Annotated in this window: 115 protein-coding genes, 3 pseudogenes, 4 riboswitches and 2 other annotated features (2 of these 124 only partly in view); of the genes and pseudogenes, 29 read left to right on the top strand and 89 right to left on the bottom strand. The window is 26.9% G+C overall.

The window, feature by feature from the left end:
• The 3 genes in view from ACTG44_RS10345 to ACTG44_RS10355 are tightly spaced (at most 21 nt apart) and all read right to left on the bottom strand, a layout consistent with a single transcriptional unit that may run on beyond the window.
• On the bottom strand, positions 1 to 29 hold the 5' end (the start) of the coding sequence (locus ACTG44_RS10345; RefSeq protein WP_021384723.1) for an ABC transporter substrate-binding protein. It extends 985 nt beyond the left edge of the window; 29 of the gene's 1014 nt are visible here — the first part of the coding sequence; the start codon lies at positions 27 to 29; its stop codon lies beyond the left edge, outside the window.
• A gap of 21 nt (positions 30 to 50) precedes the next feature.
• A complete protein-coding gene (locus ACTG44_RS10350) occupies positions 51 to 821 on the bottom strand; it encodes an ABC transporter permease (RefSeq protein ID WP_021384747.1) in 771 nt (256 codons plus the stop codon).
• Positions 796 to 1086 carry an MTH1187 family thiamine-binding protein gene (locus tag ACTG44_RS10355; RefSeq protein WP_003424145.1) on the bottom strand — a complete coding sequence of 97 codons (291 nt, stop codon included), beginning with the start codon at positions 1084 to 1086 and terminating at the stop codon, positions 796 to 798. Before ACTG44_RS10355 ends, ACTG44_RS10350 begins: the two co-directional genes overlap by 26 nt.
• Positions 1087 to 1219: 133 nt before the next feature.
• Positions 1220 to 1319, bottom strand: a riboswitch (TPP riboswitch).
• 442 nt (positions 1320 to 1761) lie between these two features.
• Positions 1762 to 1851, top strand: a riboswitch (cyclic di-GMP riboswitch).
• A gap of 52 nt (positions 1852 to 1903) precedes the next feature.
• Here ACTG44_RS10355 and ACTG44_RS10360 point away from each other — a divergent pair.
• On the top strand, positions 1904 to 2080 hold the full coding sequence (locus ACTG44_RS10360) for a hypothetical protein (RefSeq protein ID WP_044213485.1): 177 nt from the start codon (positions 1904 to 1906) through the stop codon (positions 2078 to 2080).
• 114 nt (positions 2081 to 2194) lie between these two features.
• On the opposite strand, the gene ACTG44_RS10365 is transcribed toward ACTG44_RS10360, so the two are convergent.
• Positions 2195 to 2551, bottom strand: a complete 357-nt coding sequence (locus tag ACTG44_RS10365) for a winged helix-turn-helix transcriptional regulator (protein ID WP_479920421.1) — start codon at positions 2549 to 2551, stop codon at positions 2195 to 2197.
• A gap of 463 nt (positions 2552 to 3014) precedes the next feature.
• Here ACTG44_RS10365 and ACTG44_RS10370 point away from each other — a divergent pair, with 463 nt between their 5' ends.
• Positions 3015 to 3626, top strand: coding sequence for an NUDIX hydrolase (locus ACTG44_RS10370; protein WP_479920422.1), 612 nt, complete (start codon positions 3015 to 3017; stop codon positions 3624 to 3626).
• Between the two features lie 317 nt (positions 3627 to 3943).
• Entirely contained in the window at positions 3944 to 4282 is a 339-nt protein-coding gene (locus tag ACTG44_RS10375) for a DUF3784 domain-containing protein (protein ID WP_479920423.1), read from the top strand.
• Positions 4283 to 4562: 280 nt separating this feature from the next.
• Here the strand turns inward: ACTG44_RS10375 and miaB are convergent, their stop codons facing one another.
• The 6 genes from miaB to ACTG44_RS10405 form a co-directional block, all read right to left on the bottom strand.
• Positions 4563 to 5999 carry a tRNA (N6-isopentenyl adenosine(37)-C2)-methylthiotransferase MiaB gene (miaB, locus tag ACTG44_RS10380; RefSeq protein WP_479920424.1) on the bottom strand — a complete coding sequence of 479 codons (1437 nt, stop codon included), beginning with the start codon at positions 5997 to 5999 and terminating at the stop codon, positions 4563 to 4565.
• A gap of 251 nt (positions 6000 to 6250) precedes the next feature.
• Complete coding sequence (locus ACTG44_RS10385) at positions 6251 to 7690, bottom strand: cell wall-binding repeat-containing protein (protein ID WP_479920425.1); 1440 nt, start codon at positions 7688 to 7690, stop codon at positions 6251 to 6253.
• A gap of 847 nt (positions 7691 to 8537) precedes the next feature.
• Positions 8538 to 9089, bottom strand: coding sequence for a tryptophan transporter (locus ACTG44_RS10390; RefSeq protein WP_479916810.1), 552 nt, complete (start codon positions 9087 to 9089; stop codon positions 8538 to 8540).
• A gap of 149 nt (positions 9090 to 9238) precedes the next feature.
• Positions 9239 to 9502: a binding site (T-box leader), on the bottom strand.
• Positions 9503 to 9625: 123 nt separating this feature from the next.
• Positions 9626 to 10228 (bottom strand): TetR/AcrR family transcriptional regulator, encoded by a 603-nt coding sequence (locus ACTG44_RS10395; protein ID WP_021384783.1) that lies wholly within the window; start codon positions 10226 to 10228, stop codon positions 9626 to 9628.
• Between the two features lie 153 nt (positions 10229 to 10381).
• Entirely contained in the window at positions 10382 to 10780 is a 399-nt protein-coding gene (locus ACTG44_RS10400) for a hypothetical protein (protein WP_479920426.1), read from the bottom strand.
• 350 nt (positions 10781 to 11130) lie between these two features.
• Positions 11131 to 11619 (bottom strand): SH3 domain-containing protein, encoded by a 489-nt coding sequence (locus ACTG44_RS10405; protein WP_479920427.1) that lies wholly within the window; start codon positions 11617 to 11619, stop codon positions 11131 to 11133.
• Between the two features lie 84 nt (positions 11620 to 11703).
• Positions 11704 to 11797, bottom strand: a riboswitch (cyclic di-GMP riboswitch).
• A gap of 516 nt (positions 11798 to 12313) precedes the next feature.
• On the opposite strand from ACTG44_RS10405, the gene ACTG44_RS10410 reads away from it, so the two are divergent.
• The 3 genes from ACTG44_RS10410 to ACTG44_RS10420 all read left to right on the top strand — a co-directional run bounded on the left by ACTG44_RS10410 (position 12314) and on the right by ACTG44_RS10420 (position 16364).
• Positions 12314 to 14644, top strand: coding sequence for an FtsX-like permease family protein (locus tag ACTG44_RS10410; protein ID WP_479920428.1), 2331 nt, complete (start codon positions 12314 to 12316; stop codon positions 14642 to 14644).
• A gap of 10 nt (positions 14645 to 14654) precedes the next feature.
• Positions 14655 to 15416: an ABC transporter ATP-binding protein gene (locus ACTG44_RS10415; RefSeq protein WP_479920429.1), complete on the top strand. Its 762-nt coding sequence runs from the start codon at positions 14655 to 14657 to the stop codon at positions 15414 to 15416.
• Between the two features lie 102 nt (positions 15417 to 15518).
• Positions 15519 to 16364 carry an NTF2-like N-terminal transpeptidase domain-containing protein gene (locus tag ACTG44_RS10420; protein WP_479920430.1) on the top strand — a complete coding sequence of 282 codons (846 nt, stop codon included), beginning with the start codon at positions 15519 to 15521 and terminating at the stop codon, positions 16362 to 16364.
• Between the two features lie 419 nt (positions 16365 to 16783).
• Here ACTG44_RS10420 and ACTG44_RS10425 read toward each other — a convergent pair whose 3' ends face one another.
• The 10 genes and pseudogenes from ACTG44_RS10425 to ACTG44_RS10470 all read right to left on the bottom strand — a co-directional run.
• The gene (locus ACTG44_RS10425; RefSeq protein WP_003424195.1) at positions 16784 to 16948 is read right to left on the bottom strand and encodes a hypothetical protein; all 165 of its coding nucleotides are present in this window, start codon (positions 16946 to 16948) and stop codon (positions 16784 to 16786) included.
• A 322-nt stretch (positions 16949 to 17270) separates the two neighbouring features.
• Positions 17271 to 17603, bottom strand: coding sequence for a carboxymuconolactone decarboxylase family protein (locus ACTG44_RS10430; RefSeq protein ID WP_021384788.1), 333 nt, complete (start codon positions 17601 to 17603; stop codon positions 17271 to 17273).
• Positions 17604 to 17865: 262 nt separating this feature from the next.
• Positions 17866 to 18507 carry an SdpI family protein gene (locus tag ACTG44_RS10435; RefSeq protein WP_479916813.1) on the bottom strand — a complete coding sequence of 214 codons (642 nt, stop codon included), beginning with the start codon at positions 18505 to 18507 and terminating at the stop codon, positions 17866 to 17868.
• On the bottom strand, positions 18488 to 18787 hold the full coding sequence (locus ACTG44_RS10440) for an autorepressor SdpR family transcription factor (RefSeq protein ID WP_479916814.1): 300 nt from the start codon (positions 18785 to 18787) through the stop codon (positions 18488 to 18490). The genes ACTG44_RS10435 and ACTG44_RS10440 overlap by 20 nt, the downstream gene beginning before the upstream one ends.
• A gap of 255 nt (positions 18788 to 19042) precedes the next feature.
• Positions 19043 to 19177: a hypothetical protein gene (locus tag ACTG44_RS10445; RefSeq protein WP_021384793.1), complete on the bottom strand. Its 135-nt coding sequence runs from the start codon at positions 19175 to 19177 to the stop codon at positions 19043 to 19045.
• 204 nt (positions 19178 to 19381) lie between these two features.
• On the bottom strand, positions 19382 to 20134 hold the full coding sequence (locus ACTG44_RS10450) for a sulfite exporter TauE/SafE family protein (protein ID WP_021384789.1): 753 nt from the start codon (positions 20132 to 20134) through the stop codon (positions 19382 to 19384).
• 61 nt (positions 20135 to 20195) lie between these two features.
• Positions 20196 to 21851, bottom strand: a complete 1656-nt coding sequence (locus tag ACTG44_RS10455; protein WP_479920431.1) for a PocR ligand-binding domain-containing protein — start codon at positions 21849 to 21851, stop codon at positions 20196 to 20198.
• Positions 21852 to 21862: 11 nt separating this feature from the next.
• A complete protein-coding gene (locus ACTG44_RS10460; RefSeq protein ID WP_021384817.1) occupies positions 21863 to 22225 on the bottom strand; it encodes a metal-dependent transcriptional regulator in 363 nt (120 codons plus the stop codon).
• A gap of 384 nt (positions 22226 to 22609) precedes the next feature.
• Complete coding sequence (locus tag ACTG44_RS10465; RefSeq protein ID WP_479920432.1) at positions 22610 to 22765, bottom strand: MerR family transcriptional regulator; 156 nt, start codon at positions 22763 to 22765, stop codon at positions 22610 to 22612.
• Between the two features lie 3 nt (positions 22766 to 22768).
• A pseudogene (locus ACTG44_RS10470) lies at positions 22769 to 22819 on the bottom strand (hypothetical protein); the annotation flags it as partial.
• 492 nt (positions 22820 to 23311) lie between these two features.
• On the opposite strand from ACTG44_RS10470, the gene ACTG44_RS10475 reads away from it, so the two are divergent.
• A complete protein-coding gene (locus tag ACTG44_RS10475; RefSeq protein WP_479920433.1) occupies positions 23312 to 23509 on the top strand; it encodes a hypothetical protein in 198 nt (65 codons plus the stop codon).
• Between the two features lie 54 nt (positions 23510 to 23563).
• On the top strand, positions 23564 to 23788 hold the full coding sequence (locus ACTG44_RS10480) for a hypothetical protein (protein ID WP_479921698.1): 225 nt from the start codon (positions 23564 to 23566) through the stop codon (positions 23786 to 23788).
• A gap of 195 nt (positions 23789 to 23983) precedes the next feature.
• Here ACTG44_RS10480 and ACTG44_RS10485 read toward each other — a convergent pair whose 3' ends face one another.
• The 4 genes from ACTG44_RS10485 to ACTG44_RS10500 all read right to left on the bottom strand — a co-directional run bounded on the left by ACTG44_RS10485 (position 23984) and on the right by ACTG44_RS10500 (position 28525).
• On the bottom strand, positions 23984 to 24412 hold the full coding sequence (locus ACTG44_RS10485) for a flavodoxin (protein WP_021384808.1): 429 nt from the start codon (positions 24410 to 24412) through the stop codon (positions 23984 to 23986).
• A 535-nt stretch (positions 24413 to 24947) separates the two neighbouring features.
• The gene (locus tag ACTG44_RS10490) at positions 24948 to 25886 is read right to left on the bottom strand and encodes a S8 family peptidase (RefSeq protein WP_479916849.1); all 939 of its coding nucleotides are present in this window, start codon (positions 25884 to 25886) and stop codon (positions 24948 to 24950) included.
• Positions 25887 to 26219: 333 nt separating this feature from the next.
• Positions 26220 to 27875 (bottom strand): dihydroxy-acid dehydratase, encoded by a 1656-nt coding sequence (ilvD, locus tag ACTG44_RS10495; RefSeq protein ID WP_479920434.1) that lies wholly within the window; start codon positions 27873 to 27875, stop codon positions 26220 to 26222.
• 350 nt (positions 27876 to 28225) lie between these two features.
• Positions 28226 to 28525: a hypothetical protein gene (locus ACTG44_RS10500; RefSeq protein WP_479920435.1), complete on the bottom strand. Its 300-nt coding sequence runs from the start codon at positions 28523 to 28525 to the stop codon at positions 28226 to 28228.
• Positions 28526 to 28807: 282 nt separating this feature from the next.
• Between ACTG44_RS10500 and ACTG44_RS10505 the strand changes: the two genes are divergently transcribed.
• Positions 28808 to 29485 carry a VanZ family protein gene (locus tag ACTG44_RS10505; protein ID WP_479920436.1) on the top strand — a complete coding sequence of 226 codons (678 nt, stop codon included), beginning with the start codon at positions 28808 to 28810 and terminating at the stop codon, positions 29483 to 29485.
• Positions 29486 to 29600: 115 nt separating this feature from the next.
• Here the strand turns inward: ACTG44_RS10505 and ACTG44_RS10510 are convergent, their stop codons facing one another.
• On the bottom strand, positions 29601 to 29855 hold the full coding sequence (locus tag ACTG44_RS10510) for a hypothetical protein (protein WP_479916851.1): 255 nt from the start codon (positions 29853 to 29855) through the stop codon (positions 29601 to 29603).
• A gap of 394 nt (positions 29856 to 30249) precedes the next feature.
• On the opposite strand from ACTG44_RS10510, the gene ACTG44_RS10515 reads away from it, so the two are divergent.
• Positions 30250 to 30621, top strand: a complete 372-nt coding sequence (locus ACTG44_RS10515; RefSeq protein WP_021384829.1) for a helix-turn-helix domain-containing protein — start codon at positions 30250 to 30252, stop codon at positions 30619 to 30621.
• Here ACTG44_RS10515 and ACTG44_RS10520 read toward each other — a convergent pair.
• The 3 genes from ACTG44_RS10520 to ACTG44_RS10530 all read right to left on the bottom strand — a co-directional run bounded on the left by ACTG44_RS10520 (position 30618) and on the right by ACTG44_RS10530 (position 32631).
• On the bottom strand, positions 30618 to 30758 hold the full coding sequence (locus tag ACTG44_RS10520; protein WP_021384801.1) for a hypothetical protein: 141 nt from the start codon (positions 30756 to 30758) through the stop codon (positions 30618 to 30620). The genes ACTG44_RS10515 and ACTG44_RS10520 overlap by 4 nt on opposite strands.
• 374 nt (positions 30759 to 31132) lie before the next feature.
• On the bottom strand, positions 31133 to 31603 hold the full coding sequence (locus ACTG44_RS10525; protein ID WP_021384864.1) for a methylated-DNA--[protein]-cysteine S-methyltransferase: 471 nt from the start codon (positions 31601 to 31603) through the stop codon (positions 31133 to 31135).
• 131 nt (positions 31604 to 31734) lie between these two features.
• Positions 31735 to 32631, bottom strand: coding sequence for an AraC family transcriptional regulator (locus ACTG44_RS10530; protein WP_479920437.1), 897 nt, complete (start codon positions 32629 to 32631; stop codon positions 31735 to 31737).
• A 141-nt stretch (positions 32632 to 32772) separates the two neighbouring features.
• Between ACTG44_RS10530 and ACTG44_RS10535 the strand changes: the two genes are divergently transcribed.
• Positions 32773 to 34200: an MFS transporter gene (locus ACTG44_RS10535; protein WP_479920438.1), complete on the top strand. Its 1428-nt coding sequence runs from the start codon at positions 32773 to 32775 to the stop codon at positions 34198 to 34200.
• Positions 34201 to 34414: 214 nt separating this feature from the next.
• Here the strand turns inward: ACTG44_RS10535 and clpB are convergent, their stop codons facing one another.
• From clpB to ACTG44_RS10550, 3 genes are read right to left on the bottom strand one after another with little or no spacing between them, the layout of a single operon-like run.
• Positions 34415 to 37009 (bottom strand): ATP-dependent chaperone ClpB, encoded by a 2595-nt coding sequence (gene clpB / locus ACTG44_RS10540; protein WP_479920439.1) that lies wholly within the window; start codon positions 37007 to 37009, stop codon positions 34415 to 34417.
• A 36-nt stretch (positions 37010 to 37045) separates the two neighbouring features.
• Positions 37046 to 37642, bottom strand: a complete 597-nt coding sequence (locus tag ACTG44_RS10545) for a hypothetical protein (protein WP_021384862.1) — start codon at positions 37640 to 37642, stop codon at positions 37046 to 37048.
• Between the two features lie 16 nt (positions 37643 to 37658).
• The gene (locus ACTG44_RS10550; RefSeq protein WP_021384882.1) at positions 37659 to 38003 is read right to left on the bottom strand and encodes a replication/maintenance protein RepL; all 345 of its coding nucleotides are present in this window, start codon (positions 38001 to 38003) and stop codon (positions 37659 to 37661) included.
• Between the two features lie 423 nt (positions 38004 to 38426).
• Between ACTG44_RS10550 and ACTG44_RS10555 the strand changes: the two genes are divergently transcribed.
• From ACTG44_RS10555 to ACTG44_RS10585, 7 genes and pseudogenes are all read left to right on the top strand, one after another.
• Positions 38427 to 38801 carry a GntR family transcriptional regulator gene (locus tag ACTG44_RS10555; protein ID WP_021384840.1) on the top strand — a complete coding sequence of 125 codons (375 nt, stop codon included), beginning with the start codon at positions 38427 to 38429 and terminating at the stop codon, positions 38799 to 38801.
• Positions 38798 to 39661 (top strand): ABC transporter ATP-binding protein, encoded by an 864-nt coding sequence (locus tag ACTG44_RS10560; RefSeq protein WP_479916855.1) that lies wholly within the window; start codon positions 38798 to 38800, stop codon positions 39659 to 39661. Before ACTG44_RS10555 ends, ACTG44_RS10560 begins: the two co-directional genes overlap by 4 nt.
• Entirely contained in the window at positions 39661 to 40299 is a 639-nt protein-coding gene (locus ACTG44_RS10565; RefSeq protein ID WP_021384849.1) for an ABC-2 transporter permease, read from the top strand. Before ACTG44_RS10560 ends, ACTG44_RS10565 begins: the two co-directional genes overlap by 1 nt.
• Before the next feature lie 496 nt (positions 40300 to 40795).
• Complete coding sequence (locus tag ACTG44_RS10570) at positions 40796 to 40996, top strand: hypothetical protein (protein ID WP_021384870.1); 201 nt, start codon at positions 40796 to 40798, stop codon at positions 40994 to 40996.
• Positions 40997 to 41008: 12 nt separating this feature from the next.
• Positions 41009 to 41209: pseudogene (locus ACTG44_RS10575) on the top strand (GNAT family N-acetyltransferase); the annotation flags it as partial.
• A 185-nt stretch (positions 41210 to 41394) separates the two neighbouring features.
• The gene (locus ACTG44_RS10580; protein ID WP_479918970.1) at positions 41395 to 42612 is read left to right on the top strand and encodes a M20 family metallo-hydrolase; all 1218 of its coding nucleotides are present in this window, start codon (positions 41395 to 41397) and stop codon (positions 42610 to 42612) included.
• 165 nt (positions 42613 to 42777) lie between these two features.
• Entirely contained in the window at positions 42778 to 43476 is a 699-nt protein-coding gene (locus ACTG44_RS10585) for an aspartate/glutamate racemase family protein (protein ID WP_479918971.1), read from the top strand.
• A 190-nt stretch (positions 43477 to 43666) separates the two neighbouring features.
• Here ACTG44_RS10585 and ACTG44_RS10590 read toward each other — a convergent pair whose 3' ends face one another.
• From ACTG44_RS10590 to ACTG44_RS10625, 8 genes are all read right to left on the bottom strand, one after another.
• A complete protein-coding gene (locus tag ACTG44_RS10590) occupies positions 43667 to 44284 on the bottom strand; it encodes a nuclear transport factor 2 family protein (RefSeq protein ID WP_479918972.1) in 618 nt (205 codons plus the stop codon).
• Positions 44285 to 44410: 126 nt separating this feature from the next.
• Positions 44411 to 45433, bottom strand: coding sequence for an ornithine carbamoyltransferase (argF, locus tag ACTG44_RS10595; RefSeq protein ID WP_479918973.1), 1023 nt, complete (start codon positions 45431 to 45433; stop codon positions 44411 to 44413).
• A gap of 103 nt (positions 45434 to 45536) precedes the next feature.
• Positions 45537 to 46724 carry an aspartate aminotransferase family protein gene (locus ACTG44_RS10600; RefSeq protein ID WP_479918974.1) on the bottom strand — a complete coding sequence of 396 codons (1188 nt, stop codon included), beginning with the start codon at positions 46722 to 46724 and terminating at the stop codon, positions 45537 to 45539.
• Positions 46725 to 46775: 51 nt separating this feature from the next.
• Positions 46776 to 47636 (bottom strand): acetylglutamate kinase, encoded by an 861-nt coding sequence (gene argB / locus ACTG44_RS10605; RefSeq protein ID WP_021384875.1) that lies wholly within the window; start codon positions 47634 to 47636, stop codon positions 46776 to 46778.
• Positions 47637 to 47650: 14 nt separating this feature from the next.
• The gene (gene argJ / locus ACTG44_RS10610; protein WP_479916858.1) at positions 47651 to 48868 is read right to left on the bottom strand and encodes a bifunctional glutamate N-acetyltransferase/amino-acid acetyltransferase ArgJ; all 1218 of its coding nucleotides are present in this window, start codon (positions 48866 to 48868) and stop codon (positions 47651 to 47653) included.
• 41 nt (positions 48869 to 48909) lie between these two features.
• The gene (gene argC / locus ACTG44_RS10615) at positions 48910 to 49944 is read right to left on the bottom strand and encodes an N-acetyl-gamma-glutamyl-phosphate reductase (RefSeq protein ID WP_479916859.1); all 1035 of its coding nucleotides are present in this window, start codon (positions 49942 to 49944) and stop codon (positions 48910 to 48912) included.
• A 252-nt stretch (positions 49945 to 50196) separates the two neighbouring features.
• Positions 50197 to 50408 (bottom strand) — a binding site (T-box leader).
• 80 nt (positions 50409 to 50488) lie between these two features.
• Positions 50489 to 50989, bottom strand: a complete 501-nt coding sequence (locus ACTG44_RS10620) for a GNAT family N-acetyltransferase (protein WP_021384842.1) — start codon at positions 50987 to 50989, stop codon at positions 50489 to 50491.
• Between the two features lie 242 nt (positions 50990 to 51231).
• On the bottom strand, positions 51232 to 51996 hold the full coding sequence (locus tag ACTG44_RS10625) for a YoaP domain-containing protein (protein ID WP_479918975.1): 765 nt from the start codon (positions 51994 to 51996) through the stop codon (positions 51232 to 51234).
• Between the two features lie 295 nt (positions 51997 to 52291).
• On the opposite strand from ACTG44_RS10625, the gene ACTG44_RS10630 reads away from it, so the two are divergent.
• Positions 52292 to 52768, top strand: a complete 477-nt coding sequence (locus tag ACTG44_RS10630; protein ID WP_479918976.1) for a GNAT family N-acetyltransferase — start codon at positions 52292 to 52294, stop codon at positions 52766 to 52768.
• A 294-nt stretch (positions 52769 to 53062) separates the two neighbouring features.
• On the opposite strand, the gene ACTG44_RS10635 is transcribed toward ACTG44_RS10630, so the two are convergent.
• Positions 53063 to 53620 (bottom strand): TetR/AcrR family transcriptional regulator, encoded by a 558-nt coding sequence (locus tag ACTG44_RS10635; protein ID WP_479918977.1) that lies wholly within the window; start codon positions 53618 to 53620, stop codon positions 53063 to 53065.
• Positions 53621 to 53876: 256 nt separating this feature from the next.
• Between ACTG44_RS10635 and ACTG44_RS10640 the strand changes: the two genes are divergently transcribed.
• Positions 53877 to 54575, top strand: a complete 699-nt coding sequence (locus ACTG44_RS10640; RefSeq protein ID WP_479918978.1) for an alpha/beta hydrolase — start codon at positions 53877 to 53879, stop codon at positions 54573 to 54575.
• A 205-nt stretch (positions 54576 to 54780) separates the two neighbouring features.
• On the opposite strand, the gene ACTG44_RS10645 is transcribed toward ACTG44_RS10640, so the two are convergent.
• On the bottom strand, positions 54781 to 54936 hold the full coding sequence (locus ACTG44_RS10645) for a hypothetical protein (RefSeq protein WP_479918979.1): 156 nt from the start codon (positions 54934 to 54936) through the stop codon (positions 54781 to 54783).
• Between the two features lie 278 nt (positions 54937 to 55214).
• On the opposite strand from ACTG44_RS10645, the gene ACTG44_RS10650 reads away from it, so the two are divergent.
• Together ACTG44_RS10650 and ACTG44_RS10655 are read left to right on the top strand one after the other, a co-directional pair.
• Complete coding sequence (locus ACTG44_RS10650; protein ID WP_479918980.1) at positions 55215 to 55682, top strand: DUF2975 domain-containing protein; 468 nt, start codon at positions 55215 to 55217, stop codon at positions 55680 to 55682.
• Between the two features lie 10 nt (positions 55683 to 55692).
• Entirely contained in the window at positions 55693 to 55908 is a 216-nt protein-coding gene (locus ACTG44_RS10655; RefSeq protein WP_021384856.1) for a helix-turn-helix domain-containing protein, read from the top strand.
• Between the two features lie 49 nt (positions 55909 to 55957).
• On the opposite strand, the gene hcp is transcribed toward ACTG44_RS10655, so the two are convergent.
• The 4 genes from hcp to ACTG44_RS10675 form a co-directional block, all read right to left on the bottom strand.
• Complete coding sequence (hcp, locus tag ACTG44_RS10660) at positions 55958 to 57616, bottom strand: hydroxylamine reductase (RefSeq protein ID WP_479918981.1); 1659 nt, start codon at positions 57614 to 57616, stop codon at positions 55958 to 55960.
• Between the two features lie 650 nt (positions 57617 to 58266).
• Positions 58267 to 59058: a class I SAM-dependent methyltransferase gene (locus ACTG44_RS10665; RefSeq protein WP_479920440.1), complete on the bottom strand. Its 792-nt coding sequence runs from the start codon at positions 59056 to 59058 to the stop codon at positions 58267 to 58269.
• Between the two features lie 31 nt (positions 59059 to 59089).
• Positions 59090 to 59677, bottom strand: a complete 588-nt coding sequence (locus ACTG44_RS10670) for a TetR/AcrR family transcriptional regulator (RefSeq protein WP_479918982.1) — start codon at positions 59675 to 59677, stop codon at positions 59090 to 59092.
• A 509-nt stretch (positions 59678 to 60186) separates the two neighbouring features.
• Entirely contained in the window at positions 60187 to 60474 is a 288-nt protein-coding gene (locus tag ACTG44_RS10675) for a hypothetical protein (protein ID WP_479918983.1), read from the bottom strand.
• Positions 60475 to 60888: 414 nt separating this feature from the next.
• On the opposite strand from ACTG44_RS10675, the gene ACTG44_RS10680 reads away from it, so the two are divergent.
• Both ACTG44_RS10680 and ACTG44_RS10685 read left to right on the top strand, forming a co-directional pair.
• Entirely contained in the window at positions 60889 to 61857 is a 969-nt protein-coding gene (locus ACTG44_RS10680) for a CPBP family intramembrane glutamic endopeptidase (protein ID WP_479920441.1), read from the top strand.
• 31 nt (positions 61858 to 61888) lie between these two features.
• Positions 61889 to 62206, top strand: a complete 318-nt coding sequence (locus tag ACTG44_RS10685; RefSeq protein ID WP_479918985.1) for a hypothetical protein — start codon at positions 61889 to 61891, stop codon at positions 62204 to 62206.
• A gap of 60 nt (positions 62207 to 62266) precedes the next feature.
• Here ACTG44_RS10685 and ACTG44_RS10690 read toward each other — a convergent pair whose 3' ends face one another.
• The 11 genes from ACTG44_RS10690 to ACTG44_RS10740 form a co-directional block, all read right to left on the bottom strand.
• Positions 62267 to 64282 (bottom strand): cell wall-binding repeat-containing protein, encoded by a 2016-nt coding sequence (locus ACTG44_RS10690; RefSeq protein WP_479920442.1) that lies wholly within the window; start codon positions 64280 to 64282, stop codon positions 62267 to 62269.
• A 673-nt stretch (positions 64283 to 64955) separates the two neighbouring features.
• Entirely contained in the window at positions 64956 to 65177 is a 222-nt protein-coding gene (locus tag ACTG44_RS10695; protein ID WP_479920292.1) for an N-acetylmuramoyl-L-alanine amidase, read from the bottom strand.
• Entirely contained in the window at positions 65174 to 65362 is a 189-nt protein-coding gene (locus ACTG44_RS10700) for a hypothetical protein (RefSeq protein WP_479918987.1), read from the bottom strand. Before ACTG44_RS10700 ends, ACTG44_RS10695 begins: the two co-directional genes overlap by 4 nt.
• A gap of 11 nt (positions 65363 to 65373) precedes the next feature.
• Positions 65374 to 65511, bottom strand: coding sequence for a phage holin family protein (locus ACTG44_RS10705; protein ID WP_479920293.1), 138 nt, complete (start codon positions 65509 to 65511; stop codon positions 65374 to 65376).
• Positions 65512 to 66122: 611 nt separating this feature from the next.
• The gene (locus ACTG44_RS10710) at positions 66123 to 66524 is read right to left on the bottom strand and encodes a hypothetical protein (RefSeq protein ID WP_479918988.1); all 402 of its coding nucleotides are present in this window, start codon (positions 66522 to 66524) and stop codon (positions 66123 to 66125) included.
• Between the two features lie 279 nt (positions 66525 to 66803).
• A complete protein-coding gene (locus tag ACTG44_RS10715) occupies positions 66804 to 67370 on the bottom strand; it encodes a hypothetical protein (RefSeq protein ID WP_021384867.1) in 567 nt (188 codons plus the stop codon).
• A gap of 460 nt (positions 67371 to 67830) precedes the next feature.
• A complete protein-coding gene (locus tag ACTG44_RS10720) occupies positions 67831 to 68181 on the bottom strand; it encodes a hypothetical protein (RefSeq protein WP_479918989.1) in 351 nt (116 codons plus the stop codon).
• 107 nt (positions 68182 to 68288) lie between these two features.
• Positions 68289 to 68501: a hypothetical protein gene (locus tag ACTG44_RS10725; protein WP_479918990.1), complete on the bottom strand. Its 213-nt coding sequence runs from the start codon at positions 68499 to 68501 to the stop codon at positions 68289 to 68291.
• Positions 68502 to 68539: 38 nt separating this feature from the next.
• Entirely contained in the window at positions 68540 to 68725 is a 186-nt protein-coding gene (locus ACTG44_RS10730) for a DUF4177 domain-containing protein (RefSeq protein ID WP_169470346.1), read from the bottom strand.
• A gap of 83 nt (positions 68726 to 68808) precedes the next feature.
• Positions 68809 to 69048, bottom strand: coding sequence for a hypothetical protein (locus ACTG44_RS10735; RefSeq protein ID WP_479918991.1), 240 nt, complete (start codon positions 69046 to 69048; stop codon positions 68809 to 68811).
• 84 nt (positions 69049 to 69132) lie between these two features.
• The gene (locus ACTG44_RS10740; RefSeq protein ID WP_479918992.1) at positions 69133 to 69384 is read right to left on the bottom strand and encodes a DUF1413 domain-containing protein; all 252 of its coding nucleotides are present in this window, start codon (positions 69382 to 69384) and stop codon (positions 69133 to 69135) included.
• A gap of 821 nt (positions 69385 to 70205) precedes the next feature.
• Here ACTG44_RS10740 and ACTG44_RS10745 point away from each other — a divergent pair.
• Positions 70206 to 70475: pseudogene (locus ACTG44_RS10745) on the top strand (tyrosine-type recombinase/integrase); the annotation flags it as partial.
• 113 nt (positions 70476 to 70588) lie between these two features.
• On the opposite strand, the gene ACTG44_RS10750 reads toward ACTG44_RS10745, so the two are convergent.
• The 3 genes from ACTG44_RS10750 to ACTG44_RS10760 all read right to left on the bottom strand — a co-directional run bounded on the left by ACTG44_RS10750 (position 70589) and on the right by ACTG44_RS10760 (position 73196).
• Positions 70589 to 71461 (bottom strand): MurR/RpiR family transcriptional regulator, encoded by an 873-nt coding sequence (locus ACTG44_RS10750; protein ID WP_021384902.1) that lies wholly within the window; start codon positions 71459 to 71461, stop codon positions 70589 to 70591.
• 399 nt (positions 71462 to 71860) lie between these two features.
• Positions 71861 to 72442 (bottom strand): tRNA 5-(aminomethyl)-2-thiouridylate-methyltransferase MnmM, encoded by a 582-nt coding sequence (gene mnmM / locus ACTG44_RS10755; RefSeq protein WP_479918993.1) that lies wholly within the window; start codon positions 72440 to 72442, stop codon positions 71861 to 71863.
• Positions 72443 to 72479: 37 nt separating this feature from the next.
• On the bottom strand, positions 72480 to 73196 hold the full coding sequence (locus tag ACTG44_RS10760) for a pseudouridine synthase (RefSeq protein ID WP_479918994.1): 717 nt from the start codon (positions 73194 to 73196) through the stop codon (positions 72480 to 72482).
• A 191-nt stretch (positions 73197 to 73387) separates the two neighbouring features.
• Between ACTG44_RS10760 and ACTG44_RS10765 the strand changes: the two genes are divergently transcribed.
• Positions 73388 to 74473: an AI-2E family transporter gene (locus tag ACTG44_RS10765; protein ID WP_044213561.1), complete on the top strand. Its 1086-nt coding sequence runs from the start codon at positions 73388 to 73390 to the stop codon at positions 74471 to 74473.
• A gap of 145 nt (positions 74474 to 74618) precedes the next feature.
• On the opposite strand, the gene ACTG44_RS10770 is transcribed toward ACTG44_RS10765, so the two are convergent.
• From ACTG44_RS10770 to ACTG44_RS10800, 7 genes are all read right to left on the bottom strand, one after another.
• Positions 74619 to 75275, bottom strand: coding sequence for a hypothetical protein (locus ACTG44_RS10770; RefSeq protein ID WP_479920443.1), 657 nt, complete (start codon positions 75273 to 75275; stop codon positions 74619 to 74621).
• 204 nt (positions 75276 to 75479) lie between these two features.
• A complete protein-coding gene (gene lysA / locus ACTG44_RS10775; protein WP_021384905.1) occupies positions 75480 to 76772 on the bottom strand; it encodes a diaminopimelate decarboxylase in 1293 nt (430 codons plus the stop codon).
• 17 nt (positions 76773 to 76789) lie between these two features.
• Positions 76790 to 77983, bottom strand: a complete 1194-nt coding sequence (locus ACTG44_RS10780) for an aspartate kinase (RefSeq protein WP_479916877.1) — start codon at positions 77981 to 77983, stop codon at positions 76790 to 76792.
• An 81-nt stretch (positions 77984 to 78064) separates the two neighbouring features.
• Positions 78065 to 78233, bottom strand: a riboswitch (Lysine riboswitch).
• Between the two features lie 111 nt (positions 78234 to 78344).
• Entirely contained in the window at positions 78345 to 78962 is a 618-nt protein-coding gene (locus tag ACTG44_RS10785) for a hypothetical protein (protein WP_021384904.1), read from the bottom strand.
• A gap of 170 nt (positions 78963 to 79132) precedes the next feature.
• Entirely contained in the window at positions 79133 to 80833 is a 1701-nt protein-coding gene (locus tag ACTG44_RS10790) for a hypothetical protein (RefSeq protein WP_479916878.1), read from the bottom strand.
• 307 nt (positions 80834 to 81140) lie between these two features.
• Positions 81141 to 81704, bottom strand: coding sequence for a hypothetical protein (locus ACTG44_RS10795; protein WP_479918995.1), 564 nt, complete (start codon positions 81702 to 81704; stop codon positions 81141 to 81143).
• Positions 81705 to 81864: 160 nt separating this feature from the next.
• Entirely contained in the window at positions 81865 to 82578 is a 714-nt protein-coding gene (locus tag ACTG44_RS10800) for a hypothetical protein (RefSeq protein ID WP_021384893.1), read from the bottom strand.
• A 292-nt stretch (positions 82579 to 82870) separates the two neighbouring features.
• Here ACTG44_RS10800 and ACTG44_RS10805 point away from each other — a divergent pair, with 292 nt between their 5' ends.
• Positions 82871 to 84535 carry a glutamine--tRNA ligase/YqeY domain fusion protein gene (locus tag ACTG44_RS10805; protein WP_479918996.1) on the top strand — a complete coding sequence of 555 codons (1665 nt, stop codon included), beginning with the start codon at positions 82871 to 82873 and terminating at the stop codon, positions 84533 to 84535.
• Between the two features lie 105 nt (positions 84536 to 84640).
• Here the strand turns inward: ACTG44_RS10805 and ACTG44_RS10810 are convergent, their stop codons facing one another.
• The 4 genes from ACTG44_RS10810 to ACTG44_RS10825 all read right to left on the bottom strand — a co-directional run bounded on the left by ACTG44_RS10810 (position 84641) and on the right by ACTG44_RS10825 (position 88337).
• A complete protein-coding gene (locus ACTG44_RS10810) occupies positions 84641 to 85540 on the bottom strand; it encodes a YegS/Rv2252/BmrU family lipid kinase (RefSeq protein WP_021384909.1) in 900 nt (299 codons plus the stop codon).
• Between the two features lie 26 nt (positions 85541 to 85566).
• Positions 85567 to 86205 (bottom strand): lactate utilization protein, encoded by a 639-nt coding sequence (locus ACTG44_RS10815; protein ID WP_479916879.1) that lies wholly within the window; start codon positions 86203 to 86205, stop codon positions 85567 to 85569.
• A 458-nt stretch (positions 86206 to 86663) separates the two neighbouring features.
• Positions 86664 to 87662 (bottom strand): DUF4003 domain-containing protein, encoded by a 999-nt coding sequence (locus ACTG44_RS10820; protein ID WP_021384903.1) that lies wholly within the window; start codon positions 87660 to 87662, stop codon positions 86664 to 86666.
• Between the two features lie 99 nt (positions 87663 to 87761).
• A complete protein-coding gene (locus tag ACTG44_RS10825; RefSeq protein ID WP_021384908.1) occupies positions 87762 to 88337 on the bottom strand; it encodes an RlpA-like double-psi beta-barrel domain-containing protein in 576 nt (191 codons plus the stop codon).
• A gap of 317 nt (positions 88338 to 88654) precedes the next feature.
• Between ACTG44_RS10825 and ACTG44_RS10830 the strand changes: the two genes are divergently transcribed.
• Entirely contained in the window at positions 88655 to 88918 is a 264-nt protein-coding gene (locus ACTG44_RS10830; RefSeq protein ID WP_021384896.1) for a hypothetical protein, read from the top strand.
• A 587-nt stretch (positions 88919 to 89505) separates the two neighbouring features.
• Here ACTG44_RS10830 and ACTG44_RS10835 read toward each other — a convergent pair.
• Positions 89506 to 89883: a BlaI/MecI/CopY family transcriptional regulator gene (locus ACTG44_RS10835; RefSeq protein WP_021384899.1), complete on the bottom strand. Its 378-nt coding sequence runs from the start codon at positions 89881 to 89883 to the stop codon at positions 89506 to 89508.
• A gap of 344 nt (positions 89884 to 90227) precedes the next feature.
• Between ACTG44_RS10835 and ACTG44_RS10840 the strand changes: the two genes are divergently transcribed.
• The gene (locus ACTG44_RS10840; RefSeq protein ID WP_479916880.1) at positions 90228 to 91340 is read left to right on the top strand and encodes a tyrosine-type recombinase/integrase; all 1113 of its coding nucleotides are present in this window, start codon (positions 90228 to 90230) and stop codon (positions 91338 to 91340) included.
• A 409-nt stretch (positions 91341 to 91749) separates the two neighbouring features.
• On the opposite strand, the gene ACTG44_RS10845 is transcribed toward ACTG44_RS10840, so the two are convergent.
• From ACTG44_RS10845 to dpaL, 18 genes are all read right to left on the bottom strand, one after another.
• Positions 91750 to 93375 carry an ABC-F family ATP-binding cassette domain-containing protein gene (locus ACTG44_RS10845; RefSeq protein ID WP_021384911.1) on the bottom strand — a complete coding sequence of 542 codons (1626 nt, stop codon included), beginning with the start codon at positions 93373 to 93375 and terminating at the stop codon, positions 91750 to 91752.
• A 337-nt stretch (positions 93376 to 93712) separates the two neighbouring features.
• Positions 93713 to 94732 carry a molybdopterin-binding protein gene (locus ACTG44_RS10850; RefSeq protein WP_021384915.1) on the bottom strand — a complete coding sequence of 340 codons (1020 nt, stop codon included), beginning with the start codon at positions 94730 to 94732 and terminating at the stop codon, positions 93713 to 93715.
• Positions 94729 to 95298: a molybdenum cofactor cytidylyltransferase gene (gene mocA, locus ACTG44_RS10855; RefSeq protein ID WP_021384916.1), complete on the bottom strand. Its 570-nt coding sequence runs from the start codon at positions 95296 to 95298 to the stop codon at positions 94729 to 94731. Before mocA ends, ACTG44_RS10850 begins: the two co-directional genes overlap by 4 nt.
• A 109-nt stretch (positions 95299 to 95407) precedes the next feature.
• Complete coding sequence (gene yqeC, locus ACTG44_RS10860; RefSeq protein ID WP_021384914.1) at positions 95408 to 96130, bottom strand: selenium cofactor biosynthesis protein YqeC; 723 nt, start codon at positions 96128 to 96130, stop codon at positions 95408 to 95410.
• Between the two features lie 180 nt (positions 96131 to 96310).
• A complete protein-coding gene (locus ACTG44_RS10865) occupies positions 96311 to 97588 on the bottom strand; it encodes an RNA-guided endonuclease InsQ/TnpB family protein (protein ID WP_479918998.1) in 1278 nt (425 codons plus the stop codon).
• Positions 97589 to 97726: 138 nt separating this feature from the next.
• The gene (locus ACTG44_RS10870) at positions 97727 to 100033 is read right to left on the bottom strand and encodes a xanthine dehydrogenase family protein molybdopterin-binding subunit (RefSeq protein ID WP_479920444.1); all 2307 of its coding nucleotides are present in this window, start codon (positions 100031 to 100033) and stop codon (positions 97727 to 97729) included.
• The gene (locus ACTG44_RS10875) at positions 100033 to 100821 is read right to left on the bottom strand and encodes an FAD binding domain-containing protein (protein ID WP_479920445.1); all 789 of its coding nucleotides are present in this window, start codon (positions 100819 to 100821) and stop codon (positions 100033 to 100035) included. The genes ACTG44_RS10870 and ACTG44_RS10875 overlap by 1 nt, the downstream gene beginning before the upstream one ends.
• A gap of 108 nt (positions 100822 to 100929) precedes the next feature.
• Positions 100930 to 102288 (bottom strand): uracil-xanthine permease family protein, encoded by a 1359-nt coding sequence (locus ACTG44_RS10880; RefSeq protein WP_479920446.1) that lies wholly within the window; start codon positions 102286 to 102288, stop codon positions 100930 to 100932.
• 1350 nt (positions 102289 to 103638) lie between these two features.
• Positions 103639 to 104508: a coiled-coil domain-containing protein gene (locus ACTG44_RS10885; protein WP_479920447.1), complete on the bottom strand. Its 870-nt coding sequence runs from the start codon at positions 104506 to 104508 to the stop codon at positions 103639 to 103641.
• Positions 104509 to 104798: 290 nt separating this feature from the next.
• A complete protein-coding gene (locus ACTG44_RS10890; protein WP_021384921.1) occupies positions 104799 to 105884 on the bottom strand; it encodes a hypothetical protein in 1086 nt (361 codons plus the stop codon).
• A 35-nt stretch (positions 105885 to 105919) separates the two neighbouring features.
• Complete coding sequence (locus ACTG44_RS10895; RefSeq protein WP_479920448.1) at positions 105920 to 107233, bottom strand: amidohydrolase family protein; 1314 nt, start codon at positions 107231 to 107233, stop codon at positions 105920 to 105922.
• On the bottom strand, positions 107234 to 109525 hold the full coding sequence (locus ACTG44_RS10900; RefSeq protein WP_479916888.1) for a xanthine dehydrogenase family protein molybdopterin-binding subunit: 2292 nt from the start codon (positions 109523 to 109525) through the stop codon (positions 107234 to 107236). It abuts the gene before it with no gap.
• The gene (locus ACTG44_RS10905; protein WP_479916889.1) at positions 109515 to 110309 is read right to left on the bottom strand and encodes an FAD binding domain-containing protein; all 795 of its coding nucleotides are present in this window, start codon (positions 110307 to 110309) and stop codon (positions 109515 to 109517) included. The genes ACTG44_RS10900 and ACTG44_RS10905 overlap by 11 nt, the downstream gene beginning before the upstream one ends.
• A 38-nt stretch (positions 110310 to 110347) precedes the next feature.
• The gene (locus tag ACTG44_RS10910) at positions 110348 to 110794 is read right to left on the bottom strand and encodes a (2Fe-2S)-binding protein (RefSeq protein WP_021384923.1); all 447 of its coding nucleotides are present in this window, start codon (positions 110792 to 110794) and stop codon (positions 110348 to 110350) included.
• Between the two features lie 73 nt (positions 110795 to 110867).
• Positions 110868 to 112274, bottom strand: coding sequence for an amidohydrolase family protein (locus tag ACTG44_RS10915; protein ID WP_479916890.1), 1407 nt, complete (start codon positions 112272 to 112274; stop codon positions 110868 to 110870).
• Between the two features lie 17 nt (positions 112275 to 112291).
• Complete coding sequence (gene hydA / locus ACTG44_RS10920; protein ID WP_479920449.1) at positions 112292 to 113662, bottom strand: dihydropyrimidinase; 1371 nt, start codon at positions 113660 to 113662, stop codon at positions 112292 to 112294.
• A gap of 128 nt (positions 113663 to 113790) precedes the next feature.
• Complete coding sequence (locus ACTG44_RS10925; RefSeq protein ID WP_479920450.1) at positions 113791 to 114978, bottom strand: YgeY family selenium metabolism-linked hydrolase; 1188 nt, start codon at positions 114976 to 114978, stop codon at positions 113791 to 113793.
• A gap of 116 nt (positions 114979 to 115094) precedes the next feature.
• A protein-coding gene (dpaL, locus tag ACTG44_RS10930; RefSeq protein ID WP_479916892.1) for a diaminopropionate ammonia-lyase crosses the window boundary here: on the bottom strand, positions 115095 to 115343 show its 3' end. Its footprint extends 966 nt past the window's final position; only the last 249 of its 1215 coding nucleotides appear in the window; its start codon lies off the right edge, out of view; it ends in the stop codon at positions 115095 to 115097.

The following is a 115343-nucleotide window of genomic DNA, read 5'->3' on the forward strand; positions in this document are numbered from 1 at the left end:
CCTAATATTCCTAATTTTTTAAAATTCATAATATCCTCCCTCAAATACATTTAATCTGCTAATCTATGTCTTATAACAATTTTTTTTACTGCTTGTACAACTCCTACAAATATCAAACTAAATATAACTACCAATATAGTAGATGCAAATACTTTATCAAGAGCGTATGCACTTTTTGACCTTAGCATATAAACACCAAGACCTTTAGTTCCACCCAACCACTCTGCAACAGTTGCTGCCATTACAGCATATGTTGCAGATATCTTGAGTCCAGAAAAAAATTTATCCATTGCCATGGGAAATTTAAGATGAATAAATGTATTAATTTTATTTGAATTCATAGTCTTAAATAAATTTAAATAATCTTTATCAATATTCTCAATTCCATCTACAAAACTTATTAATATAGGAAAAAAACAAGTAAGCGTTACCATCAATATTTTTGGCATTGTACCAAAGCCAAACCATATCATAAAAAGTGGAGCTATAATTATTGTAGGTATCATTTGAGTGACCAACATAATAGGATAAAGACATTTTTTTATTATCAACACAAAATCCATCAATACACCAATTATCAATGATATTATAATTGCAACTATAAAACCAAGTATTGCCTCTCCTATAGTAACTACAGCATGCATGGATAAATTTTGATAGTCTTTAAAAAACACATTAAGTATATCTACTGGTGTGGGTAGTATATACTGTGGGACTTTTAAAACTTCTACCACAGATTGCCAAAGAATAAGTATAAACAAAAATGTTGCTATTGGATATATACTATCTTTAACTTTATCTATGATTTCTAAGTTTTTCATCTATAGTTAAGCCCCCAGCTTTTTCATCTACTCTAGCTACTGTTATAACTCTTTCACATCCAAGGTTAAAAGGGATTTTATGTACTTTCTTCAATAATTCAAAAACTTCATCAAAATCACCTTCAACAGTCGTACTCATTGCACCTATTTCACATTTAAGACCACTTTTTTCAATTTCAGCAATACAAGCATCTACTACTTTATACATTTCTTCTTCACCTTTGTAAGGTCTTAGTGGCATTACTGCTATGTCTGCGATTACCATTTAAATCACTCCTTTAAAAATAATTAATACCTACTAGGTATATTTTGTTTTTTATTAAAATTTTTTACTCCTAAAAAGATACTATAATATTTAAATAAAATAAAAGTCTTATCCACAATAGGATAAGACTTATTTTCATCTTTACTGGTCTCCCTACACTGGCATTATCCAAACAGGTTCAAAGGGTCGAGATAAAATCTCCTCTCAGCACATTAGCTCCCCGAAATATATTATATCTTTTCTACTTGATTATACTACACTTATCATATTTTAACAAATTTTTTATTCATATTATATATTTTATCTATTTTAAAATATATAATACCAAAATAATATTTTAATAATACTTTTTACAAAATTATATGCCTACTATACATACTTATCATAATTTATTGGAATTTGATTAAATTTTAAAGTTTATATGTAAAAAATATACTTTTATAATGATTTTTTTTATTTTATTAAACATTTAACTTTGTTCAGTTTTATTTCACTGTCTTAAATTAATTCAATCTAATTTAATAATAAAAATATATTACTCTAATTTGTCTATATAATATAATTATTTTACCTAATTTATTTTTGAAAAATAAATTATTTTTTTTAATTTTTAAATTTTTTAATATGTATATTGAAAAACAAAACGTTTTCCTATATGATTGTAATTGTAGAATAAAACTAAATAGGCAAAACTAGAGAAATTTAGTGACGCAAAGCTATAGGGACTAAGGCTTATAAAACAAGTTATGTCAGCCAGTTGCCAAAAAGATATTTTCTTTTTGTTTTTATGAAAGTTTTTTAGGGGGATAAATGATATATGTTTATAGATAAAAAAGATAGATGTACGCATATACTAACTGCATATATATGCAGTTCATACGATTACTGCAATTTTATAGATACACAATTAAATGACTTTATACTAGAATATGGAGAGAACGTGGTAGAATCTTGTTTGCATCAAGTGATGGTATTGGTAAGCAGATATAATTAAAGAAATTTTATTTTCTAGAAAACCCTTTTTAGTTTTATCTACGTTTTATAATACATTAAAGAACTAATTAAAATAAGCTTTATTATCTATTTTTCATGAAGTAAACAGTTGAGTTTATCTCATATACTGTTTACCCCAATTACATAATTCTAATAATATCGATTCCAATGATTTACCACGTTTAGTAGACAAATATTCAACTTTTGGAGGAATAGTCGGATAAGAAATCCTCTTAATAAGTCCATCTCTTTCAAGATACTTTAATTCTTGTGACAGTATCTTATGACTTATATGAACAACTTCTTTTTTTAATTGACCGTAACGTATTGGCTCTTGTTTTAAAATATGCCATAAAATAATTGCCCTCCATTTACTTCCTATCACAGTCATAATAAAACAAATTGAACAATTAAAATCTTTTTGTCTTTCTTCAATAGTTGGAAATTCTTCAAAATTATTATCTATATTCATTCTAACCCTCCTTTTAAAAGGGTAAATAAATAACTAAAAAATGTATTCCTGTTTAACATACTAATTCGTAATATAATCTTGATTGTAGTATAGAGATTTACATAATAACAATAAAACGCAAAGGCAAGATGTTAATAAAAGTAATTATTTCAGATAATAAACCAGTTGAAGTAAAAATAATTGGAAAAACTGTAATTACATTCTCAACAAACATAGAAGTTGAATCATAGGCTTCTTCTAAGTAACATTCCGAACTTTTTAATTCTAATTAATAATAATTTAATAACAAACTAATTTATATACAATCAAATTAATTTTTTTATTATTTGTTAATATATATTTATCATTATATTATATAATAATATAGATAGTTACTATATCTTAAATTAGATAAATCATAATTATATATTATTGTTAAAACTCAATTATATAATTTTTAATAATATTATTTTAGGAGGAAAAAATGATAAACGATATTAAAAACAAGTTCAAAGATTACAAGCCATATATAAACGGATATAAAAATATGAAAAGAGCATCTGTTTTAATTCCAATAGTAGAGATAAATAACATACACCATATATTATTTGAAGTTCGCTCAAAGAATTTAAAACATCAACCTAACGAGATTTCTTTTCCAGGTGGCAAAATAGAATCCAACGAAACTCCATATGATGCTGCTGTCAGAGAAACTTGTGAAGAACTTGGTACTTTTAATGACAACATAGAAATCATAGCAAGTCTTGACCTACTTATAACACCTGTAAAATTTATAATACATCCTTACTTAGGATATATAAAAAACATTAATAATTTAAATATAAATAAGGATGAAGTTGACCATACTTTTTTGGTGCCTATAAAATATCTTTTAGAAAATCCTCCAAATACTTATAATAATACCGTAAAAGTTTTTCCTGATGAAAATCTACCTTATGGATCAATTCCAAATCAAAAAGATTATAAATTTGAAAGCGGGAGTTATCCTATTCTATTCTATAAATATAAAGATTATGTAATCTGGGGTATGACAGCAAAAATACTAGAAAATTTTTTGAACTTCTTATCAGAATAATACTTGTAAACAAACATTCAACTTTTTAGATAATAAGTTTTAAAATTTTCTAAATTTAAAATGTTATAATTATAGGAAATATAGAAAGTTATATTTTATAATGTTTTTTCTACTTGATTATTGTTAAATTATTATTACATAATATTCAATACAATTTCAAGGTAAATACTAAGTGTTATTATCACACTATAGATAAACTATAGCATAATAATATATCTAATAAGGCTAAGATATGAAATAAATGACTTTAATGTATGTTTATGGTAAAATATAATAAATTAGTAAACTGTAAGTTAAAGTATATGGAGGTGCTTATAATGTTTGCAGTAGGATTCATAGTTATATTGGCAATTGCCACTTTCATCTTAAGTATATTATTATTTAATGGAAAAGCCAGTATGCTACTGGCAGGTTATAATACTATAAGCGATAAAGAAAAAGCTCGATATGATAAAAAAAAATTATGTAGGAGTTCTAGTATTGTTATTTTTATTGTATCTATAATGTTATTTATTATGGCGTTTTTTGGTTATAGAGTAGAAAGCGGACAAATGGATGAAAAAAACATGCTTCCATTTGCTGTGATATTTATAATAGTTATACTTGCTAGTGTGCTTTTCAATATCTATTATTCTAATAAGAAATGTAAAAAATAATGATTAGTAATTTGAGCAGTTAATCGTGAAAGATTAACTGCTTTTTACATCTATTATATAATACTTTAGTATATACTAAAGAAATACTAAATATAGTTATATAAAACTTATCAAAATAAAATAAAAATAGATGTACAATGAATTTACATCCTATATCAAATTTATTTATAATAAAAACTGAAATTAACATATATGATCTATGTTTTTAAAATTTGATATATTTTGTTTTATAGTACATCTATTTTAATTAGTTTACATAATTTTATTATTTTATACAGTATTAATTATTCACTAGTACACCATTTAATGAAAAGGTTCTAGGTTCAGTGATTTTAACCATAACTAATTTTCCAATTAAATCATCATTTCCACCTTCAAAATTTACAAGTTTATTTTGTCTAGTTCTACCAGCAAATTTATTTTCATTATTCTTACTTCTTCCTTCAACTAAAACTTCAACTATTCTATTTTTATATCCATTATTTATATCTGCTGAAATCCTATTTACAGCTTCTAATACTCTATTAAATCTTTCATGTTTTATTTCTTCTGGTATTTGATTTTCCATTTTAGCAGCAGGAGTTCCCTGTCTTTTGGAATAAATAAATGTAAAAGCTGAATCATATTTAACTTTTTCAATTACATCTAAAGTATCCAGTAAATCTTCTTCTGTTTCTCCTGGAAAACCTATCATTAAATCTGTTGAAAACGCAATGTCTGGTACTTCTTTTTTAGCCTTTTCTATTATTTCTAAATAATATTCCTTCGTATAATGTCTATTCATTTTTTTCAAAAGACTACTACTTCCACATTGTATTGGTAAGTGTAAAAATTCACATACCTTATCGCAATCCCTAATTGCATATATTACTTCATCAGATATATCTTTTGGATGAGATGTCATAAATCTAACTCTTTCAATTCCTTCTATCTCATTTACTTTTCTTAAAAGTTCTGAAAATGTAACTGGATTTTCAAGTGTCTTACCATAAGAATCGACATTTTGTCCAAGTAAAGTTATTTCTTTTGTTCCATTTGCTACAAGTTCTTTTATCTCATCAATTATATCTTCAGGTGTTCTACTTCTTTCTCTACCTCTTGTATATGGAACTATACAGTACGTACAGAAATTATTGCATCCATACATTATATTTACAAACGCTTTTAGTTCAAATTTTCTATTACTTCTAAGACCTTCTATTACCTCTCCATCCACATCCCAAACATCTACTAACATTTTGTCAGAATTCATTGATTCTGTAAGTAGTTGTGGAAATTTATATAGATTATGTGTTCCAAATATAAGGTCTACATGTTTGTATTTTTTTCTTAATTCTTCCACAACATGTGGTTGTTGCATCATGCATCCACATACGGCTATTTTCATATTTGGATTTTTTCCTTTTAGATGCTTTAGTTGACCTAAGTTTCCATATACTTTTAGCTCTGCATTTTCTCTAACTGCACATGTGTTATATATTATTAAATCACTTTCTTCAGCCATCATTGACATTTGGTATCCCATTTCTTCTAGCATCGAACATAATTTTTCTGAATCATGTTCATTCATTTGGCATCCAAAGGTTTGAGTAAACACGAGTTTTCTCTTTCCAGTTCTATTGAAGTATTCTTCGTTTTGTCTGTGTATTTGTTCTATATATTTATCTTGTTCTTGTATTTTCTCTATAGGTATTGTTACTTGTTTTCTTTTGCTCACTTCTATTCCTCCTAGTTAATTTCTTATATTACACATAACCTTAATTATATCAAATAAGAAAAATCTTTTAAAGATATTATTATTTTTCTATGCGTGTTTTAATGATAAATTTAATAATTTAAATATAGTGTATTTCTAAAAAATAAAAATAGATATTCTTTATCATAACAATAAAAAAGATGTTTTAAATTTTAATTTAAAACACCTTTCTTATATTAAAATACACAATTTATTATTGAAGATAATAAATTCTATTCATTCTCAATTAAATAACAATTATTTAGTATTAAATATTGACCTTCCTCAACTGTTATATATCTATTCCCAGAGAAAGCATCATTAGTAACTATTCCATCCAAATCACCTAAGCTATTATCTCTAACTTCATAATATGCATCAGAAGAATTTGAAACTACAGTATATTCTCCAGCAGGAATTTCTAGTCCAATTTTATACATGCCATTTCCAAACTTACCATTCTTAGCTTTTTGAACCTTAGCATATTTTGCTAATATCATTGTTGAATCTTCAATTTTAATATACTGTCCATTCTCTAAAGTTATGTATCTAGTTCCACTAAAAATATCATTTGAAAGTATACTATCAGCATTTCCTGTACTATCACTTGTAACTTCATAATAAGAAGCATAACTTCCTGAATTTGAAGTTATTAAATATTCACCTGCTGATATATCTTTCCCAACCTTATACATGCCAGCCTTTATGGCCTTTGTAGTTGGCTTAGCATCATCTTTTACGATGCCAGTATTAGTATCTCCAATTCCATTTGTTACATTTAGACACTGCTGAATTATAGTTGAATTTATATATCCTATAGAAGTTATCTTTTTAGCATTCTTTAAGACGCTTTTATTACTTCCATTATCAACTAATACCATTGGACTATTTTTTGATAAAGAAGAGCCTACAAGAGCATTTGTTAATTCATATGCTCCAGCTACATAAAATTCTTTAGCATCCTTGTAAAATTTATTTATTATTGCTTTATTAGTTTCAAATCGAGTACTTCCTCCCAATCTAGTAGATTTAGTATTATTTACTAAAGTAGTACTCATTGAAGATGTTCCACCTATTGCATAAGATTTCAAACCAGTAGTTGAAAAAGGTATGCTTCTTCCATTAGTAAGAATTATTGGTGCCTTATCTCTTGCTGCTACAGAGGCAATACTTATAGCATCAGCTTCTCCTTTATATGCATTTGTCAACATAACAGTATCAACTTTTTTTATTGAGTTTATTTCTTTTGCAACATTATAACTTGTTTTTATTCTGTCACTTCCCTGAATTCTTACAACTTTTAGATTTTTAGATTTTAATGAATTTTCGACAGTTGTACTAATAGAGTATGTTCCTCCAATTATATAAACTTTTGATACATTTTTTAATCTTGTAGATGTTTCAGTTGGTATAGTATTTTTTTCAGTTAATAGTATAGGTGCATTTAAAGCTCCTGCTAATCCACTTGCACTTAAACCATCTGCGATAGAATTATTAGTATTAATTAGTATAGCAGTCTTATATGCATTTTCATCTGCTACATTACCTGCAATTTCATACTTATTTTTTCCTTGTATCTTTTCTACAGATGATATTGCATTTACTAGTTGAATATTTGCAAATACAAAAGAAATACTTAAAGTCAATGTTAACATTCTTTTATAGAATTTCATAATAAAATTATCCCCCTCATAATAAATTTTTAATATGTGAATACATTCTCTTAATTAGGTTATGTACTTAACAAACTTATATAAAATCATAAACTATAGTAGATTGTATTACTAATAATTACAAATGCAATTATTCATTTAAATATAATTGTATTTACATTTATATTAAAAATCAACTAGATTTATATAAATACTTATAATTATATTTTTATTCTTAATATTTTTTTTATTATGTTATTTTAATAGATTTATTTTTCTTTTTTAAGTATATAGATACATTTCTCAAAATATTCTATTGCTATTATAGTTACACGTATTTAATTCAGCTAGAGTCTCATTTAAAATTAGAACCTTAAATTCTACATTAAAACTATATTTCATATATATTGTTTTAAAAACTTTAACTAAACTTTATTTTATACCATGAATTATGTATTTTTTCTTAATCAAATTTAAGCAAGTTTTTCACAAAAAATATGTTTTTTGCTATATTTTTTAGAACTATATAAATGTAAATATATACAAATTTAATTAAGTGGAGATTTTAGTATACTCTAAGAGCTGACAAATCAGAGAAGATTAATGCACAAATTTATCTTGAAAAAGTAAATTTAAATAAATTTTATATTTAATAGCTATAAATGAGATACATATAAGAATATTGACATAGGTATGATAATTTATCCATTAAGTTGAAGTTATATTACTATTATATAAATATTTTATTAAAAGCAAAAATATTTAATGCTAAATCTTTAAAAAAAATAAGAATAGAGTAGTTATAATCTACCCTGTTCTTATTTTTTTAATTATTATAATAGTTATAAAGTAAAGTATTATTTCATATTTAAGCTTGATAACTAACTCTTCTTATTGATAGACTAACAATCTTGAATAAAAATATTCCTGCAACTAAATTTATTAAAACAGCTGGTAATACTACTGCTAAAAATAAAGCTGTGAATGAAGCACCTGGAAGACCAACTATAGCTTGAGCTGCTAATAAAAAAATTGTTCCACTTACAAGTGTTCCTACTGGCATTATTATTGCAACTACTATAATATCTTGTGTCTTCTTAGCTAACTTTTTTATAAAAGGCATTTTATAACTAATGTTCATTAATAAAAATACTATATTTGCTGTAAGAGTTTTATCTATTACATTAGGAATTTGACCTCCTGGGAAACTTGATGTAAGTGCTGTAAATATTCCAGTTACTATACCTGCTATTAAACAAGTTTTATAATCATCTCTATTTAAAACCAATATTACAAATAACATTGCTAGTGGTATATCTGGTTTCATTGGTAATCCTATAGCTGGTGTAATTTGATGTATCAATAATCCCATCGCTAAAAGTATTGCATTTAAAGTTAGTTTTTTTGTATTTGTTTTCATTTTTGTAGTTCCTCCTGTTTTTTTTATTTTCAATTTATTTTTTTGCCAATTTACTATATCATCATCTTTAGCTTTGGAAATTCATAACATCTTTTTCACCACCTTCTATATTTTAAGTTTTCAGTAAAATAAAAAACTCCGTCCTAATCTAATAGGACGGAGATTATCCGCGTTGCCACCTAAATTATATAAAAATTAATATAAAATCAAATTTTTATATATCTCATTATCAGGTACTTACATACCTTATTCGCTGTAACGTGCGACTGACGATAAAGTCTACTCTCAAAACTATGATTTCAATTTACTCCTCTAAGGGCCATTCATCAAATTTTTTCTTGCTAAGATTCCACCATCCTCAGCTCTCTATACTGAACCTAAATTCAACTACTCTTCCTTGTCATAGGATTTAATTTACTTTATTAAATTTTGTCGTTGAAATAATAATATTATTTTTTCTAAAAAATGTCAATATATTTTTATAAATTTAAAAATATATTTTGTAATCTATTTTTTCTAAAACATAGTAAATTAAGTTATGTATTTCTTTTTAAATCCAAAATTCTATAAACAATTCCTTTAATAGTCTGTTTTTTTTGCTCGAATTCTTCCTCTGTTAATTCAGTTAATGAATCTTGATGTAATATTGAAAATGATGAATAGAGAACAGCATTTGCAAGTTCTAAGTCTGTTTCAATCGCAGAACTCCCAATCTCACCTTTATCACGCATAGAGTTTATATATTTTGCTATATGAGGAACTAAACTCTTTAAAGTTAATTGATTAAGTGCAATTTGCATACTCCAATGAAATTTACCTGATTTGAATATTTTATATTTTGAAATACTTTTTTGTAATAACTCGAATACTGCATCAATTTTTAGGTTATTTGCTACACAATCATCATATAAAATATCAGAAAAGCTTTGTTCATATTGTGCTAAAAACAACTTTATTACTTCATTAAATATTTCATCCTTTGATTTAAAATAGTGATAAAACATGCCAACTTCTCCACCAACACTATCTAAAATCATTCTTATAGAGGTGTTCTCATATCCATACTCTAAAAACAACTTAAGTGCATTATCAATAAGTTCATCTCGTTTACCACCATTTAATATTCGTTTTCGTGCCATTTTTGTATCTCCTTTTAAACAGCATATTATTCCGTTCAAATTATATCATGCTATTAAATAAACATCAATAATTAACAAAACGTTGTTCTTTAAATTACCATCTAATTAATAATAAAATCACATAAAACAACTATATAATTTTCATTGTTGTATTTAATAAAATTTCTTCTTCTTTCTTTTAATAAATATTAATATAACTAAAACTATAACAACAAACATAACTATTATTGACAGTATCAATTTTGATAAAATATTATATCTTCTTATACCTCGACTTTTGTGTCTATTTAGAATTCCATGTCCATAAGTTTTAGTTCTTGTAGTTCTTTTTTTTAATTTCACTCTACTTTTACTAGATTTGCTACGTTTGTGTCTACTTTTAGATTTAATAGTTTTAAACCTAGTATTATTAGATTGATAATTCTCTTGTGTTGAAAAAATGTATACACTAGAATCAGTAATAACGTCTGCCTCAACTTGTAATGGATTTATAATGCTGATTATAAGTAAAAAAGATATAATTACTCCAATCAACTTTTTCTTTTTTTTCATATTTTCCCCCTCATAAAAACTTATATCTAGTTTATTATAATATATATTAAAGTAAAAATTACAAAATTTTTCAAATTTCTTATATGTTTTCTTATCTTTAATATTATTTTTATTCTATAAAGTTTCTCTTTTGTTAAAATTCTTTAAATTAATAGTAAATTATGATACTTAGTACACAAAATACAAATTAAATCTACTTTCAACTAAATTTTCCATTTATAATTAAGATAGCTTAATTAATTTATTCTGTTTAGTATTATAATAATGATTTTTACAAAAGAAAAAGAATCCTATGATTAGGATTCTTTTTCTGAGATTTATTAGTGTATTTAAAGCTTACTAGTATCCAATTATGATAAACTTAAACATTCTTCTATATACTGGTTATATACATATCCACAATATCTTTTTCCACTTTTATCAATATTCACTCTTGCCCATTTCCCAACACTATAACATACTTCAACTTTAAAACCATCAGGAATTGTAGTTATAATTCTAGAGTCTAATGTTCTATCATTTCTAAGTTCTAAACTTAGACCATTTGTTCTTATATTTCCTACATAATTCTTTTTTCTATCTTTTACCATGTTGTTACTATTGTTTTTAACATTGCTTAATTTTTCTAAATATTTATAAAGTAACCATCCTTTGTCATAATTACTTTCAACTTCTGCCCATATTCCATCAACACATTTTAGCTTGACAATTTTACCTTCTGGTATACTTTTCAACTTCATACTATTTATGTCTGGTCTTTCTCTTAAATTTAATTTAATTTTAGTCTTAAAATTGATGCTAGATTCGCCAAAATTTTTTAACATTAATTCAGATATCATCTTAAGCCCTCCTCTTGCCAAATATTAAGTTATTAAAAATATATACTTTCAACAAATACTTTTAACAAAAAGAATCATTATCTTTTTGGCAACTGGCTGACATGACCTTTATTACATAAAGATTTTAGTCCCTATAGCTTTGCGTCATTAGATTTATCTAATATTGCCTATATCTGAATAATAACATAATTTGAACAATTTAAAAATAATATTACCTCAAATTTTATATTAATTAAATATAAATTAAATTTTTAATTAATAATAAGCAAAAAATACCTTTATATTTATTAATTTAATTATTGTTCTTCATAATTCATCTAAAAAATAGTAATTTATCTATGATACTATTACTTTTAACAAATCTTTTTTAATAAATATTAACACATAAAAATAATCAATAATTTTTTATATACTTAATTAATATTAAAAATTATTGATTAGTAAAAAACTAAAAATAAAATATATTAATTATATTCTTTTTTAAAATTCTTACTAATTTCTTTAGGATATATTTTGTATAAACACTTTATCATAAGAAGTTTATATTTTACTTTTTTAATAACTTGACAAAATAGTAATATTATTATATTATCATTATAGACCGACGGTCAGTTTAAATTTTTATATATCTATGACTAATATAAAATAAATCTAAAATATTCAATACAAAATTTTTAAGAAATGAGGATTATTTATGCTTAAGAGAATATTATTAAAAGATTTAACTCGAAACAAAGTGATAACAATTGCTCTATTTATTTTTATTTTGCTTGCATCAATGCTGGTATCTAGTGCAACGAGCATCATTATAGAACTAACTGATTCCATGACTTCTTTGTTTCAAAAATCCCATGCGCCTCATTATGTTCAAATGTATTCTGGGAAATTAAATCAAGAAGAAATTGACAAGTTTTCAGCTAAAACTCCATATGTAAAAAAGCAACAAACTACTGAACTTTTAAATATAAATGGAGCTAATATTTTTTTAGGAAATAAAGGAGAAAATCAGGCTAATAGTGTGCTAGAAAATAGCTTTACAAAACAAAATGATAAATTTGACTTTCTATTAGATATGGACAATCAAATAATGCAAATAAAAGATGGGGAAATAGGAGTTCCTGTATACTATATGAAACAATGCAATTTAAAAATTGGAGATACAATAAAAATTATTAATGGTAGTTTCTTTATGGAATTTACAATAAAAGATTTTATACGTGATGCACAGATGAACCCTTCTCTTGTTACTTCAAAGCGTTTTTTAATCAGTGATAATGATTGGGATACTTTAAAAGCTACTATGGGGGAAAGCGAATATCTAATTGAATTTCTCTTAAATGATATAAATAAAATTAGTGAGTTTGAAACACTATATCAATCAACTAAGCTCCCACAAACAGGTACATCAATAACTTATTCCACTTATAAACTACTAAATGCTTTGTCTGACGGAATTGTAATTGCTATTGTCATCTTAATTAGCATTCTTCTTATTACAATTTCTATTTTATGCTTACGATTTACTTTAATTACAACGATTGAAGAAGACTACAGAGAAATTGGTGTTATGAAAGCCATTGGTATTCAAAATAGTAACATCCAAAAACTATATTTGATAAAATACGTATTAATTTCATCTTTTGCAAGTTTTCTTGGCTATATATTGTCGTTATTCATAGGAGTTTTTTTTACAAAAAATATTTATATTTATATGGGAACAGTAGATAAAGATATCTTTAGTATTCTTATTCCATTTATAAGTTCAGTTCTTGTATTTGTAGCTATTGTATTCTTTTGTAAACTTATACTTAAAAGATTCAAAAAAATATCAGCAGTTAATGCATTAAGAAATAATCATTCTACAAACTCTGTAATACATGGATATAGCTTACAGCTATACAAAACCAAAATGACAAATGCCAATATATTTCTAGGGTTAAATGAAGTAGCAAGAAAATTTACTGTCTATGGATTGCTTTGTTTTGTCTACATGATTTGTATTTTCCTTATGATTGTACCACTTAATTTTCTAAATACTATTCAATCACCTGAATTTATCACTTATATGGGCGCAGGTAAGAGTGATATTCGTATTGATTTATCACAGACAAATCAAACCCAACATCTTTTTAATTCTATATTACAAAAAATTAACGATGACAATGATGTTGAAAAATATGAATCCTTTACAACAAGTTCATATAAAATAAAAAATAAAAATGGCAAAGTAGAAAATATGAAAATAGAAAATGGAAACTTTAAAACTTTCCCACTTACATATGTAAAAGGTTCTGCACCAACAAAAGAAAATGAAATTGCACTATCTGTTATAAATGCAAATGAACTAGAAAAAAGTATTGGAGATAATTTATCCATTTTCTCAAAAGGTAAAGAGTTAACTCTTACTGTTAGTGGCATATATCAAGACATTACATATGGTGGTAAGACTGCAAAAGCTATGCTACCATCTAAAAAAGATAATGTTCTATGGCATGTCCTAAATTTAAATTTAAAACCTGGAGTCAATGTAGCAGATAAATTAGAACAATACAGTATTAGTTATTACCCTGCTAAAGTTACAGATATAAATAATTATATAAGTCAGACATTAAGCTCTATTATCAACCAGTTAAGACTTGTTATAAAATTAGCTGTTGTCGTATCTATTGTAATTTCTTCACTAATTACAGCAATGTTTTTTAAGATGCTCATTACCAAAGATACACCACAAACAGCAACTATGCTTAGTTTAGGATTTTCTACTAGAGATATACGTATTCAATATATTACCAGAGCTTTATTAGTACTTATAATCGGAGTTATTTTAGGAATTATTATGGCAAATACACTTGGACAAAAAATATCTGGTTTACTACTTTCTGGTATCTCAAACCTTCAATTTATAGTAAATCCATTAATTGTATATATACTTTGTCCATCAGCTTTAATTCTCACAGTATTAATTACAATTATAGTAATTAATAGAGCAATCAATAAAATAAAAATTATGTCTATTATAGAGTAAGGGGTATGTTATGAATAATATTGTAGAAGCTAAAAAAATTATTAAAGAGTATACTATTGCTAAAGGAAATACACAGCAAGTTTTAAAAGGAATAGATTTATCAATTCAATATGGAGAATTTATATCTATTATGGGTGCTTCTGGGTCTGGTAAATCAACATTACTGCATAACATAAGCGGAATGGATAAATTAACATCTGGTATAGTCAATTTTTCAGGTGAAATGATTTCTAATATGTCCGAAGAAGCATTATCAAAACTTAGATTAAAAAATATGGGCTTTATATTTCAACAAAGTAATTTACTTAAAAACTTAAATATATTTGACAACATAATTCTCTCAGCTTACTTAAATAAAGAAGAAAGTCGTCAAATAATCAATGAACGAGCGACAAGACTTATGGAAAAAATGAATATTTCGGAAATAAAAAATAAGGATATTACTCAGGTTTCGGGAGGTCAACTTCAAAGGGCTTCCATATGTCGTGCTTTAATTAACAACCCGAAAATTTTATTTGGAGACGAACCTACAGGTGCACTTAACTCCAAGCTAACAAATGAAGTAATGGATATTCTTATAGCTATTAATAAATTAGGAACAACTATTATGCTTGTAACTCATGACGTCAAAGTAGCAGCAAAGACAGAACGAGTATTATTTATGTCTGATGGTATGATTGTTGGTGAAATTAAATTAGGAAAATTTAATAGTAATGATTTAAAAGAGAGAGAAAATAAACTAATAAGTTGGTTATCAGAGTTAGGTTTTTAATTTTATTAAACTATCTTCTTTATATACTTTAAAGCTGATGACTTATTCAATATTTGATGCTAAAATATAATTAATAAAATTTAATTATTAGGTGATTACATTATGAATATTACTAAAGGCATAACTTTACTCTTAACATTATCAATTGTAATATCTGTAGCAGGATGTTCTCTAAAAGAAAGCGCTAGTGAAGTAGCAAAAAAATATATTGATAGAATGAACTCTGGTGACTATGAAGCAGCATATAGTTTATTAAGCAAAGATAGCAAGAAAAAAATTAGTCAGGAGAATCTTGAAGAATTTCAAAATATTTTAGTTAAAACAAAAAGAATAATTAGTTATAAAATAGATAAAGAAAAAACCATAGAAACTTATAACTATGACGGAAAAAAGTATAAAAATGTAGTTAAATTAGAAGAAACTTTTGAAATAAAAAATCTCCTTTATAAAAAAGATGATTCTTTAAAGGTGAATAGATACTTTGTAGTTGAAAATAACAAATACAAACTCTTGTTGTATGAAGATTTCAAAAAAGAATTTGGTATTAATAGTATGGATTTTGCTCAACTTAAACTTGATGATTTTGGACTAAAAATCTTTGAAGAAGTTGAAGTCATACTAAAAAAAGCTATTAGTATTAATTCTACTGACTCAAATCTTTATTATGCACAGGCATGTAATTATATGCGTTTCGATGGATTTCCTGATTATCCAGATGCCACATACGATGCTTTAGACTCAATTAATAAGTCTTTAAAGTTCCTAGATAAAAAGGATTCTGACTATAAAAAAAATGCAAGCAATGTGTATAACTTAAAAGGAGTTATACTCATGTTTCATAAAAGATTTGATGAAGCTCAACAATACTTTAATAAAGCGTTATACTTTAATAAAGATAATGAAGATTCAAAACTTAATCTAGATACTCTAAAAAATAATCTACTGTAAGTATTTAATTTTTACCTATAGAAAGTATTTTTATATATGATTCTCTACAAAATCATAATTTCTATAAAACTGATTATAATTTTAAACTATAAAGACTTATTGCTATATAAATATTAATCTATAACAATAAGTTTTTTTATTTAAATAAAAAACGAAACTGTTAAAACTTAGAAAAACTTAGTTATAGAGATTTAAATTAAAAGTCTTAATAATTTTTCAATTATATTCTTAATAAGATATTACTAAATTTACACGTCTAGATTTAAACACATTTATTAAATACTCTACACAATGCATATGTAATCACTTAAATTACATTATCTCTATAATATATAATCTAAACATTAGAATATTATCCAAAAACAATAAAAAAGAAGGTATAAAGAGCTACCCTCAAGCTCAATATACCTTATAAATATCTAAACTTCATTTTTCACTAATTTTTCTATATCTTTGATAATATGTTCTTTAGATTTTTTTCCAGCTATAGCATCAAAAATTGCAACAGCTTTTTTTTCTCCAAACTTTTCTGCTACATCATTAAAGTCTAGAAATCTAACACTTTCTTTTGGTTTACCAAACATATAACACCTCTCATATATTTTTATATATTTATTATAACTTCTATATGTTTATTTTTCACCAATAAACGTTAGACAAATTAGTGCCTTTATTTTTTTAGTCTGATTTTACTTTCAAAATTCTTAACAAAAACAGTTTATTCTACTCTATAAATAAAAATAGACAATTTAATTTGTAGGAAACTTGATAATAAAATACAGTAAACAAAACTTTGTTTGTAAAAGTTTTTTATTAAAATTTATGAGAATTATAAAAAATTAATAAAAGAATAAAATTTAATTCAATTTCAAACAACCTATTATCAATAAATTATTGTTATCAAAATTATATATTAAACTCTTCTAAAACCTTTATTGCAAACCTTGCATTTGGATATGTAATAGACCCACCACCAATTACACCTATTTTTATTGCTTCTATAATTTCATCCTTACTTGCCCCAGAGTTGATACACCCCTCAATATGATAACAAATACATTCATCACATCGACTTAAAATAGAAATAGCTAATCCCATTAATTCCTTATTTTTTTTGCTTATAGCTCCTTCTGAATAAGTCTTATCATCAAGACTTCCAAATACTCTAAAAAATTCATCTGTTTCATTTAATTTTTTATTGTAAAACTCTCTATATTCCTTCATTTCTTTAGTGTTCATGTCCTGCCTCCTATATTTATAAATGATTTCTTATAAGAGTATCACACTATACTTAGCCTTTCAATATTAAATCAAACCTTTTAATTTACATTCAATAGACTAATTTATATAGATTATCAAAAACTTTTAATAACCTACTACTATTTTTATTAAAGAATATTTTTTCAGAGCTAAAATAAGTGTATTAATAAATTTTTAATTATATATTTTAGCTCTGAAATGTATTCTATTTATCCAAATATTATAATAGGAATTGATTGTATTAGTTATTTCTAATTGAAGTTCTATATAGCAAATAAGAATATATAAATGGCAGTATTATAATTACAAAAATTACAAAGATATTATAAAGAGGAATGCTAATAAAAGCATTAATAATTAATAATATCCCACCAATAATCCAAATCCATCCAGCTAAACGATGTGTCTTATTCCAATTTTCTTCATCATTAAGAGCCCATGGTGAAATTATTCCCATAGAATAATTTCTCTTACATTTAGGAAGATAATTTCCAAATAAAATAACTACTATCCCCAAAATCAATCCTGTATAAAAATTAAAATCCAAACTAATTCCTGTTGAATACAAAACCATCATTATTTGTAAGATGACTGAAAGTATAGCAACTCCCCATTTTGATAAATTTTGCATAACATTTGAAAAATTAGCCTTTTTAGGTTCATTTTCAAGTCTAAACCATGTATATAAATGAACACATAGCATTAATAATGGTACTCCAAAAGCTGCTATAAACTTTGGAGCATAATTATCTGGATTCCCATAACTATCAAAATGAATTGCAACTTCATTTGGTAGTCTCTTATAAAAATATATTGATACAATAAATGGTATAAAACATATTAATGTAGATAAAATAAATTGCTTATTTATCGCTTTTTTCATTATCTTTTTCTCCCTTCTCCATAAATTGTGAAAACCAAAGCATAACCTCTTCAAAAACCGAAATATTTATTTCATAGAAAATAAAATTTTTATACTTTGTCTCAAATATGAGTCCTGCCTTTTTTAATTGAGATAGATGATAAGAAATTGTGGCATTTGTCATATTAAATTTTTCACTAATTTCTCCTGCTGACATTTTATTCCCCCTTAACATAAGTAATATTTCTCTTCTTACAGGGTCTGAAAGAGCTTTAAACGTTTCTGGAAAACCCAACACCATCACCTCTCTATTTAGAATTTCATCTAATTAGAATATATCATAACTATTATTATATTTCAACAACTATTTAGATTTTTTTCTAAATAGTTGTTTTAAATTCTTAAATAAAGTTTTTATTCTTTGTAAATAAGTTGATTTTACTCACATTTTATTTCTATTCAAATATCTTAATTTCAAAAAATAAAAGAGCTTAGAGATTAACTCTAAGCCCTTTTACTTTATATCTTTCCTATATTTAAAATATAATGCATACGATTATGCAACGTATTCATATTTTGCTTTGTATTCTCTCATTGCATCATTCCAAGCTTCTTGTACTGTAACACCTTTTTTACTAGCAATTTTTTGTGCCAATTCAATTATCTTCATAGCTCTTCTTGATATATTCATAAATAACTCCTCCTACAAATTATTATATATTTTATACCCATAAAATCAAATTTATATTTTTTGATATACAACCTTTATATATACAATATTACAATTTATATGTGTATTACATATGAACTATATTAGAAGATAATTAGAACTTTCATAAAATTATTTGATATATTTTAATATAAAAACTCACAATTAATTATAAAAGTTAATCAATTAAAATAACGTTTGATATACCAATTTTGTAACCATAAACAATGCCATTGCTAAAAATATTGGTTTTATCATCTTTGAACCTTTTTTTATAGCAACTTTAGCACCTACATAAGCACCTATTATCATAACTAGTGCAAACACTATAGCAATCTTATAATATACTTGACCATTTATCATAAATAATAACAATGAAGTTATATTACTTGTTAAGTTTAATATTTTTGTATTTGCAGAAGCATGTAAAAAATCATATCCATATATTTTTATAAATCCAAAAGTTAAAAAAGTACCTGTCCCAGGTCCAAAAAAACCATCATAAAAACCCATTACCAAAGCCATAAGCATACCTAATCTTAGGTTTTTCTTATTAATACCTTCAAAATTATCTTCTTGACCTAAGTTTTTAGAAATAAAGGTGTACATAGCTACTACTAAAATCATTATTACAACTAAAACATTTAATATATCTTCACTTATTGATAGTACACATCTTACACCTAAAATGCTACCAATAATAGTAAATGGGACTAATTTTTTTAAAAGTTCATTATTGGTTTTACCAGATTTTGAATATCTATAAGCACTACTTATACATCCTGCTGATGCAGCAAATTTATTTGTACCAATGGCAAGATGCACAGGAACTCCAATAGCCATGAGAACGGGCATACTTATAAGTCCGCCCCCTCCTGCTATAGAATCTACAAAGGCAGCTAAAAAACCACCTATACATAAAAAAATAATTGCAAACATAAAATTCCTCCACATATTATATCTCAAATTTATTAACAACATATATCTTACATAATATTGTCTATTCTTTATTGTCTAACATATTTTTTCTATATTCATTTGGAGTTATATTATTAAACTTCTTAAATATTTGTGAAAAATAACTACTATTATTAAAACCTACTTTCTTACAAATATCGCTAATACTCATATTTATATTTGATAGATACTTTTTAGATTCGTCTATTCTAAGAAGATTTATGTACTCAGTTATTGAAACTTTATTTTTTTCATTAAAAATAGAACTCAAATAATTTGGACTTATAAAAAATACCTCTGCTATACTATTTAAATTTATATTTTCTTTATAATATTTTTGTATATATTCATTCACACTTTCAATCAAATTCCTCTTGTCTTGTCTCCAAAACTCTCTATTCTTATCAATACACTCTTTAGAAAATTGTAATAATATATTCCATAAATCTTCATCACTATTTGTAAGTGATATTTTTTTATTGTATTTATTTCTTAGAGAAGATATAAGCTTCAAATCTTCTAAGTCCCTAAGTACAGTTCTAGATAATACAAATATCATTTCTTGAATAATATCTCTAACATCATTATACATTAATTTATTAGTATCTATTAGATTATAAACACCGTCTAAATTCATGTCTTTGATTGCTTTCTCTATAGAAAGTTCTAATTCAAAAGGATATTCTCTTAGAGTATTATTGAACATATCTATTGGATTGATAATGTACTTTTCTTCTAATAATTTACTATTTGCTTTTTTAAGTGCTTCTTCAAGCTTTATATTTTCCTTTCTATTCTTCAATATCTCCTCATCTTTTATGCTAAGCTGATTTTCAAAGAAATTTCTCTTAGCTATTTCCTGAATAAATTCAGACATCATTAATAAATTTTCTTTTAACACATATAGTCTACTCTTTGGAATTAATGAAAGTTCATTGTAAATTTTACTTATGTATTTTATGTCAATATTTGAACTACGTGACAGTTTAGATAAATTCTTATCTATATCAATAGATTTGTATATTATGAAATCCCCACATTCTATATATCCAACTACATCTTCTTCTAATACTATAGGTATCTCCAAACTAGAAACACCATACTCACATTGATACATTTTTTCAAAATCATTATCATTCATACTCTTTGCAAGTTTTCTATTGCACACTTTTATACTTTTACAAATATCACAAAATCTAGTTTCTTTTTTAGTCTCAAATATTGCTTTGTGTTTTGAATCATATACAGATATTCTAAGCTTCAATATATTAGATATTTGATTTGCAAGATTTTCAATTATATTTATATTAACTAATTCTTGTATAGTATTTTCAGAAAATACTATAGGTAGCTGTCTCAAACTTGAAAATTTATGAGGGACATAAGTGATTAATATTACTAAATCAATTTTACCAGTATTTATAATTTCATGTTCTGAATATGGTGGGCAATAAACTATTGATTTTTCCTTTATATTGACCTTTTTACCATCAATAACTTGTATTCCTTCTCCCTGAATTACATATAAAAGCTGTTCTTCACTTAAATGAAAGTGCTTTTCTTGGCAGTTTTTTGGAAAAAACTTTACAATTCCAGCACTAAGCCTATTAAATTGTGTTTTTGATGGCTCATGTATCCATGTAACCTCTCCCCAATCAAACTTTTGCACTTCATTATTCGACTCACTAAAATACTCCATAAGCTCACCTCTTAGTTTTTGTCTAAATATTTTTTTATTCCTTCAAATGTCTCTGTGCTTATAATATGCTCTATTCTACATGCATCTTTTTCAGCTATATCAGATGAAACCTCCAATGTATTTACCAAAAATCTAGTGATTAAAATATGTTTTTCATAAATTTCTTCTGCTTTTTTTCTTCCTTCTTTAGTTAAAATAATGTCACCATCAACTTCCATTATAATAAGACCATATTCTTTTAAGATTCTCATAGCTCTACTTACACTTGCCTTACTATAATTTAGCTTTTTAGCTATATCAATAGATTTTACAATTCCCTTTGTCTTTTCTAAAATAAGTATTGTCTCCAAATAATTTTCTCTTGATTCATACATTCTAACATCCTCCAAATGTAACAACTCTATTATAATATTTTTAAAAATCTAACTATATATTTAAAAATTCATAGTATTCATAGTATTTATATTTATAGCATTTAAAAATACTCATATTTATAGATGGAAATATATTTACCACTTACATTAATATATATTATCATAATTTTCTTTTTTATTACATAGAGAAATAGCTATATAAAATATTATCTAATCTTTTGTAAAATACGTCTTAGAACAACGTACTTAAATAGTTCAAATTGATGCTATTCTTTATATTATAGAAATTAAAAATTTATTTAATTATTTCACAAAAACTATTTTTTACACATCTTTTTTCATTTAAATAACATATCTTCTCATCTATTTTATCCATACAATCTTCTAGTTCATGTATTTTATTTTAATGTCTTGCTTGTGTTGCTGAAACAATTTGATTCTTTTATCTATTGTATCATCTCCCATATCACAAAAATGAAAACATTCATGGACATCTTTAATAGATAAGCCAGAATTTTTTAATTCTTTTATGAATATCAAATGCTCTATGCCTTCTTCAGAGAAATAATGAACACTACTTGGCTTTCTATTAATAGGAAGAAGTAAATTTTTTCTTCATAAAACCAAACAGCCGATGAAGAAATATTTGTTATTTTTGATACATCAGTAAAGGAATATTTCATATTCTTTCACTCCCAAAAACTTTATATGAATAAGAACATTATAGAAATCCATTATACAATAGTCAACAAAAAAGTATTGACTTCAAGCTAGGTTGAAGTTGTATTCTTTGAAGTGTAAAAACAAATTGCTAAAAGAAAGGATGATATAAATGCAAAAATACATAATTACGATTAAAGAAAAATTTAATAAAGGAAAAATATTGTGTGGAGTGGCAGTTTCACTGTCTGATTCATCTGTAAGTGAATTAGTTGGTCTGTCTGGATAGGATTCTGGATTAAAGGTGGACATGGTGCTTTAGACCGTAAAGATATTCATCAATATATGATAGCTGTACATGATGGTGGTGCTGCTTTAGTTTGATTAGCAAACAGCGACCCTGCTCTTGTTAAACCTATAATGGATATGGGAACAGATATTATAGGTTTCCAATTTATTAATACAGCACTGTATGCAGAAAAAGCAGTATCAACTTGCACTTATCATCCAAATGGTATAAGAGAGTGCAATCCTCAAAGAGCTTCTTATTATGGTAATATGAATTATTTAGACTATATAAAAAACGCAAATAACGAAATATTAAAAATAATGTTACTTGAGTAGAAAGCAGGTTATAATAACATTGAAGAAATAGTAAAAGTCAAAGGTGTTGATATTATAGCATTAAGTCCTAGTGATTTATCTTTAGATATGGTATTTTATGGACATATGAATAAAGTTGAAATAAGAGATATGATTTCTCAAGCTGCTGAGATATGTAAAAAATATGATATGCCCTTCGTTACCCTTCCTTCAACAGAAAAGAAAAGCATTGAAACATGGGTTAATATTGGAGCAGATATGCTTTGCACAAGATACAACCTTTATCACTTATGTTATTAAACAATTATTGTCTTTCTATGATGAGATTGTACCATATAAAAAACGATATTAATTTATAAATTTGATTTATACTAAAAGAGACTAATATTTTATCTATTTTATTAAGTATATTTTCTTATGTATTGTAATATTAGTCTCTCTTAGTATTATATATATATAATGTTGTTATTATTAGTTGTTATATATACTCACAACTTATTCAGCTAACATTTTACCTAATTCTATACACTCATCTTTGGCTTCTTCATTTGGGTCTTCCATTGCTGTAATTCCTTCACCACCTATAATTGTAGCACCAGCATTTTGCATACGTTCTTCCCATTCTCTCATCCATTCGCAATTTCCCCAACCATATGAGCCAAATAATCCAATCTGTTTACCTGATACCATAGATTCTAATTCTGCTACAAATGGTTCCATATACCCCTCTTCTAGTTGTTCTGCTCCCATAGATGGGCAACCTAATGCAAATTTATTTTCTTCTTTTAAATCACTTGGTTTTAATAAGCTTACATCTAAAACTTCTGCTGTTTTACCTTTTAGCTTCACACCTTCAGCTACAAAATTTGCCATCTTCTCAGTATTTCCTGTTCCACTCCAATAAACAATATATATTTTACTCATTCTTACCTCCTGTAATATTTTTTAATCAACCAATAGTTAGCTACTGCTAACTAGGATTTAAAAAATAAAAGATTTCTTTATTTGAAATCTCTTTGTTTTTCTAAATATATAATATCATAATTGATTTTGAAATTCAATAATTATTGATAATATTTATCAATTAAATTCTATACTTCTTTCTTTGTATATAATATTTCATTGTATTTTTAAATCTTTCATAAGAATATTTTTTACTAATAGTATCCTTGTCCATATTACAAAGCATCTTACATCTTCATATACATATATTAACCTTAATTTACCTTATACTTCTTATATACAAATTTTTATCTATACAGATATATAGAAGAACACACCTTTTCTCAGATGTGCTATCTATAATACTGTATATTTTTTCTAATCCTAATTAACTAATGTATCTATAGCTTTATTATTTAATATTGTCATCTATCTCTATAAAATTCTACACTTAAATATTTTTTACTATTTTGTATTGACTGTGTACAATATCTATCTTTTATTATCAAATTACAGATTATCTTTTCCCAGTATTCTTGTATTTATAAAGATTTAAATATAGGTACCCATTTCCTTGTTCTGTTCTAGGTATTCCAAGTGCTCTTGTACATTTTATTAATTGTGCATACAACTCTGCTTCATCTAAATCTCTCTCAAATTCTTCTCTAGCCCATTCTTTGATTAATGCTAGTGATCCTGATACATATGGCGCACTCATGCTAGTTCCACTCATAATAGCAAGTTTATTATCCATATAGGTTGATATAATATTTCTCCCTGGAGCCACCAAATCTATTGTAGTATTTGAGTTACTAAACTTTTCAACTAAATAGCTTTCATTTATTGCACCTACTTCTATTACCTCAGGATAGCTAGCTGGATAACTATACTCACTTGTACTAGAATCTCCATCTCCATTATTTCCTGCTGCACACACTACAGAAATATTATTCTTTACTGCTTGTAAAACTGCATTTTTTAAATTTTTGTCATCTTTATTTCCTCCAAGAGACATGGATATAATATCAACTTTCTTATTTACAGCAAAATTAACGGCATTAATTATACTTTGATATGTCCCAACACCATCTTTATTTAATGCTTTTGCTATTAATAATTTACAATCTGGAGCTACTCCCATAACCTCATTATTATAATTAGATGCAGCTATAATTCCTGCTACGTGAGTTCCATGCCCATTAAAATCCTCATATATATTTTTATTTCCATTACTATCATCACTAAAGTTTGCACCACCAATTATTTTACCTTTTAAAAGAGGGTGAGAAATATCACAACCTGTATCTATTATACCAATTACAATATTTTTACCAGTATATCCTTCATCCCACATTCCTCTCGCATTCATTTGTTTTATTCCATATGGAAACTTATTCTTTGCTCCTCTTAGATTCTCATTTATTTCATAAGGAATTAGTTTCATTTTTTTATTCATTGCATATCCTCCTAAAAATTTTATTACTTATAAAAATTATAATTTTGCTTTCATAGTAAGTTTATAAATCAGCTTAATAACTTATATCCACTTATTTATATTTATGATGTATTTTTTATTTTTAGGAGTCATATTTTATTGTATATAAAATAAATAATATCTAGAGAATTATATTAAAAATAAAATTATACTTATATTCTAATATGTAAGAAATTCAATATCTGTATATAAGTTAATATAAAAAGGACACCTCATTAGCATTGGAGCATTTAAGATATCCTTTTTATATTTAATATTAACTTAGCTTTCCTTAACTCTCTTAAACATAATCTACTATTTCAATACTGCTCCTGTGTTTGCTGATGTTACCAGTTTAGCATATCTACTTAAGTATCCATGTTTTATTTTTGGCTCTAAAGGTCTAAATTTTAATTTTCTATTTTCTATCTCAATTTCATTTACTTTTAACTCTAATTTTTTTTCTGGTATATTGATAGAAATTATATCACCTTCTTCAACTATTCCAATTAAACCACCTTCCATAGCTTCTGGAGAAATGTGACCTATAGATGCTCCTCTAGTTGCTCCCGAAAAACGCCCATCAGTAAGAAGTGCAACATGTTTATCAAGTCCCATTCCCGCAACTGCTGATGTAGGAGATAACATTTCTTTCATTCCTGGACCTCCTTTTGGCCCTTCATATCTTATAACTATAACATCACCTTTATTTATTTTTTTATTAAATATAGCACTCACAGCTTCTTCTTCTGAATTAAAAACTCTTGCTGGCCCTTCATGAACTAACATTTCTTCTGCAACTGCTGATTTTTTTACAACAGCCCCATTTATAGCAAGATTTCCTCTCAATATTGCAAGTCCACCTTGGTCACTATATGGATTTTTTAATGTATGTATTACTTCCTCATTTTCTATTTTACAATCTCTTATATTTTCTCCTATAGTATTGCCTGTTACAGTTTTACAGTCTAAGTTTATTCCTTCTATCTTTGAAAGTTCATTCATTATAGCAGGAATCCCCCCTGCCATATGTAAATCTTCAATATGATGCTTCCCACTTGGACTTAATTTTGTTAAACAAGGAGTTTTTTCACTTATTTCATCAAAAAAATCTAAGTTAAGTTCTATTTCTGCTTCATAAGCTATTGCAGGTAAATGAAGTACTGTATTTGTAGAACCAGCCATTGCCATATCTACAGTTATCGCATTTTTAAATGCATTCACTGTTAAAATATCTCTAGGTTTTATGTCATTCTTAAGCAGTTCCATAACATACATACCTGCATATTTTGCTATTCTTTTTCTTTCTCCAGAATGTGATGCAGCAGTCCCATTATATGGAATACCCATACCTAATGCTTCTGTTAAACAGTTCATACTATTTGCCGTAAAAAGCCCAGAACATGAACCACATCCAGGACAAGAATTCATAGCTAATTCTTCTAATTCTCCTTGACTCATTGTTCCATCTTTACAAGCCCCAACACCTTCCATTGCAGAATTAAAATCATATACTTTTCCATTTTTTTTACCTGCAAGCATAGGTCCCCCACTCACAACAACACTTGGTATATTAAGTCTTGCAGCAGCCATCAACATGCCTGGTACTATCTTATCACAGTTAGGTATAAGTACTAAAGCATCAAAACCATGTGCCATAGCCATAGCTTCTATTGAATCTGCTATTAATTCTCTTGAAGCAAGTGAATAATTCATCCCAACATGTCCCATAGCTATACCATCACATACTCCTATAGCAGGAAATTCTAATGGTAAACCACCACTCATTCTAACACCATTTTTTGCTGCTTCCGCTATTTCATCGAGATGGAGGTGTCCAGGAATTACTTCATTCTGTGCATTTACTATACCTATTAAAGGTCTTTCAATTTCTTCTTTAGTAAGACCCATTCCATACATTAATGCTCTCTTTGGAGCTCCTTCTATTCCTTTTTTTATATCACTTCTCATAATATTACCTCTTTCTTACTTTTTTAAATTTTCATAATATTATTATAATACATTTTTCTATTAATTAATTACGAAAAATCTAAAAAATATTAGTATATACTAATGCAAAATTATTACGATTTACTATAAATATATTACACAAGCAGAGATAGGTATTTTTATGATAACGCAAACTAACAAACAAATCCTAATATTCTTAAAACAATTCTGGATTCGTTTTACTTACATCATTAATTAAGTAATAACTACGAGAATAAACTATTATTTTATAGTTTTAGCAATAATTCTAAGGTCGTTTTCTATACATTTGCCATAAATACTGTGTTTTTATCCTCAATAATTCCCTTGTATTAATCAAACCTAATATTTGAGACTTTATTCCAGTTAATCTCTCTTGAATAACCTTCTGGATGTGACAATTTAACTATATGAGTTAAATTATTGTAACTGTAATAAATTGTAGTCGTCCCATTAATTGGGTTCTTCTTATATCCTTGATATACAGCACTCTTTGGAACTTTCTTTTCAATAAAACTATATGCATATGAAGTATCAATCGACTTTGTTCTATTAGGAAATAGTAGCATACAAAAAGCTACAATTATAAAAATACATATACATGTAATACTATACCATTTAATCCATTTCATAGAATCCCTCCTATTTTACCAAAATATACTATTATTATTTCCATATATTTATAATATTTATGCATATGCTAAAATTTTTTAAACATCTGCATATAAATTTAGTAGCTTTGATTTTCTATATTTTGTTAAGATTAATAACCATGTTTTTATAAATTAATATGTTTTTATAAATTAATAAATTTTTAAGATTTTATTAAAAGATTTTTAAAATTTAAAGCTTAATATAAAGATAGTAATTATATAGCTAAAAGCATAAATTTTGAAAGGAGATAAAATACAATTATGTGGACACTTTATTCATTTCTTTGCGCTATACTTCCGTGTTTAATATATCAAATAATTGTTATAAAAAGAAAAAACTTGAAATGTGAAAAGAATGTAGTAATACATTTAGTATGGGTATATATTTTTTTATTATATATTTACTTGGCACTTAGTAAAGCTGGTATTGGAAGCATATGGGATATAGGAAAATATAAAGAAATTATTAGATTTAATGAAATAAATATAATACCATTTAGTTCAGTTGGCGCTTTAACATATATTTTAAATATAATTATGTTTATGCCTTTAGGATTCTTACTTCCTTTAATTTGGAAAGAATTTAGAAATATTATTAATGTATCAATAGCTGGATTAGGTTTCTCAGTAGCAATTGAATTTTGTCAATTATTTAATCTTAGAGCTACAGATATTGATGATTTAATGATGAATACATTAGGGGCTGTTTTAGGATATTTCATATGGATATATGTAAGTAAGTTATTTAATCTATTGAAGAAAAATACTGTTTTAGCACCTATATGTAAAAATATCATTCAAGATGAAATTGCTATTACAATCGATGATGATATAAATAAAAAAACTACCTCTCTTTATAAAAATGAAGCTATCATATATTTAATATTGGCTGTTTTAGGAGAATTCTTGTTATTTAATTGGTCTCTAATATACCATTAAATAATCTAAACTTAAAAACAAAAATACTTCAATATTCATAAATATATAAAGCCTTCTTTCCTACTTTTATAAAAGGAAAGAAGGCTTTAGTTCTTAAACATAAAACATACACTCATTACTTAATTGGCATCTGAAATATTTTATTAATATTATGTCTAACTTTGTTAGATGTTATGTAATCATATTTTGTTCCATTCTCAATAAAATTTTGTATATTATCTAATACTTGTATAGCTCTTGCATTACTTTCATAGGTTCCTATTTTTATAGTATTAAAGCTTTCAAATACTACATAAACTTCACTATCATTTATTTTAATTTGATTAGCCTGCATTAGATCAGTTTTATCCTGACTTCTAATTATTATCACATTAATTCCTCCATCTACTCAACTTATTTTAATTTATAAGAATCAATTTCACATAATTGATTTCTAGCTTATTTAAAAATTTAAATTTATTAAAACATCAAATTGTCGATACTATAGTATTGTCTTATACATTTGGTAATTTTATTGTTAAAATATTTATTTATATTTAAATTAAATGTATCTAAAATAATATATCTTTATTAATCATTTAAATTTTTCATTTTAAAAATATCACCTCTTTACCAATTACCATTTGTATAACTCATATTATACATATACAAACGGTAATTTTCAATATATTTTCTTATTTTAATCTTTTTTTTTTATATTTTTGGTAATTTTATTTTACTTTTTATAAAAATAACTTATAATTTCGGTAAGGAGTGATGTACATATGGAAAGTTTAGGAGATAGAATAGCAAATTTACGAAAAGAATTGGATATAAATCAAAAAGAACTTGCTACTAAAGTTGGTATAACTGAAGCTAGTTTATCACGTTATGAAAACAATTTACGAGAACCTAAAAGTGAAATTATAGTAAGATTAGCAAAAGTATTGAAAACATCCACTGATTATCTACTGGGTGTAAATGAAAGTACAAAAATAAGTAAAGAAGATAAATTAATCATAGAAAATCTATCAGTCAGTGAAAAAACAAAAAAACTCTTAGAAAAAATATATTCCCTTGAAAAAGAAGATAGAGAAGCTATAGAAAAAATGATTGATAATGCTTACCTAAAAAGATTCCTTAAAGAAGAGAATTAATTCTCTTCTTTTTCTTTATTCAAAACCTCAAGTAATAATTCATAAAAAGTAATATTTTCACTCAATAAATGTTCTAATTTCATTCCTATATCTTCAATTTTTTCTTTTCTTGTAACAGTAGTATTTGATTTTTCCACATACACCATCCCCCAGCAAATTTGCGTTCTTAATATTAGTCAGAAATTTCTAACAAATTTTTAATAAAGTTTATGTAATTATATTTTTATTTTATAAAATATGTTGCTATTATCCAAAATTTACCTAGATAATTATCTTAACTATATAATAATACTTTTATTCTACAGATGCAATAAAAAACTCGTAATAATAACAAAAAAATCTATTATTGTAGAATCTTGTATATTTTTTATATTTTTATATATTTTTCAAGGTAATTTTTATTATAAAATTTTTTATAAATATATAAATCTTTTATATTCATTTGATTTTTTTGTAATTCTTTTATATGAATTTTATTTTTCATATAATAATCATTATTTTTTGCAATATATTATTTATTTTCTTTTTCAAGTTTCAATAAATATTCTTTTACCTCTATTCCTCCTAAATAGCCTCTCAAACTACCATTGGATCCTACAAGTCTATGACAAGGTATAAAAATAGAAATAGGATTTTTGCTATTTGCCAGACCTACCGCCCTGTATGCTTTGGGATTATTAATTATGTTTGCTAGTTCTACATAAGTCTTTGTTTCTCCATATGGAATGTTACAAAGTTCATTCCATACTTTTTTCCTAAATTCACTTCCTGACAACTTTAGTGGCAAATCAAACTCTTTTCTATCTCCCTCTAAGTATTCTTTTAGTTGTTTATTTGCTTCTTTTATAATTTTGCTTTCTTTAACTAAATATTCTTCAGAATTTAAAATAGATGTGTCAAAAAACAAGTTTGTAATGAAATTATTTTTTTCTGCTATTCCTATTTTTCCAATTTTAGTTTCATAATAAAAAATATTTTTCATTAGGTATGATATCCTTTCATATTAATTTACATTTTTTATTTTATTAGTAATTTACTCTTTTGTATCTTAGGTATTATCAATATTTATAAAAAAATTCAAAACATACATTTTCTGTAAAGTATATTTATGAGCTATTTATTGTTATCTTTTAAAAGAATACTACAAGTATCACCATGTTCGTTTCTATATTTAGTTGGAGATACATCATAATTCTTTTTAAATAAACGACTAAAATAATTTATACTATCAAAACCACATCTCATAGCAATTTCTGTCATATTTAAATCTGTTTGTTTTAAATAATATATAGCTTTATCAAGTCTTACTCCATTTATATAATCAGTTGTAGTCTTACCTGTTATTTGTTTAAATGTTCTACAAAAATGGTGTGCACTCAAATTCACAGTACTAGCAAGTTCTTTTAATGTAATTTTATCCATATATTTTTCTTCTATCAAATCAAATATACATTCAAATTTTTCTAAAGAATATTTTCTTTCTATAAATTCTTCTTCTGAAAAGATTTTATCAACATGATTTCTTAATAAGAATACTATAAATTGATAAATACTAGCTTTTATAGATAACTCATATCCAATATCTTTATTGTGATATTCATCAAGTATAGATTTAATACATTGTAAAATAAAAGAATCCTTTTGAATTAAATTATTAAATACAATATGATTTAGAGTCATTGGTGCTAAGTACTTAGTTTGCAACAAATCAACTTGATTACTAAAAAGAAAGGTAGGTTCAATACGAATAGTATAGAATTTTAGATTGTCTGATAGGCTTTCTAAATAATGTAATTCATTACTATTTGCTATTGCAACATCTCCAGACACTGCTTTAAAATTACTAGCTCCACATTCCAGGTATGCTATACCATCAACAAAATAATATATTTGTAGATGCTCATGCCAATGTCTTTTAAAATTTTCTCCATTTTTTATGTCGTCTTTAAAAAATATATCTATGAAGCTTTCTTGACCTTTTCTATCGAAATATGCGCTTTTATCATTCATTATTTACCTCTTATCAAAATAGTGCTAATTATAAGCAATATCGTTGTTGTATTCATTATTTCATATCGTTATTATATAAAATGTAATTATTATTGTAAACATCAAAATAATGCCAGTCATTATAATAAGGAGGTAATAAAAATGACAAAATCTTTTAAAAAAAATGAAAATAAAAAAAGTATAACAGTCTTATTTGTAGTCATTGCAATGACTTTTATGGCAACATTAGATTCTAGTATTATAAATGTTGCGCTTCCAGTTCTAGCAAGTAAATTAAATGTGTCTATATCATCTATTGAATGGGTAATAGCAAGTTACTCAATTATTATTTGTTCAACACTATTATTTTTTGGAAGACTTGGAGATATTATTGGTAAATCTAGAATATTTCAGTTAGGAACTATTCTTTTTACGGTAGCTTCATTATTATGTGGATTAAGTAATTCTTTAACTTTACTTATAATTTGTCGCTTTATCCAAGGAGTAGGTGCTTCTGCTTACATGGCAAACAATCATGGAATTATCACAGAATTATTTCCAAAAGAAAGTAGAGGTAAGGCTCTAGGAATTTTAGTTACTGCGGTAGCTGTTGGTAATATGGTTGGACCATCTATAGGAGGATTTATTTTATCAATATTTAATTGGAATTTTATATTCTTTATAAATATCCCAATAGGTATTATTGTAATTTTTCTAAATACAAAATTTCTTCCAAATAGTAAAAGAACTTCAGAAAAGATGGATAAGATTGGTGCTATACTTCAATTTTTAGGAACAACATTATTTTTTAGTGCTTTAATTTATGCCCAACAAATAGGGCTGTTAAATCCATATATATTAATTACACTATTGCTATCAATTATTTTTATTATATTATTTTTGATATTAGAAAAAAAACATCCTCAACCACTTCTTGACCTTGAAATTTTTAGAAATTTTAAATTTTCACTGAATTTAATTTGTGCTCTTACATCATTTATTTGTATTGCATCATCTAGTATTTTAATTCCATTTTATTTACAAAATACTATGAAACTTTCCCCAATTCATGCAGGTTTATTTATGATATTATCACCTTTGCTTTTAGCCATTTTTTCACCTGTATTTGGGAATATATCAGATAAAATCAAGTCAGAAAAAATTATTTTAATTGGTCTTATTGTTATGAGTTTTGGATTTTTCTTAATGTCAAGATTGAAAGAGAGTTCTATCCTTATTTTATTCGTAATTTCTGTATCAATAATATCAATAGGACAAGCTCTATTTCAACCAGCCAATAATGCTTTAATAATGTCAAATTGTTCTAAAAGTAAGTTAGGAGTTGTTGGAAGTATAAATTCCCTTGTAAGAAATTTAGGTCAAGTTATAGGTATTACTATTTCTACAACACTTTTATATAATTTTATGAGTATTAAAGCTGGGTATAGGGTTAATGATTATGTAGTTGGTAATGATAAAATATTTGTATTTGGAATGAGAAATGTTTATATTATTATTACACTTCTTTGTTTAATAGGTGCAATATTAATTGGCTTTTATTTATTTAAACATGATAAGAATGAACAATAATTTTTTACAATTATCTTAAAGTTATGAGTATCTTAAAACTTTGAACATATTATAGAAAACTTATTATAAATACTGACTTTGAATCAGATTTAGTTTGAATATATTGATTTAAAAATATTCTTATTAGTTTGACAAAGCATATATCTTATTATAGTTTGTAAATAAAAAAGAAGCAGGTAAAATATTTGATATCTTATACCCTGCTTCTTTTTTATTATTTAACTAAAACCTCAATATTTTCATCTTTTCCATCTATAACTATAGTACATCCATTATACACTTCTCCAGCAATAAGTTTCTTTGCAATTACAGTTTCTAAAGTATTTCCTATATATCTCTTAAGAGGTCTTGCTCCATATACAGGGTCATACCCCTCTCTCGCCATAACATCTTTAGCTGAATCTGTAACCTCAATAGTAATATCTTTTTCTTTTAATCTATTTTTTAAGTCTGTCATAAATATATCTATAATTTTCTTGATATTTTCTTGGTCTAGAGGCTTAAACATTATAACATCATCTACTCTATTTAAAAACTCAGGTTTAAATCTGTGTTTCATTTCATTCATTACTAAGTTGTTAGTAGTCTCTGTTATATTTCCTCCTGCTTCTAATAGATAATTGCTGCCTATATTAGAAGTCATTATTATAAGAGTATTTTTGAAGTCTACAGTCTTACCTTTATTATCAGTAAGTCTACCATCATCCAATATCTGTAAGAACATGTTAAACACATCCTCATGTGCTTTTTCTATCTCATCAAATAATATTACAGAATAAGGAGCACGTCTAACTGCTTCTGTAAGTTGCCCACCTTCTTCATATCCTACATATCCTGGAGGAGGTCCAACCAATCTTGATACAGCATGTTTTTCCATGTATTCAGACATGTCAATTCTAATTATATTATCTTCACTATCAAATAAGTTTCTAGCAAGAGTTTTTGCAAGTTCAGTTTTACCAACACCTGTAGGTCCTAAGAAAATAAATGAACCAATTGGTTTTCTTTCATCTTTTAGACCAGCTCTTGCACGTATTACTGCATTTGAAACTGCTGTAACTGCTTCATCTTGTCCTATGACTCTCTTGTGAAGTTCTTCTTCTAGTTTAAGTAATTTTTCTCTTTCACCTTCAACTAGTTTAGTTACTGGTATACCTGTCCACTTTGATACAATACTAGAGATTTCTTCTTCAGTAACCTCTTCCTTTAAAAGTGAATTTTCAGAACCATCTTTCATACTTTCTTCGTATTTCTTTATCTGTTCTTCCAATTTAGGTATTTCACCATACTTAACCTCTGCTGCTTTATTAAAATCATATTCTCTTTCATATTTTTCAGCTTTGCCTTTAGCTTCATCCAATTGTGCTTTTAAGTTCTTAATATCTAATATTTGACTCTTTTCTTTCTCATATTTAGCAGTCATTTCATCATTTTTAGATTTTAATTCTGCTATTTCTTTTTGAATATCATCTAGTCTTGACTTACTCTTATCATCATTTTCTTTAAGTAATGCTTCTCTTTCAGTTTCTAGCATAAACAACTTTCTTCTAACAACATCTAATTCAGTTGGTAATGAATCTATTTCACTACGAATCATAGCTCCTGCTTCATCAATTAAGTCAATTGCTTTATCTGGTAAAAATCTGTCTTGTATATATCTATGAGAAAGTTTTGCTGCTGCTACAATAGCATTATCATGTATTCTTACTCCATGGTGTATTTCAAATCTTTCTTTCAAACCTCTAAGTATAGATATTGTGTCTTCAACTGTAGGTTCTTCTGCAATTACAGGCTGAAAACGTCTTTCAAGTGCCTTATCTTTTTCTATATATTTTCTATATTCATCAAAAGTAGTTGCACCAATACAATTTAACTCACCTCTTGCAAGCATAGGCTTAATAAGATTACCTGCATCCATTGAACCTTCTGTTTTACCAGCTCCAACTATAGTATGAATCTCATCTATAAATAATATAATCTTTCCATCAGAACTTTGAACTTCTTTTAAAACTGCCTTTAATCTTTCTTCAAATTCGCCTCTATATTTTGCACCAGCAATTAAAGCCCCCATGTCAAGCGAGAATACAATTTTGTCTTTTAATCCTTCTGGCACATCTCCTCTTACGATTCTTTCTGCTAGCCCTTCAACAATTGCAGTTTTACCTACACCTGGCTCACCAATTAACACAGGATTATTTTTAGTTCTTCTTGATAAAATTCTTATAATTCTTCTTATTTCTTCGTCTCTTCCAATTACAGGGTCTAATTTATTTTTCTTAGCTAAGTCTACTAAATTTGTTCCATATCTAGCAAGTGCATCGTATGTCCCTTCTGGGTCTTGTGTTTCGACTCTTTGGCTCCCTCTAACTTGTGATAAAACATTTAAAAAATCATTTTTATTTATATTATACTGTTTTAATATTTTACCAACAACTGATTTTGATTCTGTTTCCATCATTGCAAGCATGACATGCTCTACACTTATATATGAATCTTTAAATTCTTTAGAAATACTCTCTGCCTTTATTAGTACTTCATTTATTTTTCTAGTGGCTGATACTCCTTGTGAGTCAGCGCCTTCTCCATATACTTTTGGAAGCTTATCCAGTTCAAAGTTTACAGTATTTCTCAAAGAATCAATTGATATATTCATTTTTTCGATTATATTTGGTATTAATCCATCTTCTTGATTAATAAGTGCTGAAAAAAGATGAATTACATCTACTTGTTGGTTATGATTTTTTACTGCTTCATTATAAGCCTCATTTAAACTTTTTTGAACTCTTAAAGTCATTTTTTCTACGTCCATATAAATCCCTCCATTTTAATATTATATCCAAATAAATTAAATTCTCTCATTTATGATTATTGATTTCCTAAGCTCCAAAAGACTATCGAGTAGATTCTCATTTTTTTGTATGTCAAAACTTAATGTTAGATTGAAAGTTTCATCTGAATTAAAAAAATCAAATACTTCTTTTGATTTTGCTCTTAAGTATAAATCTTCATCTATAAGTCTTTTTTCACCAATTAATAAATATTGACATTTATCTATAAAGCTCTTTCTAAAATCAATAGTATATAGATTTTCTAAAATATTATATTGATAAATAGCAATATTGTTAAATACTTTTAATATGTTTGAATTTACAAAATTGTAAATTTGATTATCGTTATACAGTGATATTTGTTCATATATATACTCCCTAAATAAAGGATGAATGTTTTGTTTAAGTTTTAAAGTGACTTCGGCTGGTATTTCAAAATAAAGCTTCCAGTACCTAGAATTATTTTTTTCTAATATAAAAGCTACTCTATTTAAACTAGCACGACTAATCTCTTTTAGTGTGCAATCAAAATTGTAGTGTCTTAAACTAGTTTTTTCATTCTCAAATACATAATCAAACCACTGTAGAACATTTCTATCAAGTTTTAAACTCATATAAAAACCTTCTTCCTTATTTACTAACCTTATCAGGTCTTTTTATCTGATTATATTCTGCTAATAAACTTTCTTTATCAGCTCTACTACCTTTATAAGCTATATGCGGATTTATCATATACTCACCATTTTTCACTCTCTGTAAAAAATCCATTTTTTTCAGCTCTGTAAACAATGAAGATAAAGAAGTTTTTGGATATTCAAGTTCACAAGATAATTCATGTAGTGTTTTTCTAATCTTATTATTTTTATCCATAGAGTTTATTAATCTTAATGGAATTAAATCTCTTTTAGTATACATTCCCTCTACTACTTTAATATAATTCTTAAAGCAAATATTCATATATTTACTTTTATTCATAACTAAATCTTTACTCTCTGTATATTCCTGATTTAGGTCTTTTTTTAATGTCTTATCTAAATTAAATATCTCTTATCACTCTCCTTACCTCTAATTGATAATATAAATATATTACAAAAAAATATGTATGTCAAAAGCGAAAATGCAAAAAGTTTATCTATTAAGTAAACTTTTGTTTATCTATAAGCTAAACTTTACTATTTTTTTAAATTAGTATTTCCAATTTATTGGTAAGATTTTTTAATAATATTTATAAATTTTTTTAAAAAAATTTTAATATATTTGAAAAACTAGTCTCTTATAAACTCCTTTTATCAAACACATAATATTTAGAATTACTTTTTTTCTAAAAACAGTTGACATATTATATATATATTTATATAATGTGTATATACTATATATACAATTTAAGGAGGTGTCTTGTTGAATATAGTTATTAGTAATTCAAGTGGAAAGCCAATATATGAACAAATTACTACACAAATTAAAAGTATGATTATAAGTGGAGAATTGCCAGAAGGCTCAGCTCTTCCAAGTATGAGACTATTGGCAAAGGAACTTAGAATAAGCGTAATTACTACAAAACGAGCATATAGTGATTTAGAACGTGACGGATTTATTGAGACAGTTACTGGTAAAGGTAGCTTTGTATCTAGTAAAAACATGGATTTTGTGAAAGAAGAGCAATTTCGTTTAATTGAAGAGTACCTACAAAAAGCAGTTGATACAGCCAAAAGTAGTGGTATTACATATGACGAGTTAAAAGATATTTTACTTTTATTATATAAGGGAGAATGATAATTATGGATGCAATAACTATAAAAAACTTAAATAAAACTTATAAAGATTTTAGTCTACAAAATGTATCTTTTTCAGTACCAAAAGGAAGCATAATGGGATTTGTAGGTGAAAATGGTGCAGGAAAAACGACTACATTAAAAGCAATTTTAAATTTAATTTCTTATGATAGTGGAAATATAGAAATATTTGGTCTTGATAACAAAAAAAATGAAAAAGAAATTAAAGAACAAATTGGTGTAGTATTTGAGGGAAGTAATTTTCATGAAAATTTAAATCTAGATAATGTATCAAAAATTATGAGTAAAATCTATAAAAATTGGAATCATGCACTATTCAAAGACTATTTAAAAAAGTTGAGAGTTCCAGAGAATAAACTAATTAAGGAATTTTCAAAGGGTAATAAAATGAAACTTAGTATCGCTGTAGCTTTATCACATAATCCAAAATTATTAATACTGGATGAAGCAACTAGTTCACTTGACCCTATTGTTCGTGAAGAAATACTGGATATATTTTTAGATTTTATACAAGATGAAGAACACTCTATTATTTTATCTTCACATATTACAAGTGACTTAGATAAAATAGCAGACTATATTACATTTATACATAAAGGTAATATAGTATTTAGTGAAAACAAGGATGAATTAATTAATAATATGGGAATTTTAAAATGTAAACCTAGTGATTTTGATAATATTTCAAAAGAAGATTATTCATATTATCGTAAAAGCCAATTTGGATATGAAGTACTTCTTAATGATAAATATAGATTTATAGCAAAACATCCAAACTTTGTAGTCGATAATACGTCTATAGAAGAAATTATGTTATTTTATGTGAGAGGTGATAAATAATGAAAGGTCTAATTTTAAAAGATTTAATTAATTTAAAAGGTAATATAAAATTTCTACTTTTATTTGTAATTATGTTTGGGCTTATATCTTCTTTTGGAGGTGGAGATGCTAATAACCTTGTAGGTATTATTGTAGTCCTATGTACAACAATGATTGTTTCAACATTCTCATATGATGACCTGAATAAATGGGATAGTTATGTACTTACAATGCCGATTAAACGTAATGATATTGTACTAAGTAAATATCTGACTATGTTAATATTTAGCTTTATAGGTGTATTGGTTTCACTTATACTTAGTATCATTATTGGTTATTTTAAACATAATTTTATATTAGGTGAAACTCTACTTATTAATGCATTAGTCTTATCTATTTCAATATGTTTTGGTAGTCTTATCTTACCACTTGTTTACAAATTTGGTACAGAAAGAGCTCGTGTATTAATGATTTTATGTTTTTTAGTTCCAACATTACTTTTATTAGTTTCTAAAAATATTTTAGAAAGTATTAGTTCACCTCTTTCACTAGAAATTATGCTTAATACACTATTATATTCTATTCCATTTATTGCTATATTGCTATTTGTGATTTCATATTTTATATCATCAAAAATTTATAGCAAAAAAGAAATATAAGATATTTTATGTGAGTTTTTATTAAAACTGTTTAAGTAAGATTTTATTAAAAATACTATCAATTTTGTTTTGATAGTATTTTATTTTTACATTTTATGTCTACTAGGTATTTTGTTTTAAATATTTATCTTTAATAATACTTTACTCTTTTATCAGTATGTTCTTGCAACATGATTTTCATATAAATTTAATTATTAATTACATTCTTGAATCTAAAAACAAGACTATGTTTAAAAATAATTCTTATACACAGTAAATTAAATTATTTTAATACTTAATATCCAAAACTACTAAACTTATTAGTCATTATTAATAGAATTAAAGCTCTATTTTGTTTTTAAAAATTTTAATCTTTACAATATAAAGTTAAACATAAATTTTCTTAATTTGACATCAGCATAAATGACTATTAGAATAATATTAAACTAGAGTATTTCAATTGATATCGATAAAAAATGAAAATAGATAAAAGATTGTATAAGGAGACAATTCAAGCATGAAATTAGAAATTACAGAAAAAGTAGAAAAGCAAGATGAAGATGTTATTTTTCAAGGATTATTAAAATATAACCTTGCTAATCTTGAGGATAAAAATCCAGTAGATTTAGGAATATATACTCGAGATAAAACAGGTCAGATTCTTGCAGGCTTAATAGGTGTTACTCATGGTAATTGGCTTTCTATAAAATACTTATAGGTTAGTGAAAAACTTAGATATAAAGGTATTGGAAGTCAACTTTTACATACTACTGAAAAAATTGCTAAAGAACGAGGTTGTAAATATGCTTTTTTAGATACATTCAGTTTTCAAGCTCCTAAATTTTATGAGAAGTTTGGATACAATAAAGTATTTGCACTCGAAAATTATCCCTTGACTGGAAAGAGATATTTCTTTACAAAAGTACTATAATCAGGAAAATTTCATTTAGTGTTTTTCATTTAAAGCTTATACCCTTTTTATTTATATTTTTATGTCATTGTTAACATTGAAAAATATGATTTCATTGTACATATAAAACTATTTGAAAATTCATAAATTATAGTATAAAAGCTAATATTATCTAAAATAAAAAAACACATATTTAGGAGGTACACATGCTAGGTCAAAAATGTATGAATTATCTACAAACATTAGGAAAAATAAGTTCAACAACAAATGGTCTTACAAGACTTATATTAACTGATGAACATAAAAAATCTATTGATTTAATAAGTTCATGGATGAAAGATTTAAATCTCGATATTGAAATTGATGATATTGGAAATGTTATAGGTACATATAAATCTAATACTCCAAATGCCCCTACATTAGTAGTTGCATCTCATCAAGATAGTGTAAAATGTGGAGGTATATTTGATGGTATGCTAGGAATAATAGTTCCTCTAGTTGGACTTGAAGAGTCAAAAAATAATAATAAGTCTTATCCTTTCAACATTAAGCTAGTTGCCTTCGCTGAAGAGGAAGGAACTAGATTTGAAACATCTTTAATGGGAAGTAAAGTTTTTGCTGGTACTTTTAAAGAAGTGCTTCTTAAATCTGTTGATGAAAACGGAATTACACTTGAAGAAGCTGTAACAAAGTTTGGATTTAATACTAAAAACTTGATAAATTTACATCCTAGAAAAGATATAGATGCATATTTAGAATTTCATATCGAGCAAGGGCCTGTCTTAGAAAATAAATCTCTTCCTGCTGGAATTGTATCAAGTATTACAGGATTTAAAAGTTTTAAGATAACAGTAAATGGTAAATCTGGTCATGCTGGTACACTACCAATGGATATGAGATTTGATGCTGGATGTTGTGCCTGTGAATGTGTATTAGCCATTGAAAATATAGCTAAAATGACTACTAATTTAGTTGCTACTGTTGGAAAGATGAATTTCTATCCATCTTCATCAAATGTAGTACCTGAAAGAGTGGAATTTACTCTCGACGTACGTTCTTGTTCTCAAGAAGTTCTTGATAGCTCAGTAGAAAAGATATTCAACGAAATATCTCATATATGTGAGAATAGAAAACTTAATTATGAAAGCGAACTTTCTTTTGAAAATGTTCCTGTACCATGTTCCAATAAAATAACTAAAACTATAGAAAAAAGTTTTATAGATTTAAATCTTAATCCTTTTTATATTTACAGTGGAGCTGGTCATGATGCTCAAGAAATGGACAATATAACTGACATTGGAATGGTGTTTATAAGATGTGCTGGAGGTATAAGTCATAATCCTGATGAAAGTGTTTCTGTAGATGACTTAGATACTGCTATAAAAATATTTCTAAAAATATTAGATAATCTCGATTTAAAATAATTTTATATCAAAAATATACAAGTAAAAACATATTATCACTACTAACCTTATACTATATAATTGTATAATATTATCTATTATAAAAACAGACTTTTATACTCTTATAGAATAAGTTTTGATATTTTATACCTAATATAAAAATATATATTTAAGGAGATAATTTTTATGAATGAAAAATTAATTGGAATTTTAGCTGGAATGGGTCCAAGATCAACTGCTCCCTTTATGGATTTAGTTATTGATGAATGTCAATCTCAGTATGGTGCAAAATATGATGATGAGTTCCCAAAGATGATGATATATTCATTACCTACTCCATTTTATATTGACCGTCCAATAAATCACGAACTTATGAAAAAAACTATTATTGATGGGTTACAAAAACTTGAATCAATTGGAGTAAGTTTTATTGCTATGCCATGTAATTCAGCACATATATACTTTAAAGAATTAAAAAAATCAATTAATATACCTTTGTTAAATATTGTAGAAGAAACAGTTAAGAAACTTCCTATTATCCCACAAAAAGTAACTCTTTTTTCAACTAATTCAACATTTGAATCTAAAATTTATCAAGATGGCATACTACATAATGGGCATGAGTTTATATTTAAAGATGAGTGGCAGACGAAATTAAATACTCTTATTCAAAGTATAAAAACAGATAAAGGAAATCCATATAATATTGATATTTGGAATGAACTTATTGAAGATGTGAAAAAAGAATCTATTGAAAATGTAATAATTGCTTGTACCGACTTAAATGTAGTTTTTGAAAAATTCCATTCTTCAATTAATATTATTGATTCATCAAAATGTTTAGCTGAAGCAGCTATCAACAAATATCTAAAGCTAGCTAAATAAATTTTTAGATACTATATTTTATAAAATATACGTGTGTTTGTTTAGTTTAAAAAATATGAACTTATAGTTTTATATTATAGTTCCTTGATGATATAAAATTTGACCATGTATTATAGTATTTTAATAGAAAAGGATACCAATACTGGTATCCTTTTTAAATATTTTTATATCTATTAAACTTAAGTTTATACTACTGAATAGTACCCATAGAATTAGATAAATCTTGTCCTGCTGTAACAAGATTAGATAATAATACATCAGCTACTGCATCATTAACTGAACTTATTATCCATTTGTTATCTTTTTTAGAACATTCAAGCTCTACAGTTTTTGTTACATAAGTCTCTTTAACACTTTTTTGTTTTTCTTTCATAATTGATACTAACATTTCAGTTGTTTTCTCATCAGTTAAGTCTTGCCCTGAAAAACTCATACCAAGCATCTTTGTAAATGCTTCAGCTACTATCTCTTTAAGTAATGGTGTTGAATCTACAAATTTACACTCTACTTTTACTGTTGCTTTATTATCTTTAATCTCACTATCTTTTATTGTATATGTGATTTTAGATGCATTCTGTTTTAGATAATCTAAAACATACTGTGCATTTGGGTCTTTTGTGTCTAGCTCTTTTAATACATCTTTATATTTCTCGTCATTATTTTCCATTACCTTATTCATGCCTTCAAAGTCAAACTTCTTTGCACTGTTGAAAAAACTATCAACTGTATCTTCTGGTTTTGCACTTGAACATGCTGTTAAAGATATTGCCAATAAAAAAGTTGTTAAAACTAATATGATTTTTTTCATATCTCAAATCCTCCCTCTTAATTTGTTGATACATAAGTTATTTTAACATATAATACGAGTTTTTGAATAATATATTTAGAATATTTTATGCATTTTTCTTAAATCAAGAGCTAGAATAAAAAATATCTATACTAAACTACTGTTCATATCTACGTCAGTCATAGTAGAAACCATAACTGCTTTTATAGTATGCATTCTATTTTCGGCTTCTTCAAATACCTTGGAATATTTTGAATTAAATACCTCATCTGTAACCTCTAGCTCTGATAATCCAAACTTTTCATAAATTTCTTGAGCAACTTTAGTTTCTAAGTCATGGAATGCTGGAAGGCAGTGTAAAAATATAACATTTTCATTTTCTGTTTTCTTTATCATCTCCATATTTACTTGATAACTCTTAAGTTGATTTATTCTTGTTTCATATTGTTCTTCTTCTCCCATAGAAACCCATACATCTGTATATATAACATCTGCACCTTTTACATCATCAATATTTTCTGTCAATATTATATCTCCCTTAGATTTCTTAGCTATTTCCTTCATATCTTTAACTAATTCTTCATCTGGCCAAAGCTCTTTAGGTGCAAGTGCTACAAAATGAATTCCCATTTTAGCACACCCTATCATTAATGAGTTCCCCATATTATTTCTAGCATCACCAACGTACACAAATTTAACTTTATTCAAATCCTTATCTACATTTTCAATCACTGTCAAAAAGTCTGCAAGTATCTGTGTTGGATGATATTCATCTGTAAGTCCATTCCAAACAGGTACACCAGAATATTTTGCTAAGCTTTCAACTGTTTTCTGTTTAAATCCTCTAAATTCTATTCCATCATAAAATCTTCCTAAGACTTTTGCTGTATCAGATACAGACTCTTTTTTTCCCATATGACAATCATTAGGACCTAGATAAGTTACATGTGCTCCTTCATCATGAGCAGCTACTTCAAATGAACATCTAGTTCTTGTTGATGTTTTCTCAAACAATAAAGCTATATTTTTTCCTTGTAATAAATCTCCTTTTATGCCAACCTTTTTCTTAGTTTTTAAATAACTAGATAAAGTTAATAAATATCTAATCTCCTCTTTTGTAAAATCCTTTAATGTTAAAAAACTCTTTCCCTTTAAACTTATATTATTCATATTAATTCTCCCCTTTTTGTAAACTTTTTAAAGTTAATTAAATTTGCGAGTTATTTATTTTATATATCTTAATTACTTATTTTAATTATTTATTTTTGAATATTTAGTTAATTTCTAGTAGTATATCTTTTAAAATTTTAAGAGCCTCATTTATTTCTTTGTAACTAATTGTTAATGGTGGCAAAAATCTTAATACATTTTTACCAGCAGTCAAAATAAGCAATCCTTTTTTTCTAGCTTTCTCTTCTATGATATTAGATTCAACACTAGTTTCAATTCCTATCATCAAACCAAGACCTTTTGTGTTTAGTACAATCTTGCTATTAAAATCCTCAATAGATTTTCTTATGTAGTCCCCTTTTTCTGTTATCTCTTTATAAAAACCTTCTTTAGATATCTCATCTAATACAACTGAAGCTGCTACCATAGCTAATAAATTGCCTCCAAATGTTGTACCTTGGTCCCCTTTTCCTAGTACTTTTGAAAGTTTTTCATTTACTATTACTCCACCTATTGGTATTCCTGCTCCCAGCCCTTTCGCTACTGTAACTATGTCTGGTTTTACATCAAAGTATTCATATCCAAAAAACTTACCAGTTCTTGCTATACCACATTGAACTTCATCAAAAATCAGTACTATGTCTTTTTCTCTACATATTTTTACTAGTTCCAAAACATAGTCTTTTTCAAGCACATTAACTCCGCCTTCACCTTGAATTGCTTCGAGAATTATTGCACAAACACTTGAATCTATGTTATTTTTTAAGTCTTCAATATTATTTCTTTCTATATACTTAAAGCCTTCGGGAAGTGGATAAAAATACTTATGATATTTATCCATACCAGTTGCCATCAAAGACATCATTGTTCTACCATGAAAAGAGTCTTTTAAACTTATAATGGTTCCTCTACCTTCACCATACTTATCACTACTATACTTTCTGGCTATTTTAAATGCTGTTTCATTTGCTTCTGTTCCAGAATTACAAAAATATACTTTATCCATTCCACTTGCATTAATTATTTTCTCTCCAGCATATAATACTGGTTCATTAAAATATAAATTTGAAGTATGAAGTAGCTTATCTACTTGCTCTTTTAGAGCATTTTTTAGACTATTATTGCTATATCCAAGAGAAGATACTCCGTATCCACTTGTAAAATCTATATACTTATTACCATCAGTATCAAAAAAACAACTTCCTTTACCATAATCTATAACAAAATTAGGTTGACTATATGTATCTATAAAATATTCATTCCATTTTGAAATTGTATTGTTGCTATTCATTCTTATCATCCCTTCTTAAATTTATAATTTTCTTATATATTACTTTCATTTTTATTCATTTTCTTTTCTTATTAATGTTCCTATACCACTATCAGTAAATAATTCTGTTATTATAGAATGAGGAACTCTTCCGTCCAAAATATGTACTCTATTTACTCCATTATTTAAAGCATCTACACAGCTATGTATTTTAGGTATCATACCTCCAGTAATTATCCCTTCTCCAAATAATTTGTCTACATCCTCTAGTATAACTTCTGTTATTAATGATTTTTCTTCATCTGGCTGTCTTAATAGACCAGGTACATCTGTAAGTAGTATCAATTTATCTGCATTTAACTCCTTAGCTATGGCAGAAGCTGCTGTATCCCCATTTATATTATAAGTTTCTCCATCTTCTCCAACTCCTATAGTAGCAATTACTGAAATATAACCTGACTTTAAACAAGATTCTATAAGTTCCACATTTACTTTTTTGATTTCACCTACGAATCCAAGTTCATAGTTTTTATATGGGTCACATAAAAGCATATTATTGTCTATTCCACAAAGTCCCACTGCCTTTCCACCTTTTGTATGTATTTTATTAACCAAATCTTTATTCACTTTACCAGCAAGTACCATTTTTACAACTTCCATAGTCTCTTCATCTGTATATCTAAGCCCATTTACAAACTTACTTTCTATGTCTACTTTTGCTAACATTTTATTAATTTCGGCTCCTCCACCATGTACTAAAACTATATTGATTCCAACATAACTCATTAGTACAAGGTCTTCCATAACAGATTCTTTTAAACCATCTTTTTTCATTGCACTTCCACCATACTTAACTACAATAGTCTTACCTTGATGTTTTTCTATATATGGTAAAGCTTCTATAAGTGTATTTGCTTTTTCTATATTAATCATTAAAATATTTCCTCCTAATTTCTATAACTTCCATTTATTCTTACATAATCGTAGCTTAAATCACATCCCCATGCATTTCCTCGAGCATTTCCCATATTTAAATTTACTAAGATGCTTATCTCATCATCTTCAAGAATTTTTTTTGCTTTTTCTTCATTAAAATCTAGCCCATTGCCATTTTTGCATACTTCAATATACCCCTTCATACTCTCAAAAATAATATCCACTTTTTCCATGTCTATTTCTTCACCTGCATATCCTAAAGCACATAATATTCTTCCCCAGTTTGCATCAGCTCCAAACACAGCTGTTTTTACTAGTGAAGAAGATATAACTGTTTTTGCTAATTTTACTGCATGTTCTTCACTTAATGCTCCATTTATATAACATTCAATTAGTTTTGTACATCCTTCTCCATCTTTAGCAACGAGTTTAGCAAGTTCTATACAAACATATGTAAGTGCACTTAAGAATACTTGATAATGTTCATCCTTTTTGCTCATCTTCTCATTTTTTGCTTTTCCATTTGCTAGAATCATTACCATATCATTAGTACTTGTGTCTCCATCTACACTAACTCTATTGAAGCTCTTATCAACAGCTATCTTTAAGGCTTCTTTTAATAAAGCTCCATCAATATTTGCATCAGTAGTTATGAATCCTAAAGTTGTAGCCATATTAGGATGTATCATACCTGAGCCTTTTGCCATTCCTCCAATAGTTATTTTTTTATCTCCATACATTATTGCTACTGCTATTTCTTTTTTTATAATGTCAGTCGTCATAATAGCTTCTCTTGCTCCTATATGACCTTGTTTACTTAGATTATTTACTAATTCATCCATATTTTCTTCTATCAAATCTATGTTTAATGGTTTTCCTATAACACCTGTAGATGCAACTAAAACATCATTTTCCTTAATATTTAATTTTTCACTAGTGAATTTAGCCATTTTATGAGCATTTATAAGTCCTTCTTTACCATTAAAGGTATTAGCATTGGCACTATTGACTATGATAGCTTGTGCTTTTCCATTTTTAATGTGTTCCTGTGTCACATAAACAGGGTTTCCTTTTACTTTATTCTGAGTAACTACTGCCGCTGCATCACATAAAACATCTGAATAAACCAAGGCTAAATCTCTTTTTTCTTTATTTTTTCTCAAGCCACAGTGAATTCCTGAAGCAAAAAATCCTTCTGAAACTGTAACTCCACCCTTTATAATCTCCATCTTTATCCTCCTATTTGTATGAGTTTAGTATTTTTTCATTCCTAAAATGATGGTGCTATATTTTTTAAACCTGTAGTTTCGTCAATACCAAACATTATATTCATGTTTTGTATAGCTTGTCCTGCTGCTCCTTTAATCATGTTGTCTATGGCTGAGCAAATTATCAATGTATCTCCATTTTCATGCAATGATATTGCACATTTATTTGATAACTTAACATTCTTTAGAGAAACTACTTTGCCTAATGGAAGAACTTCTATAAATTCTTTATATTCATAATAATCAGTTAATTTCTTGTGTATCTGATTTATAGAAATATTATCTTCTCTTACGCAATATATAGTTGATAGTATTCCTCTATTTACTGGAATTAAATTTGGTGTAAAAACTACATTTACTTTTTCTTTATATGCTTCACTTAAGTTTTGTTCTATTTCTGGAGTATGTCTATGTTTACCTATTTTATATGCAGTTATATTTTCATTAACTTCAGTAAAGTGACTACTAATTGATAATTCTCTACCAGCCCCTGTTAGACCTGATTTAGAGTCGATTATTATATTATTACATTTTATTAACTTAGAACTTAATAATGGCATCAGTGGTAAAGAAATACTAGTAGGATAACATCCCGGATTTGCAATTATATTAGCATCTTTTATATCATCTTTATATATTTCACTTAATCCATAGACAGCTTTTTTATGTAAAGTTTTATCTATAAAAGATACTCCATACCACTCATTATATATTTCTTCATCTTTTATTCTAAAGTCAGCACCTAAATCTATGACTTTCTTTTTAGAGTCAATTGCTTTTATTGCAAATTTTTCACTAACTCCATGTGGAAGAGCAGTAAATACAACATCACACATGTCAATAACTTTTTCATTTTCTATACATATCATGCTATTTTTATAGCCTATACTTGGGTATACCTCAACTATATCTTTCCCTACATACGAATTTGAGCCTATCGCTGTCACTTCGACTTTATCATGATTTATTAATAATCTTAGCAATTCTGCTCCCACATATCCAGTTGCACCAATAATCCCAGCTTTTATTTTACTCATTTTATTCCCTCCATTTTTATATTAAAATAGTATTCGAATCCTATTTTTATTTTTTATCATATAATAATCATTTGATAATATATAAATTAAAATCTTCCAAATAAAACAAAAAGCCCCTTAGCATTGTAAATACTAAGAGGCGAATTTCCGCGGTACCACTCTTATTGGTAAAATTATAATAATCCTTATAAATCAATTTAAAAAGTATCTGCAAATGAATTCTTAAAATTAAAAAAGCCTCTTGGTCAAAGACCAAGAGACGAATACATCCGCGTTACCACTCTAATTGATAAGATAATCTTACCCACTCTAATCTCTTAAGGCGAGACTCACCAATTACCATACTATTAATTCTGGTAACCTCCTCTAAAGCTCTATTCACAATAAAATTCATTACCAGGCTTCCACCATTCCCAGCTCTCTATCAATTACTTTTATGCTACTCTCTTTTTCATAGAATTTCAATTTATTTTCTTATTGTTTTATATAATAGTTTATTTTTTTAGCTTTGTCAATATAATTTATAAAATTTTGGAAATTTTTTCTATATATTTAATTTCCACCATTTTGTATCCAAATTGCGATATAATTTAAATCCACATCTCAATAAAACATTTTGTGAATCAATATTTTTAATGTCAGTTTCAGCTATTATAGAAGAAATATTTGGTTGACTTAAACCCCAATCACACATTTTTTCAACAGCTTCTGTCATATATCCTTGCTTTTTATAATTGTCACCTAAGCCATAGCCAATCTCAATTTCACCATAAGAATTTGGTATATCTTTAAAATCAACTAGACCTATAATTGTGCGATTTTCATTTAACATAATAAACCAAAATGTATAAAATAGTATATTTTTTTTATCTTTATTAGCAATATTTAGTTGTCCTTTTACAATATCATAAAAAAATTCAGTCATTGGTTCTGCACAATAAATGCAGTTTAATTCTTTTTCTAGTTTTGAATTATCAAAAATCCAAAGCTCAAGTTGACGAAGTGATAGTGGAATTAAAGTTAATCTTTTTGTTTTTAATATCATTTTTCTCTCCTTTTTAAAAGAAAGACTATAATTATTATCAAAAAACTCTTAATCAGACACAATGATAATCTTTCTGTTATTGTTTAAATACATTCTAATCTGTTGAAAGAGTCTTTTCATATTCATCACCTCCTAATACTATATTGTTTTATACTATCATATATCAATTTAATAAACATTCAAAATATATTAAATTATAAAATACGATAATTTTAAATTAAAATATTTATATCACTCTTTAGTTAAATTTTTTTAATTTTGCTATCTAATAATTTTTCAATCTTTTTCTCAGATAGTATCTCATTAGTTATAAATTCACCATTAAAAAAAAGACTGTATGTAGTAAATGGGGCTGGAGCATTTTGTGCTTCCTTTGCTGTTTCAAATTTTATGAGATTTACATCTATACTTCTAGAATTTGCGATTTTCTTCAAAATAGGAGCATATTTTTCTGTGTGTGGACATTGGTTACTGTAATATAAAACTATACTATTTTCGTTTAATTTTCTTTGTTTCACACAATCTTTAAAATATGGGATAGGAGCATTATCATTAAATGGGAAATACAATAACTCATAATTTGGCTCTGTTATGTCTGCTAAACAAAATCCCTTATATTTTAGATATTTAGCATCAGATAAAAATGGCATTTTTTTACTAGATGAAAGCACAACTAATCCATACTTTCCTTTTAATTTTGCATCAGCTATACATTCCTGTAGCAATAGATTAGAATATCCTTGCCCTTTAAATTTTCCAGATATCCAAAAACAGTCAATAAACATATAATTATCTGCAATGATAGGGCACCATGCATTTTCTGATGGAATATATTCTATAAAAGCTTTGCCTCTGACATCAAGTCGTTTAAATACAAGACCTCTATCAAAATTATTTTTCATCCAAAGTTTTTTAGAAAAGACACAATTTTCCCCTTTTTTTTCAGAAATTGAACAGCATATATGTTCATTGTCAATATTATTCATATTTATATCAATAATTTGCATACTTATCTCCTTTTCCAATTACATAATAGTTTATAAATATAATTTATATATTTTTATTTTATCATTTTAAATAAGACACTCTTATGTCATATATATACTTATTTTAAAAAACATCATTTTAGATTTGTTTGAATTGCTAAATTGTATGTTTAAATAAATTTTATAATCTAGCCTATACTGTATATAAATTATATATTATCATAATATTCTAAATTTATAAAATAAATTGTATTGAATTGAATATATTTAAGGTATATACTTATAGTAAAAATTTTTAATAATAGAGGTGTTGTTTGTGATTTGTAAAGAATATTTAATAAGAGAATTAAAAGAACAAGATATTAGAAATGCATTAGATTTAATATGGAATGTATTTGAAGAATTTGAGTCCCCAGATTATTGTGATGAAGGAATTAAGTCATTTCATGAATTTATAGAATATAACTCTATTATTGAAAAAGTCAAAGAAAAATCACTCTTCTTTTGGGGCTGCTTTGATTGTGAAAAGGTAATTGGAGTCTTAGCTATTAGAGACTTAAATCATATATGTATGCTATTTATAGATAAAAATTATCATAAACGTGGCATTGCAAAAAAATTAATGACTACGGGAATAGAATATTGTATTTATAATAAAATCAATTTAACTGAAATAACTGTAAATTCATCACCTTATGCTGTTGAAGTTTATCACAAATTAGGGTTTAAAGATACTGATGTTGAGCAAACTACTGATGGTATACGTTTTACACCTATGAAATTGTTAATATAATAAATTAAACAAAAAGCAAAGTCTATTAAATATTTTTTAGTAGCTTTGCTTTTTATTAAGACTTAAAAATAACACCATCTTTTTTCTGTTTTAATAATACACTTTAAAAATCTTACTACTAGAGAGCACTAATTTATTTTTTTATATCCTTTTAATATGTCAAATTAACTATTAAACTAATAATTTTATATATAGACAGTAGAAATATTTTATTATTACTTCTTTATAATCTGCCAATAAATATATAACATCAAACATTTATTATATTACCATATCGTTCTAAGACTTCCCTACTTAATCATATTTTTTGTGAATACCTGATAGCACAGTATCAATAGAATCAATTAAACCTTTTATGGCTTCTTCTTGACTCGTAAGTGCTTTTCCAAGCTGTAAAGTCGAATAACCATGAAGTACACTCATTATTAAATTTAATACTTCATCTGTTTTCTTTATTTTTAGATTACAAGAAAGAATAAGTTTTTCTAATAAAGATTTATATTCATCAAAGATTTCTAATGTTTCATTATTTCCATGCCAAGTGGCCCATTGAATAGTTTCATAAACACCAGGATGAGTAATTATAAAATTAAAATATGCAATACTTATACATTTTATAGCTGTATCTCCAAAATTGCCAATAGCTGCCTTTATCATCTGATTATTCATTTCTCTCATTCCCTTATGAGCTATTTCAAGCAATAAGTCATCTAGACTTTCTATATGATTGTATAAAGATGGTGTACGTATACCTATATTTTCTGCAACAACTTTTAAAGAAACCTTGTTAAGCCCATTTTTATCAGCTATATCTGATGCAGTTTGTACAACTATTTCTCTATTAACACGCATAATTGTCCCTCTTTCATTTAAAATTAATTACTTTATTAGTTTAGCTAATCTAATTAGTTTCGTCAATAATCGAAACTTATAAAATACTTTATACTCTCATAAAACATTGACAATTTAATTATGTTTTAATATAATACTAATTAAATTAGTATTTAACCTAATATAATTAGTATTGTCTTAGGTTGTATTTTTACAATACAAATTATAGTTTGATTAAATAAAAATAACTAATGTATCAAACTGAGAGGAGATTTTTATGGAAAAAAAACATTTTCAAATTCATGGAATTCCTTCAATCCTTTGGGGAAATCCTTCAAGTAAATTATATATTTACATACATGGACAATCTGGTCGTAAAGAAGAAGCTGAAGCTTTTGCCAATATTGCTGTTCATCATAAATATCAGGTTTTAAGTATAGATTTACCTGAACATGGAGAACGTAAAAAAGAAAATGATGCATTTGACCCCTGGCATGTTATTCCAGAGTTATCGAGTATTATGGAATATGCAAAATACCATTGGAACCAAGTTTCACTATATGCAAATAGCATTGGAGCATGGTTTAGCATGTTAAGTTTTAAAAATGAGAAATTAGAGGAATGTATTTTTGTATCTCCAATTCTCGATATGCAACAACTCATTTCCAATATGATGAATTGGGCAAATGTATCAGAAGAACAACTTAAACATGAACTAATTATTCCAACTTCATTTGGATATACTCTTTCATGGGAATATCTGTTATATGCAAAGCAACACCCTATTACTCAATGGAATGTACCAACAAAAATATTATATGGTAAGTATGATGAACTTACTGAAATCAGTGTTGTAGAGAAATTTACTCAAAAATTTAATTGCAGTTTGACTATTATGGAAAATAGCAAACACTGGTTTAACACTCCAGAAGAATTAAATGCTTTAGATGAATGGATAGTTGCTTTATTTAAATAAAAAATAACAGTATTATTATCATGATTAAATTATTTATCAACGTCTATTTAATTAATTTTATTTTTAGGTTGTTAAGATAATTAGATAGACAATAAATTAATTATTATTTAAAAACTTTGAAGATATACAAAATCGTAAGCAATCACTAATAATTAATTAACATAGCAATAATATTAACACTACAAAATTAAATATAAAAATTTCACTAAATGCACATACAGATATTTTTTAAGTCTTTAGGTATTTCTTTTGAAAATGGTTTATTGATTGCTACTAATTTACATAATTTTTTTAATATAGACAATGATACAACATATTGGATAGCACACATATATATAGCTACTGATATGACGGTTGGCATATTCGTATCTGTAATGCCACGCCACTTTTAAAATATGGTGTTAGTACTAATAGCACTAAAATAAGTGATAATAAAATCAAAATTATTCTAATCAATACAATATTATTTAGTATTTTAAAACTTATATTCTTTTTCATATAAACCTACTACCTTATATAGTGTTATTTTTAATATATATTATAATACTTTTATATGTTATATCAATAATTTATTATTGAAAAACAATAAATTATGTATTATAATCAATAATATAATCTATGTTAAGGAGAGAATATTTTATGATTACAAGATTTTTTAGCAATATTTTATCAGTATTTCTATATTTTATATTATCAATTTTAGGTGTTGCTGGTATAATATTCTTGTGTATGATACCTATGTTTTTATATGATTTTAGTTATGACAAATTAATTACCTTAATTGCAAGAATACTATATTTTTCTGACTACTTTATAGTTATTTTATTCTTAATATTTATAATTAATAGTACTAAATACTCACCTTTTATATTTGAAAATGTAAAAAGATTTAAAATAATGGGGTGTTGTTTATTAGTAAATACTATAATTGAATGTATAATTGGTTATGGCTCAAATGCTACTCCTATAATGATATTTGGAGACAATAATGGAGGTATTTCACCACTTATGATTATTTCTTTTATATTTGCGCTAATGTGTTTTGTAATTGCTGAAACATTTGATAAAGCTATAAAAATAAAAGAAGATAATGACTTGACGATATAGAGGTGATGTTATGGCAATTATAGTTAATCTAGATGTAATGATGGCAAAAAGAAAAATATCACTTAAAGATTTAGCTGAAAAAATAGACATTACGAATGCTAATTTATCAATCTTAAAAACTGGCAAAGCAAAAGCCATTAGATTTACTACTTTAAATGAAATTTGTAAAGCTTTAGACTGTCAGCCAGGAGATATACTTGAATATGTAGAAGATGAAAACGATTAAAAAAGAGTGTTTAAAAGCACTCTTTTTTGATTATAATATACAATTCTAATTATTTTGCTGGAACATTTAGACATGTTGCTAAGTCCTTTTCAGGAGTACTAATAGGTATTAAATTAAATGTGTCAACTAAATACTGTAGTACATTTGGACTTATAAATGCTGGTAAGCTTGGTCCTAAATAAATATTTTTTATATCCAGTGATAGTAATGCCAATAAATCTGCTACTGCTTTTTGTTCATACCACGACAATATTATTGAAAGAGGAAGACTATTCACATCTGTGTCAAACGCATCGGCCAAAGCTAAGGCTATTCTTACTGCCGAGTAAGCATCATTACATTGACCAACATCTAATAGTCTAGGTAATCCAGCCACTTCCCCAAAATTCAACTTATTAAATCTGTATTTCCCACATGCAAGAGTTAGAATTATACAATCTTCAGGAACTTGTTTAGCAAATTCTGTATAATAGTTTCTACCAGGTCTTGCACCATCACATCCTCCAATCAAGAAGAAATGTCTTATCTTTCCAGTCTTAACTGCATCTATTATTACAGGTGCATTGCTTAATGTCGCATTATGTCCAAATCCAACTAATATTTCGTGTGGCTCTTCACTTTCCTTAAATCCACCTAATTCTAGTGCTTTATTTATTATTTCACTAAAATCTTTTTCTCCATTTTCATTTTTACCTATATACTTTACGCCATCCCATCCAACAACACTAGTTGTAAAAATTCTATCTTTATAAGAATCTCTAGGTTTCATCAAACAATTTGTTGTCATTAGTATACATCCTGGTATAGAATCAAACTCTTTTTGCTGGTCTTGCCACGCTCCTCCAAAGTTACCTACTAAATGAGAGTATTTATTTAATTCTGGATATCCATGACAAGGAATCATTTCTCCATGAGTATATATGTTTATTCCTTTTCCTTCTGTTTGTTTAAGTAACATTTCTAAATCTTTTAAATCATGCCCTGATACTATTATAAATGGACCTTTTTTTATGTTTACATTTACCTTATGAGGCTCTGGATTTTTATAAATAGTAGTATTAGCTTCATCTAGTTTTTGCATTACAGCAACACTCATATCTCCAGTCTTAAGAGTTAATGTTATTAAATTTTCTAGAGAAATATCGTCATCTGTAATTGCTGATAATGCTCTAAAATAAAATTCATCTACTTGATTATTATAATATCCAAGTTCTCTAGCTTGATGTCCATAAGCACTTATACCTTTTAATCCGTAAAGTATAGTCATTCTAAGTGAGCGTATGTCAGGATTTAAACTCTCATCAAACATTATTCCAGCTCTCTTAGCGTCTTCTAACATTTGACTTCTTGTATCACTTAAATTATATTCAGTATATTCATTACTTTTAATAGGTTCTTTAATTTTTTCTCTTAGTTTTTGCTTTATCTCTTGTGATTTTCTAAGCATCTCTTCATGAACATCACCATCAAAATTAACATTCGTTAAAGTTGTAAACAGACTATTTTCTACAAAAGAAACTATTTCTTTATCTATTTTTTCTCCATTGTCTATAATAGCTTTAGCATAGCAGCTTATTCCTTTTAACTGATAAATTAATAAATCTTGAAGTGCTGCTATTTCTGGTGTTTTACCACAAACACCTATCTTGGTACATCCTTTTCCACCTACTGTTTGTTCGCACTGGTAGCAAAACATAGAATTTTCCATTTGCTTATACCTCCTTTTATATCATTACATAGTTTATCCAAATATGTTATAGATTATAAAATTATATTAAAGCTTCCAAGCTATATAAGTATTCTTTTACAAAACATACAGTTTTCAGGAAGTATATATTAACTTTAGCAATATAAAATTTGACCAGATGATAATTAGCTGTTAAATATTATTTTTATATGAAAATTTTCAGATTTTTTTCTATAGATTTAAATTAAATTATCCTATATTATTATAATTTTCATTCATTTTGTTATTACAATTTTATCTATTCAATAAAAAAGAAAGTACTATTTTAAAAGAGTTTTTTCTTTTTTATTGAATATTTTTTTGGTAGCTTAAAGTAATGATACTCTACTTAATTAATATAAATAGCCTAAATGAAATTGTCAAACTTACAAATTATTATATTTATTTCTATAATAATGAATGTATTCAAGTAAAAAATGGTATGAGTCCAGTTTAATACAGTACTCATACCATTTAAAGTTTTTAAGTGTATACTTGATAGTAGCAAATCTAAAAATAGTACTATCTTAAATAAATACAAGTAACTTAGTAAAAACGTATTGTGCTATTTTCTTAAATATTCCCTTTCTTTATTAATACTTTATGATGCATGTAAATTTAAATCCATATACTTATTTTCTGAATATATCAATTGCATGGCTTGTAATACCTAATAAATCTTCACGTTCACAAGTAGCAAAATGGTATTTCAAATATAATTCAAATGCGTCATTGTCCATCGCGTCTACTGATTCACGCATAAATAAGGTGCAGCCATCTGTCGCGACGTAATGCAATCGGGTTACAGGAAATACAGACATCAAATCATCAATATTTTCTTTACGTACAAGTTCAAATAAATCCTTTGGTTTGGACTTGGCAGCAAATGTCAGAGAATCAATCAATCCTTGTTCAATATATTCAGTAACATCTATATTGCCACGTTTAAATCCTTCGTCAAGAAGACAGCCATCAGATATGACATATGCAGCAAAAATCACACCACCCTGTTTTGTTACACGAATTGCCTCTCGCAGAGCTTGTTGTTTATCTTCTATGCTATAAAGATGGTATAACGGACCTAACAGTAGTGTAATATCATATTCATTGTCAGAGAAAGCAGATAAATCCATGGCATTCCCTTGAGTAATGGTTATATTTTCACCTAATTGGGTATTTTCATGGAAAATATCTATATTATGCTCTACTAACTCCACCGCGTCAACGTCATATCCTTGACGTGCCAGTGTGTGAGAATATCGTCCAGTTCCAGCACCGACTTCAAGCACGTGGTTGCCAGGCTTTATATACTTCTCAATGTAATGCATAGTAGTGAGGAATTCAACTGATCCATGTTTTAATGCCAGTCGACTATCTTCATCATAATTATTGTAAAAATCAATTAAGTATTGGTTTGTTTTCATATTGCACCTCTTCTATATTAGTTAATAAACATTAAATAGATAAATTCCAATCTGGTTTTTCTTGTCTTATAAAAGCTGACAGTATATTTCTCACCATTTTTTCAGTACTATTTCTATCTAATATTAATTTTTTCGTAGCTGTTAAAACTGCTATGCCGTGGGTATAAAGGAATAAATCCAAAAATATTACTTTTGCATGTTCTAATTCTATTCCAACGGTTTCTGAAAAAGATATTGCCTTTTTTTCATTGTCAATCTCTTTATAAAAATCATTAGTCTTTGTCATATTCAAATCCATATCATTTATAAATAATAGCTTGAATAAATGTGTTTCTTCTTGAGCAAATTCAATGTATGAAAGAGGAATGATTAAATATTGACTGACATTTACAGAATTACGATAATTATTAACATACTGCTCATAGTATTCATATGCAAAAGTAAGAAATTCGCTTTTTAATTCATCCATGTTTTCATAACAAGTAAAAATAGGTCGAGTAGAACATTGTAATTTACTTGCAATACTCCTAGCATTTACAGTTTCAAACCCTGTTTCCTTTGTAATCTCCAATACAGTATTCAAAATCATTTCTTTTGTTATTTTTGCTTTAGGTGGCATTAAATTTCACTTCCTTATTGGCAATTTTTTAATTACATACGTTATATAACTATTGTTGCATATCGAGTTAACTATGTCAATAGAGAGTTTTTCACTTTTCGTACTTTGGCTCTCGCTGGAACTTGAAAAATCACGCTTATTGTTGTCAGCCCTAATTCCTGTGAAAAATTGAATGACTTAGCTTTAAGTTTTATTGCATAGAAAAAGGAAGACAAAAGCCTTATTACCTTTTCCTCTGTTTAAAAAATTATAACATTATTATTCATATACAGAATAAGATTTATCTTATATTTTCATCTATAAACATTGATTTTTCAACATTCTATATTTTAGATTGTATATACATGTAAGTTAAATATTTTATTCACAGTTTTTGTATGAGTTTTCCACAATTTATTAATATTTTTATCCGCAACAAAAAAGGTAGTAATTATAATTAAATAGTTACTACCTTTTTATCTAATATTTAAATTTAATTTATCTATTACTAAAATAAATCTAAATGCAATTTAAGAAGTTAAATAGTTAAATATTATATTAAAGCATAATGGTAATGACAAAAATATAAAATTCTTTATAGTCATAAGTTTTATCTCATCATTTTTATCTTCTTCATTAAAATAATTATCTTGATAAAAGGTAGCTCTATTTTGGTAACCTGTTTTTAATACTCCATTTTGAATTAATAGTAGTATAAAAAAGATTGCCAGTAAAATAAAGTTATAATTTTTTTCTTTTAATATAAAATTAATCGTAATAACTATAAAGCTATGTAAAATCCATAAAATTTTTTTCATAAAAAGCACCTAAATTCTATATTTGTATTTTATGCTAAACCAAATTTAGTTCCTATAAAAACATCTACATAATCAGTCCGAGTGGCACTTGATACACTTCTCTTTATCTTTGTACATATACTAAAAAATCATCAATACTGATATTTCAAATGATACAAATTTTTTAATTTTATAAGGATATCTACTTATTTACATAAATTATAGTATAAATTTTGAGAAATTTAAATCTATTTCTGCAAAATAATTATTTTTTTGCTATTCATTATCTCATTATTAATTTTTATTATATATATTTGTAATACTTTATATACTTTTTGTACTTATCTTACTGATATACTTTGATTAAGAAAGATAAATCTTATATAAGTTGGTGATTATAAAAAAGAAAATAATATCTTAAAGGAGGTTTTTCTATTGAAGTTACAAGAAAAATGGATTGATTTATTAAATCCAAAATATATTGAAAACGAGGAAAAAAGAAAGAAAATACAGATTATAATATTTTTTTCTATAACTTTTGGTTTAACTTATTTACTAGGTTTACTATTATATTTCAATAAGTTTATTGACCCAGAAAACTTTGCATCATTCATGATGATATTGCCTTTATCTTCTGTCGCTATTGCAAAATTTTACTCAGAAGGAAAAACTAATAATGAGTATAAGTTTTATTCATTAGTAATATTACTTTTTCTTAGTTATTTTTTATTATTTATTGCTAGATCATTTAACTTAATAAACCTCAATCAATATCAATTAGTGAATTCTATATTAATTTTAATAAGCAGTTTATATCTTATTATTCATTCTTTTAAATCAAATGAACTGTATATTCTAAAAAATGTAAGAACAGGTACTTTATTAGTTGTCTACTTTATATTTTCTCAAATTATTCTTGGATTAATAATAAGTAGAAATAATCTTAATTATAATGGTATTTTATTTTATCTTAACCTTATTATAATATCACTAATATATATTTATCCTTTTTTGTCTGAAGAATATGCCTGGAGATGTTTTTTACAAAGTATTTTCTTTGATAAATTTGGTAAAAAAATAGGTGTTATAATTGTAGGAGTTTGTTGGAGTTTATGGCATTTACCTTTACAATTTACATTCTATAGTCCAGATGCTCCAATAATGGGAAGTGTAATTCATTTAATTTATGGAATCGGACTTTCTATATTTTTAGGTTATGTTTATTTGAAAACTAAAAATATATGGTTTTGTTCTATAATTCATGCTTTAATTAATAGTTTGGATGTTATTTGTAATAGTTCTGAAATGTCACTTAGCTATTATATTATTTTAGAAAGACTTATATTTGTATCATTATTTTATCTTCCTTTCCTCTTTACAAAAGAATATAAACATCATACATAAAAAAATTATTATGCTAGAGGAGGTATCTACTATGAATTTGGGGAATATCAATCTTATACTTATTGGAATAGGAATTATAATATTAACTACAATAATAGCCTTAATTAAACATAAAATTGGTTTTTGTAGTGATGAATATTTAGATAAATTAGAATTAAAGTATGGAAATATAGATAGAAAAAGAACTGTTAAACTGGAAGTGCTTTATCGCTACGCAATAAGCTTTGAATACATAGCAATAGGCTTATTTACAAGAATATTAGACATTACAATAATAAAAATGATATTAGCAACTATTATAACAACAATGTTATATTATTTAATTAGAAAAAGGTATATTGTTCTATAAACTTTAAATTTATTAAAAAAGAAGGTGGCAACTAACTCTAGTTACTACCTTCTAATCTATCTACTTCACTAAATTTTCTATTTCACTAAATGCTTTTTCATTTCCATCTCCACCAATTTGAATTATATTTCTAAATTCTCTTTTATTTATTAAACTTTTTTGAGTATCACTTATTCCATCTCCAACTAATATTACTGGTGATTCTGTCTTACCTGCAAGTACTCCTACTGATAAAGCGTCAACTAAATCATCTTCTCTATTTTCTCCATTTTTTGCAATATATAAATTATCTAAAATGTTATTATCATAAAAATAGTCTATTACTTTTGAGTTAGTTTCTCCTCTATCTTCTCCAGCTATTTTAATTACATATGGAAGTTTATCTCCAATATCTTTATTAAATAGACTATCTCCACCCACTACATATGATTTTGATATATCCTTATTATCAATCAATTCTTCTATAGCTTTCATATCATCATTTTCGTTAGTAAGAAGTATTGGCATTTTCTCTTTTGCTGATACTGCTCCCATACTTACTGCATCAGCGAGTCCTTTTTCTCCATTTACTAAAACTAATTTAGACAGTTTATTTTCTTTATGTAATTCTTTTGCTAGTTTTATTGAAGTATCATATCTATCATTCCCAGATATTCTTATTATATTTAAACCTTTGTCTTTTAAATATTTCTCAATACTAGCATCTACAGAATTAAATCCACCAATTATGTAGATAGTTTTTGCACCTAATCTATTTATTTCATTTTCTGTTAGTTGATTTAAATCATCATTTTGAGTAAGCAGTATTGGGGCATTTTTAGCTTTTGCAAATGGTGTAGCTGATAGTGCATCGGATATACTAGAACTATTTATAAGTACTACATTATCTGCATTATCCCAGCCTTTTTTACTTATTTTTATTGAAGTCTCATATATATCAGAACCTACTAAAGAATCTTTCTTTGTTACTATTGACTTTGGAGTATAAGAACCTCCTCCAGATGATTCTTTTGGTTCTCTCTGTTTTTCCCAATAAAGGGATATGAGTTTTTTGTTCCTACTTACATCTAATGTTTTAAGCATATTATTAATACAGTTTAAATGTGTAAGTTCTAGATTATTGCTTACATCTAATGTTTTCAAGTCATTACTATAACAATATAATTCTTTAAGTTCTGGATTATTACTTACATCTAATATTTTTAAGTTATTACTATAACAATATAAGTTTTCAAGTTTTGGATTATTGCTTACATATAATGTTTTCAAGTCATTACCACCACATCTTAAATCTTTAAGTTCTGGATTATTACTTACATCTAATGTTTTTAAGTTATTATCACGACAATATAAGTTTTCAAGTTTTGGATTATTGCTTACATCTAATGTTTTCAAGTCATTATCATCACAATATAATTCTTTAAGTTTTGGATTATTACTTACATCTAATATTTTTAAGCCATTACCAAAACAACTTAAATGTGTAAGTTCTGGATTATTACTTATATCTAATGTTTTTAGGTTATTATTATAACAATATAGTATTTCAAGTTTTTTGTTTTTACTTATATCCAATGTTTTAATATTACTACCACCAAAATTTAAACCTGTGAGTTTTAGATTATTACTTACATCTAATGTTTCCAAGTTATTTCCATAACAACTTAGAGTCTCAAGTTCTAGATTATTACTTACATCTAATATTTCCAAGTTATTATTACTACAATATAACCATTTTAAATTAACGAAATAATTAACTCCAGATAAATCTTTTATTGATTTTTCATATACAGCCAATTCATCTATAGCTTCAATTCTATCCTTAGAGTCTGTAGATATAAGGACATTTTCATCTTTTATAGATAGAATATCACAAAGATATGCTCTAAAATTTGCATCTGGAAAAGCTTGTACCATTGTCAATGTATCTAAAGCGGGTATAGTAGTCCTCTTTTCTATCTGTTTTTTTAAATTGCTATTCATTTTAATTTCTAATGCGTTTACTCCTCCAACTGAAGACAGTATTGTTATACTTGATAATACTAAAATAAATATTTTTTTACTAACCCATTTCATTTGATATTACCCTCTTTAACAATAATATAATTTTATATAGAATTTAACATATTTTTACATTTTTAGCAATAATTCTAAAATGTATTCTAATATATAAATAATAGTAAATTATCCATTGAAGAATTGTCCATTTTTAATTAAATTTTATATTATTAAGAATGTATTTTAAATACACATTCACAGGTATAACTTAGGTAATGAAAATATATAAAAAAAGGTGATAAGTTTAACCTACCACTTTTAGTTATATGTAATATTTTCTAATTTCAATATATTTCTATCAATTAAATCTATTTGTTTATAAAATCTAACGCTTTGTAAAGTGTATCAAATCTATCATTCCCCTTTATCATAGTGTATTTTTCTTTATTTATAGAACTTATCTTATTACATACTCCTCCACCTATAATATATAAATTTTCTGTTTGATATGGCTTATAATCTTTTATATCACAAACTAAACATTCACTCTCTTTATAATTCCAACTGACTATTTGTGCTAATACCTTTTCAATTTCTCCTTAAAAAACTACTGTATGCTTATACATTTGTTTCACTTCAATATTATCTATTTTCTTATTTAATATACCCTCTGCTATAAGTTTCGCAACCGTATTTTTATTTTTAATATAATAGTCTGTATCAATTTTGCTGTCTACGAAACATACTTCGATTAGAATTGCTGGTGCTTTTGACCAAGCCAGTAAAGACCTCTTACATCTGATTTTACATCCCTATTTTTAAATACTGTTGCTAATTTATCATTTACTCTATTTGCATACACTTTGCCATTATTAGTTTTGTATATTGTTTCTGCACCCATAGAATTTAGTGTTGTACTATTTACATTGAAGTGAATTTGTACTGCTAAGTCTATGTCTTGTTTATTTGTTATTTGACATTGTTCAGATAGATAATTATTCGATTTATCTTATAAGTATATACAGTTGCTCCACCTTGTTTCAACCATCTAACAATTAAATCAGTTAGTATTCTATTTTCTTTTCCTTCATCTATATAACCAACTGCTCCTGTTACTTTACCTGTTAGCGTATGCTCTGTTATTATTGCTATTTTCATTATTTATTTTCCTACTTTAACTGTTTGTAAGTTTGATTTATACCTATTGATATCCCCCAACAAATTACAACGTGTAAGATTGAGGTTGGATTTAATCCTAGAGTCCATACTGAAAAACCTATTCCAAGTGCTAATAAGACTACTGGAATATCTTTATTATTTAGTTATTTATATTTTTTGCATCCTTTACCCATAATAAAGAGAACAGCTACTAAAATTAGTAACTGCTCAGGTATAAAACTTATTAAATTATCCATTCTTGACTGGTTTTCCTTATTCATCTAAGAATCTGTCATTTGCTACATATTTTACATCGTCAATTTTTGTCGTATTTTGGGCTAAAAAAGCACTTAAATTACTCATATTATTTTAATCTCCTCTTATTGTATTTTTTTATATAAAAAATACACATCTATAATTTATAAATGTGTATTTTAATATTGTACCTGATATTAAATCGAACTTTTCAACTATCTATTGCAATAAACAAAGTCAATGCTGGATAAAACCATATCAACATATTATTTTTAGCATTTAAATCTACTACAGTTCTATTATTTTATATACTTATTTTTTCTATTATTATTAAATTATAGTTTCTTATTTTTTCTTCTTAACTTTTAATTTCTCATAATAAAATAAATATTCTTTCAAATACTTTTCATCCATATTAATCTCTTCCAAAGTATAAAATTCAACTTCAAAGATTAATATCCTTCAAAAACTATTCGACAATTACAAAATACTCAAATTTTCGCTTTTAAGAATTATTTTTTAGAGAATTTATTCCATCCAATAATACTTTAGAATCTATTTTTAAATATCTAGAATACATCCAAACAACTGGACTACGAATCCTACCTTTAGAACAAGCAATTATTATCTTTTTACTATTGTTATCACTAATAGATAGGAGTTTATTTTTTATCTTTTTGCGATTTTTTATTAAACCATATAAAACAATAATTCCTGCAATAGGCTTATTCCTGTGCAAAAAGTCATATTCTTTTTCATTAATAACAGAGATATTATGTTCTAATTTAGTTATACTACCATATTCTGTTGGTGTACGTACATCAACAGTTACTTCATCAACGATTTCACTATGTTTGATTAGATATTGTGGACATAATTTTTTCATGTATACATCTAAGGTCTGCATAAGTATATCTCCTTAATTTTCTGCATAATATATTAATTTATTATACTATAAAACAAGTCTACTCTTACAGTTGTTTATCAATATAAATTTATAATTATTCTAAAAAGATTTTAAATATATCACAAGATTTATACAAACATTTTACTTAAGTTTAATTGAATCTTTAAAGTGTTATTTTCATAAGGTTTTATATCTTCTAAATTTAAATACACAACTTCTCTTTTATTCATTTACTGCCTTCAATCCATTAGACAAAAAAAGAACACTTGCTAGTGTTCTTTAATATACTTTTATTGGTATTCTAAATTCTTTTGTCTTCATATTATCAGCTGATAATACCACCTCTATATAAACTTCTTTTTTAAGCATAACACAGTTTTTAAAATTAAATTGCTCTATTCTAAAATTTATTCCTTTATGAATTGTGGTATTATCTTTTGGATGCCATCTGAGCTCACTATTTATTTGTTCAAAGTTATTATTTTCTTCAATATCCACTTCCATATTAATAAATTTCAAACTTAATATAGGGCTTTTTGCAACAATTGTACTTTTATTTTCTATTACAAAATCAACTAAGTTATTACTATGAATCTTAGTATATATATCAGATTTATCATCTATATTATTCGAATCAAGTCTAATATATCCATTACCATTTTCATAATAATCACCAGCCATATTATTCTCGTTATTTCTTCTATATTTTAATATCAATTTGGCTTGTTTATTAGACTCCATAAAAGCTATAATTGATATAATCAAGGCTGCTATTGATGCAAATGATGCAATTACAGAAATTATATTTATATAGTTACCAAGAAATTCATTAAACTGATTGAGCATATCTTTTTCTCCTTAAAAACATTACTTTATCTTATTATAGTTGTATAATATTTTTTACATTTATTTTTAATTTATTACACAAACTTCTTACATAAAAAAAGACCATCTATAAAGATGATTCTCTAGACTAAGTATCTATGTTTTTGTTTATACTCTGTAACAGCATCATTTCATGCCTCTTGCTCTCTTATTCCTTTTTCTCTAGCAATTCTTTGTGCTATCTTCCTAATTAATTCAGCACTTTTTAATATTCCTATACTAACCACTTCCTTATCTCTATTTTACATTATATCATATAATAAAGAATAAAGCTAATTATTAGCCAACAGACCCTAAGATTAGTTTAAATAATTTCTATTAATTCTTTAATCTTTTTATATACTTCTTCAAATTTCATAATTTCATTCTCCTTTTAATTTATTGTATAAAAAAAGACCATCGGTTAAGATAACCTTTTAATTTATTTTTTCATTGAACTAGTTACCCAATATTCAATACAATATGCTATAAAATAATATGATAAATACAATGCCATTTCTGTACTATCAAATTTTAGATATATCATAATAATAATCGAGCCTAGAAGTGATATTAATGCTGGAATTTTCCAATTTATTTGCTTGATAGCACATATTATACCATTAACTAAAAATGAAAATGGAATAAATAATACTATACCTAAAATAAGAGCTCCTTTTATATCCATATTGCTTAATCCTAAACTATTAGTTATTATATTTTCAAATGATAGAACAAATATTATAATCATTGTTAGTAATGGTAGCAATGTCCCTAAAATATTTTTCTTCATAGTTATCACTCCTAACTAATTTAGGTTATTTTCCCATAGATTTAATTTTTAAAAGATAAAATACCCTCTATAAAGATAATCATTTTAAATCTTATGTATTTTTATTTCTAATCTTTACACCAATTTCTGTCAGTCTTCCCCTTTATATAAGTTCTCACTATTTCACCACAATCTAAGCATAAGTCAGAATATGTTTTAGATACCTTAGAGGAAAATCTTGTATTATATTCTAAACCAGTTTTATATATAACAAATCCTGATTCGCTAACTGTAGAAATACCTTGCTCTATATTTTCGCTACCGCAATTAGGACATTTCATAGTTATCTCCCTTATGTTTTATTTTATTATACACTAATTTATTCTTTAATTTCTCTTTTAAATACAGCAATACCTTCAATCCAATTTATCTGAAATAAATCCCATCCATCTTTTCCTAGATTATTAAATTCCTCTTCTAAAATAGGTATCCGTACATCATTTATAGTCTTACCTTTATTAAAAAGTGGTGTAGCTGGTAACTGAAAAAATTTATACTCATACATATCCATACCTCCTAGTAATTATTTTCTTTTATATTGCCATAGTATAAAAAAGACCATCTATCAAAATGACCTTTTAATTTAATCTATTTTTTATTTTTACACCATTTCTTATTGGTATTATCTTTTATGTAAGTTCTCACTATTTCACCACAGTCTAAACATAAATCTGAATAGATAATGGATTGTACAGGAAGAGTTTTATTTATAACTTTATCTAACTTTCCATCTCCTATATACTTCAATCCAATAGTTTCAGCATATATACCTCCAGTTGTTAAAATACCTATTTCTATATTTTCACTTCCACAGTTAGGACATTTCATATTTATACCTCTTTAATTAATTATTTTCTTTCATATTATCATCACACATTAAAAGACCTAGTCCACTAGCTAAATCCTTTTAAATTAAAGTTTTTTATATTTTTGCTGATTTTTTAGTGTCTTATCTAAAACTTCTATATGGGAATTACCATCATTATTTGCGTAGTTAAAAAATTTTGAACCTAATTGTGCACGACTACTTTCAGAAATTCTATTCCACTCGAAACCCCTAAATAATTCTTTGACTATAAATACCTCATTAGTTTTTAAATCAGAAATTGTATTTTTTGATATTTCAAATAAATCTTGTAGAGTTGTACTTGAATCTATTTTCATATTTGACCACCTCTTTATAAACTAATGGTTATTAGATATATAGTAACAGCTTATTATCTTACAGTCAAATATAGTCTCATGGTTATACTAAAAATCATAATCTAAAAAGTAAAAAATACTAAATATGGACGAACTTAGTATCTTTAGGGAGATACATAATATGTTGCAGTTTCTGGGAATTAAACCTAGATTAAACCATTACTTGTATAGTGAGTGAGATTGCCAAGCCTCACTCAATTTTTAGACCTCTGAATTAAAATAAAATTGTATGAGATTTTTAATCTCAATTCAAATACTTAATATAGTCAATAGATTTTGAACATAGTCAGAATTAAACAAATAGCATCCTCATGATTTGCCTAGTATGTTCATATAATCTATAATAATCTCTTAATATATTTTTAATTTTGAGATGGAAACATTTCATTTCCACAATACTATTATCTTATGTCTGAAACAAAAAACTGCACATTTTCAGCATTTAAAAGTGGCTATAGTTTTAATTTACTTTGTAATCCAACAATTTAAAAAGTGATTCCTGCTCTATTAAGGCTTTCTTTCCAAATAATGCTATTGATATTGAACTTATTGATTGACCAGCTCTTATATTTAGTTATCTATATTCACAATAAAAAACTATGATAATTAAAATTAAATCTATACTTATCATAGTCTTTTTCTTCTTTTGATTTTAAATTTTTTTAAACAACAATAATTCTCATACTATTTAGTTAATGTAAAACTACATCAATCTCTTTTAATTTAGTATAATCAAAGTCATTTACATACCACATAGTTAATATAAAACACAGTTAGTATATCTAAATAGAAATTTCAGCCCCTGGCTACCAAAGGTATTATCAAAAAATTTTCACATATTTATCAAAGAAAACAATTTGAGACAAATAAGAATACATGATTTAAGACATACAAGTGCTAGTTTGCTACTTTTGAGAAGTACTAATATGAAAGTGGTTTCTAAAAGGTTGGGTCATACAGATATAAAAATAACTATGAATACATATTCTCATGTTTTAGAGAAAATGGACAAAGAAGCCTCTAATAATTTAAGCAAAATGTTATTCAGATAAACAAAAAACTGACTGTCAGTTAAGTGTCAGTCAGTTTTTTTATAATATCTTTGTTTAAATAGGGCTAGATTTAAACGTTTTAATCCTTGAAATTATTTATTAATATGCAAACTTTACTCATATACAGAATATCTCTTCCAAATTTGTTCTAAATCATCAAAGTGTTGTTTAATATCTTCTTTTTCCTTCATTCCAACAGATATAGCAAGAGCATTTGAAATACTAAGTGCTGGAACTAAAGAATCTACAAACGAAGCCATATTGCTTTTAACTAAAAGAGTATTATCTGCAAGTGATGCTACTGGTGCAAACAAGCTATCTGTTAATGATATTACATGTGCTCCTTTTTCCTTAGCATAATCAACAATTTGATAAGATTTTTTTGAATAACGAGGGAAACTAATCGCAACTATAACATCTTCTTCATTTATTCTTACAATCTGCTCAAAAGCATCTCCCATATCCATTCTAATTATATGCACATTGTCAAGTATTATATCTAAGTAAAAACCTAAATATTGAGCTACCACAAAAGAACTTCTCATACCAAGAATGTATATTTTTCTAGCTCTTAAAAGTTTATTAGAAGCTTCCTTAAATGCTCTTTCATCAATTTCTTCTAATGTAGACCTTATATTATCTATATCACTCTTTAAAACTTTGTTCAATATTGCAAAATCATCGGAATAATCATGTGCCATTTCAACTCTTTGTACTGTAGTTAGCTTATTTTTTATGAGTTCTTGAAGTGCTGCTTGTAATTTAGGATATCCACTATAACCCAAGGCATTTGCAAATCTTACAACAGTAGACTCACTTACACCTACAGTTTCACCTAATTTACATGCAGTCATAAATGCAACTTTATCATAATTATTTAAAATATATTGTGCTATAAGTTTTTGACCTTTACTCAATCTCGTATACTGAGATTGTATATTTGATATCAAATGTTTACTGTCCTTCATTTCATTTGTTTCTTCCATTTTTTTCTCCTTTTAGTTATATAAACTATTTTGTTTTTGTTAAACTGTCTTTTTTTCTAAAAATTCTATTATTTAGTTTTTATCTCAACTTCATCTTAGTTTTTATCATACCTTCTTAAACTCATAAAATTCTAACTTTTCTGTACCTTATACATCACATAGTATTTTCGATTAAATTTATTATACCATCTTTCCTTGCATTTTTTAATATTTATCCAATATTTCTTTTAAATTTTTCAATTTTTACTCATTTAAAAGTTTCCCATCTTATTTTGCATATTCAAGTGTATATTTTATTTTGAAAGCAAACTATCGTATGCTTATTATTTAAAGTATTTTTAAGGGGTCACAATATATATATTAACTCTTAATAGAATCTTGTCAAGTTTTTTTTAGTATTTACTGTGATTTTTTCTTTTCAATTAAAATCAATTGTGGTGGGTTATTGACTTGATTTAAAAACTTAGATTCTAAAACATTAAATTCATCTTGGTTTAAATTATTGATAAGATTATATATACAATCTTTTTCCTCTTGACCTCCATCATGTCCTGTATATATAGCTATACTTATTATCCCATTTTCTTTTAATCTTTCTAAACTCAACTTTAGAGCTTTTAAAGTTGTGTCTGGTTTGGTTATAATTGAATGTTTTGCTCTGGGAAGATACCCCAAATTAAATAAAACACATGAAACTTCTTCTTTTATATATTTATCCATATTTTCATGACCATCTAATATCAATTTTACTCTGTTCATATATCCTTCTTTTTCTAACTTTTTTCTTGTAGACTTTATTGCTTCCTCTTGTACATCAAAAGCATATACAAACCCTTTTTCTCCGACCTTCTCAGCTAGATATATTGTATCATATCCATTTCCCATAGTAGCATCAATTACTATATCACCCTCACTTACAACCTTTTCTAAATAAAATTTATTTATATCTGTAATTTTAGTTAAATATTTTGCATATGCCATAATACTATTTCTCCCTACTGTTAACCTTATTTCACTCTTATTTTATTGATTTTAAATATTTTATTTCATCTTTCGTTAAGTGTCTATATTCTCCAACTTTTATATCTTTTAATACTATTTTACCTACAGAAATCCTTCTTAAATTTAAAACTGGATGATTTATAGCTTTACACATTTTTCTTACTTGTCTATTTCTTCCCTCATGTATAGTTATTTCACACACAGAATAATTCTTTTCTTTATTTTCTTTAGTTACTCTTATTTTAGCAGGTGCTGTTGTGTAATCTTCTATTTTTAATCCTCTCTCAAATTTTTTTATTTCATCATTACTTACAATACCCTTCACACTTGCTACATATGTTTTATTAATCTCATGTTTTGGATGAGTAAGTTTATATGTTAAATCTCCATCATTAGTAAGTATTAATAATCCGCTAGTCTCATAATCTAGTCTTCCTATTGGATATACTCTTTCTTTTATATCTTTAATTATATCTATTACACTTGGTCTATTAAACTGATCTTTTACTGTAGTTATATATCCTTCTGGTTTATTTAATACTATATAGACATATTCTTCGCTTAGTTTTATTTTTTTATTATCAAGTTCTACTATATCTTTTTCTTCCTCAATGTTAAATGATAATTCTCTCACTACATTTCCATTTACTTTTATTCTTCCTTCAAGAATAATTTCTTCTGCTTTTCTTCTAGACGCAATTCCACAAGATGCTATATACTTATTAATTCTCATACATAATCCTTTCTTATCTTAAATTATATGTTATTTAATATTTTTATCAATGTTAATTTTGCTACATTATTATACTATACTAGACCTTAATTAAAAACAAGCCAAAAAATTATTTAATTTTCCTAAATAATTGTAATTTCTTTTCACATACTATTAATATGTAATAGCTGATTAAACACTATTTTAAGGAAGTGATTAATATTTCAAAAGAAAATGTAAAATACTATTTAATAGTTGTGTTTATTGGAATTTTATTTTTTAAATTTGTTAATACTCCATCAGATTTTATATCAAGCATTGAAGGATTCTTAAAGTTTTTTGGCCCATTTTTTCTAGCCATTTTGCTTGCTTTGCTTCTAAATCCATTAGTAATGCTTTTTGAAATAAAATTTAAAACACATAGGCTTTTAGCCATTTTTTTAGCTTATATACTTATAGGGCTTATTTTAGCTTTTGGCATTAGATTATTGATTCCATCAATTGCTAATACATTAAATAGGTTAATAAATGAAATGCCTCTGTATACTGATTATATAAACAATTTTATAGAAAAAAATATGTCAAACATAGATTTTTTAAAAACTTTAATTCCTCATATACAGCATAGCTTAGATAATGTATTAAAAGAGGCAAATAGTTTTATTAGTAGAATTCCTAAAAATCTATTAGCCTATACACTTAGCATATCTTCTATGCTATTTAATATGACAATGGGATTTATACTGTCTATATATATTATATATGACAAAGAAAAAATTGCGTTGGGATTTAAGAAATTACTATACTCTTCTACTGCTAGAAACAAAGCAGATGATATTATAGAATTCTTTAGGACTACTCACGATATTTTTTATGATTATTTAATTGGTAGAATATTAGATTCTCTTATTATTGGTATAATTGCATTCTTAGGATTTCAATTTGTTATTCGAATAGAAAATGCTTTATTTTTGGCTTCAATAATATTCTTAGGTAATATAATACCATATTTTGGTCCTTTCATTGGTGCAATACCTCCAATAGCTATGACAATCTTATATAGCCCACAAAAAACTATATGGGTTGTTATATTTATATTTATATTACAACAATTAGATGGAAACTTTATAGAACCAAAAGTTATGGGTAATCAAGTTGGAATAGGTGCTATATGGGTAATTTCTGCAATTTTAATAGGTCAATCTTTATTTGGTTTTATAGGTGTTTTCCTTTCAGTACCAATAGCAGCTGTTGTAAAAACTTATGTTGATAAATATATAGACAATCGATTACAATAACTTATACTTATTGCACGCTTAATTTTTAATTGCAAATTAACTCCTTTCTATTATTTTAAAAAAATTAACTCTTAGCAAATTATGTTTGCTAAGAGTTAATTTTTTATAATACATATTTTGTTAATTACATATATGTATTTTATCTTTATTGATTATTTGAGTTTTGAGAATTTCCACCACTATCTGAGCCCCCACTAGTCTCTGGAGAAGGTGGTGTTGGTGTTGGATTATTATTTGGTTTTTCTTGATTCTGAGAAGAACCATTATTATTATCAGATTTATCATCATCTGATTTTTTATTGTCATTTTTAGAACTAGATTTATTACTTTCATTATTTCTACTGTAAGAAGTTTTCCTTGCATCAGATTCTACTCTATATCTATCTTCTCCTGCTGTATCTTTTGCCTTTTTCTTTCTTTGCTCTTCTGCTTCATTTTGCTCTTTTTCTAACTTCGTTAATTCCTCTTTCTTTTTGGTTGCTTCTTCTTTAATAACAGATGAACCATTTTTTATTTTCTCTATAAGCTTAAGTTCCTTAATTGCATCCTCGTAATTTTTTACTTCTTCAAACTCAATCATATTTGACATTCTCATAGCTTGCATGTACATAGCCCTTGCATTCTCATTAGTATTGTCTTCTTCTAATGCAGAGGACAATGATTCCATAGCTTTTTTATAGTCATGTTTTTCTAAGTATGTTTTTCCTTGCTCAGTTAAATTTATTTCATCTTTATTATTAAATGAACATCCTACAAGAAATATAGATAATATCGATATTAATAAAATTACTCTTCCTCTCATTAAACCCCTCCTTGTTATATACTTTAAATTTTATCATAATTAGGAAGTTTTTAAAATATTTTATATTTATTACAAGAAATTTGTTAGTAAAATGAAAAATAAGTAGATATGCTATGTATAACTACAACAAACTAAAAATTAATTTAGAGCTATATACACCTTAGCAAATCTACTTAAAATAAACTTTAATATTTAATTTTTATTCTATATTTCTAAAGACAATAAGTCTTCATAACTTTGTCTCTTACATATTATCTTGTCATTTCCATCAAATACTGAGACTACCGCCGCTCTTGGTATCTTATTATAATTCGAAGACATTGAATATCCATATGCACCTGTTGATGTTGTTATAAGTATGTCTCCACTTTTAATATCCATTATATCTATATCTCCAATCAATATATCTCCACTCTCGCAACATTTTCCAGCTATTGTTACATGATTCATAGTCTCATGGTTAATTTTATTTACAATACTACATTCATAACTAGCTTGATACAGAGAAGGTCTTACATTGTCTGTCATACCTCCATCCACACTTACATACACTCTAACATCTTTTATATCTTTTATTGAGCCTACTGTATACAATGTACTTCCTGCATTTGCAACTATTGATCTACCTGGCTCTATTACCAGTATAGGCATTTCTATTCCAAGCTCTTTACATGAACTTTCTGCTTTAGTAATTATAGTCTCACAGAATTCTTTTATAGTTTTAGGCTTATCTTCTTTACTATAATAAACTCCTACACCTCCACCTAAGTCAATTTCTGTTAATTGTATATTGAATTTTTCTTTTATTTCTTTTACCAAGTTCATCATTATATCTACTGTATCTATGTATGGCTCTACATCAAATATTTGCGAACCTATATGAGCATGAAGACCCACAAGTTTGATATTTTTGTATTCACTTAATTTTTCTATAGCTCTAAACAAATCTCCATTTACTAAGGCAAATCCAAATTTAGAATCTATCTGACCAGTTTTTATATAATCATGTGTATGAGCTTCTATGCCAGGTGTTATTCTAAAATATATCTCTTGAGTCTTACCTTTTTCTTCACATAGTGTTTCAATCAAGTCTAATTCATAAAAATTATCTACTACAAATTTACCTACACCTAAATCTAATCCCATATTTATTTCTTCTTTAGTCTTATTATTTCCATGGAAGAAAACTTTTTCCATAGGAAAGTTTGACTTATAAGCTGTATATAATTCACCTCCTGAAACTACATCTAGGCACATTTGTTCTTCATTTATAAGGTTACACATGTAAAGAGGTAAAAAAGCCTTACCTGCATAAGCAACCTTATTTTTTCCATCTTTTGCTTTAAAATATTCTACATATTCTCTACAGTTTTGTCTTACTAAAGCTTCATCAAATACATAAAGTGGAGTTTGATATTTTTTACTAAGTTCTAAACAACTCACTCCTCCAATATATAATTCATTATCATTTACGGTCATAGTTCCATGAAGTTTCATAATATCCTCCCCAAATTTTATATATTAAATACTTCTGCTATTTTCTCTATAGCTACTTGCTTATCATCAGAATTTATAGCACAAGTTATACGAATTTCTGATGTAGTTATAAGTTTTATCATTATACCATTTTCATTAAATATCTTAAATACTTTAGCAGCAACTCCAGAAGTATTTTTCATACCAAGACCTACTAAAGAAAATTTAGTGATATTATTATCAATTACTACATGTTCTTCATCTGTATATTTAGATACTATCTTTTTACATTCACCTAGTTCTTCTTTTGGAACTGTAAATGATACACTTATCTTATCTAAAATAGGTGCAGTTTGACTTATCATATCTACACTTATTCCAATAGTTGCTATATCTTCAAATAAACTAGATATATTTTCTGCTTTAAAATCTTTTATTGTTATAGAACTATCATCATCACTAGTAGCTAATCCTGTTATTACTTTATCCTCTAATTTCATGTCTTTTCCCCCTCTTATATATGTTCCTTTTACTGTACCACATGTACGTCCAACATAAATTTCAACACCATATTTTTGTGCAAGTTCTATACTTCTTGAGTGCATTACTTGTGCCCCTAAACTTGCTAATTCAAGCATTTCTTCATATTCAATCTCATCAAGTTTACTAGCTTTTGAATATTTTCTTGGGTCTGTAAAATAGATTCCATCAACATCTGTATATATCTCACATTTTCCATTTAATTTGACTGCAAGAGCTACAGCAGATGTATCTGAACCACCTCTTCCAAGAGTAGTTACATCACCATCTTCATTGATTCCTTGAAATCCAGTTACTATTACGACATTTCCTTCATCTAAACTATTTTTAATTCTATTTACATTTATATCATCAATTTGAGACTTTCCATGAAGACCACTTGTTTTTATATTTAATTGATAAGCATTATAACTTACAGCCTTACATCCAAGTGCATTTAATGCTATTGATAATAAAGAAGCTGAAATCATTTCTCCAGTAGACATCAATGCATCCAATTCTCTTTTACTAGGTTCATTACTCAATTCTTTAGCCAATTTTATATATTCATCAGTAGATTTACCCATGGCAGATACAACTATCACCATTTGTGGATTTTCTTTTCTTCGTTCTATTATATTTTCTGCAATTGATTTTATTTTATCAGTATCTGCTACTGAACTTCCACCATATTTTTGAACAATTATACTCATGCTTTTTCCCCCTCAAGTTAAATTTTGATAAATAAAAACGCCCAAAGGTATACTTTGGACGTGTAAATCTCATAGACCAAGTAACCTTGTAGCTCACCACTTTAAAAGTGACAGCCTTATACATATTATGCATAAGTCCAGAAAATCCGTCCGTCAACAAATTTTCTTCGGCTATAGACCCTTTCATCAATCATCAACACTTACCAGCTCTTATTGAATACTATTGAATATAGCTACCTCTACCCTAGGCTCATTATTTTTTAATTAATTTATTAATATAGTTTTATCACATTCTATATAATATTGCAACAATTATTTTACAAAATGTGGCAAATCCATAGTCTTCTTTTTTAAAATTAGCTTATATACAATTAAATAGTTTATTTAACCCTAAATCTATAAAATTTATGCTATACTCATTATCGTATCTCTCTAAGTCATTTAATTCAGATAGATTATCTGGCGTAACTACCAAAACGTTTGGCACTTTAAAAAATGGAATTGTAGATTTATCTATCTTTCTAGAAAGATTTTCATATTTAGAAATATCTATTTCATTATCTAAATCAACATCTACTAAAACTTGTTTTATATTACCAAATTGGTCTGTATATTCAATAAATAAATCATATTTCATATCATCCACACTAACATTTCGGTAGAATCTTTTTACATCACAACCTGCAGTATTGATTCTAACAACTAATTCTGACCCTACTAGAGCCTTTATTAAATCATCTCCCTTAAAAAGTTTACTACCATTTAAATAGTATACATATGAGAGGTCTTTATAATTATAATAATCCACATCACAAGGATATTTTTTTAATGTATACTCACTACACATTTTTCTCAAAGTTTTTTTAAAGTTTTTTTTATTATATCTCTTTTGGTCTCCATAAATCTTTCTAAATTGAGCTTCTGTAACACATCTAACCCTGCTAATTAAAAGCAATATCTCTTTTTCCATATTTGTCATAGTACATTCTCCTTGAAGTATTATTTGCAAAGTTGTACTAATATTATATTAATTTTATGACATTAAATTTACAAAGAATTGAAATAAAATAGCTAGTTTTTATAAAAATAAATTTTATAAAAACTAGCTATTAACATATTAAATACTATTTTCAGACTTTTTAAGTTAAACTATACATTCTCTTGATTTCCAGAATCTTGAGAGTTTGTATTTTCGTCAGTTCCTGTTCCCTCTTTTGCTTTTTTGTCTTCAAAGTTTGCAATATTTAGGTTATCAAATTCTGACATTTCAATTACACCAGATGCTTCTTTTGAATACGATATTTTAACTTTATCTCCAACTTGAGTCAATGGCAATTCACTAGACACTTTTGAAGTGGCCTTGAATATTATTTCTTTATTTGAATCTAAAGTTACATAATAATTAGTATTTCCGCCTCGTACATCTGGGCTTATTCTCGTTACTGTACCTTCTATGACTTCGTCTTTTAAGTCATTATCAAGTTTTAAATCATTTCCCTTAGACTCTAATGAATCTTTATAGTTTCTTAATGCTTCGTTTTTATCTTCACCTATACCAAGCACATTATAATCTTCAACAGATACAAATGCAACTCTTTTTACAAGACCAGCCTTATCTTTTAATGATGATACATATGTTGGCTGACCTAATATATTATACATTACAGGGAATGTTGCTTCATAATTTTTTTCTTGAACATTACCCTCAGCTGATTTCATCGCAGCTGTCTCAGTAGCTCCTGGTTGTTTATATAATCTAGCTTCTTTTGTTCTAGAGTCAACTAACATAAATCCAATTGTAGATTCATCTCCACCAGAAGATGTTATACCTGTATACCAATAAGACCTATTATCATTTCCATAAACTAGTGATGTTCCTTCTGTTGGTACTAATACTCCTTTTTCTGATATAACAGAATTTAAAAATCCATTAACATAAACACCCCAGTCTTTAATCTGGTCTGTTATAAATTCTTGTGGCTGGATTCTATCTACCCATTTAGGTGTATTCTTAACATTATAAACATTTATTTTTCCAGTTTCTGCGTCAACAGTGGCTATTCCTGTAGCATTTGCTCCTCCATAACCAATTTTATGCTCATATAAACTTACAACCCAATAAGGCTTCCCTTCATCATTTATTTCAAGGGTAAAATCTGTCATACCGACATTTACAATACCATGTATATATAAATGTCTTTGTAAATCTTGATGTAAGTAAGCTTCTGGTTGGTATACTATCTTTATTGGCTTTCCATCTATTTCTTGAACTAATTGAACATCTTGAGGATTACTTGCGGATACTTTTACATAACCACTTGTACCACTTAAAGATGTCACCCATTTAATTATGTCTCTATGAACAAGAGGTGCTACCCAGTACAACTCTCCATCCACATTTTGTATATGGAATTTTCCTAATTTTGACACACTACCTATAGCTGGAACTTCTCCAAGCTTTTTATCACCCAATTTCATGGCCATATCTTCATCTACAAGACGAATGTCATTTACACTAACAGGACTAATATCATCAGTAAATTTACTTTCAGTCACTTTTCCTAATAGTTCTTTATATGCCTTTGCATGAAACACAGGTGTAGAGGCTATAAAAGGTACAACTACAATATACACAAGTAAAGCTATTGCTATTGAAAAATTATATTTGGCAAGTTTAGATGTTCTTTCATTTCTATCCAACATCATATCCAATATTCCTGCCACAACAAAGAAAATTATTCCTACTGAAAATAAAGATGTGAAATCTAATCTAAGTACAGGTAATTTAATAAATGCATAAATTACTACAATTATTAGTGCAACTCCATATGTTTTAAGATATCGTTTCATTTAATACTCCTCTCTACAAAATGTTATTATTACTATTATATCCATATATTTACAAAAAATAAATATTTATCATATTTATTTATATGTTAAGATATCTTTATACATTTATATATCTATTTTATTTAATTATATCTAATCTATATACCCCAAAAATACTATAAAAATGCAAATAATCACAGAAACTTAAAAACTGAAGAAAGTGTTTTAACTAAGATTTACGAATTCTTAATCCTCTCGAAGTTAAACTACTATCTTCAGCCTAATTATCTAGCAATAGTTTTTATATGATAAACTCTAAAATAAATTTTTAGATGTTTGCAATTTTTGATACATAAGAATGTTGTCTAGAATTATATTCTGATAATAAACCTTCATATTCCAAGGTTAGACCAGATAAATTATAAAAATCATTTGGAGTTACTTCAAATGCTTGTTTATTTAAAATGTCTATCTCACTTTTTTCTAACATATCAGCAACAAAGTTTGAACATACATATTTATATTCAGATTGTCTATAAATATTCATTGGCAAATATATCAGTGCCATTATATCATAATAGTAATCTTCTCTATAATCACTAATTAATTTTATATTTCTAAATAGACTTTCATATTGTAAATTATCTACTTCTAATGAATATACTCTACACACAGTATTTTTTCTTATAGCATATAATCCTTGATTTATATTTTCTTCAACAAATCCACCAATAAACGGATTTCTTGGATTTAATCTCCCAAAAGAATACATTGGCTTTAAATTTTCATTTAGTGATATTGACACATGTGTATACAGTTTTTTACTTATATTCCTTATTAAGTAAGATAATAAAGTTCCTGTATATGTTGTTACAATATAGACTTTATTCATCATTTCCCCCCAATCTAGTAACTAAATAATATTACATACTTATAACTTAATATCATAAAATATTCTAACATAATAAATGTTATTTTACAAATTTTGATTTTAAAGTACTTCAATATTATATAAAATATAATAAAAATATAAATATAAGTTTTCTATATTTTTAACCAACAGCTGTTTTCTTTAAATTAATTAAATGATTTAGTATATCTTGAGCCTTTCCAGAATCTTTCAAATACCCTAATGCCCCATTTATTTGTGATTTCAAATCTATTTCTACTTCCATATCTAAGTCAATATTTCCTTTTTTTATAGATATATTTTTAAGAGTCACTGGATAAAGATAACTTTTTTCTAAAGTAATCTTATTTCCATTAACTTCAAATGGAACTTTTTTATTATAGTTACTTAATATTTTTTCTAACATCTTATCACTTATCTTGAATCTACCAAGTTTCACATTTTCAAGACTCACAATTAGATTTTCTCCTTTTAAAGTAGGTCTTAACTCAAGCTCATATTGGCTATTTATTAATCCAAGTACCTTATATGGTCCTGCTACTTTTATTTTTCCATCTTTCATTTCAACAAAATTATTTTCAAGCTCTTTAATCCCATGCTTTTGCATTAATGTATATATTAAATTTCTAAACTCATCCTCTGAAACAGACACTTTTCCAACCATTCTAAGTGGATTTTTTACTACCTCCATGGAATTTATATATGAACCTTTTGACAAGTATTCTTCATCTATAATTTCATTATTTTGTGAACTAACATCATATCTCTCTTTTGGTGTCAAGATGTATACAACAATACCTATAAACACTAAAGCAATAACAAGCAAACTCAATAAAATTTTTGCAACCTTTCCCATAATCGTCTCCTTTACAAATCTGTCAACAGATTTAAAATAAATTTAGATAACTAACTTCACATAATATTCTTAACAATATACATATTATAATACAGTCTTTTGAGGATTAATTCAACAAATCTCATTTTTTGTAAATAAACTGTAAAAAACATAAATTTAGTATAAAAGTTAATATTTTGCATAATACTCTTAATTACACCTTTATTTTTTTCTAATCTTGGATTAAAATTAATATTATGCAATACAGTGTAGTGTACTGTATTATAAGCAAATTAAATAGGAGGTATAAAATATGTCAAATGAAACGAACTCATCTAACTTTATAAAAAATATTATTATAAATGACCTAGAAACAGGAAAACATGACAGTATAATAACTCGTTTTCCACCTGAGCCAAATGGATATTTACATATTGGTCATGCAAAAAGTATATGTCTTAATTTTGGATTAGCTAAGGAATTTAACGGAAAAGCTAATTTAAGATTTGATGATACAAATCCATTAAAAGAAGATGTTGAATATGTAGAATCTATAAAAGAAGATGTTAAGTGGTTGGGATTTGATTGGAACGAGTTAAATTTTGCATCTAACTACTTTGATGAAATGTACAAAAGAGCTTTAATATTAATAAAAAAAGGTAAGGCTTATGTATGTGACTTGACACAAGAAGAAATGAGAGAATATCGTGGTACTTTAACTGAACCTGGAAAAGAAAGTCCTTATAGAAATAGGACTATTGAAGAAAACCTTGATTTATTTGAAAAAATGAAAAATGGTGAATTTAAAGATGGTGAAAAAACATTAAGAGCTAAAATAGATATGTCTTCTCCAAATATAAACCTTAGAGATCCAATTATATATAGAATATCTCATTCAACACATCACAATACAGGAGATAAATGGTGCATATATCCTATGTATGCTTTTGCTCATCCAATTGAAGATGCAATTGAAGGAATAACTCACTCTATATGTACTCTAGAATTTGAAGACCAAAGACCTCTTTATGATTGGTTTGTCAAAGAGTGTGAAATGGAAAATGTACCTAGACAGATAGAATTTGCTAGGCTTAATATAAACAATACTGTTATGAGTAAAAGAAAATTAAAACAACTTGTAGATGAAGGTGTTGTTGATGGTTGGGATGACCCTCGTGTTCCTACAATATCTGGTATCAGACGTAAAGGCTATACAGCAGAAGCATTACGCAATTTCTGTAGTGAAATAGGGGTATCAAAAGTTAATTCTACAGTAGATAGCCAAATGCTTGATTATTTCCTAAGAGAAAATCTACAACCAAAAGCACCTCTTGCTATGGGAATTTTGAGACCTTTAAAGCTAGTTATAACTAATTACCCAGAAGATAAAATTGAAATGCTTGAAATAGAAAATAATGCTAAAGATGAATCTCAAGGAAAGAGATTAGTTCCTTTTTCTAGAGAATTATATATAGAGCAGGATGATTTTATGGAAGAACCTGTTAAGAAATATTTTAGATTTTTCCCAGGAAATGAAGTTCGTTTAAAAGGTGCTTATTTCGTAAAATGTACTGATGTAGTTAAGGATGAAAATGGAAATGTCACTGAAATACATGGAACTTATGACCCTGAAACTAAGAGTGGTTCTGGATTTACAGGTCGTAAAGTAAAATCTACAATACATTGGGTTGATGCTAAATCAGCTATACCATGTGAATTTAGATTATTTGAACCATTAATTCTTGATGATGTGCCTGAAAATGAAGGTAAGCATTTCTTAGAACAAATAAATCCTAATTCATTAGAAATACTACAAGGTTTTGTTGAGCCTACACAAGTAAAGAATGCTAAACCTTTTGATAAATTCCAATTTGTTAGAAATGGATTCTTTAGTATAGATAACAAATATACAACTGATGAAAAACTTGTGTTTAATAGAATAGTTCCTCTAAAAAGTTCCTTTAAACCTGCTAAATAATCTTACAATAAAAAATGAAGACTTAAATAAAAAATTACTTCTACTATAAATAACCTTAGTTAGAAGTAATTTTTTATTTGAGTTTTTATAATTTACTTTAAACCATTAACGTTTTTCACTACTAATCCCCATAACCTCTATTCCATCTTTTATACATTCTATGCTAAGAGGAAAATCTGGACCTTTTTCTCCATCAATATCTGTTATAAGAGAATCTTCACATTCTATATATACTTTTTTAGTTTTAAAGTACAGTATTTCATTTCCATTATATTGATCTAAGTAATCACCTCTAAGCACACTTATCAAAACTGGTATTGATTTTGGAATTGGCATTCCCTTAAAAATAATTACATCTAAATAACCATCATCTATCTCAGCTTTGTATGCTAGATTTATATTTCCTGCTGTTTTGCCATTAAAAATCAACATAAGATACATATCTCCATCATAATACATTTCTTCAGAAGATACTTTTATCTTAAACTTCCTCATATACAATGCTTCTTCTATTCCCTTTATATAATAAGAAATTCTTCCAAATGAATTTTTTAAGTCTGTGTTTATCCTTTGTGATACATCTGTAAACATACCAGCACTTGCCACATTTATAAAGTACTTATTATTAACTTTCCCTATGTCTATTTTCTTCGGTTTTGAATTTATGATTTTCTTTATAGCTTCTTTTATATCAAATGAAATTTGAAGAGCATTTGAAAAATCATTTGCAGTTCCTGTAGGCAAAATTCCAACTGGAATTCTTATGTCTAATTCTTTCATTGCATTTACCACTAAATCTATGGTACCATCACCACCTGCTATAAGTACGTGGTCATAAGAACTATCCACTTCCTTAAATGCATTCTTTACTGGTTCTTTAATATTCAATCTATAGGGTATCAATAAATAATTTCGTTCCTGATATAATTCTATAATCGTGTCCAAATTTGATAATATCTTTTTTTCACCTGAATTAGGATTGTATATAAGTTTTACTTTTTTCATTATTTCTCCTTACTTATTTTATTCTTTTAGTATCCAAAATCTTCGTTTAGGAAAATTACATTTATTCTTTCTGGTGTTAATTGTCTTTTTATAAGTGTGTAACTACAACATATTCTTCCAGGGCTTGAACAGTCTATACATATGCCCGTAGTCTTACATCCAGTATTTGTATTTAATCTTTTACAATTAGCTGGAGCAGCTATTGTTTTTGTTCTTTTTATAGCTTCATCTATATCTTTAACTATTTTGTTTACTCCTGCTATAACTATCACTTTGTCAGGTCCATATATCATGGCAGCTACTCTATTTCCATTTCCATCTAGATTGTAAAGTTCTCCATTTTCTGTTATTGCATTGGTACTTGTAAAATAAGCATCAGCCGAAAAAGATTTTCTATAGATTTCCTTCATTTCTTCTGGTTTAATGTCTTTTGCATATCTATCAAGAAAATCGTACTTTTCTCTTATAAAATCAATTACTCCTGTTTCAAATAAAGTCATAGAGCCTCCACATCCTACTAGAGAACCCACTTTTACTATTTCTTCAATTTTTTTAAGAAGCTCTTCCTTATTATTTACCAAATACCCTTTCATATTATTGTTTTCTAGAGATTTTATTGTTTTTTCTATTCTTTTTTCATTAAGCCAATTTAGATTTTGATCCATCTTAACTTCCCCCTTATTTGTAATATGTACTAATTGGTCATAAACTTTATTTTCTTTATAAGTTTATTTTAGTACATCTAAAAAAAAATACAATATAAAACTTAAATAAGTTTTTCATAAATTTATCCATAATACTATTTTTTAATTCAAGTAGTATTGGATAGGTTATATCCTATCTCTACATATAAGTTTCCCTATATGCTGACTATTTTAGCTACTAACTCATGACTAAAGTCACGAGTGTACGTAGCTATTTTTTAATCAAAAAAGGAAAGCAGATGTATTTCTTCTACTTTCCCTATATTGTATGTAGTATTATGTATTTATTAAAATCTATATATTAATTATATGTTTCATATTATCAAATATCACTGTTAGTTTAAAAGTAATATTAATTCTTTTTTAAACATATAAATTGCATTATTAAATTTACTATATCCAACTTAAATAATATTTTATTAATTTGATGAAGAAGATGCTATAGCTGCACTAGTCGCTGCCATTACACATGCAATTTGTATAGCAACAACAATATTTAAAAATATATTATTCGTTATAGAGTCTATATTGTTCTCATTTTGGATAGAATCTGCATAAATAGAAGCTACTATAGCTGAACTAATCATCACTCTATTACTTTTTCCTAAAGACCAATTTCCAAAACCTTTTTCTTCTTTAAGTTTATTTGAAACATTTTTTATCTTCTCTATTATTTCATCTTCTCTATAATCTAATAATGAAATTGCACCTATTATTGGATATCCATAATAGTTCATTTTACAATCACTTTCTTTAAATGCTTTTTTAAGCTCAATAGTTTTTTTACATTTAACCATAGTTCTATCATCACTAAACAAAAGAATTTGGGATAATGATTGTAAGTCATTTCCTTTATAAAAACCATTTTTATTTAAAAACTCGTAACATTTTTCTATATATTCTAAATCTTCTTCTAAATTTTTTGAATGAATTGCAATAAGTGCTATATTACAATAGTCATCACTAGATGTTAAAAATGGATGCTTTTTCCTCATATACTCATATATTGTTTTCATTTTTGATATACATGTAATATAATCCATTTTTTCTCTATTCTCATAGACTATTGATGCTGTAAGTGGTAAATATGTATCTCCCCAAAATTTTTCATTTTTAAGTTCTTTATATATTTCCAAAATCATCTTAAAACTACTTTCTGGATTTGATTCAAACGAAAGTAGGGTTGCCATATAAAATATATTATATCCTCTAAAATTAGAGAATACTCCAGTATTTTTTTTAATAAGCTCTATTCGCTCTTCAACTAATCTAGGGCTTATTCTCTTGTTCTTAAGGGTAAATGCAAGTGCACAGCTATGTTGGATTAGTCCCATTTGCCAAGAACCTTTAACTTCATTTAACGCCTTGTAATTTTCTACTAATAAATTTACTTTTCCATTTATAAAAGATTCTTCCATATTGCCCTCCTAATAATATATCTCATTGTATTTTAATAGTTTTATATTCATTATATATATATTAAACGTTACAATCAACACATATTACTTTAAGAAGCATCATTCTTCAACAATAATGTAACCTTTTTTATAATGCCTTCCCATATTGTTAACTCTATCATAGTACTCTGATTCACTTTCATTACTCCATTTGGGCACAAATACATCTATTGCATTAGAATTACTAAAATACTTACTAGACCCCCTATCCATAACCGTTTTTAATTTTCCATCTACAATAATCTTAGTTCCAAAACTCAAGTGATTGTTTGCCACAAAACCATCTTCTAAATCATCTCCTGTAGCCGTTATAGCTCCATATCCATTTTCTTGGTTAAGACTTGTATAATAACTTACTTCAAAAGTTATGGGTACTAACTTTTTTATTTTAATTCCTAACTGATTTTGTAGCTTCTTCTTTTGTAATTTTAACTTATACTCATCACTATTTTTATAGTCTTTCATACCTTGATTATATTTGGAATTAAAGCTTTTACCAGACTTTACTATAGTATCTATATTTACTATAGATTCTTTACAATGATCTGCATCTATTTTTGTTTCTCCATTTACCAATAATGGAGTTAAACATACACTACATACAACACATGTAATCAATGCTTCCTTAAGCTTCATAAATTCCCCCCTTATTATTTTGATATATTAGCATATTTAATATTATATGTCTACATTTAGATTTAAATACCACACCCATTCGCTTTAAGAAGTTGTCTTATATTTAATTCACCTTAACCCCTTATAAATCCTCTATCTTAGAACTATATAGAAGAGAGCTTTTTTGTCTAAATATGTTTTGTTAATCTTTTAATATATAAAATTGGTTTTATTTAATCATTCTATTTTTTAGAATTTAAGAATTAAAATTCTATAATTTTAAAACATATTGATTTTATTTTTTTGAGATGATATAATTTTTTCAAGAGGTGAATAATATGATAAAAAATACAAAACAAATTACAGTAGAAGTTAATGAAATTCTATTACAAGAAATGTCTAAGATAACTAATGATGAAAATAAGATTTTGACAGATTTGATAAATGAATCAATTGTAAATTATATTCTTGAAAATAAGAAAGATAACATTGAAAATAAAGATTTAGATGAAGTGATTAAATTCTACAAAAAAGAAAATACTGAAAAACATAAAAGTGCAGCAAGAGCTATTGCTGAAGCAAAAACTCATACTTTGTATTAAGCAGATAAAAAAGTTCCTAAAACTAGGAACTTTTTATTTTAACAATTATTAATATACATCTAAATATTTATCTCAAATTTATAAATACAAATATATTTAATATAACCCACTATATACTTTAAGCTCTATAAGTAATAAAAATAAAATTATACCTTTTACATATCTAAAACAATTAATTTACGTGATTAATTGACAAAATTTCTGACTTGTAAAGTAGTCCTTAGTATTACGTTGTGTTGATATTAACTATAAACCTAATATAAAATTAAATTTTAATAGGTTTGATTTTACACCAAACTTATTAGATTAACATCACAATAACAAAATAAAAATACTTCTAAAAAATTATAATTTTTACATTATACTTTAATATAGTATTCATTTAACTAACTATTATAAAAAATATTTATTTTTTGACAATTAATTTCACATTAGAAGAAGACAAAATATATGAATTCTAGCATGATATTATATACCTACATATTTTATATATTTAAATATGTAAAATATGTAATTTACTCAAAACTATGTAATCTTATTTTTAATAAAAATATATACCCCAAATTATTATAATTAACTACATTAAATTATTCATCTTTCTTAATATTTTTAACCCAATTTTCAACAGAATTTAATTCGTCCTCATTTACCCCCTTCTTGAACAATGATTTCATAAAACTCTCAATAGAACTACCATGCATATTATCTAGAAAAGTTTTTGTTTCAAAATGCAAATACTCTTCTTCCCCAATAAGAACTGTATAATGTGTATGTCTATCAATTTTTCTTGCACTTAAGAATTGCTTATTTACTAATCTTGATAAAAGTGTTAATGTTGTAGTCTGTTTCCAATCATATAGTTTTTCCATGGCTTCAATGACATCTTTTGATGTTACTGTAAAATCTGAACCCCAAATAAATTTCATGACTTTTAATTCTGCTGGTGGTATCTTAGTAATAGTCATATGATTTTACACTCCTCTCAAACTTATCTATAATTAAATACTATATTAATAGACTTTTGGAGTCAAAGGTTTTATTTAAAATATTTAATCCAATTTTATTAATATAAAAAATTTATATTTTTAGTATAAATCAAACATATAATCTATTAATATAAAAAATAATATCTTTTCTCTATAAGTATAACAGATTATTAAATTAAAATTCTAATATTTGACATAATATATACATTTTATAATAAATATACCTGGTATTTTAAAATAAATGTAACTTTATTTCAAAAACTATTTTTGAGTTTGTATATATGTTATAATAAATGTATAAAATTTTGATTGGTGGGTTATATATGAATGCATTTATTAGAAAAAGAAATAAGAACTATGTTGTTTACCTTGAATTTACAGATGAAAACACTGGCAAAAGGAAACAAAAAAATATGGGTATCTTTGATAAAAAAAGAGAAGCAAGCAAAAGGCTAAGTGAGGTAAAAGAAAGCTTATATAAAGATGGATTCTTAGTTCCAAATGAAATTACAGTTTCAGAATTTCTGTTAGATTTTCTAAATAAATACAATGAAAATATTTCATTAGCTACATACAATAATTATGTTGGTATTTGTAAGAATTATATTAATCCATCTATTGGTAAATATAAAATACAAGACTTACATCCTATTCACATACAAAATTACATAGATAATCTATCTTATAAATTAAATCCTCAGTCAATTAAGATTCATATAAATATATTGAAACTTGCAATGAGAAGAGCTTATAGACTCAAATTAATAAAAGAAAATATTATGGATAATATAGAGACTCCAAGATATAAAAAATTTAAAAATGAAATTTATGATAGAGAGCAGATGATAAAATTATTAGATTTAGCAAAAGATACAAACATGGAATTACCTATTAATTTAGCAATTGGATTAGGTCTTAGAATTTCAGAAGTTTTAGGTCTGACTTGGGATAATATTGATTTTGAAGAAAATACAATAACAGTAAACAAGATAACATCTCGAATTAATGGTTCTGTAATTCTTAAAGAGCCAAAGACAGAAAACTCTGTTAGAAAAATATCTGCTCCAAAAGAATTGATTTTTTTGTTAAAAGAACACAAAATAAAGCAAAATAAAAATTTGTTAAAATCTTCTATTAGAAATAGTAAAAATTTGTTATTTTTTAATAAGAACTGTGAACCTATTGCTGAAGATGTTATGAGTAAAAGATTTAAAAGATTTTTAGAAAAGAATGATTTACCTCATATTAGATTTCATGATTTAAGACATTCACATGTTACTTTACTTATAAATTCTAAGGTACCTATAAAAGTCATATCTGAAAGGGTTGGACATTCAAATATAAATACTACTTTAAGTGTTTATTCCCATGTTCTTAAGGAGATGGATAAAGAAGCTTCTGACAGAATTTCTGAAAGTTTATTTAATGCTAATTAATATAAAATTAGCTTGGTCTATTGAGATAAATACATTAAATATTAATTGATAAACTAGCACTAGTTTTATTATCTTCTTTCTATAATATTAAATGTATCTATCTCTAACTGACAAGCACTTAAATAATCCTTTTTGTTTTGCTTTATTGCAATTAGTTATGATATTTTTCTATAGAAGTTTATATTTCAATTTACAACATCATACTTATCTTGCATATATTTTCATTACTTTACATATTATTGTATTCAAGTCATATCACCTATCCATTCTAAAATCGAATATTTTAATAAAATAAAAAACCTTCTAATATTTGATTAAAAACTTACACACTCTTACATAGCATGTACACAAACATTAAAAGGTTTTTATATTAATAATTATATTTTAAAAACAATTTTTAAATTAATGATTATTTACTTTTTCCATACATTTTAGCTAATTGGTCTTGTATATCTTTACTTTCTAAATACTCATCAAAGTCCATCTTTCTATCCATTATTCCATTTGGAGTTATCTCTATAATTCTATTTGCTATAGTAGATATAAACTCATGGTCATGAGAAGTAAATAAAAGCACTCCAGGGAACTTCTCAAGTCCTTTATTAACAGAAGTTATACTTTCTAAGTCTAAGTGGTTAGTAGGGTCATCTAACACAAGTACGTTTGCATTTGAAAGCATTAGCTTACTAAGCATACATCTAACCTTCTCTCCTCCAGATATAACTTGAGCTTCTTTTAAAGCTTCTTCTCCAGAGAATAACATTCTACCTAAAAATCCTCTTATAAAACTTTCACTTTTTTCTTCAGAGAATTGTCTAAGCCAGTCAACTAAAGAATATTCTACTCCATCAAAAAACTTATTATGATTCTTTGGAAGATAATCTTGAGAAGTAGTTACTCCCCATTTATACTCTCCACTATCTGGTTCAAGTTCTCCCATAACTATATTTAAAAGAGCAGTAGTAGCTATTTCATCACCCATAAATACTACTTTGTCATCTCTATCTAATCTAAATGATACATTGTCAAGAACTTTAACTCCATCTATAGTTTTAGTTAAATTGTGTACTTCTAAAACTTCATTACCAATTTCTCTAGCAGGTGTAAATCCTACATATGGATATCTTCTTCTTGATGGTTGTATATCTTCAACTTCTAATTTATCCAATTGTTTCTTTCTTGATGTAGCTTGCTTAGCCTTTGAAGCATTAGAGCTAAATCTAGCTATGAATTCCTTTAATTGAGCTATCTTTTCTTCAGTCTTTTTATTTTGGTCCTTAGCAAGTTGTAAAGCCAATTGACTTGATTCATACCAGAAATCATAGTTTCCAACATACATTTGTATTTTACCAAAATCTACATCAACTATATTAGTACATATTTGATTTAAGAAATGTCTATCATGTGATACTATTATAACTATAGATTCTTCTAAATCCATTATAAAGTTATTCAACCAGTTTATTGATTTAAAATCTAAGTGGTTGGTAGGCTCATCCATTAATAGTATCTCAGGCTTACCAAAAAGTGATTGTGCTAACAATACCTTAACCTTTTCCCCACCAACTAGTTCCTTCATTTGTTTGTAATGCATATCTTTAGTTATGCCAAGACCCATAAGTATTTTTTCAGCATTAGTTTCTGCATCCCATCCATCAAGTTCCGCAAACTCTCCTTCAAGCTCAGCAGCTTTGATTCCATCTTCTTCATTGAAATCTTCTTTCATATATAAGGCATCTTTCTCTTTCATTATATCCCAAAGTCTCTCATGCCCTCTTATAACAACATTTAAAACAGTTTCTTCTTCATATTCAAAGTGGTCCTGTTTTAAGACTGACATTCTTTCTTTATCAGTTATAGATATATTGCCTGTATTTGGCTCTATCTCTCCTGATAATATTTTTAAAAAAGTAGATTTTCCCGCACCATTGGCTCCTATTATTCCGTAGCAATTACCTTTAGTGAATTTTAAGTTAACATCTTTAAATAATTCCTTATCACCAAATCTAAGTCCAACACCTGTAACTTGTAACATTAATATATTTTCCTTTCTTTTTGCTCATAATTTATTTTATCATAAAATTTTGATAACGCTTTTATTATCTATTATCACTTAAACAGTATATTTTTTATACTAAGTTAGTGAAATATTTATTTAAGGTATAGTAAAAGTTGTAAATTCATAAAAATTAACAATCTATTATATTATACTTATAAAGAAATCAAATTGCAACTTTATTCCTTCTTTTATATACTGTAATTACTTTATTGTAACTTATAAACTAATGATGCTTTTTTTAAAGTATCATTAGTTTATTTTGTTTCATATTTAAAAAGAGTACTTAATTTGTAAATACTCTTTTATAGTCTCTTTATATTTTAGCAAAATTACATGCAGGGTAAGTACATACATCACAGTTCATACAAAGTCCTCCATGACCATATCTAGCTATATCATACTTATCAAGCTTTTCATCAATCAAGACTCTAGATAGAACTATATCAAACACTGTAGTTTTATGATACATTGCACAACCTGGGATACCCATAATTGGAACTTCTCCATAGTAAGCAAGTAAAAACATTGCTCCTGGTAATATCGGTGACCCATATGTTACCAAATCAGCTCCAGTTTCTTTTATTGCTGTTGGTGTTACATCATCTGGGTCTACACTCATCCCACCAGTACAACAGATAAGTTCTGCTCCCTGACTTATAAACTCTTTTATTGCATTTTTTATAATTTCTTTATCATCTGGACATATAGTCTGTCCTATAACTTCACAACCAAAACCCTTTACTTTTTCTTCTATTACTGGTCCAAATTTATCGACAATTCGACTATAGAATACTTCATTTCCAGTAGTTACAATCCCTACTTTTTTAGGCTTGAAAGGCACTACATTTACTATTTTTCTATTTGCAACCACTTTTTTTGCTTCTTCTAATTTTTTCTCATCTATAACTAGAGGTATAACTCTTGTTCCAGCTACTTTTAGACCTTTATTTACTATAAAATTATTATGAAGAGTAGCCATCATTACTTCTCCAACACAATTCAAATCAAAAAGTGCATCAACATCTATCTTTAAAAGTCCATCACATGCTGCTATAAAATCTATCTTTCCTTCTTTTATTTCACTAAAATCTAGATTTTCTCCAGCAGTTAATTCTTTTAAAAACAACGCACCTTCATTTTCATGAATCATGCCTTCTGATTTTTCCCATACATACAAATTATCTTTACCAAGAGATAATAAAACTGGAATATCGTCTTCTTTTACTACATGACCTTTTTTAAACTTTCTTCCTTTAAATTCTCCAGGTATTATTTGAGTTATGTCATGACATAAAACTTGTCCAACAGCATCTATAGTTTTTATTAACTTCATAATTTACCCCCAATTCTTTCATAGTCCGTTTTTGTATCAATGTCCAATAATATTTCTTTAGGAACTTCTACATACTTTATTTTTGATGAATTTTTTAAAACGGTTTTACCCTTTTCATCTTCTTTAAGTGCCAATAATTCTTCTTTTTTACTATATGGGAATATAACTGGATTTCCACATACGTCTTTATTTCTTGGAATTACTATAAAATCTCTATCTAATTTAAAAGTATTTATAATTTTATCTATATATATGTTGTCAATAAATGGCTGGTCTCCCACAAAAAACATATAGCCATCACATTTTGAGCTATTTAAAATACCTAATTTTATGGATTCACTCTGACCTATATTCGCATTTTTATTATCCACATATTTAAAACTATATTTATTGCATAATAATGATACCTCTTTATATTGACTTACAACTACAACTTGATGAAAATTAATTTTACTAACTGCTTTAAATACATGCTCTATTATAGAACATCCTTTATAATCTAATAAAAGTTTATTTGTTCCCATTCTTCTGGCAAAACCTGATGCCATTATTACTGCATTTATCATATATATCATCCTTGTTATTTATAATAATATATTGATAGTTCTATGATTTTTATAATATCGCTATTGATATTATCTATATATATAATATCATATAAACTATTTTAATACTTCAATATCTTGTACAAAACTTTTGTTTTATACTTCCATAAAATATCTCCATTTTACTTTCATCTTCTTTAATACTTTTTATTAATCTTATAGCTAAATTTTTATACTTTTCATTTTCAACTTTATTAATGAATAATACTTTTTGCCCACAATAGTTTCTAAATAGTCCATTTGGATTTAATACTATATTTTTTAAATTTTCAAGATTCACTGTAGAATTACTGCTAGTATTATATGTATCTATATTTGCTATTTTTTTAAATATGTCTAATCTGTGTATGTTTTCTTCATTAATATCCATTCCAAATGAAGTAATATCTAATATTCCTACAGTTTTTGTAGTTTTATGATATACTACTGGTTCTCTATCATTCCATCCTTTAAGTCTTTTTTTCTTTGAACCATCTCCCTCTATTAAGACTAAATCAAATTTGTCTACAATTTTGTCCAAAATAGATGAATCAAGACCTACTATTTTATGTTCATTATTTATATAGCTTCCACATACTGTTACTCCATGACAAATAGATGGAATAACAGTTCCATCTATTGTCATAATTATATTTTCATAGTTATCTGGTACGTATATTTTAGTTGTTGTTGTAAGGAGAACTTTTAATTTATCTCTATAAAAATCTGCAAAGTAGTTTATAAATGAAGTTTTTCCTCCTGCTCCAACTACAGTTATTATTTCATTCTTTCCAATTATATTTGATAATTCCACACTTTCACCTCTTATAACTAGTTTTTTAATCTCTTAATTTTTATAATTAAACTTTTTAGTAAAAGTGATTTTTGAAATTCCATAAACCCTAAAGTAAATAGATTCTGTTGTAAACAACAAGGCGGATCCAATTCGCCGCTAAGCTGTAAGCTTACGCTATCAGTTTATCTTTAAATATAATTAAGATATTCTTATTCTTTGTGGCTGTTTTAATATTTGAGGATTATTCTTCAAATTGGATAAATCAGCTATTTGTGATTTTTTTAATATATTAAGACCAGCATTTACATCTGCATTTATAATCATACCCATGCTAGATTTATATTGACCTCGAGTTATTCTTTCTCCTTTAAAGTCATATTTTTGTACATTATCCAAATTGATATCAGGTATAAAATCATCAGCAAAAAAATCAGATTTACTGGTATAACTTTCTTCTTGTCTAATAAAATTAATATTTTTTATTTTGCATAGATATTCTAACTTCCCTTTTATCTCTCCAAAAGGAATTCTTATAAAATTTCTATATATTTTCCTCTCCACATTATCACTTTTTTCTAACTTAGCATTATATCCTACAATTAAGTTGCCAATATTATTTTTTACACAGTAATCAATTATATAAAAACAAGTTTTATTTACATAATCTTTAACCTGATTATTCCTTTTATTCCATACCTTAAATTGCCTTCTTGTAATTGTTGTTATGTTCTTTTTTAATTTTAAAGCTTCTATTTTATCATTCTGCTTATTTGCCCACTGATTAACAGATTTAAGCCTTTTTCCATCTATGATAAAACTATCACCTAGATTGGTAACACATGTACATAAGTTTTCTAAACCTAAGTCTATAGCTAGTGCATTTTTTTGATTTGAAACTTCCTCTGATTTCGGTATCTCATAACAATACTGAATTTCAAAGAACCTAGCCTTATGTTTAGGTATTATTCTTATTTCCTTAATCTTTTTCTCTAATATATTTTGAGGAACTTTTATACTTACTTTCCCATATAATTTTTTAAATGCTGGAGACATAGGTACATTTAGAATACCATCTTCTTTAATTCTTATTTGACCTATTATTATGCTAAAAAATCCTTCCTTGTTCAGATATTTAGGTGATTTTATTCCTCTAAAATCATACTTTCCTTCTTTAGCCAATTTAATTAATCCAAAAAATGACCTAAATGAACTATCAACTTCTTTCAATATCTGTTGTGCTATATTACTATTGAGAAATTTATAATTTTCGTTTTCTTTACATACGTGATAATTGGCTTCATAATTAAGATGTTCTCCTTGATTAAAATAGTGTTGTCTAACATTATATGTACCGACATTATATAAATTTTTTGCTAAGAAACACATCTCTCGTAGAGCTTGATATTCTTTTTTAGTTAAGTTTTTTAATTGTTGTCTTTGAGTTCCATAGTGTATATTTTTTATTCTACTTGGCATAAACTCACCTCCTTTAGAATATACTCTACTAGACATTATATATGGTATTTTTACAAAACACCATATATAATGTCTATTTAATTACTTTATTTTACAAAATAATTTAAATTTACATATTTTTATATATTATATTACATATTATAATGGTTTGTTATTGTTTTTCATTCCCATATAAACTTTTTCAAATGTCATAGGTAGCTCTCTCATACGAACACCAGTAGCATTGAATATTGCATTTGCTATTGCAGGAGCTGGTGTGTGTATTACTATCTCTCCTAATGATTTAGCACCATAAGGACCTCCTGGGTCAAAATTGTCAGCAAAATCTACTAATATATTTCCTACTTCTTTTTTTGTAGGAACTTTGTATTGTAAAAAACTATCTGTTAATAATCTTCCGTCTTTATCAAATATAGGGTCCTCATACATTGCAAACCCTATACCCATCATTACTCCACCTTCTACTTGTATTCTAGCTAAAGTTGGATTTATAACAGTTCCACAATCAGGGACACATGCAAAATTTATTACCTTATATTCACCCGTATTTTTATCCAGTTCTATCTCTGCAAACCCTGCTATAAATGGTTTTATTCTTTTTAACATACCAAAAGACTCTGTAGCTTCTAAAACAACTGGTACATCATCACTAGCAAACCCTATGCCTCCTACTGATTCTCTACCTAATTCTTCCGATAATACAAATTTGCTATTATCATTTTTAACAAAAACTCTGTCTTTTCCCAGCTCTAAATCTTCTTTTTTAAATCCCAGCTTTGATTCTGCCACTGAAAGTAATATTTCTTTCAATTTATTTGCTGTCTTTATTGTTGCATTGCCTGTAACTGTTGTAGTACAAGATGCAAATGCTCCTGTATCATATGGACATAAGTCTGAATCACCTGTATAAACAGATATTCTGTCTACAGTAGTATTTAAAGCTTCAGCAGCAATTTGTGCTTGAATTGTATCAGCTCCTTGACCTAAATCAGCAAGACCAGATAACAACTTATATGTTCCATCTTCATCCATTCGTATAGTAACTGTTGCCATATCCACACGTGGTATACCAGAACCATGATTTGCAACTGCCATGCCTACTGCTCTTACCTTGTTATTTCCTATATCTTTACATGGATACTTATCATCCCAATTTATTAATTTCTTACCTTTTTCTATACATTGTTTTAACTCACAACTTAATATTTCTTCTTCAGCTGCTTTTCCATTAGTGTATCTATCTATTATGTTTTTAATTCTAAATTCAAGTGGGTCCATTCCAATCTTATTGGCTAATTCATCAATAGCACTATCTATTGCAAATATTCCCTGTGTAGCACCATATCCTCTAAGTGCTCCTGCTGGTAATCTATTCGTATAAACTGTTCTAGCATCAAATCTAACAGCATCAATATCGTTATATATTGGCAATGTATTATGCCCAGATTCTGAAGAGACAGAAACACCATTACCACCATAAGCACCTGTATTGTTTAATGACTTTAGCTCTATTGCTTTTAAATTGCCTTCTTTATCTGCACCCACTCTGACATCAAAAAACATTTCATGTCTACTATTAGAACCGACAAAAGTTTCACTTCTTGTAAAAATAAACTTTGCTGGTCTACCAGTTTTCATAGTAACAAATGCAGTAAATATATCTGTAGCTGCTATATTCTTTCCTCCAAATCCTCCACCTATTCTAGGCTTTATTACTCTTATTTTTGAAGATGGAATACCCAACACTTTTCTAAGTATTCTCTTTACATTGTGTGGTGATTGTAATGATGAGACTACAACAATCCTATCATTTATGTCTTTATATGAGTAAGACCTATGAGTTTCCATCATACAATGTGATTGACTTTGAGTTTTATATGAAGATTCAACCACAAAATCACTTTCTTCAAGTTTGGCTTCAACATCTCCAAATTCAAAAAACTCTTTAGATACTATATTATTTTTTGCATCTAACCCAAAAGGATACGGCTCTACTATATCTTCTTCTGGATGTATAACAACCTCATTTCCTTCTGCTTCTCTTGCATTAAATACAGGTTTTAAAATTTCATAATCTACCTTTATCATCTTTAAAGCTTTAAGTGCTGTTTTTTCATCTTCGGCTGCTACTAGAGCTACCTCATCACCAACAAATCTAACTGTATCTTCAAGTAAAACTCTGTCATATGGAGATGCTTCTGGCTCTGTTTGACCTGGGACACAATATCTAACTTGTGGCACATCTTTATAAGTATAAATACCCACAACACCTGGAATTTTTTCAGCTTTTGATGTATCTATATTCTTTATTTTAGCATGTGCATATGGACTTCTAAGTAATTTTAATGTCAAAACGTCTTTATGCATTATAAGGTCTTCAGTATATAGAGGCTTTCCTGTAACAATTGCTGTACTATCTATCTTTCTTATCCCCTTAGTAATCATTATCGACTTCCTCCCTCAATAACATTATACATCCTTTTAACTAGTGCACTTGCCATATCTATTCTATAATCTTTACTAGCTCTCATATTACTTCCATAAGTTAATTCTTCACTTGCAATAATAGATGCCTTATCTATATCTTTTTCTTTACTTAATATGGCACTTGCTTCAAGTGCTATTTTTGCCCTTTGAGGTCTTGCTCCAATTACTATTTTGTAAGTATTATTTTCTTTTAACATAGCTGAATTTAGTATAGAAAAATCTCCTGTACACTTTCTTATTGAGTCAAAAACAGCTATTGCATCTCTTTTTGGAAGTATTACCTCAACTAATATGTCTTTACTTGACTTATTATCTAAAAACTCATTTAATTCTAAGACTCCTTCTTTGTATAATCTTACCTTTGCTCCAACAACCAAAAGTGCTGGTATTAAATCAGAAAAACCATACTTTGAAAATACACTAGCACCAATTCTAGCACCTTGCCTAAATTGAACTCCTACTATATTAGAAACAGCACTTGAAACTATTCCACTACAGTAATTTTTAATAGTTTTGTCTATTTCTATACTTCTAAGAGATGTGTCTGCACCTATAAAAATATTTTTTTCATCTTCTTTCATATAATTTAGATTTATAGCCTTTAAGTCTATAGCTGTTCCTATATTCTTATTACTTAATTTTATAAATCCGCATCCTCCTAAAACAACATTATTTTTTTTAGAAGTTAGAATTTTATATGCTTCTTCTAAGCTTTCTGGAACTGTATATTCTTTTATAGTAACCATCTTGTCCCCCTATCATCAGACTCATTAAAATTTAAAACTTTTAAATATATCTTTCAATTTATATCAATAAATGTGATACGTTTGATTCACATATATTAACGATTTACACTATAAACTTTCCTTTTTATCTTCAACTTTATCGTTCTTATTTTTAGGAAATTTTATCATATACAAGGCTTGAACTATTATAGCTACCATTGCTCCTGAAACTACACTTGAATCTGCAAGCAATGTCTCTATAAACTTCGGAAATTTTTCAAGAACTTGAGGAGCCACCATAAATCCTATACCAGAAGCCATAGAGAGACCTAGTATCATGCTATTTTCTTGATTGAACCCATCCATACTAACAAGTCTTAAACCAGATGTTGTAAGAGTTGAGAATATAACGAGTGTTGCTCCCCCAACCACACAAGGAGGAATGGTTCTTATTAGATTAGCTAACAACGGTGATATTCCTGCTAAAAATAGCCCAATTCCTCCAATAGCTAATACAAATTTACTTACAATCTTTGTATTGGAAACGATTGCAGAATTTTGACCAAACATCCCCATTGGAGTTGCAGAAAATAATGCGCCTATCGTAGATAGTACTCCATTTCCTAAAACAGCAGAAGAAAGTTCTTCATCCGTTACTTGTCTATTGAGTCCTCCTACTGCAGAAAGCGTACATGCACCCATAATATCTGCTATCTCAACCAAATATATTATTGAAAACATCACTACAACTTCGATTCTTATATCTAGACCAAAAATAAGTGGTTTTGGAAGCGCAACCAAAGTAAACTCTTGAATTGAAGAAAAATTTACAATACCCAAAATTAGTGATAAAATGTATCCAAAAACTATGCTAACTAATATTGATGCATCTTTAAACAATCCTCTTCCATACTTGTTTAATCCTAATATCATAAGAGATACAGAGATTCCAACTATAAAATTAATTGGCTGTCCAAAAGTTTCATTTCCCATACCTCCAGCTAAGTTTTTTATTGCTATTGGAAAAAGTCCAAGACCCATACATGCGACTATTGTTCCAGATACAACTGGAGTAAATATAAATCGTATTTTTTTAAGGCCAAAACCAATTATAATTATTACTATACCAGCTATTATTTGAGAACCAAATAAGACTGGCAATCCATACTTCCCTGCAACAGAGACTCCAGCACCTATAAACATTGCTGTAGCTCCCATTATAACTGGTATTCCTCCTCCCAATTTAAATCCTTTAAATAGAGGTATTGGATATAACTGTAATAAAGTTGATACACCTGCAAAAATTAATGCTGCTTGAATCAACAGTGTTGACATTTTATGATTAAGCCCAGCTGCATTTGCAATCAATATAGCTGGTAAACAACTTCCTATTACCATTGCCATTAAGTGTTGTAACCCTAAAGGTACGGCTTCCTTTAGTGGTGGTATTCCGTCTAATTCAAATTTTGATGTACTTTTTGCTTTCATAATAAAAACTCCCGTTACATAAAACTTATTGAATTATATAAATACTTAAAAATCTAATATATTAAATTAAATGATGTTTATAAATTTTGATTATACTTCCTTATACATTTAAGCTCTTAAACTTAAAGAATGTGTACAATAAATTTAATTATTAACAAATAAACTTATTCTATCATTTTGTATATGTTATTATACAGTAGCTTACAAACATAAGAATATTATAGCTATGAATTTTTAATTTTTTACAATATATTTAATCCAAGTTAAATCTTTCAATCTTAATCATTATAAGTTATAAGTTTTCATAAGTATTTATATTTTGTAAGTTTTAAACATTTACCTATAAACGCTACTTTATAGATGCCACTTTAAATCCAGTGACCTCATACTTTCATATGAGCGTAGACTATTTCTTCATCTTCAGCATTACCTGCTAAGAGCAACCCGTTTCCACTATCAATAGCTTATAGTGTACTCTCTTTCGAGATAGTCGTTTGACCTTCCTATTTCTAGGCTTGGCGACCAAATGTCCATTATTAAGTACTTAGGCTCTCACCATATACCATCCTTACTATTGTTTCTGGTTTTCACCACATTCATAAAAGTTTCTTTCTATCTTTTATTGTAGTTGTAAGGCTTTAGGATTTACTGGTTTTAAAGTTGTGTCCTACATAGATTTCTCTATGTACGGGGCTAAAAGTACAATTCATTAATATACTCTGCTTTACCCCCTGTAAATAATATTATTTACTCTTTCACTGTTTTTGTTATTAAATTAATTAAATAATAATTAATTTAAGCATAAAATAATTTTTAATTTAAACTCAAAATATTTATGAATATTTTATAATATAATTCTCATAAGACAGAAAAACTTAATAAGCTATGTATCTCAGTTGTATCAATGTACTCTCCTTTACTATATTTGTATCTGCAACATAAAACATACAAGTTTCTATCTATTTATAGATATATATTAATACCTATAATTAAAATAGTAATATTATTTGTGTAATAAGAACTTTATTTACATTACTATTTATAACTTTTATAGAGCAATTTTGATGCCAATATTTACACACATTTATTTGGTATAAAATTTTTATACTTTTATTGATAAAATTTTACTTATTTCAACCGTTCTATTACATTTTTGCATTTAAATCTTAAGTTTTATTTTTATAATTTCATTATATCTCTATAAAAAAAAGACCTTAAAATAATTTTTTAGCGGTCTTTTCTCAAATTTTTATTTTCATTTCTAAAATTTATAATAAATAACAGTAACATTATAAGTATTTTTATATAAGATTTTTTATTTTGTGGATGATAAATTAGTGAATTAAAATGCTATCTGACTGATTTTAGTTTGACAATATCACTCCAATTTTTACTAGTAGCTAACTCTACTAAATCTAAGTCTCTTCTTATTTCAGCAACATCTTCTTTTATAGCATTTGTATCACCTTTTATATGTGCTATATTATGCTCCATACTATCATGAGTAGCTTTATTTATTTCAGAATTATGTAATAAACTTCCTAAAATATTACTCTGCTCCTCCTGTATCTCTTTTATTGATTTTTCTTCGTTTTCTAGAACATCAATTTTTACTTCAATTCCATATAATTTCTCATTTGCAGTGACTACTTCTTCCTTAACTTCACTCATCTCTTCACTAATACTGTTTATTTTATTTTGCATAAAGTTCATTTCTGATTTAACTCCAGATATATCTTCTTTCATTATAGTCATTTCTTGTCTTATTCCAGACATATCTTCTTTTACTACGCTTATCTCCTGTTTTAATCCATTCATTTCTTTTTTCATTATGTTTACTTCTTGTTTCACTTCAGATATATCTTTCTTTATTATATTCATCTCTTGTTTTATTTTAGACATGTCTTTTTTTAATACATTTATTTCTTGCTTTACTTCAGACATATCTTCTTTTAATATATTTATCTCTTGTTTTACTTCAGACATGTCGCCCTTTAACGCAGTTATTTCTTGTTTTACTTCGGACATATCGCCCTTTAACACTGTTATTTCCTGTTTTACTTCAGACATGTCGCCCTTTAACGCAGTTATTTCTTGTTTTACTTCGGACATATCGTCCTTTAACACCGTTATTTCCTGTTTTACTTCAGACATATCGTCTTTTATACTAACTACATCTTTATTTATAATATGTAATAATTCTAAAATCTTATCTTGCACTTACATCACCATCCCTATTAATTATTATAACATTTTATACAAATGCTATACAATGTTAACATATCTATAAAAGAGTTATTAATAATTAATCAAAATATAAAACAATTACAAATAAACTAAAAGAGACTAACTCAAAATATAGATAAGGCTCTTTTTTATTGTTGAAAATGATGAAAATATATTTGATTTTATACAAAAAAGAGTGCCTCATGAACTAAAAAGTTAATTTTGAGACACCTACTTTTATTTCTATCTAAAGTTTTATTTTTTAATTATTCTTTATAAAAAACCTATGCATTCAATTCTGAACATGAAATTTTTCTTCCAAGTGCTTTTGGTTTACAAACCGATATGCAAAGACCACAGTATCTACACTCTTCTTCATTTAACTCCATCTTATCGCTTAATTTTCTTGCTTGATATGCACAGACTCTCTCACACATCTTACATTTAGTACATTTTTCTTCATCATAAGTAAATTCAAAGCTAAGTCTTTCATTTACATCGCCCATATGCTTATGTACTATACCACAAGCATTTTCTATAGTGTTATACCCTAGTCTACTAAGGTTAGATTTTAAATCATCATGTATTTTAGATATTACTTGTGCACCTTTTAAAATTACCACTGAACATATACCAACAAAGTCAGCACCTGCCATAATCATTTCTAAGGCATCGTCTCCACTAACGCATCCACCTAAACCAATTATTGGTATATTAACTTCTTTTTTTATTTCATAGATTCTTTGTAAAGTTATTGGCTTGATAGTTTCTCCACTTAGGTATCCTATTCCATTTCCACCTAATAAAGGTTGACCAGTTTCTATGTCTATTCTAAATGCTGGTCCTACAGAATCACAAGCAGTTATTGCATCTGCTCCTGCTTCTTCTAATTTTTTAGCAAAAGCTCCTATTTCATCTATCATAGGAGGAAGTTTAACTATTACTGGTATATTTACTTTTTCTTTAGCATCTTTAAGCATTGGTATCAAATCTCTATAGTCATAAGATACTAATTCAATAAAGTCAGCTCCTGCATTTGCAACTTTCTCTACTAATTCACTACTTTCTTCGATTGTATGACCTATTGAAGCTATACAGACAGTCCCATCTTTTTTCATTTGTGGTATTTCAAAATCTATCCATTGTTCTGGTTCAAAATCTGTCCATTTCTCATTATTTAAAAGAGCATTAGCTGTATTTCTAACCATATGTGGTGCTGGATTTATAGCTCTTTCTTTTCTTATAGTCTTAGTAACAACTGCCCCTGCTCCTGCATCACTTAATATTTTACATCCAGCTGCACTATATGTTAATGGTCCTGAACCTATTATAAGTGGTGATTTTAATTCTTTACCTAAAAAATTGTACATTATCTGCTTCCCCTTTTCATTTATATTTACATTCATTAAAATTTCCAAAATTCGCAAGCAACTTCTTTCATCTCTTTAACAATAGCTTTTTTATCTAAATCAACTAACTGTTTTTCTTTTAAAATATGTCTACCATCTATGTATACATTTGATATAAATTCTTTTTTGCCTTGTACTACTATCTGGTCAAATATATTATCAAGAGTTACAGGAGTCTTGAATTCATCTTCCATAACTATTATATCAGCCTTATTACCAACTACTATTTTACCAGATTTTTGAAGACCTAATGCATGGGCACCATGCTCAGTTGCCATCTTAAATACTAAATTGGCTGGCATTACAGATGCGTCTTCTTCGACTGATTTGTGCATTAAAAATGCACCTCTCATAACTTCAAAAAAATCATTTATATATCCATCTGTACCAAGTGCTACTTTTATACCTTTTTTAATCATTTTTGGTACTGGAGAAAAACCTCCACCAACTTCACAGTTGCTAAGAGGCATATGAACCACTTTTACGCCCTTCTCTTTTAATATATCTATTTCTTCATCATTTACTTTTACACACTGAGAAGCTAATACAGTTTCATCTAATATCTCTAAATCATTATAGTATTCAACTGCTTTTTTACCAAAATGTTTTTCAGCATAGTTTGGTTCATATATACTCTCACATAAATGGAATTGCATTGGTGCATCTAATTTTTTTGCATCTTCTTTAGCTTTTTTAATAAATTTATCTGAACATGTGAAACTTGTATGAGTACACATTATTCCATTTATTAATTTACTATTTTCTCTGCTCCACTTTATCAAATTAGAATTTTCATCTAAACATCTAAGCCCATTTTCGTAACTTATTCTTTCACAGCTTTCTAGGGATAAAATCGCTTTCATCCCTATCTCTTCTAGTATTTTACCTTGCTCAATTAAAGTTCCTACTTCTGTATTTGGAGCTTCTAGAGTATCACAAAAAGCTACTACACCAGATTCTATAAGCTCTATTGCTGATGCTTTAGTTGTGGCCTTTACTTCTTTTAATCCTATTCTATTTTCTATAAATGGCCACCAATAGTCATTTAAGAAACCTTCAAAATCAGTAAAATGTACATTTGCTGGTATTCCTCTAGAAAGCACTCCATATTGATGCATATGACCATTGATGAATCCTGGCATTACTATAGCATCTGATTTATCTATTATTCGTTCAATATTTGTGTACTTTATTTCAACTTCTTCATTTGGTAATATATCTTTTATAATGTCATTTTCTACTACAACAGCATAATTTGTATATATTTCATCAGCAGAAGATATTAAGTATTTACTTTTTATAGCAATCATTTATTTACCTCCCTGATTTAATTTTTTCATAGCCATATAAACCTTCTCAGAAGTTATAGGAAGTTCTCTTACACGAACTCCAGTAGCATTGTATATTGCATTTGCTATTGCTGGTGCAGGTGTATGAATAACTATTTCTCCTAAAGATTTCGCTCCATATGGGCCTGTTGGGTCATAACTATCTACAAAATCAACAAATATATTTCCTATATCTTTTTTTGTTGGAACTTTATATTGTAATAAGTTGGAAGTCTGAAGCTTTCCATCAGAACCATGTCTAGGGTCTTCATACATTGCAAGCCCTATACCTTGAGTTACACCGCCTTCAACTTGTATTCTAGCAAGTGCAGGATTCATAACTGTACCACAATCAGTAGAGCAAGCATAATTTATTACTTTAAACTCTCCTGTTGTTTTGTCTAACTCGATTTCAGCAAATCCTGCTAAGAATGGCTTAGCACTCTCTTGTATACCATAGGATTCAGATGAATATAAAACCTCTTGATTTCCACCACCAACAGATTCTCTTCCTAATTCACTTAATAGAACAAACTTATCTACATCTTCACTATAACAGACTCTATCCTCATATAAAATTAAATCATCTATTGGTAATTCTAGTTTCTTCTGTGCTACTTTTAATATCTTTTGTTTTAAACTTTCAGCAGATTTTATTGTAGCATTTCCAGTTACATAAGTAGTACAAGAAGCATATGCGCCAGTATCATATGGACACATATCTGTATCTCCTGTATAAACTGAAATTCTGTCAATGGATGTATTCAATGCTTTTGCAGCTATTTGTGCAAGTATTGTGTCAGAACCAGTTCCTAAGTCTGAAGACCCAGAAAACAATTTATAAGTTCCATCTTCATCCATTCTCATGTTTACTATTGCCATATCTATGTTAGCTATACCAGAACCATGAGTTCCCACAGACATCCCAACAGCTCTTACTTTATTGTTTCCAATCTCTCTGACAGGATATTTTTCATCCCATCCAATAAGTTTCTTTCCTCTAATTATACATTCATCAAGTGCACAACTTCTTATTGGAAAATTCATTATTCCGCCTTCAGTTTGCTTTTTTATAATATTTTTCAATTTTATTTCTGTTGGGTCCATCTTAAGTTTATGTGCTAATTCATCAATTGCACAATCAAGTGCGAATGTACCTTGTGTTGCTCCGTATCCTCTTAATGCTCCCCCTGGAACTAAATTAGTATATACAGTTCTTCCATCAAATTTTATTGCAGGTACATTATTATATGTTGGAAGTACATTATGCCCTGACTCAGAACAAACTGAAGGTCCATTATCACCATAAGCACCTGTATTGTTCAAAGCTTTCATATCTATAGCTTTTATATTTCCTTCTTTATCTGACCCAATCTTTATATCAAAAAACATCTGATGTCTAGTATTAGTCATTGCAAAAGTTTCTTCTCTAGTATAAATAAGCTTTGCTGGTCTTTTCGTCATCCAAGTCACAAATGACGCATATATCTCTGTTACAGCTATATTTTTTCCACCAAAACCTCCACCTATCCTTGGCTTTATTACTCTCACTTTTGAAAGAGGTATACCTAATGCTCTAGAAACCTGTCTTCTCATATGATAAGCCGATTGGTTTGCAGAAGTTACTACTAATCTACCATTCGTATCTATATACGTATAAGCTCTATGAGTCTCCATCATACAATGGGCTTGTGATTGAGTCATATAAGAATGTTCTACTATTACATCACTCTCTTTAAACTCTTTTTCTACATCCCCTTTGCCCATTTTCTCTCTTGATACTATGTTTTTTGTAGCATCCAATCCAAAATCAAATGGACAAAATAAATCATCTTCTTCATGTATTAAAATTTTATTTCCTTCTGATTCCCTTGCATCCAATATAGGAGTCATTACTTCATATTCAACTTTTATAAGTTTCATAGCTTTAATAGCAGCTCTTTCATCCTCGGCAGCTATTATAGCAACCTCGTCTCCTACATATCTAACTATATCTTCCAGTATTAATTGGTCATGAGGTGATGCTTCTGGATATGATTCACCAACCATTGAATATCTATAATTTGGCACATCTTTGTAAGTGAATATATTTACTACACCTTTTACTTTTAATGCATTTTTTATATCGATGTTTTTTATCTTTGCAAAAGCATGTGGACTTCTAAGAAGTTTAATAGTCAAAACATCTTTATGAAAGATTAAATCTTCTGTATATATTGGTTTTCCAGTAACAATGGCTTCGCTATCTATTTTTCTTACTTCTTTATTTACCATCACACTCACCTCCAATACTATTATACATTCTTACTACTAAAGCTTTTGCCATATCTTTTCTATACTCTTTACTTCCTCTTATGTTGCTTCCAAATGAAAGTTCTTCACTTGATGCTTCTCCAGCTTTTTCTATATCATTTTCTAAGCTTAGTATTTCACTTGCTTTATAGGCAATTTTTGCTCTTCTTGGTCTAGCTCCTATTGCAACTTTATAAGTACTTCCTTCTTTTAACATTGCTCCATTTAATACTGCAAAATCACCTGTACATTTTCTTATTGAATCAAATACACCTGTAGCATTCTTTTTAGGTAATATAATTTCTATTAATATATCTTTTTCAAGCTCACTTTCTAAAAAATCAGCTAAGTTCATAACCCCTTTTTTATATAACTTAACCTTTGCATCTACTACTAGTAATGAAGGTATTAAATCTGAAAATCCATATTTAGCAAATACACTAGCTCCTACTCTAGCTCCACTTCTAAATTGAACTCCTACTATATTAGAAACAGCGTTTGAAATTACTCCACTACAATAATTTTTAATAACCTTATTTAATTCTAAAGTTCTTAAACTTGTATCTGCTCCGACTAATATGCTATCATCAGTTTCATTTATATAATCCAAAGCCAAGTCTTTTAAATCTATTGCTGAGCCAATATTTTTACTACCTAGCTTTAAAAATCCGCAGCCTCCAAGTATTATGTTGTTTTTTCTTGATATTAGCAGTTCATAAGCTTCATCTAAACTTTTTGGAACTACATATTCCTTTATAGTTATCATATTCTCTCCCCATATCAATTTAATTTTCACTTAAAAACTTAAGTGTTCAAATATTTATGTATTGCTCTTAATTGACCTTTATATCCTGTACATCTACAAAGGTTTCCATTTACATAATCTATAACTTCTTCTTCTGTTGGATTTTGAAGCTCTCTTTTCATAGCCAAAACCATCATTATAAATCCAGGAGCACAAAATCCACATTGGTCAGCTCCTTCATCTGCAAGAAAATCCCCAAATTTCTTTGCTTCATCCAAGACACCTTCAAGTGTTGTAATATGTTGACCATCTACTCTTGCTGTAAGATAATTACAAGAAAGTACTGCCTTGTCATTAACCATTACTGTACATAATCCACATGAGCCTGTATCGCATCCTTTTTTAACACTTACATATCCATTTTCTCTTAGTGTATCTGCTAAAAACTCATCTGGTCTTATACTTAATTCTTTTTCTTTATTATTTATGGTACATTTGATAATCAAATAAATCACCTCAAAACTCATATTTTTAAGCTAAAGTTTTTATTATACTTCTTTATAAATAAAATCAAATTTATTAATAAAGACTATTCCATATATGACCTTCCATTCTATTCTTTATAGTTCCTCTTACACAAAGTCTCTCAGCTGTATCTTGAGCATCTTTTAGTGCTTTTTCTTCATTAGCTGTTAATATCTTTGAATCTTCCATTATTATATTTCCATCTACTATAACACTCTCTATATTTTTCATACTAGAAGAATATACTAATGTAGATACTGGATTGTGCATAGGTATTGCTTTTGGTGAAAGCATTGGATTAAATATTAGTAAATCTGCTTTCTTACCTATCTCTAATGAACCTATCTCATCTTCCATTCCAATAGCTCTTGCCCCATCTATAGTTGCTAACTCAAGAACTTTTTCTGCTGACATTGCTAATGGGTCACACTTATTAACTTTATGTTGAAGTGCTGTTAATTTCATAAGTTCAAGCATATCCTGAGAGTTATTACTAGCAGCTCCATCTACTCCTAAACTAACTGTTATTCCTTTTTTAAGCATTTCTGGTACTGGTGCAACACCTGAAGATAAGTACATATTACTTGCTGTATTATGAGATACTTTCATGTCATATTTTTTAGTAAGTTCCATATCCTTTTCAGTTAAATACACACAATGCACCATAAGTACGTTTGGTCCAAGTATTCCTAATTTTTCTAAAACATCTATGTCATATTGCCCATGCAATTCTTTTGCTGCTTCTCTATCAAAAGGAGTTTCTGATATATGTACTGTAAATAAAGCATCATCGTATTCTTTTACTACTCTCCATAGCATCTCAAGCATTTCTTGAGAATTTGACCATATTGCTGCTGGAGCTACTCCTATTTTGATTCTTCCATTTTCTGTGTTATGGTGTTTTTCAAATAATCTTCTTACATCTTTTTCAACCGTTTCTACATCTTGCATTATTCCAGGATGAACTCCAAATTGAGCACCTGTATTCATACATCCTCTTCCAAGTATTCCTCTTATTCCTAATTCTTTATAAGCATCTATTATTCCATCACAAAGACCTGGCTTACTGTGAGGATACATATAGTCAACCATAGTCGTTATACCACTTCTAAGACCTTCAATACATCCAAGCATTGCAGCATCATAAGTATCTTTTGGTTCTAAATAGTTAGCTGCTGGAAACGTCATAGTTTCTAGCCAATCTTTAAGTACCATATCATCTCCCAATCCTTTTAATAAAGTTTGGAATAAATGAGTATGTGTATTTATAAAACCTGGGAATAAAACTTTCCCTTTAGCATCTATCACTTTTTTAACATCTGTATATTTACTTTCTATTTCTTTAGAGTTCCCAATATCAGCAATCTTGTTATCTTTTACTACTAATGCCCCATCAAAAATAACTTCTCTCTCTTTATTTACAGTTACTATTATGGCATTCTTAATAAGTATATCCATCATTCTTATTTCCCCCCGCATTATTTAGTAATTTTTCTTTTAATGTATTGACCTATTGCCTGTTCTTTAATATTACAACTTTGCACTACATGGTTTCCTCTCAAAAATACATCTTCTACTTTACATCTAACATTAAACCCCTCATATGGAGTATAATCTACATTTTGTTTTTGAGTTTGATAACTAATTGTTTCTTCTTTATCAATATTTAAAATAACTATATCTGCATCACTTCCTACAGCTATTTCACCTTTTTTAGGATACATCCCAAATATTTTTGCAGCATTTGTAGAAGTTACTTCTACAAATTTATTTGCACTTATTTTATTTTCTAAAACTCCATATGTATATAAAAGAGATAACCTATGTTCAACACCAGGTGCTCCATTTGGTATCTTACTAAAATCATTAAGTCCCAAATCTTTTTGCCCTTTAAAATTAAATGAACAATGGTCTGTGCCAACTGTTTGGATATCTCCATTAGCTAACCCTTCCCAAAGATAACTTATATCTTCTTTTTTTCTTAAAGGAGGAGACATTACATATTTAGCACCCTCAAATTCAGCCTTATCATATAAATCGTCTTCTAATAGTAGATACTGTGGACATGTTTCTACTATCATATCTATATTTTTTTCTCTAGCAATTTTCACAGTCTCAAGCGACTCTTTACAACTTAAATGAACTACATAGGATTTTGAGTTTGATAATTTAGTTATATCAGCAAGTCTTGAAACAGATTCTTTTTCAACTATATTAGGTCTTGTAAGCGGATGATATTTGGGCTCTAAATTACCATTTTGTATATTTTCTTCTATCAATACATCTAGTAAATCGCCATTTTCACAATGAAATTCAACTATACAGCCTAAATCTTTAGCTTTCTTTAAAACCTTATATATTGTTCCATCATCTACTTTCATGCCATCATATGCCATATACATCTTAAAAGATACTATTCCATCTGAAATAAGCTTTTCCATATGAGCAAAGGTATCTTTATCTAGACATGTAATTGTCATATGAAATCCATAATCACAATAACAATTTCCTCTTGCTTTTTTATGATATGTCTCTACACCTTGTAGTAGATTCTCACCTTCACTAGCTTCTGCAAAATCCAGTATAGTAGTGGTTCCTCCAGCTATAGCTGCTCTTGTTCCTGTTTCAAAATTATCAGCAGTAATAATAGAACCTGCATTCATATCAAAATGAGTATGTGTATCTATTCCTCCAGGAATTACAATTCTACCTGTAGCATCAATAACCTTATCATCATTTATTTCTAGATTATTTCCTATTTCAACTATCTTCTCATCTTCTATCCTTAAGTCACTTATATAAGTTTTATCAGAGGTAACTATAGTTCCACCTCTTAGTATTGTTCCCATATATACCTCCTAACTTTTAAGCTTTAAAGTATTTTTTAAGTACCCTTATCCAAATGCAATTGTATTTTCTAAAGGTGCTACATTAGCACCCCTAGACTATATTTAAATAATTTATTGTGAACTAAATATTATTTACCATATACAGATTTTAATATTCCATAGTAACCTTCTGTTCCTATAAATAATTGTTCTTGCTCGATATATTCATCTATTGTATGAGCAAGATTCTCTTTAGAAGGACCAAATCCTATTGTTTTTATTCCAGCTTCACCTGCATAGTGACTTCCATTTGTACAGAATGAGTATTGAGTTATTTCTGAATCTATTCCAGCTTCTTTTAATCCTTTATATGCTGCTTGAACAAATTCATCTTCTTCGTCATATAACCAACCTGGGAAGAATCTTTCACTTTCTATAGTATTTCCTGTATAACAATCAGCTTTTTCAATTGCATAAGAAACTTTTGCATTTAATTCTGCATCTTCTTTCATCATTTCATCTAGTAATGCTTGTATTGGAGCTAATACTCCTTCTCTTGTTTCTCCAACTAATAATCTTCTGTCAAAAGTTGCTTTACAGTAATCTGGCACTACTGAAGCTCCTGGATATGGAGAAGATTTTATATCTGTTAAAACTAGTATTCCATCACCTAAAACTGGATGAGTTGGAGGTACTAATTGTTGTATCTTTTGGATTACATTAGCCATTTTATAAACTGCATTTACACCTTTTTCTGGATTAGCAGAGTGAGCTGGTTTTCCAAAAGTTTCTACTACTATTTCTCCTCTACCTCTTTGACCAATCTTTAAGTTTAATTCTGAAGATTCACCTATTACAACATAATCAGGTTCAACAGCCTTACTTATTTCTCTAGCTGAAACTCCTTCAAATATTTCTTCATGAACAACTCCTGCTACGTATAATTCACCTTCAAAGTCTTTATTAGTATCTTTTGCAAAGTATGCAACTGCTGACATCATTGCTGTATATTGACCTTTCATGTCAGAAGTTCCCCTACCATATATTTTGCCATCTACTATTCTTCCTTCAAAAGGAGGAACACTCCATTTACTTTCGTCTGGAACTGGAACTGTATCTATATGACCATCAAATAATATTTTCTTACCTGGTTTGTTTCCTTTTATGCATCCTACTATATTCCCATATCTGTCTCTTGACCAACTGTCAAAACCTAATTTTGCAAAAGATTCTTCTATTGCTTTTACAACGCCTTCTTCATTTCCAGAAGAACTAGGATTTTGAATTAATTTTTGGCATATTTCAGTTACTTCTTGTTTTCTTTGTTCATTTAACATTTCATTATCCCCCTAGATTTTTTATAATGTATGTATTATATATTTTCTAAATTTTAAAATTTATATATCTTCTAAATATGTAAATTGCTACTTAGTAATGATATTTTAATCATTATTTATATACTTGGATATTCTCCATCCCAAACTATACTTCTGTATTTATCAGGGTCAGTGTCTCCTTCTGTACTTATTAAAAGTACTCTTGAATTTTCATCTAATTTTAAATCTTTTCTTAAGTCTGCTAAATCTTCTCTTTCCATAGCTGCTATTAAAAGACCAGTTGTAACTGCTCCAGATTCTCCAGAGATTACCTTTGCATCCCCATTTAAAGGATTACCTAATGTTCTCATACCTTTAGCAGAAAC

The sequence above is a fragment of the Clostridioides sp. LIBA-2809 genome (assembly GCF_056688965.1).

What these genes read in the sequence shown, in the direction of transcription:
- ACTG44_RS10350 (WP_021384747.1), bottom strand. Translation starts at nt 821, where the DNA reads ATGAAAAACTTAGAAATCATAGATAAAGTTAAAGATAGTATATATCCA.
- ACTG44_RS10355 (WP_003424145.1), bottom strand. Translation starts at nt 1,086, where the DNA reads ATGGTAATCGCAGACATAGCAGTAATGCCACTAAGACCTTACAAAGGT.
- ACTG44_RS10360 (WP_044213485.1), top strand. Translation starts at nt 1,904, where the DNA reads ATGTTTATAGATAAAAAAGATAGATGTACGCATATACTAACTGCATAT.
- ACTG44_RS10365 (WP_479920421.1), bottom strand. Translation starts at nt 2,551, where the DNA reads ATGAATATAGATAATAATTTTGAAGAATTTCCAACTATTGAAGAAAGA.
- ACTG44_RS10370 (WP_479920422.1), top strand. Translation starts at nt 3,015, where the DNA reads ATGATAAACGATATTAAAAACAAGTTCAAAGATTACAAGCCATATATA.
- ACTG44_RS10375 (WP_479920423.1), top strand. Translation starts at nt 3,944, where the DNA reads ATGTTTGCAGTAGGATTCATAGTTATATTGGCAATTGCCACTTTCATC.
- ACTG44_RS10385 (WP_479920425.1), bottom strand. Translation starts at nt 7,690, where the DNA reads ATGAAATTCTATAAAAGAATGTTAACATTGACTTTAAGTATTTCTTTT.
- ACTG44_RS10390 (WP_479916810.1), bottom strand. Translation starts at nt 9,089, where the DNA reads ATGAAAACAAATACAAAAAAACTAACTTTAAATGCAATACTTTTAGCG.
- ACTG44_RS10395 (WP_021384783.1), bottom strand. Translation starts at nt 10,228, where the DNA reads ATGGCACGAAAACGAATATTAAATGGTGGTAAACGAGATGAACTTATT.
- ACTG44_RS10400 (WP_479920426.1), bottom strand. Translation starts at nt 10,780, where the DNA reads ATGAAAAAAAAGAAAAAGTTGATTGGAGTAATTATATCTTTTTTACTT.
- ACTG44_RS10405 (WP_479920427.1), bottom strand. Translation starts at nt 11,619, where the DNA reads ATGATATCTGAATTAATGTTAAAAAATTTTGGCGAATCTAGCATCAAT.
- ACTG44_RS10410 (WP_479920428.1), top strand. Translation starts at nt 12,314, where the DNA reads ATGCTTAAGAGAATATTATTAAAAGATTTAACTCGAAACAAAGTGATA.
- ACTG44_RS10415 (WP_479920429.1), top strand. Translation starts at nt 14,655, where the DNA reads ATGAATAATATTGTAGAAGCTAAAAAAATTATTAAAGAGTATACTATT.
- ACTG44_RS10420 (WP_479920430.1), top strand. Translation starts at nt 15,519, where the DNA reads ATGAATATTACTAAAGGCATAACTTTACTCTTAACATTATCAATTGTA.
- ACTG44_RS10425 (WP_003424195.1), bottom strand. Translation starts at nt 16,948, where the DNA reads ATGTTTGGTAAACCAAAAGAAAGTGTTAGATTTCTAGACTTTAATGAT.
- ACTG44_RS10430 (WP_021384788.1), bottom strand. Translation starts at nt 17,603, where the DNA reads ATGAACACTAAAGAAATGAAGGAATATAGAGAGTTTTACAATAAAAAA.
- ACTG44_RS10435 (WP_479916813.1), bottom strand. Translation starts at nt 18,507, where the DNA reads ATGAAAAAAGCGATAAATAAGCAATTTATTTTATCTACATTAATATGT.
- ACTG44_RS10440 (WP_479916814.1), bottom strand. Translation starts at nt 18,787, where the DNA reads ATGGTGTTGGGTTTTCCAGAAACGTTTAAAGCTCTTTCAGACCCTGTA.
- ACTG44_RS10445 (WP_021384793.1), bottom strand. Translation starts at nt 19,177, where the DNA reads ATGAATATATCAAGAAGAGCTATGAAGATAATTGAATTGGCACAAAAA.
- ACTG44_RS10450 (WP_021384789.1), bottom strand. Translation starts at nt 20,134, where the DNA reads ATGTTTGCAATTATTTTTTTATGTATAGGTGGTTTTTTAGCTGCCTTT.
- ACTG44_RS10455 (WP_479920431.1), bottom strand. Translation starts at nt 21,851, where the DNA reads ATGGAGTATTTTAGTGAGTCGAATAATGAAGTGCAAAAGTTTGATTGG.
- ACTG44_RS10460 (WP_021384817.1), bottom strand. Translation starts at nt 22,225, where the DNA reads ATGTATGAATCAAGAGAAAATTATTTGGAGACAATACTTATTTTAGAA.
- ACTG44_RS10475 (WP_479920433.1), top strand. Translation starts at nt 23,312, where the DNA reads ATGGGAACAGATATTATAGGTTTCCAATTTATTAATACAGCACTGTAT.
- ACTG44_RS10485 (WP_021384808.1), bottom strand. Translation starts at nt 24,412, where the DNA reads ATGAGTAAAATATATATTGTTTATTGGAGTGGAACAGGAAATACTGAG.
- ACTG44_RS10490 (WP_479916849.1), bottom strand. Translation starts at nt 25,886, where the DNA reads ATGAATAAAAAAATGAAACTAATTCCTTATGAAATAAATGAGAATCTA.
- ilvD (WP_479920434.1), bottom strand. Translation starts at nt 27,875, where the DNA reads ATGAGAAGTGATATAAAAAAAGGAATAGAAGGAGCTCCAAAGAGAGCA.
- ACTG44_RS10500 (WP_479920435.1), bottom strand. Translation starts at nt 28,525, where the DNA reads ATGAAATGGATTAAATGGTATAGTATTACATGTATATGTATTTTTATA.
- ACTG44_RS10505 (WP_479920436.1), top strand. Translation starts at nt 28,808, where the DNA reads ATGTGGACACTTTATTCATTTCTTTGCGCTATACTTCCGTGTTTAATA.
- ACTG44_RS10515 (WP_021384829.1), top strand. Translation starts at nt 30,250, where the DNA reads ATGGAAAGTTTAGGAGATAGAATAGCAAATTTACGAAAAGAATTGGAT.
- ACTG44_RS10525 (WP_021384864.1), bottom strand. Translation starts at nt 31,603, where the DNA reads ATGAAAAATATTTTTTATTATGAAACTAAAATTGGAAAAATAGGAATA.
- ACTG44_RS10530 (WP_479920437.1), bottom strand. Translation starts at nt 32,631, where the DNA reads ATGAATGATAAAAGCGCATATTTCGATAGAAAAGGTCAAGAAAGCTTC.
- ACTG44_RS10535 (WP_479920438.1), top strand. Translation starts at nt 32,773, where the DNA reads ATGACAAAATCTTTTAAAAAAAATGAAAATAAAAAAAGTATAACAGTC.
- clpB (WP_479920439.1), bottom strand. Translation starts at nt 37,009, where the DNA reads ATGGACGTAGAAAAAATGACTTTAAGAGTTCAAAAAAGTTTAAATGAG.
- ACTG44_RS10545 (WP_021384862.1), bottom strand. Translation starts at nt 37,642, where the DNA reads ATGAGTTTAAAACTTGATAGAAATGTTCTACAGTGGTTTGATTATGTA.
- ACTG44_RS10550 (WP_021384882.1), bottom strand. Translation starts at nt 38,003, where the DNA reads ATGAATAAAAGTAAATATATGAATATTTGCTTTAAGAATTATATTAAA.
- ACTG44_RS10560 (WP_479916855.1), top strand. Translation starts at nt 38,798, where the DNA reads ATGATAATTATGGATGCAATAACTATAAAAAACTTAAATAAAACTTAT.
- ACTG44_RS10565 (WP_021384849.1), top strand. Translation starts at nt 39,661, where the DNA reads ATGAAAGGTCTAATTTTAAAAGATTTAATTAATTTAAAAGGTAATATA.
- ACTG44_RS10570 (WP_021384870.1), top strand. Translation starts at nt 40,796, where the DNA reads ATGAAATTAGAAATTACAGAAAAAGTAGAAAAGCAAGATGAAGATGTT.
- ACTG44_RS10580 (WP_479918970.1), top strand. Translation starts at nt 41,395, where the DNA reads ATGCTAGGTCAAAAATGTATGAATTATCTACAAACATTAGGAAAAATA.
- ACTG44_RS10585 (WP_479918971.1), top strand. Translation starts at nt 42,778, where the DNA reads ATGAATGAAAAATTAATTGGAATTTTAGCTGGAATGGGTCCAAGATCA.
- ACTG44_RS10590 (WP_479918972.1), bottom strand. Translation starts at nt 44,284, where the DNA reads ATGAAAAAAATCATATTAGTTTTAACAACTTTTTTATTGGCAATATCT.
- argF (WP_479918973.1), bottom strand. Translation starts at nt 45,433, where the DNA reads ATGAATAATATAAGTTTAAAGGGAAAGAGTTTTTTAACATTAAAGGAT.
- ACTG44_RS10600 (WP_479918974.1), bottom strand. Translation starts at nt 46,724, where the DNA reads ATGAATAGCAACAATACAATTTCAAAATGGAATGAATATTTTATAGAT.
- argB (WP_021384875.1), bottom strand. Translation starts at nt 47,636, where the DNA reads ATGATTAATATAGAAAAAGCAAATACACTTATAGAAGCTTTACCATAT.
- argJ (WP_479916858.1), bottom strand. Translation starts at nt 48,868, where the DNA reads ATGGAGATTATAAAGGGTGGAGTTACAGTTTCAGAAGGATTTTTTGCT.
- argC (WP_479916859.1), bottom strand. Translation starts at nt 49,944, where the DNA reads ATGAGTAAAATAAAAGCTGGGATTATTGGTGCAACTGGATATGTGGGA.
- ACTG44_RS10620 (WP_021384842.1), bottom strand. Translation starts at nt 50,989, where the DNA reads ATGATATTAAAAACAAAAAGATTAACTTTAATTCCACTATCACTTCGT.
- ACTG44_RS10625 (WP_479918975.1), bottom strand. Translation starts at nt 51,996, where the DNA reads ATGCAAATTATTGATATAAATATGAATAATATTGACAATGAACATATA.
- ACTG44_RS10635 (WP_479918977.1), bottom strand. Translation starts at nt 53,620, where the DNA reads ATGCGTGTTAATAGAGAAATAGTTGTACAAACTGCATCAGATATAGCT.
- ACTG44_RS10640 (WP_479918978.1), top strand. Translation starts at nt 53,877, where the DNA reads ATGGAAAAAAAACATTTTCAAATTCATGGAATTCCTTCAATCCTTTGG.
- ACTG44_RS10645 (WP_479918979.1), bottom strand. Translation starts at nt 54,936, where the DNA reads ATGCCAACCGTCATATCAGTAGCTATATATATGTGTGCTATCCAATAT.
- ACTG44_RS10650 (WP_479918980.1), top strand. Translation starts at nt 55,215, where the DNA reads ATGATTACAAGATTTTTTAGCAATATTTTATCAGTATTTCTATATTTT.
- ACTG44_RS10655 (WP_021384856.1), top strand. Translation starts at nt 55,693, where the DNA reads ATGGCAATTATAGTTAATCTAGATGTAATGATGGCAAAAAGAAAAATA.
- hcp (WP_479918981.1), bottom strand. Translation starts at nt 57,616, where the DNA reads ATGGAAAATTCTATGTTTTGCTACCAGTGCGAACAAACAGTAGGTGGA.
- ACTG44_RS10665 (WP_479920440.1), bottom strand. Translation starts at nt 59,058, where the DNA reads ATGAAAACAAACCAATACTTAATTGATTTTTACAATAATTATGATGAA.
- ACTG44_RS10670 (WP_479918982.1), bottom strand. Translation starts at nt 59,677, where the DNA reads ATGCCACCTAAAGCAAAAATAACAAAAGAAATGATTTTGAATACTGTA.
- ACTG44_RS10675 (WP_479918983.1), bottom strand. Translation starts at nt 60,474, where the DNA reads ATGAAAAAAATTTTATGGATTTTACATAGCTTTATAGTTATTACGATT.
- ACTG44_RS10685 (WP_479918985.1), top strand. Translation starts at nt 61,889, where the DNA reads ATGAATTTGGGGAATATCAATCTTATACTTATTGGAATAGGAATTATA.
- ACTG44_RS10690 (WP_479920442.1), bottom strand. Translation starts at nt 64,282, where the DNA reads ATGAAATGGGTTAGTAAAAAAATATTTATTTTAGTATTATCAAGTATA.
- ACTG44_RS10700 (WP_479918987.1), bottom strand. Translation starts at nt 65,362, where the DNA reads ATGAAAATAGCAATAATAACAGAGCATACGCTAACAGGTAAAGTAACA.
- ACTG44_RS10710 (WP_479918988.1), bottom strand. Translation starts at nt 66,524, where the DNA reads ATGCAGACCTTAGATGTATACATGAAAAAATTATGTCCACAATATCTA.
- ACTG44_RS10715 (WP_021384867.1), bottom strand. Translation starts at nt 67,370, where the DNA reads ATGCTCAATCAGTTTAATGAATTTCTTGGTAACTATATAAATATAATT.
- ACTG44_RS10720 (WP_479918989.1), bottom strand. Translation starts at nt 68,181, where the DNA reads ATGAAGAAAAATATTTTAGGGACATTGCTACCATTACTAACAATGATT.
- ACTG44_RS10725 (WP_479918990.1), bottom strand. Translation starts at nt 68,501, where the DNA reads ATGAAATGTCCTAATTGCGGTAGCGAAAATATAGAGCAAGGTATTTCT.
- ACTG44_RS10730 (WP_169470346.1), bottom strand. Translation starts at nt 68,725, where the DNA reads ATGTATGAGTATAAATTTTTTCAGTTACCAGCTACACCACTTTTTAAT.
- ACTG44_RS10735 (WP_479918991.1), bottom strand. Translation starts at nt 69,048, where the DNA reads ATGAAATGTCCTAACTGTGGAAGTGAAAATATAGAAATAGGTATTTTA.
- ACTG44_RS10740 (WP_479918992.1), bottom strand. Translation starts at nt 69,384, where the DNA reads ATGAAAATAGATTCAAGTACAACTCTACAAGATTTATTTGAAATATCA.
- ACTG44_RS10750 (WP_021384902.1), bottom strand. Translation starts at nt 71,461, where the DNA reads ATGGAAGAAACAAATGAAATGAAGGACAGTAAACATTTGATATCAAAT.
- mnmM (WP_479918993.1), bottom strand. Translation starts at nt 72,442, where the DNA reads ATGGCATATGCAAAATATTTAACTAAAATTACAGATATAAATAAATTT.
- ACTG44_RS10760 (WP_479918994.1), bottom strand. Translation starts at nt 73,196, where the DNA reads ATGAGAATTAATAAGTATATAGCATCTTGTGGAATTGCGTCTAGAAGA.
- ACTG44_RS10770 (WP_479920443.1), bottom strand. Translation starts at nt 75,275, where the DNA reads ATGAGAGGAAGAGTAATTTTATTAATATCGATATTATCTATATTTCTT.
- lysA (WP_021384905.1), bottom strand. Translation starts at nt 76,772, where the DNA reads ATGAAACTTCATGGAACTATGACCGTAAATGATAATGAATTATATATT.
- ACTG44_RS10780 (WP_479916877.1), bottom strand. Translation starts at nt 77,983, where the DNA reads ATGAGTATAATTGTTCAAAAATATGGTGGAAGTTCAGTAGCAGATACT.
- ACTG44_RS10785 (WP_021384904.1), bottom strand. Translation starts at nt 78,962, where the DNA reads ATGACAAATATGGAAAAAGAGATATTGCTTTTAATTAGCAGGGTTAGA.
- ACTG44_RS10790 (WP_479916878.1), bottom strand. Translation starts at nt 80,833, where the DNA reads ATGAAACGATATCTTAAAACATATGGAGTTGCACTAATAATTGTAGTA.
- ACTG44_RS10795 (WP_479918995.1), bottom strand. Translation starts at nt 81,704, where the DNA reads ATGAATAAAGTCTATATTGTAACAACATATACAGGAACTTTATTATCT.
- ACTG44_RS10800 (WP_021384893.1), bottom strand. Translation starts at nt 82,578, where the DNA reads ATGGGAAAGGTTGCAAAAATTTTATTGAGTTTGCTTGTTATTGCTTTA.
- ACTG44_RS10805 (WP_479918996.1), top strand. Translation starts at nt 82,871, where the DNA reads ATGTCAAATGAAACGAACTCATCTAACTTTATAAAAAATATTATTATA.
- ACTG44_RS10810 (WP_021384909.1), bottom strand. Translation starts at nt 85,540, where the DNA reads ATGAAAAAAGTAAAACTTATATACAATCCTAATTCAGGTGAAAAAAAG.
- ACTG44_RS10815 (WP_479916879.1), bottom strand. Translation starts at nt 86,205, where the DNA reads ATGGATCAAAATCTAAATTGGCTTAATGAAAAAAGAATAGAAAAAACA.
- ACTG44_RS10820 (WP_021384903.1), bottom strand. Translation starts at nt 87,662, where the DNA reads ATGGAAGAATCTTTTATAAATGGAAAAGTAAATTTATTAGTAGAAAAT.
- ACTG44_RS10825 (WP_021384908.1), bottom strand. Translation starts at nt 88,337, where the DNA reads ATGAAGCTTAAGGAAGCATTGATTACATGTGTTGTATGTAGTGTATGT.
- ACTG44_RS10830 (WP_021384896.1), top strand. Translation starts at nt 88,655, where the DNA reads ATGATAAAAAATACAAAACAAATTACAGTAGAAGTTAATGAAATTCTA.
- ACTG44_RS10835 (WP_021384899.1), bottom strand. Translation starts at nt 89,883, where the DNA reads ATGACTATTACTAAGATACCACCAGCAGAATTAAAAGTCATGAAATTT.
- ACTG44_RS10840 (WP_479916880.1), top strand. Translation starts at nt 90,228, where the DNA reads ATGAATGCATTTATTAGAAAAAGAAATAAGAACTATGTTGTTTACCTT.
- ACTG44_RS10845 (WP_021384911.1), bottom strand. Translation starts at nt 93,375, where the DNA reads ATGTTACAAGTTACAGGTGTTGGACTTAGATTTGGTGATAAGGAATTA.
- ACTG44_RS10850 (WP_021384915.1), bottom strand. Translation starts at nt 94,732, where the DNA reads ATGAAGTTAATAAAAACTATAGATGCTGTTGGACAAGTTTTATGTCAT.
- mocA (WP_021384916.1), bottom strand. Translation starts at nt 95,298, where the DNA reads ATGATAAATGCAGTAATAATGGCATCAGGTTTTGCCAGAAGAATGGGA.
- ACTG44_RS10865 (WP_479918998.1), bottom strand. Translation starts at nt 97,588, where the DNA reads ATGCCAAGTAGAATAAAAAATATACACTATGGAACTCAAAGACAACAA.
- ACTG44_RS10870 (WP_479920444.1), bottom strand. Translation starts at nt 100,033, where the DNA reads ATGATTACTAAGGGGATAAGAAAGATAGATAGTACAGCAATTGTTACA.
- ACTG44_RS10875 (WP_479920445.1), bottom strand. Translation starts at nt 100,821, where the DNA reads ATGGTTACTATAAAAGAATATACAGTTCCAGAAAGCTTAGAAGAAGCA.
- ACTG44_RS10880 (WP_479920446.1), bottom strand. Translation starts at nt 102,288, where the DNA reads ATGAAAGCAAAAAGTACATCAAAATTTGAATTAGACGGAATACCACCA.
- ACTG44_RS10890 (WP_021384921.1), bottom strand. Translation starts at nt 105,884, where the DNA reads ATGTACAATTTTTTAGGTAAAGAATTAAAATCACCACTTATAATAGGT.
- ACTG44_RS10895 (WP_479920448.1), bottom strand. Translation starts at nt 107,233, where the DNA reads ATGATTGCTATAAAAAGTAAATACTTAATATCTTCTGCTGATGAAATA.
- ACTG44_RS10900 (WP_479916888.1), bottom strand. Translation starts at nt 109,525, where the DNA reads ATGGTAAATAAAGAAGTAAGAAAAATAGATAGCGAAGCCATTGTTACT.
- ACTG44_RS10905 (WP_479916889.1), bottom strand. Translation starts at nt 110,309, where the DNA reads ATGATAACTATAAAGGAATATGTAGTTCCAAAAAGTTTAGATGAAGCT.
- ACTG44_RS10915 (WP_479916890.1), bottom strand. Translation starts at nt 112,274, where the DNA reads ATGATGGATATACTTATTAAGAATGCCATAATAGTAACTGTAAATAAA.
- hydA (WP_479920449.1), bottom strand. Translation starts at nt 113,662, where the DNA reads ATGGGAACAATACTAAGAGGTGGAACTATAGTTACCTCTGATAAAACT.
- ACTG44_RS10925 (WP_479920450.1), bottom strand. Translation starts at nt 114,978, where the DNA reads ATGTTAAATGAACAAAGAAAACAAGAAGTAACTGAAATATGCCAAAAA.